Consider the following 114,659-nt stretch of genomic DNA (forward strand, 5'->3'; position numbering starts at 1 on the left):
CCGGCATCGGTGCCGAAGTAGCGGCCGAGCGAGGCATCCACCGTCGCCAGGTTGAGATTGCTCCAGCGGAAGGCTTCGGCCAGCGCGGGCAGGCGGCAATCCTCGCCCTTGCAGTCGCCCAGCCTGCCGAGCTGGCGCAGCTCGCGTTGGACTTCCGGCGCGATGACGGTGGCGATCTCGCCCATCGGCATGGGCGCGCCGTCGATCCACGGCATGCCGCTTTCGCCGGTACGGAAGAAGAACGTGCCAGGCCCCTGGCCAGCGAACGCGACGCGCGGCGAGACTTGGGTGGGCGTGACGCTGGCGTCGTACGTCTTGCCGCCGCGCTGGTACGTGACCCGCACGGGCGTCTCGGCCTGGAGGTCGGCGAGCAGCTTGCGCGCATGCGCCACGCGCGCATCGCCGGTACCGCCGTTGACCGTTTCGTCGCCCACGCGCAGGAGGCGGTCGCCTGCCTTCAGGCCGGCCTTGGCGGCGCCGCTGTCCGGCGTCACCCCGGTGATGCGCACGCCTGCCGCGTCGTCGCCCGACAGCAGGATGCCGAGGCGCGGGCGGCGGACGATGAGATGATCGATCTCGACGGGAGAACCCACGCGGCTGGCGTCCCTTGAGAGTTCGGCCACGCGCTTGGCGGCGCGCTGCAGGTCGGCGCGCGCGGCGTCGAGTTCCTTCTGCCTGGCGGCGTCGTCCTGCTGTGCGAAGCCCGGCAGGGGTGCGGCCAATGCGAAGGCGAGCAGTGTCGTGGAAAAGGACTTGAGCATCTTAAGTCTCCTCGGTGCGTGTGATTATCAATAGATGGCGGTGTCGGCGTCGTCGTCGTTCAGGGCGACCTGCCAGCGTTGGGTGGCTTCCACGCCCGTGAGCTGGCGCAGGGTGTCGACGCGCTGTTCCCACAGCGCGGTGCGAGTGGCGTCCGGCAGGGCAGGTTGCGAAAGCGCGAGATCGATATGGCTGACCTGGTCCTGCAGGTCGGCACTGACCGCGAGCGCAGCCACGCTGCCGGTGTTGCTGTCGGGCAGCTGCGCAAGCACGGCTTCGAGACGGGCGGACTCGGTGTAGAGCGCGTCCAGCCGCGCAGGCTCGACGGTCGCCGGAACAGGCGAGACGCGCGGAACGGAACGGCGCACCGGCGATGCAGTGGCGAGCGGCGGGGTGGCGGCGATATCCGTCTGAATGCCGATCGCGGGTTCGTTCCCGGAGGGAGCCGCCGGCGCATCCGGACGCGCGGATGACGTCGTGGCGATGGTCGGTGCACGTTGCAGCGGTGGCGTGGTGACCTCGGCGTTGCGCCATTGCATGAGCGGGATCACGGCGGCGAAGAAGGCGGTGGCGGCCAGCGCCAGGGCAGGGCGGCGCCAGCGCGTCCGGCGTGCGGGCGCCTGCATCGGCGGCAGCGATGCGGCAAGGCGTTGCCAGGCGCCCTCCGGCGGGGTTTCCAGCGGCAGGCCGCAGAAAGCGTCGCCCCAGTCGCGCGGCAGGGGTTCGCGGGCGCGGGAATCAGGCATGGACGGTGTCCTCGATGTTCAACAGTGCCCGCAGGCGACGCGTGCCGCGGGAGACCTGCGATTTGGAGAAGCTGGGCGTGCGCTGCATCAGCTCGGCGATCTCGTCGTGGGTGTAGCCCTCGGCGTGGTAAAGCCACAGCACGCTGCGCGTTGCCGCGGGTAGCGCTTCGAGCGCGCGTTGCAGCAGCGCTGCATCCGCCGCCGCCGCGGGCGGCAGACCCTGGTCCTGCGGCAGGTCGTCTTCCTCCACCGTGATTTCGGCGACCAGGCGCTTCTGCCGTCGCAGCCGCAGCAGTGCCTCGTTGACCGCGATCTGCCGCAGCCAGCCCCAGAAGGGGCAGTCGCCCCGGTAATCGGGCAGATGGTGGAAGAGCTTCAGCATGGTGTCCTGCAATACATCGCCCGCGGCCTCCCGGTCTCCGCAGATCCGCAGCGCCAGGGTGAAGACCGGGCGCTCGAAGCGCCGGTAGATCTGCTCGAACGCCTCCCGGCAGCCGGTACGCGCACGCGCGACCAGGCTGTCGGGGACATCGATGGCGAACTGCGATCGGCTCAAGCGGAGGGATTCCCGGGCTGTCGGACATAGGGATGCCGCAGCGGGCAATACCGTCGCAGGGTCGCCGAAGTTCCCGCGCACGGTGCCGGGACCGCCCAGGCCTATAATCTGACCATCGTCACAGGAAGGGGGTCAGCAATGGAGTTCGGTCTTTCCACACTGGTGGTTGCGGCGGTGGTGCTGTTCATCGTGGTCACCTTCTTCAAGGGTGTCCGCGTGGTGCCGCAGGGGTACGAGTTCACGGTGGAGCATTTCGGCAGGTACACCCACACGATGTCCCCCGGCCTGCACTTCCTGATCCCGTACATGCAGAGCATCGGCCGCAAGGTCAACATGATGGAGCAGGTGTTCGAAGTGCCTTCGCAGGACGTCATCACCAAGGACAACGCGGTGGTGAAGGTGGACGGCGTGGTCTTCTTCCAGGTGCTGGATGCGGCCAAGGCCGCGTATGAGGTGTCCAGCCTGGACCAGGCGATGATCGCGCTGGTGCAGACCAACATCCGTACCGTGATCGGCTCGATGGACCTGGACGAGTCGCTCAGCCAGCGCGAGACCATCAATGCCAAGCTGCTGGGCGTGGTGGACCATGCGACCAGTCCGTGGGGCGTGAAGGTCAACCGCATCGAGATCAAGGACATCCAGCCGCCGCGCGACCTGGTGGATGCGATGGCCCGGCAGATGAAGGCCGAGCGCGACAAGCGCGCTTCCATCCTCGAGGCCGAGGGCGCGCGGGCGTCGGAAATCCTGCGCGCGGAAGGCGAAAAGCAGGGCGCGATCCTGGAAGCCGAAGGCAAGCGCGAGGCCGCCTACCGCGAAGCCGAGGCGCGCGAGCGCCTGGCCGAGGCCGAGGCCAAGGCGACGGAGCTGGTGTCCAATGCCATCGCCCAGGGCGACGTGCAGGCGATCAACTACTTCATCGCGCAGAAGTACGTGGAGGCCTTTAAGGAACTGGCCATGGCGCCGAACCAGAAGTTCGTGCTGATGCCGATGGAGGCCAGCGGCGTGATCGGCTCCATCGCCGGCATCGCCGAACTGGCCAAGGAGGCGCTGAACAAGCAGCAGGTGGCGGCGCCATCGCGTCCGCCCCGCGTTCCGGGAGCCTGACATGAGCTTCAAGTTCGCGTTCTGGGCGATCGGAGCGCTGGTGCTGTTCGCCGCCGAGGCGATGGCGCCGGGCGCGTTCATGCTGTGGTTCGGCTTCGCCGCGGTGGCGATGGCGCTCGTGGTGCTGGTGGCGCCCGGGCTCGGCTGGCTGGCGCAGGCGGTGCTGTTCTCGGTGCTGGCGCTGATCTCGGTGGCGGTCTATCGCCGGTGGTTCCGCGGCAAGGGTCGGCAGAGCGACAAGCCGCTGTTGAACCGACGCGCGGAACAGCTGGTGGGCAGCGTCGCCGTGCTCGACCAGGCCATCGAAGGGGGGCGCGGCCGGGTGAAGATCGACGATGCGTTCTGGACGGTGGAAGGCCCGGACTTGCCGGTGGGCATGCGGGTCCGCGTGGTCGCCGTGAACGGCATGACATTGAAGGTGCAGGAGGCCTGAGGTGGGTTCGAGCACGCTGGCATGGTCGATGTCGGTGCTGGCGCCGCTGTCGGTGACGGCGGCCGACCTGGTCGGCCGTGTCATGCCACCGTATCCGGCCGGCCTGGACGAACTGGGCGGGAGCTGCGTCTCCGAGTCGGTCGAACCTGCCCGCGTCTGCGATTACTCGGTGGGCGTGCTGGCCTCGCCCGCTGCCGTGGATGGCGGCGAACCCTTCCCGCGTTTCGTGATTGCCGGCCAACTGGCCGGCCGCGACGGCGCCCGGGCGCAGTGGCGCATCACCGACGCGCTGCCCTATCCCACCGGTCGTCCCGGCTATTACCTGCAGTTCGGCACCTGCCGGGTGAACGGGCGCGACGATGCGCGGGTGGCGGCCATCGTGCGGCAGCACGACACGTCGACCGAATGGTTGAAGGACATCGCCTGGGCCGGACGCCTGCGCCTGCCCGATGCGCGCTTCGACGTGCTGGATGCGCGCACGGTCGACTGCATCAATGAGGCCTACTACGGTCTGTGATGGCGGCGCACCGCCCTGGTGCGTTCTGGGATAATGCGCTTCTTTGCCCGCCCCGGAAGCCGCCATGACCCAGAAGACCCTCCTCAACGACACCCATCGCGCGCTTGGCGCCAAGATGGTCGACTTCGGCGGCTGGGACATGCCGATCCACTACGGTTCGCAGATCGAAGAACACCACCAGGTGCGTCGCGATGCCGGCATGTTCGACGTCAGCCACATGACCGTGGTCGACCTGCGCGGGCCGCGCACCCGTGAGTTCCTGCGCCAGCTGGTGGCCAACTCGGTGGACAAGCTGCAGAAGCCGGGCAAGGCGCTGTACACGACCATGCTCAACGAGGAAGGCGGGGTGATCGACGACCTGATCATCTACTTCATGGACGACGCCTTCTTCCGCCTGGTCGTCAACGCCGCCACCCGTGAGAAGGACCTGGCGTGGATCGGTACCCGTGCAGCGGCGTTCGACGTGGAGGTCAGCGAGCGTCCCGACTTCGCCATGATTGCCGTGCAGGGTCCTGCCGCGCGCGAACGCGTGCACGGCCTGCTGCGCGAAGAGGACCGGGTGAAGGTCGGCAAGCTGACCCGCTTCTCCGCCGCCGATGCTTCCACTGCGGACGGCGTGCCGCTGTTCGTCGCCCGCACCGGCTACACCGGCGAGGATGGCTACGAGATCGTGTTGCCCGGAAGCGAGGCGGTCGCGTTCTGGAACGCCCTGCTCGCAGCGGGGGTGAAACCGGCCGGTCTGGGCGCACGCGACACGCTGCGCCTGGAGGCGGGGATGAACCTCTACGGACAGGACATGGACGAATCCGTCTCGCCCTACGAAGCGGCGCTGGCCTGGACGGTGGCGCTGGACGAAGGACGTCCCTTCATCGGCCGCGCGAAGCTGGAGGCGCAGAAAGCCGCCGGTGCGCCGCGGCAGATGATCGGCTTGGTGATGGACGAGAAGGGCGTGCTGCGCCATGGGCAGAAGGTGCTCACCGCGCATGGCGAGGGCGAGATCCTGTCGGGCACCTTCTCGCCGACGCTGGGCAAGGCCATCGCGTTCGCGCGGGTACCTGCGGGCGACATCGCGCTGGGTGCGGCCGGCGGCGTGCGTGTGGACATCCGGGGCAGGGAAGTGCCGGTGCGCGTGGTCAGGTTCCCGTTCGTGCGCGACGGCCAGGCCCAGCCCGGCGTGCTGGAATGAATCGCAGGCCGCCACCTACACGTGCGGCTTACTCCGCTAAACTATCGTCTCCATCCCGACCTACCGCACCGATCCGGAGTACCCCATGAGTGAGATTCCTGGCGATCTGAAGTTCCTCAAGTCCCACGAATGGGCCCGCCTGGAGAGCGACGGTCGCGTCACCGTCGGCATCTCCGACCATGCGCAGGGCCTGTTGGGCGACCTGGTCTACGTCGAACTGCCGAACGTCGGCGATCGCATCGAAGCCGGCAACGCCAGCGCGGTGGTCGAGTCGGTCAAGGCCGCCTCCGACGTGTACAGCCCGGTCACCGGCAAGGTCGTGGAAGTCAACGCGGCGCTGTCGGACAAGCCGGAGACCATCAACGAGGACGCCTACGGCGAAGGCTGGATCTTCGTGATCGAAGCCGAGGAGCCGGACCAGCTCAACGAACTACTGTCGCCCGACGACTACGCCGAGCTGATCGAAGACGAAGACCACTGAGGCAGCCCACCTGCTGTCCCCTGACGGGGAACCGGCGGCGAAGGAGCATGTCTCCCTCGTCGTCGGTTCCCCGCTTCGTTTCCGCCGTCGTGGGCGCCGGCGCCACGGTGGATCCGCGCGTGGCGCAGGAAGCATCCGGCGCGCATGCAACCCCGGGCCAGCGCGGACGACGGACGCATGCGACCGGCGGACGGCAAGGTGGAATCGCCGGTACGCGCGGACGGCGGACGTGCGATGTCGCCACCCATCCGCTGCCGCGCGATCGCACTTGAGCCGCGATGCGGAGGCGTCGAACGCGGCGACGCATCGGTCGCGGGAGGGAAAAAAGTTTGCGCAGTTCGGCGCATTCGGGCTTGTGCGACGCGAAATCGGATGCCCTTCCGGAAAAATTTTTTAGCTCGCGTTCAAGCCGCCGGGGCGGTCGTGGCCGAGGTCGCAAGGCGCTCGCGTCAACCTCGCAACATCATCGGCGCGCCTGACCCCGATGAAGAAAAAGCGCGTTTTCCCGATGTTTTTTTTCTTGCGTGCGTCGAAGCGCCGCAAACCTCGCCTGACAGGGAGCAGCAGTGCGGGTGCGCCAAGTGTTCGCCGTCGCGATCAGGTCCGGACGGGAGAACGAAAAAAGTTGCGCACAGGTGTTGACACCTTGAAAAACCGTGATTAGGTTTCGCCCCAAGCAGAGCATGCTGCGGAAGCGAGTGAGTCGAATCAACACGACAGCGCGAGAGACAACACAGTCCATCGTCACCCGGATCGGGGTGGACGCAGGCCTCGCTTCCCCCGCAGAAACGCAACGCCTCCATTCCATGACACCCGCGTCGCCTGGCGACGCGGGTGTTTTCTTATTTGTAGGGAGCCGGGTTTCGCACGCCTGGCCCCCTGGGGAATCCGCATCGCCGCGCGTGTCGCGGCAGCGGCTGCCGACGGGTCCGACTCCCGCGGCGTTTCTTGCAGCTGGGCCTGCCTTCGGGCAGATGTGCTGTAGCCAGACGTAAAACACCATAGTTCACTGACGAGGAGCCATCACATGGCAATGAAGAAAGCTGCGAAGAAGAAACCGGCCGCCAAGAAGGCCGCCAAGAAGGCCACCAAGAAGTCGGCTGCCAAGAAGACTGTGAAGAAGGCCGCCAAGAAGGTCGCCAAGAAGGTCGCCAAGGCCAAGAAGGCGGTGAAGAAGGTCGCCAAGAAGGCCGCCAAGAAGGTCGCCAAGAAGCCGGCGAAGAAGGCCGCCAAGAAGACCACCAAGAAGGCTGCCAAGAAGGTTGCCAAGAAGCCGGCGAAGAAGGTTGCCAAGAAGGCTGCCAAGAAGACCGCCAAGAAGGCTGCCAAGAAAGTAGCCAAGAAAGTAGCCAAGAAGCCGGCCAAGAAGGCCGCCAAGAAGGCTGCGAAGAAGCCCGCCAAGAAGGCTGCCAAGAAGTCCAAGAAGAAAGCGGCCCCGGTCGCGCTGCCGGCCACCCCGGCTCCGCTGATCTAAGCCAACCCCGATTAGCCGTAACACCATGGACTCTCTCCCTGTGCCCAGCGGGGGGAGAGTTTTTTTATGGGCGAGCGGCTAGGCTACCGCCCTGGATCCACGCGGGAGCATGGGCATGAAGTTGTTCAGATGGACGCTGGCGACGATCGTCGCGGTGGGGCTGGTCTTCGTTGCGGGTGGGTTGCTGCTGCCGTCCACGACGCACGTCGAGCGCAGCGTCGTGATCGAGCGCAGTCCGGAGCAGGTCTTCGCCACCCTGGATTCGTTCGAACGTTTCAACGCCTGGTCGCCATGGGCCGAGTACGACCCGCAGGCCAGGTACACCTTCGACGGCCCGGCGCAGGGCGTAGGCGCGCGCATGCGCTGGGTGGGGAACCGGGCCGTGGGTAGCGGCAGCCAGGAGATCATCGCCAGCGAACCGCACGGCAGGATCGTGGTGGCGCTGGATTTCGACGGAAGCCAGGCGCAGGCGACGTATCTGCTGGTGCCGGAAGCCGGCGGAACACGGGTGACCTGGGCATTCGACAGCGCGCATGGCCTGAATCCTTTCAGGCGCTGGCTCGGTCTGCTGTTCGACCGGATGATCGGTGCGGACTACGAGAAGGGGCTCGCCCGACTCAAGGCGCTGATGGAAGCGTCGGACGCATAGCCCGCCGGCGCGCGCTGCACGGTGACGCAGCGCGCACGTGCGCTCAGCGGGGCGACGCGGTGCTGCGTTGCGAGGAGGTGCCCGCGTCGCTGCGCTCCCGTGCCGGAGCGCCCTCGGGCGACTCGGCCAGCAGCAGGTCGTAGTCGGCGGGCGTCTCGACCCACGGCTCGCCCGGCAGGCCCATGGCCCGGTCGAGGATGGTGGGCAGCAGGCCCGAGGGCAGCGAGCTGTCGCTGTTCCAGACCATGGCCACGCCCAGGTCCTGTCCCGGCACCAGCGCCATCAGGCCGCGATAGCCCTGCACCGCACCGGCATGGAAGATCACCTGCTGACCGGCGTAGTCGAACACGCGCCAGCCCAGGGCATAACTCGCCGAGTGGATGCGCTCGCGACGCCAGCCACCGCGCATTTCGCCCGGTGTGGTCACCACCGGGGCATGCAGGGTGGCCAGCAGCGGCGCCGGCAGTACGTCGGGACGATGGCCCGTCTGCGCGATCAGCCACTGCGCCAGGTCGCTGGCGCTGGCGTTGACGCCGGCGGCGGGCGGCAGGCGGTAGTAGGTCGGCTTGGGGGTCAGCGATACCCAGCCGTTGCGGCTGCGCACGTGCGGCCGCGCCCAGCGCGTACTGCCCTGGATGCCGGACAGGCCCAGGCTGGCGTCGTTCATGCCCAGGGGCTTGAAGATGCGGCGATCCACCGCCTGGTCGTAGAACGTGCCGGACGCCGCGAACACGACGTCGCCGATCAGGCTGAAGGCCACGTTCTGGTAGGCATAGCACTCGCCGGGCGCGCACTTCAGCGGCGCGTAGGCGAGCTTGCGCGCGACATCGTAGTACTCGGCATTGGCCTCGATGTCGCGGTCGAAGGCATTGTGGGCCTGCAGGCCCACGCTGTGGCTCAGCACGTCCGCCACGGTGACGCGCGAGGTCGCGACGGGATCGCTCAGCTGGAAGCCGGGCACGTACTGGCTGACCTTGCTGTCCCAGCGCAGCGAGCCGTCCTGCACCATCAGGCCGGCCAGGGTGCTGGCGAAGGACTTGGACAGCGACGCCAGGCGGAACACGGTGTGCGCGTCGACCTGCTGCGGGTTGACCACATCGGTGACGCCATAACCGCGCGCGCTCAGCACGCGCCCGTTGTGGACGATGGCCATGGCCAGACCCGGCACGCGCTGGCCCACCGTCAGGTGCTCGGCCATCGTCTCGAAGGCGCGCACATCGAAGCCGGCAGCCAGCGGGCGGATGTCCTGGCCTGTCAGCGCGGACCGGTAGGGACGCGGCTGGGTGGGGGAGACATACGGTGCGGTGCTGGCGGTGGCCACGCCGGAAACCCCGGCATCGGATGCAGCGCCCGGCGATGTCCAGCGCAGCGGTGTCTGCGCCGTGGACGACAACGTCAGCGGAAGCATCATGCCGACCAGGGCGATCCGCAGGGAATGCGGCGACCGCCGGCTCTTCTTCGGTTTCATGGTGCGAGACGCCCTGCGAAAGCTGGTGCTGTCCGGGATCATAACGCCGCTGTTTTCCATTGCACAAACCGCGGGAAGTTCGATGGCCATGTCGTTCATCCTGCTGAAGATTGCAGATGTGCCGAGCGTCCCATTTCTCCGTGCGTTGTGCGCCGCCTGAATACGTGCGGGCGCTTGGCTGCATGCCGGACGCTTCGTGCGTAGACATGCAAATTCCGGGCCATCGGTGCGAACGCGCGCCACGCGTTCAGCTCTTCGCGGCGTCAAGAACGGCCGCGCGGGGCCGGAGTACGGCGGTCCCTGGCGGGTGCCGCGATCAGCCGGCGGTGGCCAGCGGAATCGCCTCAGGCGCGGGTCGCGCCGAGGGAAGGGGTGCGGCGGTCAGCACCGGCCGGTTGCGGATCAGGTCCGACGCCCGCTCCGCGATCATGATGGTCGGCGCATTGGTGTTCCCGCCGATCAGCGTGGGCATCACGGACGCATCGATCACGCGCAGGCCGTCCAGACCCCGGACGCGCAGCGCCGGATCCACCACGGCATCGTCATCGAACCCCATCCGGCAGCTGCCGACCGGGTGGTAGACGGTCTCGGCCTTGGCGCGGATGAAGGCGACCAGCTCCGCATCGGTCAGGTCGTCGCGGGGCGGATGGATGGGCGCGCCGCGGTAGGCGTCGAACGCGGGCTGGGCGAACAGTTCGCGCGCGAGCTTCGCGCACTCGACCATCATCTTCAGGTCGAAGCCGTCGGGGTCGCCGAGGTAGTTCGCCTCGATGCGCGCGTCCGCGCGCGGGTCCGCACTGGCCAGCAGGATGCGGCCGCGGCTGCGCGGGCGCAGGAAGCAGGCATGGGCCGTGTAGCCGTCGCCGGAAAGGCGATGGCGGCCGTGATCGTCCAGCATCGCGGGTACGAAATGCATCTGGATGTCCGGGCGGTCGTCCGGCGCCAGCGGCGAACGCACGAACGCGCCTGCCTCGGCGATGTTGCTGCTGCCCGGGCCGCGATGCCCGCGCAGGAAGTAGTCGAAGGCGGTCTTGAGCTCGCTGGTGCGGTCGTAGGTGACGCGCTGCGTACTGTGCTGCAGCGTGCAGATGTCCAGGTGGTCCTGCAGGTTCCTGCCCACCCCGGGCAGAACATGCCGGGGTGTGATGCCGTGCGATGCCAGATGTTCGGCGGGGCCGATGCCCGACAGCATCAGCAGCTGCGGCGAGTTGATCGCACCGCCGCTGAGCAGGACCTCGCCCTCGCAGCGCACGACGACCTCGTGGCCGCCACGAGCGTAGGCCACGCCGATCGCGCGGTTCTTTTCCAGCAGGATGCGCCGTACCAGTGCGCCGGTGACGATGTCCAGGTTCTGGCGATCGCGTGCCGGGTCCAGGTAAGCCACCGCGGAGGAACACCGGGCCCCCTCCTTCTGGGTGACCTGGTAGAGGCCGAAGCCTTCCTGGGTCCTGCCGTTGAAGTCGGGATTGCGGGCGTAGCCGGCCTGCACGCCGGCCTCGATGAAGGCGGCCGACAGTTCGTTGGTGTAGCGCAGGTCGGAGACGTGCAGCGGGCCGTCGGCGCCGTGGAGGGCGTCGGCGCCGCGGCTGTTCCGCTCCGAACGGCGGAAGTAGGGCAGCACGCTGTTCCAGTCCCAGCCCTCCGCGCCGGCATCGGCCCAGTCGTCGTAATCCTGCGGTACGCCGCGGATGTAGCACATCGCGTTGATCGAACTGGAGCCGCCGAGCACCTTGCCGCGCGGCCACCACAGGCGCCGGTTGTCCAGGTGCGGCTCGGGCGCGGTGTCGTAGTTCCAGTTCACGCCTTTCTGTCCGACCAGCTTGGCCAGGCCGGCCGGCATGTGGATGAAGGGGTGCCAGTCGCGCGGACCGGCTTCCAGCAGCAGCACGCGACAGGCCGGGTCTTCGCTCAGGCGGTGAGCGAGCACGCAGCCGGCCGAGCCGGCGCCCACGATGATGTAGTCGTACACATGCTGCCCGATTGCGAAGACGGACCGAACCTAGCGGGGGGGGATAGAGCAATTGCTCTGCCGGGATGCGCGGCTGCCGCACGCGTGATGGGGCCTTGATCCGGCGAGTCGATGCGTGGCGAAAAGGCTGGCGATGTTGCAGTGCATCGGATACCTTGCGCGCCACAGGCGGGCGGTGCCCGCGTCCCGATGATGCGATCGCAGGCCGCGCCCCATGGACCCGTCTCCCCCAGCGACCACCCGGTTCGGCCGATTCCGCGCGGCGCTGTCCGAGTCCCCGCCGCTGCTGTGGGCGTTCGTCTACTTCTTCTGCCTGCTGAGCGGCTATTACGTGCTGCGGCCGGTGCGCGAGGCGATGGCGGCGTCCAGCGATGTGCAGGCGGTCTTCCCGCCCGCCATGATCGAGTTCTTCGCCGTGCGCGGCCTGGCGCTGAAGGATTTCACCCTGCAGGTGCTGTTCACCTGCACCTTCATCATCATGCTGCTGTTGCAGCCGGCCTACGGCTGGCTGGTCAGCCGGTATCCGCGTCGCGTGTTCCTGCCGGCGGTCTACGGCTTCTTCATCGGCACGTTGCTGCTGTTCTACATGCTGTTCGACAGCGGGATGCCGGGACGCGGGATGGCCTTCTTCCTGTGGATCGCGGTGTTCAACCTGTTCGCGGTCGCGGTGTTCTGGAGCTTCATGGCGGATGTCTTCAGCAATGCCGAAGCGCGCAAGTTCTACGGCTACATCGGCGCGGCCGGCACGGTCGGCGCGATCCTCGGCCCCGTCCTCACCCGCACCTTCGTCGAGCGCATCGGCATCGCCAACCTGATGCTGGTGTCGGCCGGTTTCCTGATGGTGTGCGTGGTATGCCAGCTGCGCCTGCGCCTGTGGGCGGTGGCGCGCGAACAGGAACGCAGGGCCACCAGCGGTGAGACGCCGATGGGGGGCGAAGTGCTTGCCGGACTGAAGCTGATCGCCCGGGAGCCGCTGCTGCGCTGGCTGGCGTCGCTGGTGGTGATGGGCGTGGGCGTGGGCACGCTGCTGTACAACGAACAGGCCGCGATCGTGCGGAAGTTCTACACCGACCCGGCCGCCAGCACCGCCTACTACGCCGGCATCGACATGGCGGTGAACGCGCTGACCCTGTTCATCCAACTGCTGGTCACCCGCTGGTTGCTGCGCAGCTTCGGGGTCGGCCCCGCACTGCTCATCCCGGGCGGCGCGATCATCCTGGGCTACTCGCTGCTGGCCGCCTCGCCGCTGCCGATGATGGTGGCCATCGTGCAGGTGGTCACGCGGGCCAGCGAATTCTCGCTGACCAAGCCGGCACGCGAGACCATCTACACCCGCGTCGATCGCGAGTGGCGCTACAAGGCCGGCGCCGCGATCGACACGGTCATCTATCGCGGTGGCGACCTGAGCTTCGTGTGGTTGCACAAGTTCGTGTCCGCATTCGGCTCCAGCGCGGTGTTCGGCGTCGGCCTGCTGGCGGCCAGCGCCTTCACGTTCAGCGGATGGAAGCTGCTGCGCGAGGAAAGGAAACTTCCGTCCGAGCGCGACGCGGCCTCCGGGCAGCGTGGGTCGTCGAGGGCTGACGCGGCCGTGTGACGCCGTTATGCTGCGCACGGGCAAGGAGAGAAGCGGGAATGAGCGTGATCGCGGCGGTTCTGGTGGTGCTGGTGGCGGTGCTTCACGCCTGGTTCCTGGTCCTGGAAATGTTCTTGTGGACCCGGCCCGCCGGCCTGAAGACCTTCCGCAACACGCCGGAGAAGGCGGAGACCACCCGCGTGCTGGCCGCCAACCAGGGGCTGTACAACGGCTTCCTTGCCGCCGGCCTGCTGTGGGGGCTGGTGACCGCGCAGTGGAACGTGGTCGTGTTCTTCCTGCTGTGCGTGATCGTCGCCGCGCTTTACGGCGCGTGGAGTGTCAGTCGCCGGATCTTCTACGTGCAGGGCGTGCCGGCGATCGCGGCATTGGCGGCGATCTGGCTGCTTTGAGGAATGCCACTGCAGGAGCGACGTGAGTCGCGACCGCACGCTCCAGGGTGCCGGCGTTCTCGGTTGGCGCGAGAACGGATGCCATGCGGTCGCGACTCACGTCGCTCCTACAACGGCGACGCCGCGCGAGGCGGTTTCGGCGACACCCACATGCCGATCCGCGCACGGAACACCGCTTCTCCCTTCGGGTCGCGGACCACCACGTCCATCGGCAGGTCGTAGCCCTCGGCCGATTCGTGCGGTTCAAACGCCGGCGTGGCGACGGCGTGCAGGGTGCCCACGGCCTTCTTCAGATACTCGACGGTCATGCCCTTGGGGATCCAGCGCATCGAGCGCGGGATGCTGACGTCGGTGGTCAATCCGCCAACGAACTCGGCCAGGTTGCACAGCGCGATCGCATGCACGGTACCCAGGTGATTGGTGACCGAACGCCGGTGCCGGATGGTCGCTTCGCCGCGGCCGGGCTCCAGCCGCACCATGCGCGGGCCGATACTGCCGAAGTAGGGCGCCTTGAAGCAGATCAGGCGCGAGAACAGCCAATGTCCCAGGGGCTTGCGGCTCAGGCTGCGGTAGATCTTCAGGACGTCGGCGCTCATCGTGGGCTCCTGGTGCGACGACGGCGGGACATGCCCGCCGTCGTCGTGTCTTCCGGTAGTGGCGTCAGGCCGCTTCGCGCGGCTGGCGCTTGTGCTGCGGCAGGTCGTAGTAGCTGGCGGCGCGCAGCTCGTGCACGTCGAAGTCGTCCACGGTGATCGTGTCCAGCGTGATCGCACGCAGTTCTTCCAGCTGCTTGCGCTCTTCCACGGTGATCCAGCCCTCGCGCACGCCTTCGTCCAGCTGTGCGCTGTAATCCAGGGCTTCGATGTCCTTGGTCTTCAGCGCCTTCAGGAACTTGCGCTCCACCGGCTCGGCGGCCACGGCGGCGGCCAGGTAACTGTCGATGCGGCCGCCGGGGTTGTTCTCGCACGGGGTCAGGAACACGCCCTGGCCCAGGCGGTCGCGCGCCTCGTTCGGCGCCATCAGCAGCATGGCGACGCGATGACTCAGGCGGTCGCCCGGCGCCACGGCGCGGCGGCCGAACGGGAACACCACCGGCCACAGCAGCCAGCCCAGTGGCTTGATCGGGAAGTTGCGCAGCGCCTGCGACAGCGCCAGTTCGATCTCGTACGCGCTGTTGTGGAAGGCCCAGGCCAGCAGCGGCTTGTCGGCTTCCGGCGCGCCTTCGTCGTGGTGGCGCTTCAGCACCGCGCCCATCATGTACAGGTGGCTGAGCACGTCGCCGAGGCGGCCGGACAGCGATTCCTTGAACTTCAGCTTGCCGCCCAGCGCGCCCAGCGAGATGTCGGTCAGCAGCGCCAGGTTGGCCGCATAGCGGTCCAGCTTGCGGAAGAACTTCTTGGTGTAGGCATCGCCCGGCGCGGCGCCGATCTTCGAGCCGGTAATGCCGAACCAGAACGAGCGCACCGCGTTGGAGATGGCGCCGCCGATGTGCGGATACAGCACCGCATCCAGCTGCTGGATGCCCGCCTTGGTATCCGGATCCTGCGCCGCGCGCATTTCCTTGATGATGTAGGGATGGCACAGGATCGAGCCCTGGCCGAAGATCAGCAGGCTGCGCGTCATGATGTTGGCGCCTTCCACCGTGATGGCGATGGGCGAGGCCTGCCACGCGCGGCCGGCGAAGTTGCGCGGGCCCAGGATGATGCCCTTGCCGCCCACCACGTCCATCACGTCCTTGGCGATGTCGCGGGCCATGTTCGTGCAGTGGTACTTGGCGATGGCCGACGGCACCGACGGCACGTCGCCGCGGTCCACGGCAGCGGCGGTGGCCTGCGACAGCGCGCTGATGGCGTACGCCTTGCCGCCGATGCGGGCCAGCGCCTCCTCCACGCCCTCGAAGCGGCCGACCGACAGGCCGAACTGCTTGCGGATGCGCGCATAGCTGCCGGTGACGCGCGCGCCGAACTTGGCGCCGCCGCTGGCGGTGGACGGGAGGGTGATCGAGCGGCCCACGGCCAGGCACTCGTTGAGCATGTTCCAGCCCTTGCCGGCCATTTCCACGCCGCCGATCAGCTGGCTGAGCGGGATGAACACGTCACGGCCGTGGATGGGGCCGTTCTGGAACGGCGAGTTCAGCGGGAAGTGGCGACGGCCGACGTCGACACCGGGAGTGTCGCGCGGCAGCAGGGCCAGGGTGATGCCGATGTCGCGGGTGTCGCCGATCAGTCCGTCCGGGTCGTACATGCGGAAGGCCAGGCCGATGAGCGTGGCGACCGGCGCCAGGGTGATGTAGCGCTTGTCGAAGGTCAGGCGCAGGCCGAGCACGTTGGCGCCGTTCCACTCGCCCTTGCAGACGATGCCGTAATCGGGAATCGAGGTCGCGTCGGAGCCGGCGAACGGACCGGTCAGGCCGAAGCAGGGCACTTCCTGGCCGATCGCCAGGCGCGGCAGGTAGTAGTCCTTCTGCTCCTGCGTGCCGTAGTGGTTGAGCAGTTCACCCGGGCCCAGCGAGTTGGGCACGCCGACGGTGGAGCTGACCACGCTGCTGACCGAGGCGATCTTCTGGATCACCTTATGGTGCGCCAGCGCCGAGAAGCCCAGGCCGCCGTACTGCTTGGGGATGATCATGCCGAAGAACTTGTTCTTCTTGATGTAGTCCCACAGTTCCGGCGGCAGATCGGCGTGGACATGGGTGATTTCCCAGTCGTTGATCATCTTGCACAGCTCTTCCACCGGGCCGTCGAGGAAGGCCTGCTCTTCGGCGGTGAGTTGCGGCTTGGGATAGGCCAGGAGCTTGTTCCAGTCCGGGTCGCCGGTGAACAGGTCGCCCTCGAAGCCCACCGAGCCGGTTTCCAGCGCGATGCGCTCGGTCTGCGACAACGGCGGCAGCGCGCGGCGCAGGAAGCCCAGCGCGGGTGCGGTGATCAGCGGCTTGCGGATCGCCGGGATCAGCAGCGGTACCGCGATCGCCAGCACCACCAGCGCGGCCACCAGTGTGGCGGTGGGATTGGCGCCCAGCAGCCAGCAGGCCACCAGCAGGCTGGCGGTGATGGCGGCCCAGTAGGCCAGCCGGAGCCGATGGTAGGCGGCGAACGCACCCGCCAGCAGGAAGGCGAGGAAGGGGATGACGATGCTCATGGGGTTGCTCCGGACACGGATTCGGTTACATCGGATTCGGCGTTGCCCGACGCGGCCGGCAGGCCTGCCAGGTATTCCAGCACGGTGGCGGTAAACGCGTCGTTGTCGTCGCCGGCCACCATGTGGGTGGCCTGCGGCAGGTGCACGTGGCGCGCGTGCGGCACCAGCGTCTTGAACTCTTCGACGGTCCTTTCCGACACCAGGTCGCTGCGCCCGCCACTGATCAGCAGTACGGGACACTGCACGCGGCGGGCGGCGTCGGCGATGGCGTCCTGGTGCTGCGCGCTGTCGCGGGCCAGTTCGTCCACCAGGCGCGGATCCCAGTGCCAGCGCCAGCGGCCGTCGCCGCCTTCGCGCAGCAGCTCGCGCAGATCGTCGGCGGATTTGCGCGTGCGGCGCTGCGGCTGGTAGGCCGCGATGGCGTCGGCTGCATGCTCGAGCGAGTCGAAGCCGTCAGGGAACGCCGTCATGAACGCCAGGATGCGCTGCAGGCCGGCATGTTCCCAGCGCGGGGTGATGTCCACCAGCACCATGGCGCGGAACAGGCCCGGCCAGCGCGATTCGGCGATCAGGCCGAACAGTCCGCCCATCGAGGCGCCGACCAGCACCGGCGGTTCGGGCTGCTCGCCGGCCATCACGATCAGGTCATCGGCGAACTGGTCGCCGGTGTAGGGCAGCCCGGCGGCATTGCGGTCCGACTCGCCATGACCGCGCGCGTCGTAGGCCAGGCCGGCGTAGCCGTGCGCGGCCATCGCCACGCCGGTGCGGTTCCACGCGCCACGCGTCTGGCCGAAGCCGTGTGCGTACACCAGGGCAGGGTGCCCCTGCAGTGCGCGCGGCGAAGGAAAGCGGCGGATCGCCAGTGAGAAGCCCTCTTGCCCGACCGGCACGCGGTCCGTTCCGGCGGCGGAGCCGGACAGGGCGGAGAAGGCGAGGGAGGCAGGCTGCACCATACGGGCTAGTATGGGTTGTCGCATTTAGAGCAGTCAATCGGTTTGCGATACGTGTTTCCGATGCAACTGATTGATTTGTCTTTATTTTGTTGTGCGCCGCAACATACATACCGCTACACACCTCGCCGTATGGTTAAATGCGGACATGAGCACACCCAGCCCCGACAGCAGCCCGCCCGCTCCCACGCGCAACGCCCGCCTGAGCGCGGACGATTGGGCCCAGGCGGCCCTCGATCTCATCGCGGAGCAGGGTGTCTCGGCCGTGGCGGTGGAACCGCTCGCCCGCCGGCTGGGTGTCACAAAAGGCAGCTTCTACTGGCACTTCCCGTCGCGCGATGCCCTGCTGCAGGCGGCGCTGGAACGCTGGGAAGCCGTGGAACAGGAAAGCATCTTCGGCAGCCTGGAGCAGGTGGCGGACCCCCGCGAACGCCTGCGCGCGCTGTTCCAGCTGGTCGGCCATGAAGTGAAGCCGCACATCATCTACAGCGAGTTGCTGAAGGCGCTGGACCACCCCTCCGTGCAGCCGGTCATCGACCGCATCTCACAGCGCCGCCTGGAGTACCTGGTGGCGATGTTCCGCCAGGCCGGCCTGCAGCGCACCGACGCCACCCACCGTGCGCGCCTGACCTACGCCGCGTATGTCGGCTTCCTGCAGCTGTCGCTGCAGCTGCAGCAGCCGCGCATGACCTCGGAAGAATTCGAGACCTACCTCGAACACGTCATCTCGACGCTGATTCCGACCTGATGCGTCGTAGGGCGGGCCTTGGCCCGCCGCGCACCGCCTTGTGAATGACGGATCGCGTCACGCCCCGCGTCAGTGGCTTGGCTCGAGGTTCTCGATGGTCTGCATGTGCGAAGACAGCAGGCCTAGACCAGCATGTACTTCCAGATCGTCGAACTGCGTGGTCGACGTCACGCGTACGGTCGCGCGCATGCGCGGTTCGGTATCCAGGTAGCAATCCTTGCATCGCTGGATCGTCAGGATCTTCAGCGTGGATCCCGCTGGAAAGCGCGTCCTGGAGATCACCTCGGGGCCATCGAATCCCGGCGGCTGGACGATCGTGTAGATGCTGGGCGAAGGACCGTAGTTCCGGTCCATGCTTACCCGATACACCGTCATGTCCGATGTGGTGCGGTACTCGGTCCCGACATGCATCGAGTACTTCGGATCATTGCTGACGTCTTCGTAGCTGACCATGTAGCAGCCTGCCAACAAGCACGTTGCCAGTAAGGCAATGAATCGATTTCTCATTGATACCCTGTAGTCGTAGAGTTCGGGTCGGTGCGTCGCACCAGTGACGCACGTCATGTCGATGGCGGGCCAAGGCCCGCCCTAGGGTTGGGTGAGGTCGCCCGCTTCAGCTCCGACAAGCGCACCACCACATACGCCAGCAACGCCGCCGCGAAGAATGCCAGCAGCATCCAGGCGATGTCCTGCGGTGTTTCGATGATGGTGCGGTAGACCTCCAGCACCCAGCGCTCGGTGGTCGGCGCGATGATCCTTGCTTTGTCCTTGTCCATCCGCGCCCGCTGGAGCCATCCAGGACAATGGCGTCGAACGCGTCGCAATGCGCCCGTGTGGTGAACAACTGCAGCTCACGCCGGCCCCATCGCCCGCTGCCGCACGCCGCTCCGCCATTCCCGCTGCTCGCGGACATAGCCGCTGCGTTCCAGCCAACGGAAGATCGAGCGCACGGTGACGACGGGATAGTCGCCGGAGAGCCGGGTGGCGACCGAGTGGTCGGTGAAGTCGGTGTTCGCCGAGAACAACCCGCCCAGCACGCGCTTGGAGTAGGCGATGTGCACCGTGTCCGCCACGAAGCCATCGCCGCGGGCGAAGGCGTAGGCGCTGCGGCGATCGTAGATCCCGCGGTCGGCGAGCGCGGCGGCCATCACTTCCACGATCCAGGCGGTCGAGTTCTGGTAGTCCTCGCTGCCGGGCCGGGCGATCAGGTTGTAGCGCGGGTGGTGCAGGCTGTGGCGCGGCATCTGCTGCAAGCGCACCGCCAGCCGGTCGGCGACCTCGGGAGCGAACCACACGATGCGCAGGTCTTGGTTCACCAGGTCGTCGGCGAAGAAATTCACCAGCCCCTGCGCGTACAGGCCGGAGCGGTCGCTGCCGCATTCGTTGAGCAGGTGCACGACCGTCCAGCGTCCGTGCGCGTGGTCGCGCACCGCGAACCCGGCATGGCTGTAGACCAGGCCCTGCTTCGACAGGTCGGTCCCCACGCGCGCGATCAGGGCGACCGGTGCGTCCACCTCGTCCAACTGCTGCGCGGCCAGCAGCGCGGTACGCGCGGCCTCGGCCACCTTGTACGGGGGCATCTCCATCTGCTTGCAGGCATCGCCCGCGCGTGCCGTCCCCGGCAGCGCGAGGATGAAGATGAAGAACACCGCGAGTGCGCGCATCGCCCGCTCACCCGCCGTAGCGATGGCTGTGGATGTGCGGTCGGGCGGCATCGTTGGCGATGAAGCACAGCGCTTCACCGGCCGCACTGAGGATCCAGCCCGTCGCCACGGCGGCGACACTGATCGCCGTGCCCACCGCGATGCCGAGCCGCTTGATCGCTTCCGCGCTCAGATAGACCACGAACGAGGCCGCGCCCACCACACCCGCCGCCGCGACGGAGACCGTCACCGCCACGCTGCCGGCCACCACCGCCACACCGGTGACCACCGCCGAGGCGCCATGGCCCAGCGCATGGATCACCGCCACCGGCACTTCGATGGACGCCTCCAGGCTGGCCTGCGACATCCGGCTGGCGCCGTCGGACTGCGGCGCGGCCTGCGCGGGGAGGGCCACGCCGCCCGTGAGGACGGTGGCCAGGGCGAGGGTCAGCGAGCGGGCGATCAGGCGGGGCATGCGGGTTCCTCCAGGGTGTCGCAGCCTTGTCGCGGCACGCCGGGCGGTTCAACCGGCATCGACGAGGTAAGCTCCCGCGCAACACCCGGTATAGGAATGCGCTACCGATGGCCGTCTCGGTGGACCTGATCGATGCCCTGAAGCGCTGCCTGCGCGCGCAGGAACTGACCTATCGTGAACTCGCCGCCCGCATCCGCATGAGCGAGGCGGCGGTCAAGCGCATGTTCTCCCGGCGGGCGATGAGCCTGCAGCGGCTGGAGCAGATCTGCGAGGTACTGGATGTCGGCCTGGCCGAACTCAGCGCCGAGGCCTCGCGCGGGCGCAAGGCGATGGCGCAGCTGAGCGAGGCGCAGGAACAGGCGCTGGTGGACGACCCGCGGCTGCTGATGGCGCTGTTCCTCACGCTGAACCGCTGGCGCGAGGACGACGTGATGGGCCACTTCGGCTTCACGACGGCGCAGTGGACCGGGCTGCTGGTGAAGCTGGACCGGCTGGGCATCATCGAACTGATGCCGGGCAACCGCGGTCGCGCGCTGACCGCCCGCAACTTCCGCTGGCGCGCCGACGGGCCCATGGAGCGCTACTTCCGCCACACCCTGCTGACCGACTACTTCGCCGACCCCTTCGACGGCGAGCAGGACGCGCTGCTGCTGCTCAGCGGCAGCCTGAGCATCGACGGGGTGAAGCAGCTGCGCCAGCGGCTGGAGGAAGTGGCGCGCGAGTTCGACGCCCTGCTGGCCCGGGACGCCACCCTGCCGGCGGAAGATCGGGTGGGCGTCAGCCTGGTGCTGGCGCAGAAACCCTGGCTGCTGCAGCTGTTCAATCCCTACCGGCGCTCGCGCGAGGCGTAGGCGCCGTGGCGGAGATCGGGCTCGGAAGGTGATCGGACGGCCCTGTTTGCTCCATCGATCGCCCGGCGCGCCCCATCGATCGCCTTCCGAGCCCGATCGATGGGGCTCCCACAGTGATCGATGGGGCTCAAAGGGCTATCCATGGCTTTCGGCGCCCCATCGATGGCGCTTTTTGCTCCATCGACCGCCCGTCGCGCCGCATCGATCGCGCTCCGAGCCTGAGCGATCACCCTCAGAGCTCCATCTTTCGCGCCCGGAACCCCGTACATACCCCGGAAAGCCTTGTAGGGCGGTCGTTCTCTGGTCGCGCTGAGAAAGAAGCGTCCCTGCGCCAGCGTCAGTGATGACCGCCCATCGACGTTCTCCTCGTCTGAGGGACAAGACATTGGTATCATTTTGGTCTGACTTTTCGAGGGTGGCGCATGAACGCAGCGGTCGATGTTTTCAAACGCAACGAATTCCAGGGCAGTTCGCTGGACGCATTGAACGCCTGGGTTGCGGAAGTCGCCGCGCTCACCCAGCCGGACCACATCCACTGGTGCGACGGCAGCGACGCCGAGAACGCGCGGCTGACCCAGCAGATGCTGGCCGACGGCACCCTGCTGCCCCTGAACCCGGAAACCCACCCCCACAGTTGGCTGCACCGCTCCAGCCCCAGCGACGTGGCGCGGGTGGAGCACCTGACCTTCGTCTGCACGCCGCAGCAGGAAGACGCCGGCCCCAACAACCACTGGATGGCCCCGGCCGAGGCGCACGCGAAGATGGATGCGCTGTTCGCCGGCTGCATGCGCGGACGCACGCTGTACGTGATCCCGTACTGCATGGGGCCGATCGACTCGCCGCTCTCGCGCTGCGGCGTGGAGATCACCGATTCGCCGTACGTGGTGGCGAACATGCGCATCATGACCCGCATGGGCGCGGCCGCGCTGGCGCGCATCGAGCGGGAAGGGACCTTCGTGAAGGGCCTGCACTCCACCGGCGAGCTGGACCCGGACCGCCGCTTCATCATGCACTTCCCCGAGGAGCTGACCATCAAGAGCTTCGGCTCGGGTTACGGCGGCAATGCGCTGCTGGGCAAGAAGTGCCACGCCCTGCGCATCGCCTCGCACCAGGCGCGGCAGGAAGGCTGGCTGGCCGAACACATGCTGATCGTCGGCATCGAGAACCCGCAGGGCGAAACGCACTACATCGCCGCTGCGTTCCCGTCCGCCTGCGGCAAGACCAACCTGGCCATGCTGATCCCGCCGGAGGGCTATCGCCAGGCCGGCTGGAAGGTGTGGACGATCGGCGACGACATCTGCTGGATGCGTCCCGGCGCCGATGGGCGCCTGTATGCGATCAACCCGGAAGCCGGCTTCTTCGGCGTGGCGCCCGGCACCTCGGACAGCTCCAACCCGAATGCGCTGGCCACCATCAGCCACCACACCATCTTCACCAACGTCGCCGTCACCGACGACCAGGAGCCGTGGTGGGAAGGGCTGGACTCGCGCACGCCCGCGCTGGACTGGCAGGGCCGCAAGTACGACCCGGCCAATGGCCCGGCCGCACACCCGAACTCCCGCTTCACCGTCTCCGCGCGGCAGTGCCCCAGCTACTCGGCCAAGGCCGAGGATCCGCAGGGCGTGCCGATCAGCGCGATCGTTTTCGGCGGACGCCGCGCCTCGCTGGTGCCGCTGGTGTTCGAGGCACGCGACTGGACGCATGGCGTGCTGGTCGGCGCGGCGATGGGCTCGGAAACCACCGCGGCCGCGACCGGCGCGGTCGGCGTGATGCGCCGCGACCCGATGGCGATGAAGCCGTTCTGCGGCTACAACTTCGCCGACTACTTCGCCCACTGGCTGTCGTTCGGCCAGGCCGATGCGACGCTGCCGAAGACGGCGCTTCCCAAGATCTTCCACGTGAACTGGTTCCGCAAGGGTGGCGACGGCAAGTTCCTGTGGCCGGGCTTCGGCGAGAACCTGCGCGTGCTGGAGTGGATGATCCGGCGCGTCGAGGGCAAGGCGGATGCGGTGGAAACGCCCATCGGCCACCTGCCGCGCGCGGAGGACATCAACCTGGACGGCGTGGCGCTGAGCGACGAGGCCCATGAGCTGCTGTTCGGCTTCGATCGCGCCGGCTGGCAGGCCGAGTTCGCCAGCCTCGGCGAGTACCTGCAGGAATTCGGCGCCCGCACCCCGCAGGCGCTGAAGGACGAGCAGCAGCGTATCGCCGCCCGCCTGGCCGGCTGATTCCCCGCCTCGCGCATCGCTTCCTGCGCTGCCCCGCGTGCGTCCCGGACGCCGCGGGGCTTTTTTCGCGCGGCGTCGGGTGCGGGGTCTGGGATAATGCCGGTGTTCGTTCCCATCGAAGGCCGACATGACCCAGATCCTCCGCATCGCGATGGCGCAGTTCGACTTCCCGGTCGGCGCGGTGGCGCAGAACAGCGACAACATCCGCCGCATGATCGCCGAGGCGCGCGACGAGTACGGGGCCGACGTGGTGCTGTTCCCCGAACTGGCGGTCAGCGGCTATCCGCCGGAAGACCTGTTGCTGCGGCCGCGCTTCCTGGCCGACTGCGAGACCGCACTGTCGGAGATCGCGGCCACCACGCACGGCATCGTCGCCGTGGTGGGCTGGCCGCAGAGCGCGGGCAGCGTGGTCTACAACGCCGCCAGCGTGCTGCGTGACGGGGTAGTCGAGACCACCTACCGCAAGCGCGAGCTGCCCAACTACGCGGTATTCGACGAGCGCCGCTACTTCGACGTGGACCCGGACGGGGGCGCCTGCACGTTCGAGGTGAAGGGCGTGCCGCTGGGCCTGGTGATCTGCGAGGACCTGTGGTTCCCCGAGCCGCTGGCCGACACCGCCAGCGCGGGCGCCGTGATGACGCTGGTGCCCAACGCCTCGCCGTTCGACCGCGACAAGCACGCGCAGCGCGATGCGCTGATTGCCGAACGTACGCGCGAGACCGGCATGGCGCTGGCCTACCTCAACGTGGTGGGTGGTCAGGACGCGGTGGTGTTCGACGGCGCATCGGTGGTGGCGGACGGCGATGGCGTCGTGCACCCGGCGGCGGCGGCGTTCACCGACCAGTGGCTGGTGGTGGATTTCGACGCGGCTGCGCGGAAGTTCAGTCCCGTGGTGTGGATGGACGACGGCGACGAGAGCCGCGACGCGCTGGCCTGGCGCGCCATCGTGCGCGGCATCCGTGACTACTGCGGGAAGAACGGCTTCTCGAAGGTGTGGCTGGGCCTGTCCGGTGGTATCGATTCGGCGCTGGTGCTGGCGCTGGCGGTGGACGCGCTGGGCGCGGAGAACGTCACCGCGGTGCGGCTGCCGTCGCGCTATACCGCGGGGCTGTCCAACGACCTGGCCGCCGAGCAGTGCGCGGCACTGGGCGTGAAGCTGGAAGCCATCTCGATCGAGGCGCCGTTCAAGGGCTTCCTCGAGGCGCTCGGTCCGGTGTTCGGCGACACGCCCGCCGACACCACCGAGGAGAACCTGCAGTCGCGCAGCCGCGGCGTGATCCTGATGGCGCTGAGCAACAAGTTCGGCGGCCTGCTGCTGACCACCGGCAACAAGAGCGAGTACGCGGTCGGCTACGCCACCATCTATGGCGACATGTGCGGCGGCTACGCACCGATCAAGGATCTGTACAAGACGGAGGTGTTCGCGCTGGCGCGCTGGCGCAACACTGTGGGCGGCGCGCCGGTGATCCCGCCGGCCGTGATCGAGCGCCCGCCGTCGGCCGAACTGCGCGAGAACCAGAAGGACCAGGACTCGCTGCCGCCGTACGACGTGCTGGACGCCATCCTGTTCCGCTACGTGGACCTGGAGCAGTCGCGCGACGAGATCGTCGCCGCCGGCTTCGACGCCGCCACCGTGGACCGCATGCTGCGGCTGGTGCGCATCAACGAGTGGAAGCGCCACCAGGCCGCGCCCGGACCGAAGGTCTCGCGTCGCGCGTTCGGCCGCGAGCGCCGCTACCCGATCACCAACAAGTACGCGCTGTGAGCGCCGCCGCGCGGCGGAGACCGGAATGACAAGGAAGAAAAAGCGTTCGCCGCATCGCGACCGCCCTGCGGCGCCCACGCCGCGTCCGGCCACACCGCCTGACAAGGTGATGCTGGCCTTGGCGGTACTGGGCCTGCTGATCACCGGCTATCTGGCCTGGACGGCGGGGAGCGGGTCGCCCTCTGCGTTCTGCGGCGCCGATGGGGGGTGCGATGCGATCCAGCGCAGCGGCTGGTCCACGCTGCTGGGCCTGCCGATGGCATTGTGGGGCTTCGGCCTGTATGCGGTGGTCGCCTGGGTGTCGCTGTCGCGCAATGCGTCGCCGCTGCTGCGGTGGCAGCGGCAGTGGCGGCTGGTGCTGCTGGGGCTGGCGATCAGCGTGTACCTCACCGGAGTGGGGGCCGTGGTGCTCGACGCCTTCTGCATCGGCTGCCTGGCTTCGCTGGCGGTACTGGCGGCGATGTTCGGCTGGCTGCAGCTGCGCCGCCCCGTGTCCGCGCCCGGCCAGCCCTGGAAGCGCTGGTGGGCGGTGCAGGCGTTGCCGGTACTGCTTGTCGTGGCTGTCCTTCACGTGCATCAGAGCGGGCTGCTGCACCAGCGTCCGGAAAGCCGTCGTGCGGCGGCGCTGGCCCAGCACCTGTCCGATTACGGCGCCAAGTTCTATGGCGCCTCATGGTGCGTGGAATGCCGGCAGCAGAAGCGCCGCTTCGGCCATGCGGCGGACCGGCTGCCCTATGTGGAATGCTCGCCCGGCGGGCGCAACACGCCGATGACGTCGACATGCGCGGCGGCCGGCGTGACCGTGTTCCCCACCTGGGTGATCGACGGCATCCAGCACAACGGCGTGATCGAACCGCAGCAGCTGGCGGTACTGACGCGCTTCGACTGGGACAGGGCCGGCGCGGCCGAATGATCCCGCCCCAAACGAAGAAAGGGCCCTAAGGCCCTTTCTTCCGGACGATCGCGCTGCGCTCAGTCGTCGTTGCGGCGTTCGGCGGTGTTGATGGACTTCTCGCCGGCGAACGGGTTCAGGCGACGCACCATCCACGGATAGTCCGGCCACTTGCCGGCCAGCCAGGGGTGCTGCGGGTCGTTCAACTCCAGCACGCGCCGGGCATCCGCGGCCAGGGCCTCGTTGCCCAGGCGGGTGTAGGCCTCGGCCAGCACGGCGACGGCGTCGTTCTGGTGCGCGCTCTGCGGATAGGTTTCCAGCAGGTACTTGGCGCGGCTGGCGGCCGACACGTAGGCGTCGCGGCGCAGGTAGTAGATGGCGGTGTCCAGTTCGTGCAGGGCGAACTGGTTGCGCAGGGCCACCATGCGCTGGCGGGCATCGGCGGCGTAGCGGCTGTTGGGGTAGTTCTCGGCCACGCGGTTGAAGTCGTTGTAGCCCTGCATCGGCGTGGCCAGGTCGCGGCGGCTGGCGTCCAGGCGCCACACCTTCTGCAGGAACACCGTGTCGCGGTTGGAGTTGGCCAGCCCGCGCAGGTAGTACATGTACGGGATGTTGCGGTGCGTGGGGTAGGTGCGGATGAAGCGGTCGATGGTGGTCACCGCGTCGTCCAGCTTGCCGGCCTTGTACTCGGCGTAGGCCGTTTCCATCAGCGCCTGCTCGGTGTAGGGGCCGTAGGGATACTGGGCGATCAGGCGGCGGAAGCTGGTCAGGCCGCGGTCCCAGTTGTTGTTGGCCATGGCCTGGTGCGCTTCCTGGTACATCACCTCGACCGGCTGGTTCTCAGGTGCTTCCTTCTTCTTGAAGATCTTGCCGCAGCCGGTCCCGGCGAAGGCGATCGCCAGTGCCAGCAGGACCAGACGGGCGGACGCGGAGGGGCGGGTAAGGCGGGGAAGGGCACGCTGGGTCATGGGCTGGCGGCAGGCCGCGGCAGGGAAACAGGCTGTCGATGATAGCCTAGGCGCCGCCTTCGCCATGAACAATCGGCCAATACGGACCGGCGGCATGGCCTTCCTGGACGTTTTCCCGCATGACCGAACCCGATTCCCCCGATACGCCCCGCACGGCCATCGTGCCCGCCAGCGCCGCTGGCCGACGCTTCGACGCCGCGCTGGCCGAGCTGTTCCCCGAGTTCTCCCGCTCGCGCCTGACCGAGTGGATCAAGTCGGGCAACGCCCTGCTGGACGGGCAGGTGGTGCGCCCTCGCGACCCCGTGCGCGGCGGCGAGACCGCCAGCCTGGACGTGGTACTGGATACCCAGACCCACGCCGAGCCGGAAGACATCCCGCTGGACATCCTGTACGAGGACGAGCACGTCTTCGTGCTGGACAAGCCCGCGGGACTGGTGGTCCATCCCGGTGCCGGCAATCCCACCGGCACGCTGGTCAATGCGCTGCTGTTCCGCGACCCGTCGCTGTCGGCCTTGCCGCGCGCGGGCATCGTGCACCGGCTGGACAAGGACACCTCGGGCGTGATGGTGGTGGCACGCACGCTGCCGGCGCACACCTCGCTGGTGGCGCAGCTGGCCTCGCGCGACGTGCATCGCCAGTACCTGGCGATCGTGGTGGGCGCGATGGTCTCCGGCGGCACCGCCAATGCGCCGATCGACCGCCACCCGCGCGACCGGCTGAAGATGGCCGTGCGCGAGGATGGCCGCGACGCCGTCACCCACTACCGCCTGCGCGAGCGCTTCCGCGCGCATACCGCGCTGGAGTGCAGGCTGGAGACCGGACGCACGCACCAGATCCGCGTGCACATGGCGCACATCAAGTACCCGATCGTCGGCGATCCGCTGTACGGCGGCCCGCTGCGCCTGCCGAAGGGCGCCAGCGACGAACTGATCGCGGTGCTGCGCGGCTTCCGCCGTCAGGCGCTGCATGCCGAGACGCTGGAGTTCGCCCATCCGGTCAGCGGTGAACCGGTGCGCGTCACGGCGCCGGTGCCGGCCGACATGCTGGCGCTGCTGGCGGCCCTGCGCGCGGACACGCAGGCGCAGCGCAAGTGAATCGTGCGCCCGTCGTGCAGGCCGCCTGGCCCGCGCCGCGGGGCGTGCACGCGTTCACCACGTTGCGCCATGGCGCGGGCGTGTCGCAGGCGCCGTTCGACCACTTCAACCTGGGCAACAAGTACGCGGCCGACGGCGACGATCCGGCCACGGTGGCGCGCAACCGCGCGCAACTGGCCGAATTGGCCGGCCTGCCGTCGGCGCCGCACTGGCTGAAGCAGGTGCATGGCACGGATGTGTTGCGCGTGGACGTGCCTGCCGATCCCGCTGCACCGGAGCCCGTCGCCGATGCGCTGGTGACCTCGGAGCCCGGCGTGGTGCTCGCCATCCTGACGGCCGATTGCCTGCCTATGGTTTTCTCGGCGAAGGACGGCCGCGAGATCGCGGCCGCGCACGCCGGCTGGCCGGGGCTGTCGAAGGGCATGCTGGAGGCGACACTGGCGGCCATGCGCACACCGGCCGCGGACCTGGTCGCGTGGATCGGACCCGCGGCCGGGCCCCGGCGCTACGAAGTCGGCGAGAACGTCTTCGCCGCCTTCGTCTCGCACGATGCGGGCGCGGCTGCGGCGTTCGTGGCGACGCGTCCGGGCCATTGGCTGGCCGACCTGCCTGCGCTCGCGCGTCGCCGTCTCGTCGCGCGCGGCATGCGGGTGGAGGACATCCATGGCGGCGATCTCTGCACGATCAGCGAACCCGACCGTTTCTTCTCCCATCGCCGCGACGGCCGCAGCGGCCGCATCGCCACGCTGGCGTGGATGCAGCCGTAAGCCCGTTGTTCGCAGCATTGCTGGGGCCGGCGTTCGCCACGCTGCCGGAACCGGTGCGCGCGCTGCATGTCGCGCAGGGACTGAAGCGGTACGTCGGCAAGGTGCAGGTCGAACGCGGATCGGGCCTGCTGTCGCGACTGGTCGCCGCGGTCACGCACCTGCCACCCGCGGACGCAGGCCCACTGTGCGTCGAGATCGACGCATCGCCGGACCACGAACGCTGGATTCGCTACATCGGCGGCCGCGCCATGCCCTCGCGGTTGTGGCGCGAGGGCGACGTGCTGTGCGAGCGGCTGGGCGTGGCGAGGTTCGGTTTCCGGCTGGAGGTCGTGGACGAGGCGATAGTCTGGCGCGTCGTCCGGGTCGGCGTGTTCGGCGTGTCGCTACCGCCCCGCTGGTTCACCGGCGTCGGCGCGCGCGAGTCCGCGGACGGAGAGCGTTACGCGTTCGATGTGTGGGCCTCGTTGCCGCTCGTCGGACTGCTGGTGCACTACGCGGGCTGGCTGGATGTACGCAACGAGTGAATGGCTGTCCTTCTCCCCGCGTGCGGGGAGAAGGTGCCCGGAGGGCGGATGAGGGGCGCTTCTCGTTGTCGACACGGGGAGCGGGCGCCAGTGCATCGCGCGTTGCGCCTGTGCGGTGGCGCGATGGGTGGCAGGCTCCGTTCGCCCCTCACCCGCCGTTGGCACCCTCTCCCCGCACGCGGGGAGAGGGGATTCATCCCGTCCGCAAGTGCCGGTCATCGTCTTCGACGGCATCTGCGTGCTGTGCAACGGCTGGGTGCGTTTCCTGCTGAAGCACGACCGTGAGGGCCGCTACCGTTTCGCGGCGATGCAGACGGACGTGGGTCGCGCGTTGCTGGCGGGGCATGGACTGGATCCGGACGACCCTGCATCGTTCCTGCTGGTCGACGGCGAGCGCGCGTGGACCGACAGCGACGCCATCCAGCGCGTGCTGACCGGCCTGGGCGGAGCATGGCGCCTGGCGGGCGTGATCGCGTGGGTGCCGCGTTTCGTGCGCGATCCGGTGTACCGGTGGATCGCGCGCAATCGCTATCGCCTGTTCGGCACCACTGCGTGCCATGTGCCGACGGAGGAGGAGCGCGCGCGGTTCCTGTAGCGCGCGCCACGCGCACGACACCGTGCGTCCGCGATACCGGGGCCGTGCGCATGGCGCACGCTACACGATCGTCATCCCGGCCTGCGCCGGGATGACGTCTGTCCAACTCAGAACGTGTAGCGCACCCGCGTGTAGTAGTACGCACCGTTGCTGCCGATGGGCGACAGCACGTCGTAGGGCAGGTTGCCGAAGTAGGAGATGTCCGCGCTCGACAGGTCCGGGTACTCGTCGGTCAGGTTCAGGCCGCCGAGGGCGACGCTCCACTTCGGCGAGACGCGGTACTCGACTTCCGCATCCAGTTGCCACTCGGCGCCATAGGTCTGCTCCGGCTCGAAGCCGCCGCCGAAGTTGAACACACGCTTGGCGCTGCCGTGGCGGCTCACGCGGCCCAACAGCGACCACTGCGTGGTGTCCCAGGTGGCGGTGAAGGCGCCGCGCGTGCGCGGGGCGGCGTCGGTCAGCGTGTTGCTTTCCTCCACGCCGAACAGCACGTAGCCGGGATCGATGGCGAGCAGTTCGGCCGGCGTGGCGGCGATGTTCTTCAGCTCGGTCTTGGCGTAGCTGTAGGCGCCCGTCAGCAGCAGGTTGCCCTCACCCAGTACCTGTCGCCAGTTGGCGACCAGTTCGGCGCCCTGGGTGCGGGTGTCGGCGGCGTTGATGAAGAAGTTGGCGCTCTGCACGCCGGGCACGCCGAAGGTGTCCAGCACGAAGTCCGTCAGTGCGTCCCCGGTGATGCGCTCGGTGATCGCCACGCGGTCGTCGATGTCGATGCGGAACACGTCCAGCGACACGTCGAAGTGCTCGCCGATGCGGCTGGTCAAGCCGACACTGAGGTTCAGCGACTTCTCCGGGTCCAGGTCCTGCGCGCCGAGCGCCCGGGCGATGGGATTGTTGACCGACAGCAGGCGGCCCTGGGTGAGCTGGCCGGAGGCGTCGTAGCCGGTGGAGGTGGATTCGAAGCCGATCTGGCTCAGCGACGGGGCGCGGAAGTTGTTCGACACCGAGCCGCGCAGCGCGAACGCGGGCGCGAACTCGTAGCGCGCGGCGAGCTTGCCGGTCAGTTCGCCGCCGAAGTCGTCGTAGTGCTCGTAGCGCGCGGCGATGTCGGTGGTGAACTTCTCGCCCCACTGGCTGCTGAGGCTGGCGTAGACGCTGGACACGTCGCGGTCGAGGTCGGCGGTGTCCTGCGGCGTCAGTCCGCCCCCGGCCTGCGAGCCGGTCGGGCGGTCGGTATAGGGGCCGGCTGCGTACGAAGCCGGATCGCCGGCACCCGTTTCGAAAGTCTCGTGGCGGAACTCGACGCCGGTGGCGAAGGTGTGCGCGCCGAACACGCGGCTGATGTCCAGGTTCACCAGGGTCTGGCCGGATTCGTAATCGCCGGTCTTGAAGCGCGTCGGGCTGGTCGGGCCGAGCGAGGCGTTGAGCGAGTTGCGCAGGCGGTAGGTGAAGGCGTTGCGGCCGTGGTTGAGGCTGGCGTCGTAGTCCCAGTCGCCCCACTGTCCGCGCACACCGGCCACACCGGCCAGGTCCAGGTTGTCGCCTTCGGAGATCGGGCGGTAGCCGTTCGGGTAGACCTGCTTCCAGTTCGCCACGCCATCGGGGTAGCGGAAATAGTTGGCGCCTTCGGTATCGCTCTGGTGGTACGTGCCGAACGCATAGAACTCCGCCGATTCGCCCAGCGGCACGGCCGCGTTGAGCCACGCGTTGATGTCGCGCGAGCTGCCATCGCCCAGCACGTAGTTGCGCTGGCCTGCCAGCGCCAGGTTGTCGGGCGTCTGCTCCTCGAAGAACGGGATCTGGTCGAGGCCGGCGCGATTGGTGCCCTCGCGCTGCTTGTATTCCAAACCGACACGGAAGAAACCGCCATCACTGATACGGTCGCCGACCTGCGCGCTGAAGAAGCCGCTCTGGCCGTCGGTGACGGTCCGGTCGATCGGCTCCACCTTCGTGTGGTGCGCGCCGTAGCTGGCTTCGAAGGCCCCGCCTTCCGGCGCGTCGTTGAGGATCACGTTGATGACGCCGGCCACGGCATCGGAGCCGTACTGCGCGCCGGCACCGTCGCGCAGCACTTCGATGCGCTTGATCGCGCTGACCGGGATGGCATTGAAGTCCACCGGCGTATTGCCCTTGCCGATCTTGCTGTCGGTGTTGACCAGCGCGCTGGTATGGCGGCGCTTGCCATTGACCAGCACCAGCACCTGGTTGGGGCTCAGGCCGCGCAGCTGCGCGGCGCGGACATGGTCGGCGCCGCCGGAGTTGGACTGGCGCGGGAAGTTCAGCGAGGGCAGCAGCGCCTGCAGCGCGCTGCCGAGCTCGCCGTTGAGCACGCCGGCCTTGCGGATGTCCTCGGCGGTCAGCACGTCGATGGGCGAGGTGGATTCCAGCGCGGTGCGGTCGGTGGCGCGCGTGCCGGTGACGATCACCGCGTCCAGGTCGGTGGCGCCGGAAGGGGCGGTCTGGGCATGGGCGGGGAGGGCGAGCGCCAGCACGATGGCGGCGCCGAGTGGAGCAAGGGCGGGGTGGGACATGCGGGTCTCGTGGGGCGAGGGGAGGGGCGGAATAAAGTCTATCGCTATATTGCGATGAAGCGATATATTAGTCGCCACGGCGGGCCGTGTGTCATCTCCGCTGTCCATCACCTTATGCCGTCGCGTCATATGGCCGCCGCGGCGGCGTGCTCCATCCTGTCCTTCTTCCACGAGGTCTTCCCGATGTCCCATCGTGTTGTCTGGTTGCTGGTCCTTCTCGCGCTGGCCGGATGTGCGTCCACGCCGCCCGGCGCGCCGGCCCCTGCCACGACCGCCACGCTGGAAGGCGATACGCTGCGTCCGGCCAGCGCGAACGGCTGGGTGCGCAGCGAGCTGTACTTCGGCGTGGGGGAAGAGACGGGACCGGCCGACCGTCCCCAGGCCGAGCCGATCAGCGAGGCGACGTGGCGCGCCTTCCTGGACAAGGAAGTCACCGCGCGCTTCCCCGATGGCCTGACCGTGTTCGACGCCTACGGCCAGTGGCTGTTCCGCGGCGCGAAGGAACCCAACCGGCTGAAGACCAAGGTGCTGGTGGTCCTGCACGAGGACACGCCGCAGCGCCGGGCCGACATCGAGGCGATCCGCCTGGCGTGGAAGCAGGCCACCGGCCACCAGTCGGTGCTGTGGTCGCGGCATGCCGTGGACGTATCCTTCTGAAAGCAGGAGTGAGTGGGGAGGAGTGAGGAGTGAGCGGAAAGCCCGCGCGCACCTGGCTCTGCTTTTACTCACTTCTCACTCTTCTCCACTCACTCCTCCTCCAATGACTTCACAGACCCGCAGCGGCAAGTGGCTCGTCCCCGGCGACCTCAACGGTTTCTTCGGCCTGGTGGTGGACAACCTGTCCATCCTCGGTTTCATCGCCGCCGCGCTGATCGGCATCTTCCAGTTCCCCGCCGAGGTGGTGTTCACCCGCATGTTCCCGGGCACCGCGCTGGGCGTGCTGGTCGGCAACCTGATCTACACGTGGATGGCGCACCGGCTGGCGGCGAAGACCGGGCGCGACGACGTCACCGCGATGCCGCTGGGACTGGATGCGCCGACCAGCATCGGCATGGCGCTGCTGGTGCTGGGCCCGGCGTTCGTCGGCTTCAAGCAGGCGGGCCTGGACGAACAGGCCGCGGCCACTGCCACCTGGCAGCTGGGCATGGCCTCGCTGGTGGTGATGGGTGTGTTGAAGCTGGTGCTGTCGTTCTTCGGCGATGCGGTCACGCGGGCGGTGCCGCGTGCGGGCCTGCTGGGCTCCATCGGTGGCGCGGCGCTGACGCTGCTGGGCTTCCTGCCGCTGATCGAAACGCTGCGGCAGCCCATCGTCGGCTTCGTCACCTTCGGACTGCTGCTGTACGTGCTGGTGGCGAAGGGCAGGCTGCCGGTGAAGATTCCCGGCGTGCTGCTGGCCTTCATCGTCGGCACCGCGCTGTATTACGGGCTGGGCCTGGCCGGCCTGGGTGCGCCGGGTTTCAAAGTGCCCGAGGCGGTGCCGCTCGCGCTGACCCTGCCGCTGCCCACGCTGGGTTGGCTGGATGGCTTGGCCTACACCGTGCCGTACCTCCCGCTGCTGCTGCCGTTCGGACTGCTGATGGTCGTGGGCGGCATCAACGTCAGCGAGAGCGCGCGCGCCGCGGGCGACGACTACCGCACGCGCGACGTGCTGCTGGCCGAAGCGGTGTCCACGCTGGTCGCCGGTGTCTGTGGCGGCGTGGCGCAGACCACGCCGTACATCGGCCAGCCCGCGTACAAGCACATGGGCGCGCGCAAGGGCTATACGCTGCTGACGGGGATCTTCATCGGCCTCGGCGGCGTGCTCGGCTACGTGTCGGGCCTGGTGCAGTGGCTGCCGGTGGCGGTGCTGGCGCCGATCATCGTCTACGTGGGCCTGGACATCACCGTGCAGGCCTTCACCGAAACCCCGCGCAAGCACGCCATCGCGGTGGCGCTGGGCTTCCTGCCGTCGGTGGCCTACCTACTGACGATCAAGTTCGGCAACCCGGCGTGGATCGCGCCGGAACGCTTCGCCGCCCTGTACGAGGGCGTGGATGGGCATGGTCTGCCGGACCTCGCCACCATCGTCACCCTGGGTAACGGCTTCATCATCACCGCGATGATCTGGACCACCGCGCTGGTGGCGATGATCGACGGCCGCAACGGACGCGCGGTCGTCGCGCTGCTGGTGGGTGCGCTGCTGACGCTTTTCGGCATCATCCACTCGGTGGATCCGCGCGGCGGCATCTACCTGCCCTGGGACGTCGAAGGGCTGCGCGCGACCATCCTCTGGCAGTTCGCCGGGGCCTACGCCGCGCTGGCGGTGCTGCTGGGCGCATTGTCCCTGCAGAAGAAGGCGTAGGGCGGGCCCAGGCTCGCCGTTCCGGGTGTCGCGAAGACGATGGGCCAAGGCCCACCTACGGTGAACCCGGATCTCAGCAGGCCTTGAAACACCGCCGCTTAACCGCATCTGGGTAGCATCGGCCGGGTTCGCCGGCCCCTTCTACCTTTGAGGTTCTCCCGATGCGGATGGACAAACTGACCTCGCGTTTCCAGCAGGCGCTGGCCGACGCGCAGTCGCTGGCCGTGGGCCGCGACCACACCATGATCGAGCCGGTGCACGTGCTGACCGCACTGCTGGAGCAGCAGGGCGGCAGCACGCGCCCGCTGCTGGCGCAGGCCGGCGTCAACGTGCCCGTGTTGCGCGAGCGGCTGGGCGAGGCGCTCGACACGTTGCCGAAGGTGACCGGGCAGGCCGGCAACCTGTCCATCGGCAACGACCTGGCGCGCCTGCTCAATGTCACCGACAAGCTGGCACAGGACAGCGGCGATACCTACATCGCCAGCGAGTGGTTCCTGCTGGCCGCGCTGGACGACAGCGGGGCCGCCGGCCAGGAGCTGAAGGCCAGCGGCGCCGACAAGCAGAAGCTGCGTGCCGCCATCGACCGTCTGCGCGGGGGGGAGAAAGTGCAATCCGAGAACGCCGAGGACCAGCGCCAGGCGCTGGAGAAGTACACCATCGACCTGACCGCGCGCGCCGAGTCCGGCAAGCTGGACCCGGTGATCGGTCGCGACGAGGAAATCCGCCGCACCATCCAGGTCCTGCAGCGCCGCACCAAGAACAATCCGGTGCTGATCGGCGAGCCCGGCGTGGGCAAGACCGCCATCGTCGAGGGCCTGGCCCAGCGTATCGTCAACGGCGAGGTGCCCGAAGGCCTGCGCGGCAAGCGCGTGCTGTCGCTGGACATGGGCGCGCTGATCGCCGGTGCCAAGTTCCGCGGCGAATTCGAGGAGCGTCTGAAGGCCGTGCTGAACGACCTGGCCAAGAACGAAGGCCAGATCATCCTCTTCATCGACGAACTGCACACCATGGTCGGCGCCGGCAAGGCCGAAGGCTCGATGGACGCCGGCAACATGCTCAAGCCCGCGCTGGCGCGCGGCGAACTGCACTGCATCGGCGCCACCACGCTGGACGAATACCGCAAGTACGTGGAGAAGGACGCCGCGCTGGAGCGCCGCTTCCAGAAGGTGTTCGTGGGCGAACCCAGCGTCGAGGACACCATCGCCATCCTGCGCGGACTGAAGGAGAAGTACGCCGTGCACCACGGCGTGGAGATCACCGACCCCGCCATCGTCGCCGCCGCCACGCTGAGCCACCGCTACATCGCCGACCGCCAGCTGCCGGACAAGGCCATCGACCTGATGGACGAAGCCGCCAGCCGCATCCGCATGGAGATCGACTCCAAGCCGGAAGAGATGGACCGGATGGAGCGCCGGCTGATCCAGCTGAAGATCCAGCGCGAGGCGTTGAAGAAGGAAAAGGATGCGCAGTCGAAGCAGCGGCTGGCCGATCTGGAAACCGAGATCGAATCGCTGCAGCGCGAGTTCAACGATCTGGAAGAAATCTGGAAAGCCGAGAAGGCCACCCTGACCGGTGCGACCAGGATCAAGGAGCAGATCGAGCGCGTGAAACTGGAGCTGGAAGCCGCGCAGCGCAAGCAGGACTACGCGCGCATGAGCGAGCTGCAGTATGGCCAGCTGCCGGAACTGGAGAAGCAGCTGGCGGCGGCGCAGGAGGCCGAGCAGAAGGGCTTCCGCCTGCTGCAGGACAAGGTCACCGACGAGGAGATCGCCGAGGTCGTCAGCCGCTGGACCGGCATCCCGGTCAGCAAGATGCTGGAGGGCGAACGCGAGAAGCTGCTGCAGATGGAGCAGTCGCTGCGTGGCCGTGTGATCGGCCAGGAAGAGGCGATCAAGGTCGTGTCCGATGCGGTGCGCCGTTCGCGCGCCGGCTTGGCCGATCCCAACCGTCCCAGCGGCTCATTCCTGTTCCTGGGTCCCACCGGCGTGGGCAAGACCGAACTCTGCAAGGCGCTGGCGGAGTTCCTGTTCGACAGCAGCGACGCGATGGTCCGCATCGACATGAGCGAGTTCATGGAGAAGCACGCGGTCAGCCGCCTGATCGGCGCGCCTCCGGGCTATGTGGGCTACGAGGAAGGCGGCTACCTGACCGAGGCCGTGCGCCGTCGTCCGTACAGCGTGATCCTGCTGGACGAAGTGGAAAAGGCGCACCCGGACGTGTTCAACATCCTGCTGCAGGTGCTGGACGACGGTCGCCTGACCGACGGCCAGGGCCGCACGGTGGACTTCCGCAACACGGTGATCGTGATGACGTCCAACCTCGGCTCCAACCTTATCCAGGAGCTCTCGGGCGACACGCCCGAAAGCTACACGCAGATGAAGGCGGCAGTGATGGGCGTGGTGCAGGCGCACTTCCGGCCCGAGTTCATCAACCGGTTGGACGACATCGTGGTGTTCCACCCGCTGGACAAGGCGCAGATCCGCGAGATCGCCCGCATCCAGACGCGTTACCTGGCCAAGCGCCTGGCCGAACGCCAGATCGTGCTGGAGCTGGACGATTCGGCGCTGGCGCTGCTGGGCAACGTCGGTTTCGATCCAGTGTACGGCGCACGGCCGCTGAAGCGCGCGATCCAGGCGCAGCTGGAGAATCCGCTGGCGCAGAAGATCCTGGCGGGCGAGTTCGGCGCGGGCGATACCGTGCGCGTGCGTGCGGAGGGCGGGCAGCTGCATTTCGAACGGAGCGCGTCGACGTCGTGACTCCTGCCGCCGGGCCGCGCACGACCAAGGTGTAGAGGTCGGGCATCGGGTGCGGACCGCTCAGGCAGCCGCACCTCGAAACCGGTCGCGAGGGCCGACGCGCGCATGACCGACTCACATTAGCGTCGCGCTTATCGCATTGTCGTCGACGGCGGAGTAACGTCGGCTCCGGCGCGATGCGGATGGCGGGAGCTTGTCCGCAGTGGCGTCACCCCGGGGGGAGGAGACGCAACGATGGTTACGCGACGTCGCGCTTGGTGGGTGGACGCGTGTGTGGTCTCGTTTGCCTGCTGGTTGCTCCAGGGTGTCGGTGTCGAATACAGCGCGCGCTTCTTCCATCATGCGTATTTGAGCGGAGAAGCCTCGCTGGTGCATGCGCACGCGGGGTTGCTGCTGGGTGTCGCCTTGCTGGGAGGCGATCGTCGCGTGCTCGCCACGGCCTTCCTCACCAGCTTCCTGCATTGGTGGTGGCGCGCTCGCCTGGAGGCGCCCACCGAGTCTTATGCGGCCGGGTTCGCGGTCGCAATGGTGCTGCAGTGGCGCTGGACCGAATGGTGCGCCCACTGGGCGGGCGGACCCTTCCGGGGCGCCCACCGCCTGAAGGTGTCGGGGATCTTCCGCTACGCCGCGGTCGGCCTGTTCCTGTTTCCCACCGGTTGGACGCTGTTGTCGGCCCTGGTGGCCTGGACCCATGGCCAAGCGCCTGCTGCCGTCGCCAATACGGCGGTACAACTCTGGCTGGCCAAGCATGTGGGCGTGGGCGTCGTGACGCTACCGTTCCTGCTGCTGTGGACCGACGACCGCTTGCGGCGTGCCCTCCGAGGTCGTTGGGTGGCGGTGATGACCTGGCTTTGCCTGAGCGTGCTGGCGGCGCACATGCTGGAAGCGCGGCCGGCCCTGCGGTGGGTGGAGGTGGTTTACGACTATCGTGCGCTGGCGGGCGTGCTGCTGGGTATCGCGATGCTCCTGTGGCGCGTCGAGTACTCCATGCCCCTGCTGACGTTGACGCATCTGGTCCTGCTGCATGGCCTGACCGATCAGGCCGGGCAGGCCGCGTCTCCTCCGCAGGTCGTCGGCCTGCTGGCGCATCTGGTCGAATGCAATTTCATGGTGTTGATCCTCGCCGTACTGTTCCTGCTCAACCGCGAGCGCAAGCACCGGTACCACCATCTTCGTGCGATGTGCCGACACGATGCGAGCAGCGGCCTGGACAATGCCCACGCGCTGCGCGAGGCCTGGCGCACATCGTCCGAGAGGCCTGCCGTACTGGGCTTCCTGTTGCTGGACCAGGTCGAGCGCGTGCTGGGAGGCTATGGCTGGCGCGCGCAGTCGCAGCTGCTGCGGGAGATCGGCAGGGAAATGGTGCCGCTGGCGCGTCCGTACCACATGGGGGGAGGCAAGTTCGTGCTGCTCCCGCTCAGAGCCGAACAGGCCGGGGCCAGTGTCGGGAAGATGGAGGAGATCCTCAGGCGGCTGCAGGCGTTCGTGTTCCAGTGGCATGGCGCACAGCTGCGGGTAAGTCCGTACCTGGGCGTCGCACCCTGCGACCGGGCGGGCGTGGAGGCACTGGACGAATGCCTGGCCAATGCGTGCGACGCCGCCCTGCGTGCACGGGAAGTGGGCGAACACAATCCATTGCCCTGCGAACCCAGTCCGTCGGGCGGGCCTGATGCGCAGGAACGGCGACATCGGCTGGTCGCCGCTGCCGAGGCGCTGGCCTGCGTGCATGCCGGCAGGGTGGAGCTTTACGTGCAACCCATCGTCGCCCTGGCCGGCCAGCCTTCGGCGGGGTTCCAGGGCGAGGTCCTGTGCCGGCTGCGTACGGCGCAAGGCAGGCTGTTGTTCCCCAACGAGTTCATCGCCGACCTCGAGGCGGGCGGTCATGCGTCCGAGTTGGACATCGCGGTGATCGAGTGCCTGTTCCAGTGGCTGAGAACGCACCCACTCGCGATCCCGGGTGTCGCCAGGCTCGGCATCAACCTCAGCGGCAAGAGCGTGGCTTCGGCATCGTTCCGCGCACGTTTCGCCGAGCTGCTGAGGCAGTCGCCGCTGCCACACTCCGCACTGTGCTTCGAACTGACGGAAACAGCGGTGATCGCGAGCCAGGAGCCGGCGTTGCGCCTGTTCCACGATCTGCGCGCACGCGGCTGCTCGCTGTCCCTGGACGACTTCGGCAGCGGCATGCAGAACTTCGAGCGCCTCCGGCAGGTGCCGGTGGACAGCCTGAAGATCGACGGCCAGTTCGTGCGCAACATGCAGAGCCAGTCGCGCGATCTCGAGATCGTCCGTGCGGCGATCGCGGTGGCCGATGCCCATGGTCTGACCACGGTCGCCGAGTATGTCGAAAGCGCAAGCCTGGCCGAGCAGCTGCGTGGCATGGGTGTGAGGTGGGGACAGGGCTACCACTTCGGGCGTCCGGAGCCCATCGCTGCCCGGCTGCTGCCGGTGGCCGTGGCGCCCGCCGCTGTGGTGCAGTGACCGGCATCCAGCGCGATCCGACGCCGGGAGCGCTGTTGTGCGCCATGCGGTGTCCGCTACACTCGCCCGGCCGCGCAGAAACGTCGCGCCAGCGTTCTGGGGGACGGTCGGAATGACAAGCGTCGATCATGTCGAGCGCCTGAGGCGTGCCGGGTGGGTCACCAGGGCCGTGGCACTGGGCGGCCTATGCCTGCTGCTGCAGCAGGTTCCCGTGAGCTACCGCATCGATTTCCTCGGCCAGGTATCCGATGGTGCATCGATCATCCATCTGCACGCAGGCCTGTTGTTCGCGATTGCCCTGCTTGAGCGCGATCGCAGGGTGGTCGCGGGTTGCTTCCTGCTGACGTTCGCCGGCTGGACCGTACGCCAGTTGTACTTCAATGACTGGCGTCCGGGTGCCGGGCTGTTATGGGGCGGGGCCACGTACGCATTCGCGCTGGGCTGGAGTCTGGCATGCGCTCGCTGGATGGAGTGGCCGCGTCCGGACGGACAACGGGTGATGCGGAGGGACCTGGTCCGCTTCGCCGGCATCGGTCTGCTGCTGTATCCGCTCGTCCTGGCCCTGACGGGTTTCAGCATCGTCATGCTGTCCACACCCGACTCGGCGGTGGGCACGGTCTTCCAGATGTTCTTCGCCAAGCAACTTGGTGTGGCCGTGGTGACCCTGCCGGTGATGGTGGCGTGGCGCGAACGGGGCCATCCCGTGCCGCGGACGGCGTATGCGTCGCACTGGTTGTGGCTTGTCGTGCTGGCAGCCGGGTTGGCGGTCAGCGTGTGGGCAACCATGCTTGTCCGTAAGGTGTTCGGGGCCGGCGGGACAAACCCGCAGCTCGTATTGATGGATTACCGTTTCGCGCTGCTGTTGGTGCTGGGTTGGGCCATGCTGCGCCTGCCTTCCCACTGGGCGATGGCGGCTCTCTCCGCAACGCTGCTGACGCTGGTAGGCATGGTGGCCGGTACGGCCGAGTATGCGAACAGCCCGGTCGGCTTCTTCAATCTGCTGCACGTCACCCTCGAGCTCAACATCCTGCTGCTGGTGATGCTGTACCTGTGGCTGACGCATCGGGATCGCCAGGAACTGGCCGAGCGCCTGTCGGCCGAGACGCTGCGGGACCAGGTCACCGGCCTGCCCAATCTCAAGGCCCTGCGCGAGCGCGTCTCGCGCCCCCTGGCGCGTACCGAGCTGGGCTACCTGCTGCTCGACCAGACCGACACGCTGGTGGCCGGCTTCGGGCTGGATACCCAGGCACAGGCGATGGACGCCACTGCACGCCGTCTGCAGGATCTGGTGGAAACCTACTACGTGGGCACCGGGCAGTTCGCGTTGCTGCCCCAGCACGCGGGCGATCCGGACCTGTGGGAGCGCGTGGTCGCGCGGGTCGAGCACGCCGAGATCGATGTCGGCGGCCGGCCGATCCGCCTGCTGCCCTATCTGGGCGTCGCCGCATTCAACGGTTCGCATGCGCGGGTGGTGGACCGCGCGGTGGTGACGGCGTCGCACCTGGCCTTCGAGGCGCGCCACCACGGCGAGTTGCGACCGCGCTACCACGATGCGGCCCACAGCCATCTTCGCCAGACCCAGCACCGCCAGTTGCACGACGCGACCGAGGCGCTGGCCAGTCTTCGCAACGAGCGTGTCGTCCTGTATTTCCAGCCGATCCGCGAGCTTGAGGACGGGCGCGATGCCGATCCGCGTGCGCTCACCGGCGAAGTGCTGTGCCGGCTGCTGGACGAGCGGGGCGAGATCATGTCGCCGGCCGGGTTCATGGCGCCGCTGGAGGCCGCGGGCCGGGGCGCCGAACTGGACCTGGCCGTGATGCGCGCACTGTTCCGGCTGCTGCGCAAGTCGCCCGCCGCCCTGCCGCATTGCCGGGAGATCGCGATCAACCTGACCGGACAGAGCTTGGCCTCGATGAGCTTCCAGGTGGAACTGCGCACCCTGCTGGCGGGTTCGCCGTTGCCGATGAGCGCACTGTGCTTCGAGGTCACCGAGACCGCGGCCATCTCCAATACCGCCGCCGCCAGCCACCTGCTGACCGACCTGCGCGCGCTGGGATGCCGTATCGCCATCGACGATTTCGGCACGGGCATGCAGAGCTTCGCGCGGCTGCGAGAACTGCCGGTGGACGTGATAAAGATAGACGGTTCGTTCGTGCGCAACGTGGCCCAGCTGGGCAAGGACTATGCGGTGGTGCAGGCCTCCGTGGCGGTGGCGAAGGCATTCGGCGCGGCGACGGTCGCCGAGTTCGTCGAGGACGAGGACACCGAGTTCTGCCTGCGTCGCCTGGGTGTGCAGCGCGTGCAGGGCTATCTTTACGGCAAACCCAGACCCTTGGCCGAGGTGCTGTCCGACGCCGTGACGGAGGCCACGGCATCGGGCGGATGAGCCGCCGGCTCAGCCCGGGACGCGCTGGGGGCGGTAGGGCGGCGTGGACATCACCATTTCCGCCAGCGAGAACGCCAGTTCGCGCTCGGCCAGCACTGCGCCGTCGGCGCCGTGTTCCAGCAGGTGCTTCACTTCGCCTTCGCTGTGCGCGCGCGCCAGCAGCGTCAGCGCCGGATTGATCGCGCGCAGCTTGGCCAGCGCTTCGCCGGCTTCCAGCGGCTGCGGGATCGCCAGCACGGCGATCTTCGCGCGCTCGGGGTGCGCTTCGGCCAGCACGCGGTCGGCAGCGGCGCTGCCGCGGATCGCGGGGATGCCGGCATCGTGCGCGCGCGCCACGTGGTCGCCGTTGTCGTCGATGACGATCAGCGGCACGCCGCGGTCGCGCAGCACGCGCGCCAGTTCGCTGCCCACCCGTCCATAGCCGATGATGATGGCGTGGTCGGTGACGTCCAACGAGGGGCCGGGAGGTACTTCCGGCTCGGCCGGCACGGGCGCCAGGGCGTCCTGTTTCTTCTGCCAGCGGTCCAGCCAGGAGAACAGGAACGGGTTGGCGATGATCGACAGCAGCGAACCGGCCAGGATCAGGTCGCGGCCGTCCGGCGGCAGGATCTTCAGCGACACGCCCAGCGCGGCCAGGATGAAGGAGAACTCGCCGATCTGCGCCAGGCTGACCGAGATGGTCAGGGCGGTGCCGGCGGGATGCTTGAACGCGCGCACGATGAAGAACGCCGCCAGGGACTTGCCCACCACGATGATGCCGAACGTGGCCAGCACCTGCCACGGATGCGCGATCAGGATGGCCGGATTGAACAGCATGCCCACCGAGACGAAGAACAGCACCGCGAAGGCGTCGCGCAGCGGCAGGGAATCGTTGGCGGCCTTGTGGCTGAGTTCCGATTCGTTGAGCAGCATGCCGGCGAAGAACGCGCCCAGCGCGAAAGACACGCCGAACAGCGTGGCCGAGCCGAACGCCACGCCCAGCGCGATCGCCAGGACCGACAGGGTGAACAGCTCGCGCGAGCCGGTGGCGGCGATCTTCTCCAGGGTCCATGGGATGACCCGGCGGCCCACCAGCAGCATGAAGGCCACGAACGCTCCCAGTTTGACCAGCGTCCAGGCGATGGCCACGACGAAGCGGCCGAAGCTCGCCGGCTCGTCGCCCGATGCTTCGCCGAAGGTGTCGGCCAGCACCGGCAGCATCACCAGCGCCAGCACCATGGCGATGTCCTCCACGATCAGCCAGCCCACCGCGATGCGGCCGCGCCGGGTTTCCAACAGGCGCCGGTCCTCCATCGCACGCAGCAGCACCACGGTGCTGGCCACCGACAGCGCCAGGCCGAACACAAAGCCGTTGAGCGGCGTCCAGCCCATGCCCCAGGCCAGCGCCCAGCCCAGGCCGGTGGCGACCGCGATCTGCGCGATGGCGCCGGGGATCGCGATCGCCTTGACCTCGAGCAGGTCCTCCAGCGAGAAGTGCAGGCCCACGCCGAACATCAGCAGCATCACGCCCAGTTCCGACAGCTGGTTGGCCAGTTCCTGGTCGGCCACGAAGCCGGGCGTGAACGGGCCGACGAAGACGCCGGCGAGCAGGTAACCGACCAGCGGCGACAGGCGCAGCCTGTGCGCGAGCGCACCCAGCACGAAGGCCAGGGCCAGGCCTACCGCGATGATGTTGATCAGGTCGGTGTCATGGTGCATCGAACGGGGCGGTTCCTCGGCGTGATCGGTCGAGTGTCGCCGATGGGGCCTGCGTGCGGCAAACCGGCGGCCCACGCGTGCCGCCATTCAAGGGGCGCTAGAACGGGAACGCCCCGCACGGGGCGGGGCGTTCCGGTGAGCTCAGGCGCGGATGCGCGTTACCACGCGTAAGCGATGCGGCCGTACACGTAGGCGCCGTTGAAGCCGCCCGGCGACTGGCTGCTGTAGGGGAACTGGCCACTGTTCGAATTGGGGAAGAGGGTGCGGTCCGGATACTCGTCCAGCAGGTTGTCCGCGCCCAGGGTCAGCTTCCAGTTCTCACCGGGACGGTAGCTGGCCGACGCATCCAGGATCCATGTGGCGCCATAGGTCTGGTCGTTGGCCGGATTGCCGGTTTCGCTGACGCGCGTGGTGAATTCGCCATAGCGGGTGGCGCCGAAGGTGAAGTCCCAGCGTGCCAGATTCCATGCTGCCGTCAGCGTCGCCTTGTCGCGCGGATAGCCCTCTTCGATGCGACCCTGTTCGTCGCGGCCGATGCGCCACAGATTGGCGCCCAGGGCGGTCAGCTCCGATGGGTTCGGTGCGATGCGCTGGATGTCGGTCTTGTTGTAGTTGTAGCCCGCGGTGAGGCTCAGGCTGCTGTTGGCCAGCGGGATGGTGTACTGCGCGATCACGTCGACGCCGCGCGTACGGGTGTCGGCCGCATTGGTGAAATAGCGCGCGCTGGTGACGCCGTTGACGCCCAGGCTGGCCAGCAGCGCCTGTGCGGCGGCGTTGCTGCCGAGGATCAGGTTCGAGGAAAGGACGATGCGGTCGTCGACGTCGATCTGGTAAGCGTCGATGGTGACGTACAGGCGGTCCACCGGCTGCAGTACCAGGCCCAGACCGTACGACAGCGAGGTCTCGGCGGTCAGCGGGTCCGCGCCCAGTGCCTGGGCAACGGCGCTGGTGGCGGGGAAGGTGCCCGATTCGAAGAAGCGGTCCAGGCTCGCGTTGTACTGCGAGGTCACCACCTGGTAGTACTGCTGCGCCAATGCCGGCGCGCGGAAGCCGCTGGCCACGGTGGCGCGCAACGCCACAGCGTCGCTGAAGGCGTAGCGCGCCGATAGCTTGCCCGACACTTCGCTGCCGAAGTCCGAATAGTCCTCATAGCGGCCGGCGATGCCGGCGGAGAACTTCTCGGTCAGGTCGGCTTCCAGGCCCGCGTAAGCCGCGTAGCTGTCGCGGTCGGAATGCACCGCATTGGCGGGCGTGAAGCCGCCAAAGCCCTGCGCGCCGCCGCTGGTGTACGAATCCGGTGCGCCCGGCGACTGGTTCCACTTCTCGCGTCGGTACTCTGCACCGAAGGACAGGGTGGCGGGATAGGCCAGGCCGATCTCCAGCGGCTTGCTGATGTCGGCGTTGAGCACGTTCTGGGTGTACTCCAGCGCGCCGTCGTAGAAGCGGTGGGGACTGGATGTTCCCAGGCTGTAGTTGATGCTGTTCTGGGTGTAGAACTTGAGGTGGTTGTAGCCGTAGTTGTAGCTGACATCCCACTTCCAGCCGCTCTCGGTGTCGCCCTTGACGCCGGCCACCAGCGAGCGGTCCTGCGAGAGCTGGTTGATCTCGGGCACGTAGCCGTCCGGATAGACCTGGGCCAGCAGCGCGCCCTGGTTGCTGTGGTTGGGCGAGCGGTAGAACGCAAACGAGGTGATGTCGCGGTTGCTGGCGATCGCGGTGGCGTAGGCGCTCACGCTGTCGCTGAACGCGAAGCCGGCGTTGGCCGACACCGCGCCGGCGTCCACCTTGGGATCGCCATAGACATAGGCCACTTCGCCGATGTCGGGGTTGTTGCCGGTGTTCGGCGCGGTGCCTTGGTACGGACCGGCGCGGTTGGTTTCGTCCTGGGTCGTCAGCTGGCCGGCCACATGCACGAACCCGCGGCCTTCGCGGAACGACACGCCGGTATCGCCGGAGAGCTGGTACTGGCGTCCGTCGCCGGCCGAATACCCGCCCACGTCCGCCACCAGCGAGCCGCCCTTGCCGGCGCCCTTCAGCACCACGTTGACCACGCCGGCGATCGCGTCGGAGCCGTACTGCGCCGATGCGCCGTCGCGCAGCACCTCCACGCGTTCGATCGCCGACACCGGGATCGCGTTGAGGTCGACCGCCGACGAGCCGCGGCCGATCGTGCCATTGACGTTGACCAGGGCCGAGATGTGGCGGCGCTTGCCGTTGACCAGGATCAGCACCTGGTCGGGCGACAGGCCCCGCAGTTGCGCCGGGCGCACGCCGCTGGTGCCGTCGGTGACCGCCGGGCGCGGAAAGTTGAGCGAAGGCAGCGCACGTGCCAGCGCGGTCGCCAGTTCGGTGGTGCCGGTGGCCTGCAGGGCCTCGGGGGTGATGATGTCGATGGGCGACTGCGATTCGGCGACCGTACGGTCGCTGACGCGGGTGCCGGTGACGATCAGGGTGTCCAGCGTGCGGGCGTCGGAGGGAGCCGACTCCTGCGCGAAGGTGGCGGGGGCGACCAGGGCCAGGGCGATGGCGATGGTCAGGGGTGAGCGGGTGCGGATCATGGGGGGGCTCCGGAAAGACGGCGAAGTGCGACTTCAAGTGGATCAGGGCTTGCAAAGTTTCCTTTGAAACCATGGACTTAGGCGGTACACACTCTGGTTATCAGGCGGCTGATGGGCGTGTCAATGGTTTCTTAACAACGTCGAGTGGGAGTGCTATCGATAAACTACGCGGCCGCTTCTCCCAAATCCCCGTAGGTTGTTTCTTGATCGCCCTTCGTAATTTCGCGCTCCGCCGTGGTGAGCGCCTGCTGCTGTCCAACGTCGACCTCACCCTGCATGCGGGTTACCGCGTCGGCGTGGTGGGTCGCAATGGTGCGGGCAAGTCCAGCCTGTTCGCCGCCGTGCAGGGCGAACTGGAGGCCGACAAGGGCGACCTCGACCTGCCTGGCAAGGTACGCATCGCCAGCGTCGCGCAGGAAACCCCCTCGCTGCCGGACCCGGCCCTGTCGTTCGTGCTTGGTGGCGACACCGAAGTCGCCGCCGTGCTGCAGGCCGAAGCCGAGGCCACCGCGCGGGAAGACTGGGAGGCGGTCGCCAACGCGCACCAGAAGATGGCCGAACTCGGCGCCTACGATGCCGAGGCGCGCGCCGGCAAGCTGCTGCACGGCCTGGGCTTCCCGGCGGATACGCACCACCGACCGGTGGCGTCGTTCTCCGGCGGCTGGCGCGTACGCCTGAATCTGGCGCGTGCCCTGATGATGCCCAGCGACCTGCTGCTGCTGGACGAACCGACCAACCACCTGGACATGGACGCGGTGCTCTGGCTGGAGCAGTGGCTGCTGAAGTATCCCGGCACGCTGCTGCTGATCTCGCACGACCGCGAGTTCCTCGACAACGTCGCCACCCACACCCTGCACCTGCACGGCGGCGGCGCCAAGCTGTATACCGGCGGCTACACCGATTTTGAGCGCCAGCGCGCCGAGCAGCTGCGCCAGCAGCAGATCGCCCACGAGAAGGAGCAGGCCGAGCGCGCGCACCTGCAGAGCTTCATCGACCGCTTCAAGGCCAAGGCGTCCAAGGCGGCGCAGGCGCAGAGCCGCATGAAGCGCCTGGCCAAGCTGGCCGGCACCGAGGCGGTGCGCGCCGAGCGCGAATTCCGCATCGAGTTCGCCGAGCCGGCGAAGCTGCCGTTCTCGCTGATTCGCCTGAACCACGTCGAGGCCGGCTATGGGCCCGATGCGGTGATCCTGCACGATGTCGGCTTCGGCCTGGAGGCGGGCCAGCGCATCGGCCTGCTCGGCCCCAACGGCGCGGGCAAGACCACGCTGGTGAAGACGCTGGTGGGCGAATTGCCGCCGTTGGCTGGCGACCGCATGGCGCATCCGGATCTGAGGATCGGTTACTTCGCCCAGCACACGGTGGAGTCGCTGCACGAAGGCCAGTCGCCGATGGACCATTTCCGCGAGATCTCGCCGGACGGCAGCAATCAGTCCTTCCGCGATTTCCTCGGCAAGTGGAACTTCCCGGGCGACCGCGCGTTCGAGCCGGTGGACGGATTCTCCGGCGGCGAGCGCGCGCGCCTGGCGCTGGCCCTGATCGCGTGGCAGCAACCCAACGTGCTGCTGCTCGACGAACCCACCAACCACCTCGACCTGGAGATGCGCGAAGCGCTGGCCGAAGCGCTCAGCGACTTCGATGGCGCGATCGTCATGGTCTCGCACGACCGTCATCTGATCGGCCTGGTCTGCGATACGTTCTGGCGTGTCGCCGACGGCGTGGTCGAACCGTTCGCCGGCGATCTGGACGAATACGCGGCCTGGCTGCGCACGCGGGCGTCCGCCCAGGGCAGCAAGCCGCTGCGCAGCGAGCCGGCACCCGCGCCGAAGGCGACGCCCGCCCCGGCGCGCAAGGTCAATCCGGTCAAGCTGGCCGCCGCCGAAGCCAGGGTCGCCGAGCTGGAAGGCCAGCTGGCGGAGGTGGATGCGCGCCTGGCCGAACCGAAGACGTATGCCGACGCCGACCTCGCCGCGCGCCTGGGCCGCGAGCGGGAAGATCTGCAGCAACAGCTGGCCAAGGCCGAGGAAGCCTGGTCGGCGCTGTACGACGAGGCTTGATTCGTCCGCCGGCCGTCCCCACACAGCCTCCCGTTCCCGTTATTCCCGTTAGCCCTCCACGATCGACTGCCATGCCCATCTACGCCTTCGAATGCACCCAGTGCGGCCACCGCTTCGACCGTCTGCAGAAGCTGTCCGACCCCGATCCCGACACCTGCCCCTCCTGCGGGCAGTCGACGGTGAAGCGGCAGATCACGGCGCCGGCGTTCCGCCTGGCCGGCAGTGGCTGGTACGAGACCGATTTCAAGAAGGACGGCGACAAGAAGCGCAACCTGGCCGACGGAGGCGAGGGTGCGAAGCCTTCGGGCGACGCCAAGCCCGCCGAATCGGCACCGGCCAAGGCCGAAAGCACGCCGGCCAAGACGGAAGCCAAGCCGTCTTCGACGCCCTCGGCCTGAGGCCGGCGGTGTATGGTGCATCCCTTCCTCAAAGAAGGGATGCCATGAAGAGGGTCTTGCTCGCGTTTGCTGCGTTGTCCGTCGCAGGCTGCGCCACGTCGTCCATGGGGGCATCGTCAAAGGTGCCCGCCGACGCCTTCCTCTCTGCGCTGCAGGGGCATTGCGGCAAGGCCTACGCCGGCCGCATCACGGCCAACCAGCCCGCATCCGCCACGCCCGATCCGTTCGAGGGCAAGACGCTGGTCATGCACGTGCGGGGCTGCGACGACCCGACGCGCGAGATCCGCATTCCTTTCCATGTCGGCGACGACCGCTCGCGTACCTGGGTGCTGACCCGGACCGCCACGGGACTGCGCTTGAAGCACGATCACAGGCACCAGGACGGCCAGCCCGACGCGGTGACGATGTACGGCGGCGACACGGGGGATGCCGGAACCGCGCAGCGGCAGGCGTTTCCCGTGGATGCCGAATCGGTGGCGATGTTCAAGCGAGAAGGCCTGAACGCTTCGCTCAACAACACCTGGGCCATGGAACTGGTGCCCGCGAAGACCTTCGTCTACGAACTGAGCCGGCCGAGCGGCCGCTTGTTCCGGGTGGAATTCGACCTCACCACGCCTGTGGAACCGCCGCCGGCGCCGTGGGGCGCCGACGGTTGAGCAGATGAGAAGCGGTCAGCGCGGCCCGAAGCGGCCACGGCAGCCGCGGTCCACCCAGATCTGGTTGCCGGCGTAACCCCAGCTGTAGCCTTCGCGGCAGCTGGTGTTGGATATCTGTTGCAGCAGGATCGGCCGGCCCTGGCGCGGGTCGTAGGCGCAGGTCTTGCGGCGGTTGTCTTCGCTGCTGCAGGTGACGGAGTACTGGCTGGAGCCGCCACCGCCACCGGCGCGCGGACCGAACTCGGCACGGCAGCCGTTGCCGACATAGACCTGGCCCTGCTGCGATTGCCAGCTGCGGCCTTCGATGCAGGCGGCGTTGGACAACTGCCGGACCAGGCGTGAATGGCCGCTCCACGGCGTGCGGCAGGTGCGGCCGCGGCCATCATTGCTCTCGCAGCGGATCGTGCCCCCGACGGCCACGCCCGGCGCGAATTCGCCGCGACAGCCCTTCCATACGGTGATCAGGCCGTCCTGCGAGCTCCAGGTCGCACCCTCTTCGCAGCGGCTGTTGGAGATCTGTCGTACCAGCCGCGACTGGCCACGCCACGGCGGCGTGCAGCGCCGGGCGTCGCCGCTCTTGCTCTCGCACAGGATGGTCTGTCCATGGGTGGGCGGGTTAGGGTTCCAGCCGCCGCTGTTGCCGCCCAGCGATTGGGCGATGTCCTGCTTGATGCGGCTGAAGGTCCAGTTGGAGCGGTTGACCTGGTCCAGGTAGAACCGCAACTGGTCGTCCGGGATGCGGCGACCGCGGGACTGTTCGGAATACTCCAGGCTGATGACCCGGGTCTGGTCCTGCACCGACAGCGTGCGCAGGTTTTCCGGTGCATAGGCCTTGGGCGCGATCTGGGCGAAGGCGCTGCCGGCCGCCAAGGCCAGCAACAGTACGAAAACGGACTGCAACAACGGCTTCTTCATGGCGACACCCTCCTGGGAAGGTGCCAGCATACGCCCGGCCGGTTAAGGCTGTGCAGGGGCAGGCCCCGGGCCGGAGGGCAGGGGAGCGGGTAAACTAGCGGGCTTGACCGGCCTGTCACGCCGCGGGATGTCCCGGCCCCGGTCCGAACCCCAGTGGAGCCCCCATGCGTACCCATTTCTGCGGCCTCGTGAACGAGGCTTTGATCGGCCAGACCGTAACCCTGTGCGGCTGGACCGATGTCGCCCGCAATCTCGGCGGCGTGTGCTTCATCGACCTGCGCGACCACGAAGGCATCGTGCAGGTGACGGTGGATCCGTCCAATGCCGAGGTGTTCAAGGTCGCCGCCTCGCTGGGCTACGAGGACGTGCTGCAGGTCGAGGGCGTGGTGCGCGCGCGCGAGGCGGTCAACGCCAAGATCCGCACCGGCCAGGTCGAGGTGATCGCCACCCGCATTACCGTGCTCAACAAGGCCGAGCCGCTGCCGTTCCATCACCATGAGAACCCAGGCGAAGACATCCGCCTGAAATACCGCTACCTGGACCTGCGCAGCCCCGACATGCAGCGCAAGCAGCGTACCCGCATCCGCCTGGTGCAGGCGCTGCGCCGCTGGCTGGACGCGCGCGGCTTCCAGGACATCGAGACGCCCATCCTCACCAAGGCCACGCCCGAGGGCGCACGCGACTTCCTGGTGCCGGCGCGCATGCACCCGGGCGAGTTCTATGCGCTGCCGCAGTCGCCGCAGCTGTTCAAGCAGATCCTGATGGTCGCGGGGTTCGACCGCTATTACCAGATCGCGCGCTGCTTCCGCGATGAGGCGCTGCGTGCCGACCGCCAGCTGGAATTCACCCAGCTCGACATGGAATTCGCCTTCGTGCGCGAGCGCGACGTGCAGGACACCGTGGAAGGCATGATCCGCGACATCTTCGCCGAGGTGATGGACGTGCAGCTGGATGCGCCGTTCCCGCGCATGACCTGGGCCGAGGCCATGCGGCGCTACGGTTCGGACAAACCCGATCTGCGCATCGCGCTGGAGCTGGTGGACGTGGCCGATCTGGTGAAGTCCAGCGAGTTCGCCGTGTTCACCGCGGCCGCCAGCGACCCGGACGGGCGCGTCGCCGCGTTGCGCATCCCCGGCGGTGCGTCGCTGAGCCGCAAGCAGATCGACGAGTACGCCGCGCACGCCGCCAAGTACGGTGCGAAGGGCCTGGCCTACATCAAGATCGACGATGCCGGTGAGATTTCCTCGCCGATCCGGAAGTTCTTCGCCGAGGACGCCTTCGCCGCCCTGGTGAAGCACGTCGGCGCGGGCAACGGCGACATCGTGTTCTTCGGCGCGGGCGGCTACAACAAGGTCAGCGACTTCATGGGTGCGCTGCGCCTGAAGGCCGGCAAGGACTTCGGTCTGGTCCAGGACGGATGGAAGCCGCTGTGGGTCACCGACTTCCCGATGTTCGAGTGGGACGAGGACGCGCAGCGCTACGTCGCGCTCCACCACCCCTTCACCGCGCCCGCGGTCGACGACATTGCCGACCTGCGCGCCAATGCGAAGACCGCGGTGTCGCGCGGCTACGACATGGTGCTGAACGGCAACGAGATCGGCGGCGGATCGATCCGCATCCACCGGCCGGAGATGCAGAGTGCGGTGTTCGAGCTGCTCGGCATCGGTGCGGAAGAGGCCGAAGCCAAGTTCGGCTTCCTGCTGGATGCGCTGCGTTTCGGCGCGCCGCCGCATGGCGGCATCGCGTTCGGCATCGATCGCATCGCGGCGTTGATGGCAGGCACGGAGTCGATCCGCGACGTGATCCCGTTCCCGAAGACCACCACGGCGCAGTGCCTGATGACCGGCGCGCCGTCGCCGATCCCGGACGACCAGCTTGCTGAAGTCCATATCCAGGTTCGTCCGCGGACTTGACCGCTAAGCGGTCAAGCCCCCGTCATTTCGTCTGGGCGAAATGACGGGTCCCGCGCCGTTGCATGCCACAACCCCGCGGCTGACGCCGCGCCCCCTTGACTCAAGGGGGCTTAACATCAAGAGAGCCAAGATGACGGAAGTTGCTTTTTCGCTTGAGTGGGAACGCCTGGGCAATGAAGGGGCCGATGCGGGCCTGGTGACGGAACGCGCGCGCGTGTTCGGTGGCTGGCTGGTGCGCGTCGGCACGTCGCCGGCCGCGATGGCGGTGACCTTCGTGCCGGACGGCCAGGGTCGCTGGGACGGCGAGGACTTCGGCGAAGACGATTACGAAGAAGAAGACGAAGAAGAGTACGAAGAGGAAGAAGACGAAGACGCCGACGAGGAAGACGAGGCGGCCGAAGAGGAAGAGGACGAAGAGGACGCGTGAGCGTGCGTATCCGTCGCGCCACCGTCGATGACGCGGCCGTGCTGTCGGACCTGGCGTCGCGTACGTTCACCGAGACCTTCGGCCATCTGTATCCGGCCGAGGACCTGGCGGCGTTCCTCGCCGATGCCTACGAGGTGGGAAAGCAGAAGGTCATCCTGTCCCATCCGGACTATGCGGTGTGGCTGCTGGAGGACGACGGTGTGGCCGTGGGCCATGCGGCGGCCGGGCCGTGTGGGCTGCCGCATCCTGAAGTGAAGGCGGGCGATGGCGAGCTGAAGCGCTTGTACGTGCTGGCGTCGCACCAGAACGGTGGCTGGGGCGGGAAGCTGTTCGCCGAGGTGGAGCGGTGGTTGTTGAGGGACGGTCCGCGGACGCTGTGGATCGGGGTGTGGTCGGAGAATTTCGGTGCGCAGCGGTTCTATGCGCGGCAGGGGTTCGTGCGGGTGGGGGAGTACAAGTTTCCGGTGGGGAAGACCTTGGATGATGAGTTCATCCTGCGGCGGAATGCGTCTACAAGTGTTTGATGATCGAAGCGTTCCGCTGGCCCGCAGGGCCAGCGGGTAACTTTTCTTTGTTGGCGCAAAGAAAAGCCACCAAAAGAAAGCGCCTTCTCCGACGAAGCAATCCCATGAGGCGTTGCTATCGGGATTTTCCGACTCGCCCTCCTGGCGAGGCGGAAAACGGCGGACATCCTTGTCCGCCGCCCTCCGGGTCTGGTGGGTTCGCTGGCGTATCGGTGTGGCGAAAGATCAAAAGCAAACGGCCGCGTGTGCGGCCGTTGCTGTTTGCGGAGGCTTTCTTCCTTACTTCTGCAGGAAGTCGAGCAGGTCCTGGTTGACGCGGTCCTTGTGGGTGTCGGTCAGGCCATGGGGGGCGCCGGCGTAGACGATCAGCTTGGCGTTCTTGATCAGCGCGGCGGAGGCCTTGCCGGAGGCGTCGATGGGGACGATCTGGTCGTCGTCGCCGTGGATGACCAGGGTGGGGATGTCGAACTTCTTCAGGTCGGCGCGGAAATCGGTGGCCGAGAACGCGGCGATGGAGTCGTACGTGTTCTTGTGGCCGGCCTGCATGCCCTGCGCCCACCAGCTGTCGATCAGGCCCTGCGAGACCTTCGCGCCGGGGCGGTTGAAGCCGTAGAACGGGCCCGAGGCGATGTCCTTGTAGAGCTGCGCGCGGTTGTCCAGCGAACCTTTGCGGAGGCCGTCGAACACCTCGATCGGCAGGCCGCCCGGATTGTCGGCGGTCTTCAGCATCAGCGGCGGCACGGCGCTGATCAGCACGGCCTTCTTGACGCGGCGGGTGCCGTGGCGACCGATGTAGCGCGCCACTTCGCCGCCGCCGGTGGAGAAGCCCACCAGGGTCACGTCCTTCAGGTCCAGCGTGTTGATCACGGTGGCCAAGTCGTCGGCGTAGTGGTCCATGTCGTTGCCGTCCCATGGCTGGCTGGAACGGCCATGGCCGCGGCGGTCGTGGGCGACCACGCGGTAGCCCTTGGCGGCCAGGAAGATCATCTGCGATTCCCAGCTGTCCGAAGACAGCGGCCAGCCGTGGCTGAAGGCGACGACCGGACCGTTCTTCGGGCCCCAGTCCTTGTAGTACAGCTGCACGCCGTCGGCGGTGGTGATGTGGCTGGCGGTGCGCTCGACGGCGACCGGGGCGGGAACGCTGGCGGGGGCGGCCAGGCTGGCCTGGGTGCCGACGGCCAGGACGGTGGCGGCGATGGTGCGGGTGATGGCGTTCATGGCGAGGATTCCGGTGGTGGGTGGCAGGAGGAGGGGTCAGTCGGCGATCACCAGCGTCACGTCGATGTTGCCGCGCGTGGCGTTGGAGTACGGGCAGACGATGTGGGCGGCGTCGACCAGGGTCTGCAACTGCTCGCGGGCAACGCCGGGAGCGGCGATGGTCAGTTCGGCCTGGATGCCGAAGCCGGTGGGGATCTGGCCGATGCCGACCTTGCCGGTGACGGTGGTCGAGGCGGGCAGGGCGACCTTCTGCTTGCCGGCGACGAACTTCAGCGCGCCCAGGAAGCAGGCCGAATAGCCCGCGGCGAACAGCTGTTCCGGGTTGGTGCCGTCGCCGCCGGCGCCACCCAGCTCGCGCGGGGTGGTCAGCTTGACGTCGAGCACGCCGTCGGACGAGGTGGCCTGGCCTTCGCGGCCGCCCGAGGCGGTGGCGGTGGCGGTGTAGAGGATCTTTTCGATGGACATGGCGGTATTCCTTGGAGAGGGGGTGGTCCGGGGCGGGTGGCCGTCCGGTGAGGTGTACTTTGCGCGCCACGTCGGTACGAATGGTGATATAGAATCCTGAAAACTTGATCTGGAGTTCCGACATGGTCGATCGGCTGGCTGTCCTGCTGGACCGGTTCTCGGTGAGCGCACAGGTGTTCAATGCCGGTGCGCTGTGCGGCATCAACACGCTGGAGGCCGAAATGGGCCTGGGTCAGCTGCACCTGATCCGGCAGGGGCCGCTGGAGGTGGTCTATGGCGCGACCTCGCTGCACATCGACGAGCCCAGCCTGCTGCTTTTCCCGCGCGCGCTGACGCACCGCTTCATCAGCGACCCGGTGCGCGGTGCCGACATGACCTGCGCGACGTTGCGGTTCGAGGGTGGCGACCAGAATCCGATCTGTGCGGCGTTGCCCGACGCGGTCTGCCTGCCCCTGTCGGGCATCCATGGCGCCGGGGACGTGCTGGCGCTGCTTTTCGAGGAGGCCTTCACCCAGCGCTGCGGACGCACCGCGCTGGTGAACCGCCTGTTCGAGGTGGTGATGATCCAGGTGCTGCGCCAGCTGATGGAAACCGGCGAGGTGAAGGGCGGCATGCTGGCCGGGCTTTCCCATCCGCGCCTGCGCAATGCGATCGTCGCCATGCACGAGGCGCCGGCGAAGGACTGGACGCTGGAGGATCTGGCACGCGTGGCCGGCATGTCGCGCACGGTGTTCGCGTCGACCTTCCGCGAGTCGCTGGGCATCACGCCCGGCCAGTACCTGCAGGGCTGGCGCGTGGGGCTGGCGCAGCAGGCGCTGCGCCACGGCAGGCCGCTCAAGGTGGTCGCATCGGACGTCGGCTATGGCAGCGAGGCCGCGCTGTCACGCGCCTTCAAGGCGCACAGCGGGCTGTCGCCACGCGAATGGAAGCGCGCCCATGCGACGCACTGAACGGGCTGGCGGCCCGCGCAGGCTTCCACCACACTTCCAGCCATGACCGCACAGCCCTCCTCGACGCCACGCGTGCTGCTGGTCCATGGCATCTGGAATGCGAAATCCTGGCTCACACCGCTGGCGCGGCGGCTGCGGCACGAAGGCTTCGAAGTTGAAACCTTCGGCTATCCCAGCATCCTCGGGGGGCCGGAGCCCGCCATTGCCGCGTTGATCGCGCGTCTGCAGGGCGGGCCGCCCGTCCATCTGGTGGGGCACAGCCTGGGCGGACTGATCGGCCTCGAGGCGCTGCGCCGAGCGCCTGGCCTGCCGGTGCAGCGCATGGTCTGCCTGGGCTCGCCGCTGTGCGGCAGCGGTGCCGCGCGTGACCTGGGACGGCGGGCGTGGACCGCGCCCGTGCTGGGTCGCAGCGGCGGCCTGCTGCAGGCCGGCTGTCCTCCCTGGGAGGGCACGGTGCCGGTCGGGATGGTGGCGGGCAACGTGGCGCGGGGCATCGGCCGCCTGATCACCCGGTTCGGGGGCGAATCCGATGGCACGGTCGCGCTGGAAGAAACCCGTCTGCCGGGGCTGGCCGCGCACTGCGTGGTGCCGGCCAGCCACACCGGGCTGGTGTTCTCCGCCCATGCGGCGCGCCAGGCGGCGCATTTCCTGCGTGAGGGCTGCTTCGACAGCGAGCCGTGATGCGGGCGGGGGGCGCGTATAATCCGCGCCCTTGTCAGAGCACTCCGGAAGTCACCATGGGTAGAGGCCCGTCCATCGAAGCCCGCAAGAACGCCACCGACGCCAAGCGCGGCAAGATCTTCACCAAGATCATCCGCGAGATCGGCGTGGCGGCCCGTGCCGGCGGCGGCGATCCCGCCAACAACCCGCGGCTGCGGGTGGCGGTGGACAAGGGGCTGGCGGCGAACATGTCCAAGGACGTGATCGAGCGTGCTATCAAGAAGGCCACCGGCGAACTGGAAGGCGTGGTCTACGAGGAAGTGCGCTACGAGGGCTATGCGCCCGGCGGCGTGGCCGTGATCGTCGACTGCCTGACCGACAACCGCGTGCGCACCGTCGCCGACGTGCGCCATGCCTTCAGCAAGTGCGGCGGCAACATGGGCACCGAGGGCTCGGTGGCCTTCATGTTCAAGCGCCTGGGCGTGCTGAGCTATGCGCCGGGCGCCGATGAAGAAAAGATCACCGAAGCCGCCATCGAAGCCGGTGCCGACGACATCGTGGTGTACCCCGATGACGGCTCGATCGACGTGGTCACCGCGCCGGAGGCCTTCCAGGGCGTGAAGGACGCGATGGAAGCCGCCGGCCTGAAGCCGGATCACGCCGAGATCACCTTCCGTGCCGACAACGACATCAGCGTGCAGGGCGACACCGCGCTGCAGGTGAAGAAGCTGCTGGACATGCTGGAAGACCTGGACGATGTCCAGGACGTCTATTCCAACGCCGAGCTCGGCGCGGATGCGTATGCCTGACGGCCGGGCTTGGGGATTCGGGACTCGGGATTGGCAAGAACGCTCTCCCGGCCACCCGATACCCCGTCCTGCCTCCGCCGGCGTCGAATCCCGAATCCAGAATCCCCCATCCCGGCTCCAATGACCCGCATCCTCGGCATCGACCCCGGTTCCCAGCGCACCGGCATCGGCATCATCGATGTCGATGGCGCGGGCAGGGTGAGCCATGTCCACCACGCGCCGCTGGTGCTGCTGGGGGCGGAGGATTTCCCCCAGCGGTTGCGCGTGCTGCTGGACGGACTGACGGCCGTCATCGCCACCTGGCAGCCGGACGAGGTCGCCATCGAGAAGGTGTTCATGGCGCGCAATCCCGATTCGGCGCTCAAGCTGGGGCAGGCGCGCGGCGCCGCCATCAGCGCCGTGGTGCTGCGCGACCTGCCCGTGCACGAGTACGCGGCCAAGGAAGTGAAGCTGGCCGTCGTCGGGCGCGGCAGCGCCGAGAAGACCCAGATCCAGCACATGGTCGGCATCATGCTCAACCTGCACGGCAAGCTGCAGGCCGATGCCGCCGATGCGCTGGCCGTCGCCATCACCCACGCGCACGTACGCGCCACGGCCAAACGGCTGGGCGTGAGTTCGCAACTGGCCTGGAGCAGGAAATGATCGGACGTCTTCGCGGCATCCTGGCGTACAAGTCGCCCCCGTGGCTGGTGATCGACGTGGGTGGCGTTGGCTATGAACTGGAAGCGCCGATGAGCACGCACTACGACCTGCCCGACGTGGGCCGCGAAGTGCTGCTGTTCACCCACTATGCGCAGAAAGAGGACAGCGTGGCGCTGTACGGCTTCCTGCGCGAGGGCGAGCGCCGGCTGTTCCGCGACGTGCAGAAGGTCAGCGGCGTCGGCGCGAAGATCGCGCTGGCCGTGCTGTCCGGTGCCAGCGTGGACGAATTCGCGCGCATGGTGCAGGCGGGCGACATCGCCGCGCTGACGCGCATCCCCGGCATCGGCAAGAAGACCGCCGAACGCATGGTGGTGGAGCTGCGCGACCGCGCGGCCGACCTGATCGGCACCGGCGTGGGCGGCATCAGTGCCTTGCCGGCCGATCCGCAGTCCGAGGCGACCATCGCCCTGCAGCAGCTGGGCTACAAACCGGCCGAAGCCACCCGCATGGCGCGCGACGCCACTGCGCCAGGCGACGAGGCCGCGACGATCATCCGCAAGGCGCTGCAGTCGGCGCTGCGCTGACCGTCGCCTAGAGCACCCCTTCACTTCCACAGCGCTACCCTTCCGGCCGCCATGTCCACCCCCTCATCTCCCCACGACGCCGGGCAACACGGCCATTCGAAGGCCGGCATGGTCGCCCTGGTGGCGGGCGCCGTCGGCGTGGTGTTCGGCGACATCGGCACCAGCCCGCTGTACACCATCAAGGAAATGTTCCATCCGCACTTCGGCCTGACGCCGGATGCGGACACGGTCCGCGGGCTGCTGTCGCTGGGTTTCTGGTCGCTGCTGCTGGTGGTGACGTTGAAGTACGTCATCGTGATCATGCGCGCCGACAACGACGGCGAGGGCGGCATCATGGCGCTGACCGCGCTGGCGCAGCGCAGCCTGACCAAGGGTTCGCGCCTGAACTATACGGTCGGCATCCTCGGCATCTTCGGTGCGGCCCTGTTCTTCGGCGACGGCATGATCACGCCGCCCATCACCGTGCTGGGCGCGGTGGAGGGTCTGGAGGTGGTGTCGCCGGTCTTCACCCGATGGGTGGTGCCGATCAGCCTAGTGATCCTGACCGGCCTGTTCGCGTTCCAGCGCTTCGGCACCGCGAAGGTGGGCAAGGCGTTCGGCCCCGTGATGATCACCTGGTTCATCGTGCTGGCCGGCTTCGGCATCTACAACATCGCCCAGAACCCATCGGTGCTCGCGGCGCTGAATCCGTTCTGGGCCTGGCACTTCTTCGTCACCCACGACTGGCACGCGGTGCTGATCCTGGGTGCGGTGGTGCTGACCGTCACCGGCGGCGAGGCGCTGTACGCCGACATGGGGCACTTCGGCAAGAAACCCATCCGCTGGGGCTGGTTCGGTTTCGTGCTGCCGGCGCTGGTGCTGAACTACTACGGCCAGGGCGCCGTGCTGCTGCGCCATCCCGAGGCGGTGGCCAACCCGTTCTACATGTCCATCCCGGACTGGGCGCAGATCCCGATGCTGGTGCTGGCCACCACGGCGGCGGCGGTGGCCTCGCAGGCCGTCATCACCGGCGCGTTCTCGGTGACCCGCCAGGCCATCCAGCTGGGGTACCTGCCGCGCCTGCACATCAAGTACACCTCCAAGGACACGATCGGCCAGATCTACGTGCCGTCGGTCAACCTGATGCTGTACCTGGCGGTGGTGGTGCTGGTGCTGAGCTTCCAGAGCTCGGGCGCGCTGGCCACGGCCTACGGCCTATCGGTCACCGGTACCATGCTGATCGACACCCTGTTGCTGGCGATCGTCGCGTACACGCGCTGGCCCGATTCCCGCCGCTGGGTGCTGCCGTTGTGCGGCGTGTTCCTGGTGATCGACCTGGCCTTCCTGTTCGCCAACGGCGCGAAGCTGGTCACCGGCATCGGCGCGTGGGTGCCGCTGTTCATCGGCATCACCGCCTTCACCATGATGCGCACCTGGCGCCGCGGCCGCGAACTGCTGCATGGCGAGGTGCAGAAGGACGGCATCCGCCTGGATACCTTCCTGCCCGGCCTGATGCTGGCCCCGCCGGTGCGCGTGCCGGGTACCGCGATCTTCCTGACCGCCGACAAGGGCGTGGTGCCGCACGCGTTGCTGCACAACCTGAAGCACAACAAGGTGCTGCACGAACGCAACGTGTTCCTGACGGTGGAAACCCTGACGGTGCCGTACGCGCTGAAGAAGAAGCGGCTGAAGATCGAGCCCATCGGCGACGACTTCTATCGCGTGGTGATCAGCTACGGCTTCGCCGAGACGCCGGACGTGCCGCAGGCGCTGATGGGCTCCTGCGACCAGGGCGGCGTGTACTTCGATCCGATGGAGACCACCTACTTCGCCAGTCGCGAGACGGTGGTGGCCCGCCGGCAGGGCGGCATGCCGATCTGGCGCGACAAGCTGTTCGCGGCCATGCACCGCAACGCCGCGCCGGCGACGGGGTTCTTCCGCATTCCGGGCAACCGCCTGGTGGAACTGGGCGCGCAGGTCGAGATCTGACGGTGAATGGGCGACGGTTTCGTCCATAATCCCGTCATGACCGCCGACCGCCTCATCGATTCCTCCGCCACCCGCGAAGACGACGCCATCGAGGCCAGCATCCGGCCCAAGCGGCTGGACGAGTATCTGGGCCAGAAGCCGGTGCGCGAGCAGCTGGACATCTACATCCAGGCGGCGAAAGGGCGCGGCGAGGCGCTGGACCACGTGCTGATCTTCGGGCCGCCCGGCCTGGGCAAGACCACGCTGAGCCACGTGATCGCCAACGAGCTGGGCGTGAACCTGCGCGTCACCTCCGGCCCGGTGATCGAGAAGGCCGGCGACCTGGCCGCGCTGCTGACCAACCTGCAGCCGCACGACGTGCTGTTCGTCGACGAGATCCACCGTCTCTCGCCCGTGGTCGAGGAGGTGCTGTATCCGGCGATGGAAGACTTCCAGATCGACATCATGATCGGCGAGGGCCCCGCGGCCCGTTCGATCAAGCTGGACCTGCCGCCGTTCACGCTGATCGGCGCCACCACGCGCGCCGGCCTGCTGACTGCGCCGCTGCGCGACCGTTTCGGCATCGTGCAGCGGCTCGAATTCTATTCGCCCGAGGAACTCACCCGCATCGTGCAGCGTTCGGCGCGCATCCTGGGCATGGACTGCGTGCCGGAGGGCGCCGCCGAAGTCGCGCGTCGCGCACGCGGCACGCCGCGCATCGCCAACCGCCTGCTGCGGCGCGTGCGCGACTACGCGCAGGTCAAGGCCAACGGCCACATCGACGTGGACGTGGCGCGCGCCGCGATGCAGATGCTGAAAGTGGACCCGGAAGGTTTCGACGAACTGGACCGCCGCATGCTGCGCACCATCATCGACAGCTTCGACGGTGGACCGGTCGGTGTGGAATCGCTGGCCGCCGCGCTCAGCGAGGAGCGCGGCACGCTGGAGGACGTCATCGAGCCCTATCTGATCCAGCAGGGCTTCCTGATCCGCACCGCCCGCGGCCGCATGGCCACCCGCAAGGCCTACCTGCACCTGGGCCTGACGCCGAAGGGCAGGGTGCCGGACGCGAGCGACGCGCCAGGCGAACTCTTCTGAGCGCCACTGGTTTCAGGTTGGTATGCACCATGCCGTGCGGGAGCGCATGCTTTGACGACTGATTCGAAGACGATCGCCGTGGATGCGGCTCCGTTCATCTTTCCGACACGCGTCTATTGGGAAGATACCGACGCCGGTGGCGTGGTGTACCACGCGCAGTACGTCGCTTTCCTGGAGCGGACCCGCACCGAGTGGTTGCGGGCCCGCGGGTACGCCCAGGAGCAGCTGCGCCAGACCCACGACCTGGTGTTCGCCGTCCGCGCGATGCGCCTGGATTTCCTGCGCCCCGCCCGGCTGGACGATCTGCTGCAGGTCAGCGCGCGCATCCACCAGTGCAAGCGGGCCAGCGTAGTGTTCGCCCAGACGATCGAGCGCGGCGGTGAGGTGCTGCTCACCGCCGAGGTGAAGGTCGCGGCGCTCAGCGCGTCCGGGTTCAGACCCGTTGCGCTGCCCGAGACGTTGTACGAAGAGTTCCGCCGGCTCGAGACCCCGGGCCCGCCGCTTTAACCCGACACGCAAGACAACACGAGAATCGAGGAACGACGGATGATCGCAACGCTGCTGGCCTTCCAGGACACCGTGGTGGAGGCGCTGCCGCCGGAAACCGCCGCCGCCGCCGCCCAGGCCACGGCCGAAACCGTGCACAGCGGGATCAACTACATCGACCTGATGCTCAAGGCCAGCCTGCCGGTGAAGCTGATCGTGCTGTTGCTGCTGGCCGGCTCGCTGATCAGCTGGATCATCATTTTCCGCAAGGCGCGGGTGTTCAAGACCGCCAACCGCGACGCCGACGAGTTCGAGGGCCGGTTCTGGTCCGGCGCCGAACTGCACAAGCTCTACGCCGGCGCCGCCGACCGCAACCGCGTCGTCACCGGGCTCGAGGCGATCTTCGAAGCCGGCTTCCGCGAGTTCACCCGCCTGCGCGACAAGCGCGGCCTGGACGGACGCGCGCAGCTGGAAGGCGCCCAGCGCGCGATGCGCGTGACCTACACGCGCGAGGTCGACCAGCTGGAACGCAACCTGGAACTGCTGGCCAACATCGGCTCGACCGCGCCCTACGTGGGCCTGGTAGGCACCGTGTTCGGCATCATGGTCACCATGCACGACATGCTCAACAGCGGCGAGCAGGCGGGCATCGCCGCCGTCGCGCCGGGTATCTCGGAGGCGTTGTTCGCCACCGCGATCGGCCTGTTCGTCGCCATCCCGGCGGTGTGGGCCTACAACCGTTTCACCACCCGCGTGGAGCGTCTGTCGGTGCGCTACGAGAGCTTCGCCGAGGAGTTCAGCTCGATCCTGCAGCGCCAGAGCTCGGGCGAGTAAGCGGAGCGCCCCATGGCCGGAAGCATCTTCCATCGCAAGCGCCGCAAGCTGAAGTCCGAGATCAACGTCGTGCCGTACATCGACGTGATGCTGGTGCTGCTGATCATCTTCATGGTGACCGCGCCGCTGCTGACGCTCAGCGTGGACGTCAAGCTGCCGTCGTCGAGCGCGAAGGCGGTCGAGACCCGCAACGAGCCCATCATCGTCATCGCCTATCCGGACGGCCGCTTCGGCCTGAAGCTGCCGGAAGCCGAGCAGCCTGAAGTGCTGGACGCTGCTGGACTGGAGGCCAAGGTCGCCGCGATCCGGGGCGAGCAGGGCAACGAGCTGCGCATCATGGTGGCGGCCGAAGGTTCGGCGCCCTACCAGAAGGTGCTGGATGCGATGGACGTCCTCCGTCGCGCCAAGGTCAGCAATGTCAGCCTGATGACCAACGCGGGTGGCAATGCACGCTGAAGTCGCCCCGCGTCATCCGGCCCAACGCGACGAAGGGCTGGGCAGGGCGATCGCCTGGGCGGTCGGCCTGCACCTGCTGCTGGCCGTGCTGCTGATCGTGTCGCCGCTGCTGACCTGGGACCGCGATCGCCTCAATGCGGCCGGTGCGCCGACGATGGAGGCCACGCTGGACGCGTCTGCCGCCGACCAGCGCGCGGTCGAGCGCGCGCTGGACTTCACGCCTGCGCCGTTGCCCGAGCCCGTGGAGGAGCCGGCGCCGGAAGACACCGTGCCGCCGCCGCAGCCGATTCCCGAGCCGTCCCCGCAGGATGCGCCGGTCGAACGCCAGGCCGAGGCGCAGGAGCGCATTCCCGTTCCCGATACGACCGAACAGGACGAGGCGAGGCTTGATGCGATCTCGCAGGAAAAGGCCCGTCAGGAGCAGGAAGCCAAGCGTCGCCAGGAACAGATCGACCTGACCGAACGCAAACGGCAGGAGCAGGCCGAACAACAGCGCCGCCTGGCCGCGCAGCAGGAAGAAGACCGGCAGAAACGCATCGCCGCCGAGGCGCAGCAGAAGGCCGAAGCCGACAAGAAGCGGTTGGAGGAAATCCGCCGGCAGCGTGCCCAGGCCGCCCGCGAGGCCCAGCTGGCCGAGCAGAAGCTGCGCCAGCTGGCCGACGCGCGTGCGCGGCAGGCGGCTGCGTCGGCCAACCAGTCGCAGTACGGCCAGCCCGCAGCCCCGGCCGGCAATGGCGGTACCGACGCGGACCTGCGGGGTCGCTACGCGGCGGCCATCCAGGAGGCGGTGTTGAGGCAGTGGACCCGTCCCGAGTCGGTGCCGGTCGGCACCCGCTGTCGGGTGGTGATCACCCAGCTGCCGGGCGGCGAGGTGATGAGCGCCAAGGTCCAGCCCGGGTGCGCGATGGACGCAGCAGGCCAGGATTCGGTGGAGCGCGCGGTGCTGAAGGCCCAGCCGCTGCCGTACCGGGGCTACGAATCGGTGTTCGCGCGTACCCTGACGCTCAACTTCGAGGCCCGGGACCGCTGACTTCACGCGGCGTTTTCGCGATCCTCGTTCACAATTGTTAAAACGTTCACGCGGAGGCTGGTATCCCTGTGCCGCCCCGCCCAACCGCAGAGTTGCCGTGCCCATGATCAAACCGCTGCGCTGGTTCGCCCTCGTCCTCTTCACGCTCCTGCCCGCGCTGGCTTCCGCCCAGCAGCAGGGTCTGGAAATCGACATCATCGGCGGCAACGCCTCCGCCCTGCCCATCACCGTGGTGCCCATGCCCTACCAAGGCACCGCCGCTGCGCCGGCCACCGATGTGGCGGCGGTGGTGCGTGCCGACCTGGAGCGTTCCGGGGCGTTCCGGACCCTGCCGGTGGCCAGCATCACCGAGCGCCCGACGCGGGGCGGCGAGATCCAGTACCCCACCTGGCGCGCCCTGCGTCAGGACTACCTGGTGGTCGGTCGCGTGGCCGATGCCGGCGACGGCAGCTACCGGGTGGAGTACGAACTGTTCGACGTGGCCAAGCAGGAGCGCATGCTCGGCCTGGCGATGACCGCCCGCGCCAGCGCCATGCGCGACGTGGCCCACCAGATGGCCGATGCCATCTACGAAAAGATCCTGGGCGTGCGTGGCGCCTTCTGGACCCGTATCGCCTACGTGACCGCGGCCGGCACCGGCAAGGCCACGCGCTATGCGCTGATGGTGGCCGATTCGGACGGCTACAACCCGCAGACCGTGGTGCGCTCGGCCGAGCCGCTGCTGTCGCCGTCGTGGAGCCCGGACGGCCGCAGGCTGGCCTACGTCAGCTTCGAAAGCGGCAACTCGGCCATCTATATCCAGGACATCTCCACCGGCGCGCGCGAGAAGGTGGCCAGCTTCCGCGGCATCAACGGCGCGCCGTCGTTCTCGCCCGATGGCCGCCAGCTGGCGTTGACCCTGTCGCGCAGCGGGAATCCCGAGATCTACGTGATGGACCTGGGCAGCCGTTCGCTGCGCCAGCTGACCAACACCTCCGCCATCGACACCGAGCCGGTGTGGAGCGCGGACGGCGGCACCATCTACTTCACCTCCGACCGCGGCGGTCGCCCGCAGATCTACCGCGTTCCGGCGGCAGGCGGCAGCGCCAGCCGGGTGACGTTCGAGGGCACGTACAACGCCACCGCCACAGTGTCCTTCGATGGCAAGAAGATCGCCGTCGTGCAGGGCGCGGGCAACAACTACCGCATCGCCCTGATGGACAGCAGCCTGGGCAGCGCTCGCTGGTCGTCGCTGTCGCCGGGCTCGCTGGACGAATCCCCCAGCTTCGCCCCCAATGCCAGCATGGTGCTGTATGCCGCGCGTGAGGGCGGGCGGGGTGTGCTGTATGCCGTCTCGGCCGACGCGCGCGTACGCCAGCGTCTGGTCGTGGCCAATGCCGATGTGCGCGAGCCGGCGTGGTCGCCCTACCGGACCGCCCGTTAAGTTTATGTCTACAATGTAGTTTCGATCCCCCGTTCCCCATGACGCAAGGAATGACCATGAACAACACCACCCGTGTGCTGATGCTGTCCCTGATGTCCGTCGCCGTGCTGGCTGGCTGCAAGAAGGACGTCAAGCCGACGCCGCCCGCCGACACCACGACCACCGCGCCGACCACCCCGACCGCGCCCACCACCTCCGGTGTGTACGGCCCGAACGACCTGGATACCGACGCCTGCCTGCGCCAGCGCGTGGTGTACTTCGATCTGGACCAGGACGCCCTGAAGCCGGAGTTCCAGGCCATCATGGGCTGCCACGCCAAGTACCTGCGCGACCGTCCGTCCTCGCGCATCTCGCTGGAAGGCCACGCCGACGAGCGCGGCAGCCGCGAGTACAACCTGGGCCTGGGCGAGCGCCGCGGCAATGCCGTCAATTCGGCCCTGCAGGCTGCCGGCGGTTCGGCCAGCCAGCTGACCGTGGTCAGCTACGGCGAAGAGCGCCCGGTGTGCACCCAGTCCGACGAGTCCTGCTGGTCGCAGAACCGTCGCGTCGAGATCGTCTACACGGCGAAGTAAGCCGTCGTCGTCACGATGATCGCCAAGAAGTACATGCTGGTTCTCGCGGCGGCCCTGGTGGCCGCCGCTCCCGCCCATGCCCAGCGCGTGAGCCTGGCCGACCGCGTCGCGGCGCTGGAAGCCAAGGCCAACAACCCCCAGCAGAACCTGGACCTGCTCAACCGCGTCACCCAGCAGGAAACGGAACTGCGCGAGCTGCGGGCCCAGCTGGAACAGCTGCAGAACGAGAACGAACAGCTCAAGCAGCGCAACCGGGACCAGTACCTGGACCTGGACGGCCGTCTCAACCGCCTGGAAGGCGGCGCCGCGCCGGTCACTCCCGCGCCTGCCGCGGCGCCTCCGCTGAGCAGCACACCGACATCCGGGCCGGCCATTGCGCCGGCGCCTGCCGTTGCCCCTGCCACCACCGAACGCCCGCCCAGCGTGCATGGCGACCTGGGCGCGATGTCCGCGGCCGGCGACGAACGCACCGCGTACAACGTCGCGTTCGACAAGCTGAAGGCCGGCGATTACGCCGACGCCGCGCAGCTGTTCAGCAGTTTCCTGCAGCTGTATCCGTCGGGCGTCTACGCGCCCAACGCGCTGTACTGGCTGGGCGAGAGTTACTACGTCACCCAGAACTACGCGCTGGCGGCTGACCAGTTCCGCGCGCTGCTGGCCCAATATCCCACCCACGACAAGGCTGCCGGCGCCCTGCTGAAGCTGGGCTTGTGCGACTACGGGCTGGGCAAACTGCCCGAGGCCGAGCGCACGCTGGCCGAGGTCGTCGCGAAGTACCCCGGCACCGACGTGGCCCGCACGGCCGACGATCGCCTGCGCGCGATCCAGCTGGGTCGCCTGCGCTGAGCCGTTAGGGCAGGCCCGGGCGCTGCTGCGGGCTGCCGGACGGTCAGGGCGTATCATGCGCACCCCATGAACGACGCCGCCCGCCCCAGCGAGATCGTCCAGTCCCCGCTGGAACGCCTCAAGATCACCGAAATCTTCCTGTCCCTGCAGGGAGAGGCGAATGCCGTCGGCTGGCCCACCGTGTTCGTGCGCCTGACCGGCTGCCCCCTGCGCTGCCAGTACTGCGACACCGCCTACGCCTTCCACGGCGGGCAATGGCGGGAGATCGACGACATCGTGGCCGAAGTCGCGCGCCAGGGTGTGCGGCATGTCTGCGTGACCGGCGGCGAACCGCTGTCGCAGAAGCGCTGTCTTTCGCTGCTGCAGAAGCTGTGCGATGCGGGCTTCGACGTGTCGCTGGAAACCTCGGGCGCCATCGACATCGCCGGCGTGGATCCGCGCGTCTCGCGCGTGGTCGACCTGAAGACGCCAGGCTCGAAGGAGATGGCCCGCAACCGGCTGGAGAACATTCCGCTGCTCACCGCGCGCGACCAGGTGAAATTCGTCCTGTGCGGCCGCGGGGACTACGAATGGGCGCGCGAAATGGTGGCCGAGCACCGGCTGGCCGAGCGCTGCGACGTGCTGTTCTCGCCCAGCAAGAGCGAACTCGATCCCCGCGACCTGGCGGACTGGATCGTCGCCGACCGCCTGCCGGTCCGCTTCCAGATGCAGCTGCACAAGCTGCTGTGGAACGACGAGCCGGGGCGTTGAGGGCGGCGGGGATTGGGCGTTCGGGATTCGTGAAGCCGACAGCAGGCGCTTCCCACGAGCACCCACCGAGCGACCGGTCGCCACAACGTTCAAGCACATCCTATTCCGCCGTTGCCAATCCCGAATCCCCACTCCCGAATCCCGCACATGAAAAACGCCGTCGTCCTACTTTCCGGAGGCATGGACTCCGCCGTCGTCGTCGCCATCGCCCGCGCGCAGGGCTTCGCCGTGCATGCGCTCAGCGTGCGCTACGGCCAGCGGCACACCTCCGAACTCGACGCCGCCGCGCGCGTGGCCCAGTCCCTGGGCGCCGTGGCGCACAAGACCGTGCACGTGGACCTGCGCAGCATCGGCGGCTCGGCGCTGACCGACGACATCGATGTGCCCGAGGCCGGCGGCCCCGGTATCCCGGTGACCTACGTGCCCGCGCGCAACACCATCATGCTGTCCGTCGCGCTGGGCTGGGCCGAGGTGCTGGGCGCCAGCGACATCTTCTGCGGCGTCAACGCGGTGGACTACTCTGGCTATCCGGATTGCCGGCCGGAATTCATCGAGGCGTTCGAGAAGCTCGCCAACCTCGCCACCAAGGCGGGGGTGGAAGGGGCTGGCCTGCGCATCCACGCGCCGCTGCTGCGCCTGAGCAAGGCCGACATCGTGCGCGAGGGGATGCGCCTGGGCGTCGATTTCTCGCAGACGGTGTCCTGCTACCAGGCCGACGACCAGGGCCGCGCCTGCAGGCACTGCGATGCCTGCCGCCTGCGCGCCGCCGGCTTCGCCGACGCGGGCGTGCCGGACCCCACGCACTACGCGTGAACCGGGCGGACTTCGCCCCCTCGCGGACGATGCGCTAGAATGCGCATCCCGGTGCAAGGCCGGGATGCGTTCCCGGGCCGTTAGCTCAGTCGGTAGAGCAGAAGACTTTTAATCTTTTGGTCGAAGGTTCGAATCCTTCACGGCCCACCACGCACATCCCGCCGCCGCGCCATCACCGCGCCGCTTTCGCATCGGCGCACGCAAGGGGGGCGGCGTGACCACGGCAGCACGTGACTGGACGGCGCAGGCGATCCAGCGCATCGAAGCGGATTTCAACCGGTCCGCCGATACCCACCTCATCCCGCTGCCGATGCCCGGCTTTCCCGGCATCGACGTCTATCTGAAGGACGAGTCCAGCCATCCCACCGGCAGCCTGAAGCACAGGCTGGCGCGCTCGCTGTTCCTGTACGCGCTGTCGAACGGATGGCTGCGCGAGGGCGCGCCGGTGATCGAGGCGTCCAGCGGTTCCACCGCCGTGTCTGAAGCCTACTTCGCGCGCCTGCTCGGCCTGCCGTTCATCGCCGTCATGCCGTCCTCGACCTCGCCGGACAAGATCGCCGCGATCCAGTTCCAGGGTGGCCGCTGCCATCTGGTCGAGGATCCGGGCGCGATCAATGCCGTGTCGCGGCAGCTCGCCTGCGAGACGGGCGGCCATTTCCTGGACCAGTTCACCTACGCCGAACGCGCCACCGACTGGCGGGCGAACAACAACATCGCCGAATCCATCTTCAAGCAGATGGACGCCGAGCCGCACCCCATTCCAGATTGGATCGTGTGCAGCCCGGGCACCGGTGGCACCAGCGCCACCCTGGGGCGATATGTCCGCTATCGCCGCCATCCCACCCGTGTGCTGTGCGCGGATCCGGAGCATTCGGTCTTCTTCGACCAGTACCGGGGTGCCTGCACCGGCTGCGAGGATACGGCGCTGACCTGCGGACGCGGGTCAGGCATCGAGGGGATCGGGCGTCCGCATTGCGAACCCAGTTTCATCCCCGCCTGCATCGATGCGATGGTGAAAGTCCCGGATGCGCTGAGCCTGGCCGCCATGCGTCACGTCAGCACCGTGCTGGGACGGCGTGTCGGCGGCTCCACCGGTACCAACTTCGTCGGCGTGCTGGCCGCGGCCGAGCGCATGCGGGCCGCCGGCCGGTCCGGTTCCATCGTCAGCATCCTGTGCGACAGCGGTGAACGGTACGCGCACAGCTACTACAACCGGGACTGGTATCTGGAGCGCGGCATCCCCATCGTGGAAAGCGACGATGCCGTCGCGACCGCCGTCGCCGGACGCGGTCTGCCGCCGCTGGCGCAGGCCGACTGGCCCCTCTGAATTCCCTTCGCACCAGGTGTTCCCATGACCAACCCCCTGCTCGACTTCTCGGGCCTGCCGCGTTTCGACGAGATCCGTGCCGAGCACATCGCGCCCGCCATCGATCACCTGCTGGCCGAGGCGGAAGCGGCGGTCGCCGCCGCCGAAGCGGTTTCGCCGGTGACCTGGGACAGCTTCGTGGTGCCGCTGGACGACGCCACCGAACGCCTCGCCCGGGCCTGGAACCAGGTGACCCATCTGGAGGCCGTGGTGAACACGCCGGCCCTGCGCGGCGCCTACAACGCGCAGTTGCCGAAGGTGACGCGTTTCTGGAGCGCACTGGGACAGAACCTGGCGCTGTACCGCCAGTACCGCGCCCTGGCCGATGCGCCCGAAGCCGCGCATTACGACGACGCGCGACGCAAGGTGCTGGAGAACGCATTGCGCGACTTCCGCCTGGGCGGCGCGGAGCTGCCGGATGCGCAGAAGGCGCGCTTCGCCGAGGTGAAGGAGGAACTCGCCGCCCTGTCGGCGAAGTTCTCGCAGAACGTGCTGGACGCCACCGACGAATACGAATTCTGGATCAAGGACAAGCAGCACCTGGGTGGCTTGCCGGCCGACGTGGTAGCCGCCGCGCGTGCCGCCGCCAAGGCCGACGATGAGCCCGGCTGGAAGTTCACCCTGCAGATGCCGTGCTACCTGCCGGTGCAGGCCTACGCCGACGACCGCGCGCTGCGCGAGACGCTGTACCGGGCCAACGCGGTGCGCGCGTCGGAGCTGGGCGGCAACGAAGCGCTCGACAACTCCGCGCTGATCGACCGCATCCTGGCGCTGCGCATGGAGCTGGCCGGCATGCTCGGCTTCGACAGCTATGCAGCCTATTCGCTGGCCACCAAGATGGCCGACACACCGGACGAGGTGCTGCGCTTCCTGCGCGACCTGGCCGCGCGCGCGAAGCCGCATGCGCAGCGCGACCGCGCCGAGCTGGAAGCCTTCGCGCGCGAGCACCTGGGGCTGGACACCGTCGAAGCCTGGGACCTGGCCTACGCCAGCGAGAAGCTCAAGCAGGCGCGCTACAGCTTCTCGGCGCAGGAGGTGAAGCAGTACTTCACCGAGCCGGCGGTGCTGAAGGGCCTGTTCGGCGTGATCGGCGACCTGTACGGCCTGCGGGTGGAGCAGGATGCGGCGCCCACCTGGCATCCGGATGTGCGCTTTTACCGGCTGGTGGACGACCAGGGCACGCTGGTCGGCCAGTTCTACCTGGACCTGTACGCCCGCGAGGGCAAGCGGGGCGGCGCCTGGATGGACGACTGCCGCAACCGGCGCGACACCGCGCGGGGGACGCAGACGCCGATCGTGTACCTGGTGTGCAACTTCGGCAAAGGTGTGGACGGCAGGCCCGCGACCCTCAGCCACAACGATGTCACCACCCTGTTCCACGAGATGGGGCACGGCCTGCACCAGCTGCTGACGCAGGTCGGCGAGCTGGGCGTGGCCGGCATCAACGGGGTGGAATGGGATGCGGTGGAGCTGCCCAGCCAGTTCATGGAGAACTTCTGCTGGGAATGGGCGCGGGTGCAGGCGATGACGGCGCACGTCGATACCGGCGAACCGTTGCCGCGCGCGCTGTTCGACAGGATGGTCGCGGCGAAGAATTTCCAGAGTGGGATGGCGACGGTCCGTCAGCTCGAGTTCGGGCTGTTCGACATGCAGCTGCACAGCGGTTTCGATGCGGCCGACGACAGCGTGCTGGCGCTGCTGGACCGGGTGCGCGCCGAAGTGGCGGTGAACGTGCCGCCGGACTGGAACCGCTTCCCGCACCAGTTCAGCCACATCTTCGCCGGCGGTTACGGGGCGGGCTACTACAGCTACAAGTGGGCCGAGGTGCTCAGTGCGGACGCCTACGCGGCGTTCGAGGAAGCGCCGGGCGAGGTCGCGGCTACCGGGGCACGCTTCCGCCACGAAATCCTGGCGCGGGGAGGCAGCCGTCCCGCCGGTGAGAACTTCCGCGCCTTCCGTGGCCGCGCGCCGCGCATCGACGCCCTGCTGCGGCACTCCGGCATGGCGGGCTGAGGCAGGCGGTCCCGGGAGGACGCCGAGGCCCTCCCTGGCGGGGTTTGACCCTGACTGTAAACGTTTTCATAATGCCGTCTCCGTAACACCCGCGTTCCCGGGAGGATCGCCTACATGCCGCATCAGCGAAGGATCGAGCGCCTGATCGCCGCCATGACGCTGGAGGAAAAGATCGGTCAGCTCGGCGCCTTTGCCGATGCGCTGCGGCCGTTCGCCTTCGAGGTCAACCCGGAGACCTTCGCCCGCGATGCCGAGCAGGTGCGCGAGCAGATCCGCAGCGGCCGTGTCGGTGCGCTGTTCAACGGTGTGGGCGCGGCCGAGGGCCGCGAGGCGCAGCGCATCGCGGTGGAGGAGAGCCGCTTGGGCATCCCGCTGCTGCTGGGCGCCGACGTGATCCACGGCATGCGCACGGTGTTCCCGATCCCGCTGGGCGAAGCCGCCAGTTTCGAACCCGACCTGGCCGAGCGCACCGCGCGGGCCACCGCGAAGGAAGCGACCGCGGCCGGCATCCACTGGACGTTCGCGCCGATGGTCGATGTCGCGCGCGACCAGCGCTGGGGCCGCGTGGCCGAAACCTCCGGCGAGGACGTGTACCTGTCCTGCGAGTTCGCCGCCGCCCGCGTGCGCGGTTTTCAAGGCGGGGACCTGACCGCGCCCGATTCGCTGCTGACCACGCCCAAGCACTTCGCCGCCTATGGCGCGATTTCCGCCGGCCTGGACTACAACTTCGTGGACATGGCGCCGCAGACCCTGCGCGACGTGCACCTGCCGCCGTTCAAGGCCGCCCTGGATGCCGGCGCACTGACGCTGATGAGTTCGTTCAACGACATCAACGGCGTGCCCGCGTCCGCCAACCGCGAACTGCTGACCGCCATCCTGCGCGGCGAGTGGAAGTTCGAGGGCTTCGTCGTCTCCGACTACACGTCCGACCTGGAACTGGTCGCCCACGGCTATGCCGCCGATGAGGCCGATGCGGCGCAGAAGGCGCTGTCGGCCGGCCTGGACATGAGCCTGCAGAGCGGCGTGTACGCCAACCACGTGGCCGCGCTGGTGGAGCAGGGCAGGCTGTCGATGGTCGAGGTCGACGAGGCGGTGCGCCGCGTGCTGCACGTGAAGGCGGCGGCCGGCCTGTTCGACGATCCCTACCGCTGCCTGGACGCCGCGCGCGAGGCGGACCAGTCGCACATTCCTGCGCACGACGCGCTGGCGCGCGACTGCGCGCGCCGGTCCATCGTCCTGCTGAAGAACGACGGCGACGTGCTGCCGCTGATGAAGAGCGGCCAGCGTATTGCGCTGATCGGGCCGTTCGCGCAGGACACCGCCCATCTCGGTGGCTGCTGGAACATCTTCGGCGATGCCTCGCGCATGGTCGATCTGGAAACCGGTCTGCGCGCCGCGCTGGACGATCCGTCCGCGCTAGTCGTCGTGCCGGGCAGCGGCATCGAGGCCGCCGTCGAGGGTGGCATCGAGGCCGCGGTGGCGGCCGCACGCGCGGCCGATGTCGTGCTGCTGGCGCTGGGTGAACCGCACGACTTCTCCGGCGAAGCGCAGTCGCGAACGCAGATCGTGATCCCCGCGGCACAGCAGGCGTTGGCCGAGGCCGTCGCCGCGACCGGCACGCCCGTCGTGGTGGTGCTGCGCAACGGCCGTGCGCTGGCGCTGGAAGGCGCGGTGCGCGAGGCGCAGGCGCTGTTGGTGACGTGGTTCCTGGGCACGCAGACCGGGCCGGCGGTGGCCGATGTGGTGTTCGGCGACTACAACCCCTCGGCGCGGCTGCCGGTGAGCTTTCCGCAGGATGCCGGCCAGCAGCCGTACTTCTACAACCATCCCGCCACCGGCCGTCCCAATGTGCCGGGCACGCCGCGTTTCTTCCAGACGCGCTGGCGTGAGGTGCCGCATGCGGCGCTTTATCCGTTCGGCCATGGGCTTACGTACACGCGGTTCGAGTATGGCCTGCCGCAACTCAGCGACACCCGGCTGGGCTGGGACGACACCCTGACGGTCCGCACGCGCATCACCAACGTCGGCGCGCGCGACGGCGAGGACGTCGTGCAGCTGTACGTGCGCGACCGCATCGCCAGCCGGGTGCGGCCGGTGCGCGAGCTGAAGCGGTTCCGCAAGATCGCCCTGGCCGCCGGGCAGTCGCTGGATGTCGAATTCACCCTGACCCGCGCCGACCTCGCCTTCCACGGCGTGGACAACCGGTTGGCGGCAGAGCCCGGCCTGTTCGACCTGTGGATCGCGCCTTCGGCCACGACTGGCGAGGCGGTGCAGTTCGAGCTGCTCGCGCCCTGATCCGGCATGTCGCCGCTTGAGGATGCGGCCACGCCTGGCCGCGCGGGTGAGGACCGCCCCGGCGCGCGCGAACGCATCGCCACCCGTCTCGCCTTCTTCATCGCCGGCTTCGCGGTGTCGGCCTGGGCGCCGCTGATTCCGTTCGCCAAGCGCAGGCTGGCCCTCGACGATGCGCAACTCGGGCTGATGCTGCTCTGCCTGGGCATCGGTTCCGTCTTGATGATGCCGCTGGCCGGCGGGCTGGCCGCGCGGTTCGGCTGCCGGCGCACGATCCTCGCCGCGGGCACGGTGATCTGCCTGTGCCTGCCGGCGCTGATGCTGGCGCCCTCTATTCCGGTGCTGGCGGCGGCATTGGCCGTGTTCGGCGCCAGCTTGGGCGTGCTGGACGTGGTGATGAACCTGCAGGCGGTCATCGTCGAACGCGCCAGCGGACGCGCGATGATGTCCGGATTCCACGGCATGTACAGCGTCGGCGGCATCGCCGGCGCCGGCGGCGTGGCGGGTGCGCTGGCATTGGGTGCGTCGCCGCTGGTCGCGATCACCGGTACGGCCGTACTGGCGGCGCTGCTGCTCGCCGCGGCGCATGGCGGCCTGCTGGCGCAGGGCGGCGAGGGCGACCATCCGGCGTTTGCGCTGCCGCGCGGCCGCGTACTGCTGGTGGGCGCGGTGTGTTTTGCGATGTTCCTGTCCGAAGGCGCGGTGCTGGACTGGAGTGCGGTGTTCCTCAGCACCGTGCGTCATGCCGATCCCGCTACCGCGGGCTTCGGCTATGTCGCCTTCGCGGCGACGATGACGCTCGGGCGCCTGACCGGCGACCGCATCGTGCAGGCGCTTGGCGCATTCCGCGTGGTCGTCTGCGGTGCGCTGGTCGCTGCCGCAGGATTCGCCCTGGCCATTCTTTCCGCATCGCCGATGGCAGGACTGGCGGGCTTCGCCCTGGTCGGTGCGGGTGCCGCGAACGTAGTGCCGGTGATGTTCTCCGCGGCCGGACGGCAGCACGACATGCCCACGCACCTGGCGGTGGCCGCCGTCACCACGATGGGTTACGCGGGCGTGTTGCTGGGGCCTGCGGCGCTGGGTTTCGTCGCCAAGGCGACCTCGCTGCCGATGGCGTTCGGCCTGCTGGTCGCGTTGCTGCTGTGCGTGGCCGGCGCTGCGCGCCAGGCGACGCGCAGCTGACGGCGGATCAGGGGCGCGGCGCGGCCCGCATCATCGGTCCGGGGCCATGACCGGGGCCGTAGTAGTAGCCGGGCCCATCGGAACGACTGACATTGATGTCGAGATTGAACGTACGCGGCTTGCCTTCGTCGTTGTACGTGGTCTTGCACAGGTTGAGGTTGGCCGCGTTGTAGGTGCTGCGGCCGTATCCCTTGCTGTAGCCGATGCCGGTGGTGATGCTGCCGGTCACGCCATCGCCGTCGTCATCGCCGTACCAGGCGCAGGGATCGACCGGCGCCTCCTCGCGCTGGCCCTTCGACCTCGCGACCTGGCGATCGCCGTACCACGTGCCTGGCGCGTCGTTGGCGTACGCGCTGGCGTTGGGCAGGGCCAGATCCAGGGCCTCGGCGTTCGACTGGGCCCACGCGGGCGTCGCTGTCAGCAGGGCAAGCAGGGCGAGCGTCAACGTCTTCATGCGAGATTCCTGGAAGCGGCACACCGGGCGGGCACCTGCAGGGCACGCTAACAGTCGCGGATTGAATGCCGGCTGATGCGGACACCCGGGCGGCGGAACTCAGCCGACCGCACCCAGCGCTTCAAGCACGCGCTCGCCGTAGCGCGCCAGCTTCGCCCCGCCGATGCCGCCCACGCGTGCCAGGTCGTCCAGCGTGGCGGGCTGCTGTTCGGCGATAGTGCGCAGCGTGCTGTCGTGGAAGATGACGTAGGCCGGGACGTTCTGTTCGCGCGCCAGCTGCGCGCGCAGGTCGCGCAGGGCCTGGAAGCGGGGCAGGTCGGCGGCCTCCACGGCCACGCCGCTGCGGGGGCTGCGGTCGCGTTCGCGCCGCTCGCGCTGTTCCTTGCGCAGCTGCAGGCGGCGCTCGCCCCGCAGCACCGCGCGGCTGCCCTCGGTCAGGCGCAGGCTGCCGAACTCGGCCTCCACTTCCAGCAGTCCGCAGGCCACCAGCTGCCGGAACACGCTGCGCCAGGTGGTGGCGTCCAGGTCCTTGCCGATGCCGTAGGTGGTCAGGTGGTCGTGACCGCACTGGCGGATGCGCTCGCTCTCGCTGCCGCGCAATACGTCGATCACGTGGTTCACACCGAAGCGCTGGCCGCTGCGGTACACGCAGCTCAGGGCTTTCTGCGCGGCCTCGGTGGCGTCCCAGGTTTCGGCGGGGCTCATGCAGTTGTCGCAGTTGCCGCAGTCGTGCGGGTATACCTCGCCGAAACCGGCCAGCAGCACCTGCCGCCGGCACTGGGTGGATTCGCAGTACCCGAGCAATTGGTCCAGCTTCCGCCGCTCGAGCCGCTTGCGGTCCTCGCCGGCCTCGGACTGCTCGATCATCTGCTTCAGCAGCACCACATCGCCCAGCCCGTAGCACAGCCAGGCTTCGGCCGCCTCGCCGTCGCGGCCGGCACGGCCGGTTTCCTGGTAGTAGCCTTCCATCGACTTGGGCAGGTCCACGTGCGCCACGAAGCGCACGTCGGGCTTGTCGATGCCCATGCCGAACGCAATCGTCGCCACCATGACGATGCCGTCCTCACGCAGGAAACGCCGCTGGTGGTGGGCGCGCACCTCGGCATCCAGGCCGGCGTGGTAGGGCAGGGCATTGAAGCCCTGCTCGGCCAGGTAATCGGCGAACTGCTCCACCCGCTTGCGCGACAGGCAGTAGACGATGCCGGCCTCGCCCTTGTGCTTGCGCAGCATGTCGCGCAGCTGGTGGCGGGCGTTGTCCTTCTGCACCACCGTGTAGCGGATGTTGGGGCGGTCGAACGAGCTGACGAACTTCTGCGCCTCCACGAGGTTCAGTCGCTCGGCGATCTCGCGCTGGGTGGGCGGGTCGGCGGTGGCGGTCAGCGCGATGCGCGGCACGTCGGGCCAGCGCTCGTGCAGCAGGGCCAGTTCCAGGTACTCGCGGCGGAAGTCGTGGCCCCAGGCCGAGACGCAGTGCGCCTCGTCGATGGCGAACAGGGCGATCCGGCTGCGGTCCAGCAGCGACAGGAAGCGCCCCGTCAGCAGCCGCTCCGGCGCGACGTACAGCAGGTCCAGATCGCCCCGCAGGAGGGCCTGCTCCACCTGGGCGGCTTCGTCGGCGGCCAGGGAGGAATTCAGGAAAGCGGCGCGCACACCCAGCTGGCGCAGGGCGTCCACCTGGTCCTGCATCAAGGCGATCAACGGCGAAACGACGATGCCGGTGCCCTCGCGCAGCAGCGCGGGCACCTGGTAGCACAGCGACTTGCCGGCGCCGGTGGGCATCAGCACGAGCGCATCGTGGCCGGCGGCGAGGTGTTCGACGATGGCCTGCTGGTGGCCGCGGAAGGCGCTGTAACCGAAGACGCGCTGCAGTGTTTCGAGGGCGGGGGACGACATGGGGACAGGATAACGCGATGACGGGTGTTGGCCTGGTCGGCGGGCACAGCGGACTATCGGAAAACCCTTTGACTGGGGGTAGGAGTTCATCCTGGCGCGAGCGGCGGGTGGAAGCCCCTCTCCTGCGGCGACCGAAGGAAGTCCCTGTGGGAGAGAGGGGTTGGGGTGAGGGGCAACGAAGACACTGTCCTACCAGGACTGGGTTTGGCACCGCATCCGCGATGGCAGTGGTTTCATGGCCTTGCGGGATGGACTTTTTTTATTGGATGTATGGCGCCGCTCGCCGCGGCGGCCTTCTTTCTTTGCTTGTGCAAAGAAAGAAGCAAAGAAACACACCCCAGGCGGCACGCCCTGCGCTTCGCTCCGGGTCCGCGGGCGGGCCGGGAATTTTCGTATGGCACATCCCTGTGCCATACGAAAACGCCGTCATCCATGACGGCGCCCTTCGGGTTTTACCCGGCCCACTCGCCGTGCCTCATGGGGACCCCGAAGATCCAGGGCAACGGCGTGCACGCCGGATCTGTCCGTGCGGGCTTTTGGGGCCCCTTAGGTCCGGCAATCCCGGCGGGTAAAACCCGCAGGGCGGCGCACAGGGATGTGCGCCGTTTTCGGCCGGGGCAGGAGGCTCCGTCCGAAAATTCCCGCCGGGACTGCGCACCCGCCGCTTAGCGGCGGGCGGACCGCCGGGGTGTGTTTCTTTTGCTTACTTTTCTTTGCACAAGCAAAGAAAAGTAAGGCCCCCGCGGCCAGCGGCGCCATGCGTCCAAGAAGAAGATCCGTCCCGCAAGGCCATCAAAAGCAAAAGCCATCGCGGATGCGGTAGCGACCATGGAGAACAAAGACAAGGACTCCGTTGGCCCTCACCCCAACCCCTCTCTCCCACAGGGACTTCCTTCGGTCGCCACAGGGAGAGGGGCTTCAAAGGGCCCGACAGCAAAACGCCCGGACCAGCCGGGCGTCTCGCGCTTCACTTACTCAGGCGTTGCGCTTACTGCAGCAGCGACCGCAGCATCCACGCGTACTTCTCATGGGTCTGCAGGCGCTGGGTCAGCAGGTCTTCGGTCGGCGCATCGTCGGCGTCGTCGGCGATGTCCAGCACCTTGCGCGCGGTGCGGCAGACCGCCTCGTTGCCCACCACCAGCTGGCGGACCATTTCGCGCCAGTCGGCGCTGTCGGTCAGGCCCGGCTCTTCCTGGATCGAGGTCAAGCCGACAAACTCGCGGTACGACCCCGGCGCGTTGAACCCCAGCGCGCGGATGCGCTCGGCGATCTCGTCCAGCGCGGTCCACTGCTCGGTGTACTGCGTCTCGAACATCGTATGCAGCGAATTGAACATCGCGCCGGTGATGTTCCAGTGGAAGTTGTGGGTCTTCAGGTACAGCGTGTAGCTGTCGGCCAGGAACCGCGACAGGCCGTCGGCGATCTTCTTGCGCTCGCCGCTGCTGATCCCGATATCGATGTTCGGTGCCGATGGGGCCGAGGCGAGGGGGGCGCCGGCGGGCGCGGCCTTGGTCTTGGCGGGCTTGGTCTTCGGCTTGGCCATGTGGATTCTCCTGAGGGTGGGTTGAGGCGGCACAATAGGCACACTAGAACATGTGGCGTGAGAGAAAAGTTTCAACCGCTTGCTGAAGAATGAACATCCCCCGTGACCCTGCCCCCGCCCATCCCGACCGCGCCGCCCTCGAACAGGGCCGGCGCGCGCTCGACCGCGCGCTGAGCCGCGACCGCGGCCGCCTGCACGGGCTGTGGTCGCGCTGGCAGGGCAAGCCGACCGATGCCGGCGCGCGGCAGGCCTTCGAGCAGACATTGAACGCGTCGATCGCCACCCGCGAGCGCCGTCTGTCCACAGTGCCGGCGGTGACGCTGGATGCATCCCTGCCGATCGCGCGCGAGGGCGATCGCATCATCGAGCTGATCCGCAATCACCAGGTGGTGGTGATTGCCGGCGAAACCGGATCGGGCAAGACCACCCAGCTGCCCAAGCTGTGCCTGGCCGCCGGGCGTGGCGTGGCCGGCATGATCGGCTGCACCCAGCCGCGGCGCATCGCCGCCCGCGCGGTGGCGCGACGCGTGGCCGAGGAACTGAACACCGAGCTGGGCCGTGGCGTGGGCTTCCAGGTGCGCTTCAACGACCAGGTGGGCGAGGACACCCACGTCAAGTTCATGACCGACGGCATCCTGCTGGCGGAAATCGCCAGCGACCGCTGGCTGTCGGCCTACGACACGATCATCGTCGACGAAGCGCACGAGCGCAGCCTCAACATCGACTTCCTGCTGGGCTACCTGAAACAGCTGCTGCGCAAGCGCCGCGACCTGAAGGTCATCGTCACCTCGGCTACCATCGATACCGAACGCTTCGCGAGGCATTTCGACGACGCGCCGGTGATCAGCGTGGAAGGCCGCACCTATCCGGTCGAGGTGCGCTACCGCGCGCTGGAAGGCGAGGGCGAACAGGAAGGCGAACGCACCGTCAACGAGGCCATCGTCGGCGCCGTCGACGAGATCACCCGGCTGGACGCACGCGGCGATGTGCTGGTCTTCCTGCCCGGCGAGCGCGAGATCCGCGACGCGCACCAGGCGCTGGAGCGCCGCAAGTACCGCAATACCGAGGTGCTGCCGCTGTACGCGCGCCTGTCCAACCAGGACCAGGACCGCGTGTTCAACCCGGGGCCTAGCCGGCGCATCGTGCTGGCCACCAACGTGGCCGAGACCTCGCTGACCGTGCCGCGCATCCGCTACGTGGTCGATCCGGGCTTCGCCCGCGTCAAGCGCTACAGCCCGCGCAACAAGCTCGACCGCCTGCATATCGAGCCCATCTCGCAGGCCAGCGCCAACCAGCGCAAGGGCCGCTGCGGGCGCGTGGCCGAGGGCATCTGCTACCGCCTGTACGGCGAAGCCGATTTCCAGGCGCGCCCGGAGTTCACCGATCCGGAGATCCGCCGCTCCAGCCTGGCCGGGGTGATCCTGCGCATGCTGCAGCTGGGCCTGGGCCGGATCGAGGACTTTCCGTTCCTGGAGGCGCCCGACGAGCGCGCCATCGCCGATGGCTGGCAGCAGCTGGCCGAGCTGGGCGCGATCGACGGCGAGCGCCGCCTGACCGCGATCGGCAGGCAGATGGCACGGTTGCCGGTGGACGTGAAACTGGCCCGCATGCTGGTGGCCGCGCAGGCCGCCGGCTGCCTGCGGCCGATGCTGGTGATCGCGTCGTTCCTGGGTATCCAGGATCCGCGCGAGCGACCGGCCGACGCGCGCGGCGCCGCCGACACCGCGCACGCGCAGTTCGCCGATGGCCGCTCCGAGTTCGTCGGCGTGCTGCGCCTGTGGGATGCCTATCGGCAGGCCCATGAGGACCTGACCCAGTCGAAGTTGCGCGACTGGTGCGGCCGCCATTTCCTGGGCTTCCTGCGCATGCGGGAATGGCGCGAGCTGCATCGCCAGCTGCGCCTGCTGTGCGAGGAGCTGGGCTGGAAGGAAGAAGATGCCGACGCCGCGATGGCGCCGCTGTTGGACGGCAGCCGTGCGCCGCCGGTCGCGCGCGATGATGCCGCGGCCGTGAAGGCCACCCGCGGGCAGTTGCATCGTGCCGCCAGGTTGGCGCGCGAAGGGAAGACCGAAGCCGCGCCGGTAGCGGTGCGCGCGCAGCAGGACCAGGCACCCGCCGGGGGTGGTTTCAGCGAGCGCGTGCGCGCCAGCGCCTACCAGACCCTGCACCGCGCACTGATCGCCGGCCTCCCGACGCAGATCGGTCATCGCACCGAGAAGGGCGATTTCCAGGCGCCGCGGCAACGCCGTTTCTTGCCGTTCCCCGGCTCACCGCTGTCCAAGCGGCCGCCGCCGTGGCTGCTGGCGGCCAACCTGCTGGATACCCAGAAGGTGTGGGGCATGACCCTGGCGGCGATCGAACCGGACTGGGTGATCGCCGAGCTGCCGCACCTGTTGCTGCGCAGGCACTTCGACCCGCACTGGTCGCGCGCGCAGGGCCAGGTGCTGGCCTCCGAGCAGATCAGCCTGTTCGGGCTGGTGCTGGCGCCGAAAAAGCCGGTCCACTACGGCCGCATCGCGCCGGGCGAGGCGCACGACCTCTTCGTCCGGCAGGGCCTGGTCACCGGCGAAATCAACACACGCGCCGGATTCGTGGCCGACAACCTGAGAACGCTCGCTCAGGCGCGCGAGGAAGAGGCGAAGCTGCGTCGGGCCGGCCTGGTCGCCGATGAGGACTGGCAGGCGCGCTGGTATCTGGACCGCGTACCGTCCGACCTCCATTCCGCGGCGGGTCTGGACGCGTGGTGGAAAACGCTGCCTGCAGACAAGCGTCGCGCGCTGCACTGGTCGCTGACCGACCTGCTGCCCGGCGAAGGCAGCGAAGAAGACCGCTACCCGAAATACTTCCCGCTCGGCGACGCGCGGCTGCCGCTGCACTACCGGTTCGAGCCAGGCGCGGCCGATGACGGCGTCACGCTGGAGGTGCCGCTGCACCTGCTCAATGCGCTCGATCCGGCGCGCTTGTCGTGGCTGGCGCCGGGATTCGTCGCCGACAAGGCCTCGGCCCTGATCCGCAGCCTGCCCAAGGCGATGCGGCGCAACTACGTCCCCGCGCCCGACTTCGCGCGTGCGTTCTTCGAGGCGTTCCCGAAGCCGACGGCCGACGATATCCGCGGCGAACTGGCGCGCTTTCTTTCGAAGGCGACCGGGGTGCCGGTGACCGCGCTGGACTTCGAAGAAGCGGCGCTGGAGCCACACCTGCGCATGAATCTGCGCCTGCGCGAAGATCCTCGCGGCGGTGGCGAGGGCCGTGTGCTGGCCGAGTCGCGCGACCTGGACGCATTGCGTGCGCGCTTCGGCGCGAAGGCCGGCCAGGCCTTCGCCGCACGCGCCGGCCGCGCGATGGCGGCCAGCGGGTTGCGCGACTTTCCGCAGCAGGCCATCCCGCACGAAGTCCCGGGCGAAGCCGGCGTGCCGGCCTATCCGGCCCTGCGCGACGAGGGCGATACGGTGGCTTTGCAGGTGTTCGCCGACCGTGCCGAGGCCGAGGCGGCCCACCCGCGCGGCGTGCGTCGCCTGTTGGAGATCGCCCTGGCCGACAAGGTGAAACAGGCCCGCAAGCAGCTGCCGGTCTCGCCCAAGACCGGCCTGCTATATGCGGCCATCGAATCGCAGGAGCGCCTGCGCGGCGACATCGTGGATGCGGCGATGAATGCGGTGCTGGCGGACGGGTTGGAGGCGATCCGCGACCGCGCCGCGTTCGAGCGACGGCGCGACGAGGCAGGCAAACGGCTGTTCGGCGAAGCGATGGAAAGATTGAAGCTGGCCGAAGCCATCCTGTCCGCCGTCGCCGACCTCAAGCCGCAGCTGGAAGCGCCGCTGATGGGCTGGGCACGCGGCAACCTCGACGACCTGCGCGCGCAACTTGCAGCGCTGGTGCATCCGGGCTTCCTGCGCGAAACCCCGGCGGATGCGCTGGCGCAGCTGCCGCGCTACGTGAAGGCGATGCGCCTGCGCGCCGAGCGCGCGGTGCGCCACCCCGCCCGCGACCAGGCCCGCATGCTGGAGATCAAGCCCTTCGCCGATGCGCTGGCGCAAGCGGTGGAGGACGGCGTGGCCGGATCGGCGGACTGGCAGGCCCTGCGCTGGGACCTGGAGGAACTGCGCGTGTCGATGTTCGCCCAGGAGCTGGGCGCGCGTGCGGGCGTGTCGCCGAAGAAGCTCGCGCAGCGCCTGCAGGCGCTGCGCGGCTGAGCGGGCGTCACTTGATGCGTCGCACCTTGGCCGGTGTGTTGTAGCCGTCGATGCGGAAGAACCAGTTGTTGAACAGGCCGGGCTTGATGGTCACGGCGGGATTGGTCTTGCGCACGCCGCTCAGGCTGGCCGCTTCGATCTGCTCCCATACCTGCCCGTTGGCCAGCGTATAGCGGTTGCCTTTCGCGAATCCCCTGAACTCGCCGGCCAGCGTGCTCTTGATGGGTTCGTCCGAGCCGAAATCGAAGAAGCCGCGGTTCTCCTGCTCGACCTGCTTGCGCGTATCGGCCTGGGCCTGGGCGACCGCGGTCTGCGTCTCCTGGCGGACCTGTTCCACTGCGCGCGCGGTCTCGGCGCCGACCTTGCGGGTCAGCCATGCGCTGAGCGCCGACAGTTCGGCATCGGACAGCTTGTCCAGGCCGGCGGCCTTGAATTCCTCCGCCGTCATCGAGGCGCGCAGGTCGGCGAACCGCGCATCGTTCGATGCGTCCTGGGCGAATGCGGCCAACGGAGCGGTCAGCAACACGAGGGATAGAAACAAGCGGCTCATCTTCATGGTTGTTCCTGCGGTCGACTGGCCGGTAGTGTAGTCATTCCGGCGGCGCTTGGCCGCGGTCCCTTCCTGCCATGGTCCCCCCCGTTCACGACATCGCCACGCTGCTGCAACGGCCTGCGCTGCAAGCGCTGCCGGCGCCGCTGCGGCATGCGCTCGCCGAAGCGGCCGCGCAGGACGGCGCCGATGCCGGCATGCCTGATCCGGTGGGCGTGGCCGCAGACACGCTGGATACGCTGGCGGCCCTGTCCGCCGATGGCGACGTGATGCTGGCCGCGCTGCTGTACGCGGTGCCGGCCCTGCAGTCCGCGGTGCGGAGCGGCACCGGCATGTCCGCCGCGCTGGCGGATCTGCGCGAAGGCCAGGCCGCCGCGGCCCAGGTGTGGGCCCTGCACGCCGAGCAGGAGCGCAGCGTCAATACCGAAGGCCTGCGCCGGTTGCTGCTGGCGATCGTGCGCGACCTGCGGGTGGTGACGATTCTGCTGGCCCGCCAGTTGGCCCGCATGCGTGCGGCCGGCGCGTTGCCCGAGCCCGAGCGCCAGGCGCTGGCGCGGCTCACCCGCGACATCCATGCGCCGCTGGCGAACCGGCTGGGCATCTGGCAGCTCAAGTGGGAGTTGGAGGACCTGGCATTCCGGTACCTGCAGCCTCAGGTCTACAAGCAGATCGCCACCCAGCTGGACGAGAAGCGCACCGGGCGCGAGCGCTACATCGCCGCGGTGATCGCCAGCCTGCAGAAGGCCCTGGCCGAACACGGCATCCGCGCCGAGATCAGCGGCCGGCCGAAGCACATCTACAGCATCTGGCGGAAGATGCAGCGCAAGCAGGTCGGTTTCGACGAACTCTACGACCTGCGCGCAGTGCGCATCGCGGTGGACGACGTGGCGGCGTGCTATGCGGCGCTGGGCGTGGTGCATGCGCTGTGGGTGCCCATTCCCAGCGAGTTCGACGACTACATCGCCCGGCCCAAGGCCAACGACTACCGCTCGCTGCACACGGCCGTAGTCGGTCCCGAGGGACGGACGCTGGAAGTGCAGATCCGTACGCACGAGATGCATGCGCAGGCCGAACTGGGCGTGGCCGCGCACTGGAAGTACAAGGAAGGCAAGGGCGGCGGCGATGCGTTCGACCGCAAGATCGCTTGGATGCGCCGCCTGCTTGAGGGCAGCGGCGAGGCGACGGGCGAGGGCACCCTGGCCGGCGAACTGGATGCCGAGCTGGTGGAGGACCGCGTCTACGCGCTGACGCCGAAGGGCGAAGTGGTGGACCTGCCGCGCGGCGGCACGGTGCTCGATTTCGCCTACCACGTGCACACCATGGTCGGGCACCGGACGCGCGGGGCGAAGGTCAATGGGCGCATCGTGCCGCTCAACCACGTGTTGCGCAGCGGCGATCGCGTCGAGATCCTGACCTCGAAGGAACCCGAGCCGCGCCGCGACTGGCTGCTGCCGGCCAACGGCTTCCTCGCCAGCGGGCGCTCCCGCGACAAGGTGCGGGCGTGGTTCCACAAGCTGGACCGCACGCGCAACCTGCAGGCTGGGCGCGAACTGCTGGAGAAGGAGCTCAAGCGGCTGGGCCTGCACCAGGCCGATCTGGCCGGCGTGGCGAAGAAATTCCACGCCGACAGCATCGACGATCTCTACATCCAGGTGGCGCTGGGCGATGTGGGGCCGCACCAGGTCGGACGCGCACTGCATGAAGAGCAGCGGGCAGCGGCCGAACCTGACGCCGCTGCGCTGCCTGTGCGGCGTCCGCCACGCAGGGTCGCGGCACCCGGCAAGTCGAAGTTCACCGTGCAGGGCGTGGGCAACCTGCTGGTGCAGCTGGCGCGCTGTTGCCAGCCGGTACCCGGTGAACCGATCGCCGGGTATCTGACGCGCGTGCGCGGCGTCACCGTGCACCGCGCGGATTGCGCCTCGTTCGCGCGGCTCGCCGCCGCCAGCCCGCAGCGCGTGCTGCCGGTGGAGTGGGGTCAGGCCGGCGGCGGCTACGAGGTCGACGTGCAGGTCACGGCGCTCGACCGCAAATGGCTGCTGAAGGACATCACCACGCTGATCGCCCAGGAAGAAGCCAACGTGCTGGACATCAACAGCCAGGGCAACCGTGCCAGCGGACGCGTACACCTGCGCCTGCGCCTGAAGGTGGCCGACTTCGGCCAGCTTTCGACCCTGCTGGGCAAGCTGGACGCGCTGCCGGGCGTGGAAGACGCGCGACGTTCAGGCTGAGCCGTTATCCTGCGGGCGTGACCCGCGAAGACCGCCCCGACACCGGCCGCGATCGCCGCATCGAACCGCGCATCGACCGGACGCGCATCGTCGCGGCCCCGCGCGCACGGCGTGATCATCCTGTCCCCGCCTGGCGCGACCGGCGGTATTGGCGATGGGCCCTGCTGGTCGTTCTGCTGCTGGTCGTGCTGCTGGTCGTGTTCCGCCGTCCGCTGGCGGACGTGCTGTGGCCCGAGACGCGGGTGCAGGCACTGCTCGACCAGGCGGCCCGCGCGCTGGCCGACGGGCGTCTCGATGCCGCCGACGGCAGTGGCGCGCGCCAACTCTACGAAGCGGCGCAGGCGCTGGATACCGACCGCAGCGAAGCGGCCATGGGACTGCGTCGGGTAGGCCAGGAAGCGATGCGACAGGCGGGCGCCGCGCTCGCGCAAAGCCGGTTCGCCGAAGCGCGCGAACGGCTTGCGCTGGCGCGCGAACTGCAGGTGCCGCAGGCTCAGGCCGACGCGCTGGCCGCACGCCTGCGCGCGCGCGAAGCCGAGCATGCCGGGCTGGACAACGTGATGCAGGCGGCGGCGCGTGCGCACGAGGCGGGACGCCTGGTCGGCGGTCCGGACGCCGCGCTGCCGTTGTACCAGCGCGTGTTGGCGTTGCAGCCCACCCGGCTGGAAGCACTGGAGGGGCGCGAGGATGCGCTGTCGGACCTGCTGCAGGAGGCGGGCCGGCATCTGCAGCGCAACGAACTGGGGCCGGCCGCATCGCTGATCGGCCAGGCGCGGGCCTTCGATCCCGGGCACGTCGACCTGCCGCAGGCCCAGGCCGCGCTCGCCACCGCGCCGGAGGCGCGTCGCCGGACGGCTGCACGCGATCTCGCGCGTGGCCGTCTGGTGGCGGCGCAGGCGGCATACGACGACGTGCTGGCAGCCGCGCCCGACGACGCGGGCGCGCGCCAGGGACTGGAGCAGGTGGGCGTGGCCCATGCGGTGCGTGCCGAGCGGCACGCGGCGGACTTCCGCTTCGACCAGGCGCGGCAGGCACTGGCACGGGCGCGCACGCTCGCTCCGCAGTCTGCGCGCGTCGTCCAGGCGGAACAGGTCGTCGCCCGCGCGGAACAGGCGCGTGGGCGCCCGGGTACGGGCATGCCGGCACGCGAACGCGCGCAGCGTGTGCAGACCCTGCTCGCGGCCGTGGCCGACGCCGAAGCCAAGGGTCACTGGCTGACGCCACCCGGCGAGAGCGCGTACGACAACCTGCGCGCCGCCCAGGCGCTGGCACCGGATGCCCTCGCCGTGCGCCAGGCCGCCGCACGCCTGTTGCCTGCCGTGCGCAACTGCTATGAAGACGAACTGCGCGCCAACCGCATCCGCCGCGCACAGGCCTGCCTGCAGGCCTGGCAGACGCTGCAGCCGCGCGAGGCGGGCCTTGCCGATGCGCGCCGACGGTTGGCGGAGAAGTGGATCGCGGTCGGCAGCGAGCGCCTGGGCGCGGGCGATGTGGCGTTTGCGGCGCAGGCGCTGGAGGAAGCGCGCCGTCTCGATGCTGCCGTGCCCGGTATGGACGACTTCCAGGCGCGCGTACGGCTCGCGCAGGCACCGCAGACGCGCTAGAAGAAAATCCGCCGGACCGCGTTGCGCGCGGCATCCAGCGAGAAGTGTTTGCGGATGTTCTCGCGACCGTTCGTGGACAGGCGGTGCCAGAGCGACGCGTCGCCGTACAGGCGCACAACCGCATCGGCGAAGGCGTCGGCACCTTCCGCGACGAGCACATCGTGGCCATCCACCAGGTGCATGCCTTCCACTGCGCACGGCGTCGCCACCACGGGCTGCCCATGCGCCATGCTCAGGTTCACCTTGCCTTTGACGCCGGCGCCGAAGCGCAGCGGCGCGATGGCCACACGCACGCCGTCCATGTAAGGCGCGAGGTCCGGCACGTGTCCGTGTACCGTGATGCCGGGAATCTCCTGCAGCGCACGGACTTCGGTGGGAGGCTCGGCGCCGATGCAGTGGAGGCGCACGTCGGGCAGCCGCGCATGGATGCGGGGAAAGATCTCGCGGCCGAACCACAGCATTGCATCGGCATTCGGCGGATGGCGGAAGCCGCCCACGAAGACCAGGTCCCTGCGTTGCGCGAAAGGTGCTCCGCTTCCGGCGAGTTCGTGCAGGTTTGACAGTACCTCCACGCGGGCGGACGCCGGCAGCAGTGCGGCCAGCATGTCGCGTTCGACGGGGCTGACGACCAGCGTCGCGTCCGCTTGGCGCATCAGCGCCAGTTCGCGATCGCGTGTCTTCCCCGCGCTGCGGCGGAGTGCGTCGTCGCCGGCGATGTCCGCGCCGCGTTTCTCGCGGAGGAAATGCAGGTCGACCGTGTCGAATACGATGCGGGCCTGCGGCGCGAACCGGCGTACGAGCGGAAGAAGCTCGGCGGCGACGTAGTGGCGCGACAGCAGCACCACGTCGAAACGGTGCCCGTGCGCGCGCATCCACGAGGCGACGCTGGCGGCGAACGGAGCGTGCCAGCTCTCCACCCCGAGTTGCCGGAGAGCCGCTGTGTCCTCCCCCGCGGCGCGCAGGTCCGCCGGGAGGAACACCACATGCGCGCCTTCGCCGACCAGCAGGCGCATGAGGTTGACCATGCGCAACGACGCCGAATCATGCCGGGGGCGCGGCGTCTCGGCATCGACCACCAGAACCTGCCGTCGGCCGCGCGCAAGCGTCGAGGGGGAGGGTAGCGTGCCGGCTGCCGGCCGCCCGACGAGTGCCTCGGCCCACTTGCGTGCGAACAGGCCGCGGTTGCGGATCTGGTAGGCCTTGATTCCGCTGCCGGTGTCCGTGCCGGCCGTGATGCCTTCCAGGTGCACTACGCGCGCGGCCGGCTGGTAGAGCACCCGAAGGCCCCGCGCACGGACGGCGAAGGCGAGATCGGTGTCTTCGTAGTACGCGGGCGCGTAGCGTACGTCGAAACCGCCGATATCCCGGAAGAGCCCGGTCGGCACCATGATCGCGGCACCGGAGCAATAGTCCGCATCGCGCACGCTGGTGTAGCGCGGATCCTCGGGCGATTCGAAGCGCCCGTAGTTCCAGGCCGACCCGTCGTCGAAGACCACGCCGCCGGCTTCCTGCAGGCGGCCGTCCGGGTAGACCAGCTGGGCGCCCACCAGACCCGCATCTGACCATATGCCGAATGTGTGCAGCAGCGCGTCGAGCCAGCCCGGCTGCGGGAACGTGTCGTTGTTGAGGAAGACCAGGTACTCGCCGCGCGCCAGCGCGGCACCGTCGTTGCATGCGGCAATGAAACCCCCGTTGCCGGCGCGCACGTGGTAACGCAGTCCCGCGATCGACGTCATCCAGTCGTGCGTCTGGTCGCTGGATCCGTCGTCGACGACGATGATCTCGCAGGCGACCGACGGCGGATGCTCGGCCAGCGCGCGCAGGCAGCCGAGGGTGTGCGATGCCTGGTTGTAGACGGGAACGATGATGCTGACGCGGGGGGCGTCGCTGGCGGGCACAACGAATGGAGCGAAGGGCGCCTCGGCCGGCCGGTACAGGGACGCGGGCGGCAACCTGGGATGCCGCGCGAACTGCCGGCGCACCCGCGCCCAGGTCGCCGCCAGGCCTCGCGTGCGCACACTGGCCAAGCCTCGACGAATCAAGCCGCGCGCGCGTTCCAGCATGAAGCGCACGTCGGCCCACGTCATCGACATTCCGTTGCAACTCCAGCTGAGCGAAGGGGGAGCGGGCCGGGCGCACCCTCGGCGGCTGCGCTAGACTCGCCCGAATTCCCATTGTCGCATCCCCTGTGGCCCGCAACGACTACGACGACGAAGCGCTGGACGAAGACGACATCGACGACGGTGACGAGGGCCGACCGGTCTGGCGGCAGCGCCTGTTCGGCTGGGGACTGGTGGCCGTGGGCCTGGGCCTGGGGTTCCTGATCCCCTACACGCTGTACCTGAACCATCAGGTCACGGAGCGTTTCGGCGAACTGCGCTGGCAGATCCCCACCCGCGTGTACGCGCGCCCGCTGCAGCTGGCGCCCGGGCTGGCCATGGATGCGCAGACGCTGAAGACCGAACTCGATGCCGCCTCCTACCGCGACGACGGTGCCGGCCAGAGTCCGGGCACGTATGCGCGCGAAGGCGGCCGCTTCACCATCTCCAGCCGCGGCTACATCGACGTGGACGGCCGCGTGGCGCAGCGCCGCATCCAGGTGACCCTGTCCGGCGGGCGCGTGGCGAGCGTCCGGGATGTCGCCCGCAAGCAGTCGTTGAAGGCCGCGCGGCTGGACCCGGCGCGCATCGCCACGCTGTACGGGCAGAAGCAGGAAGAACGCCGCCTGGTGCGCCTGGAGGAAGTGCCCGAGTTGCTGGTCACCGGCCTGCAGGCGGTGGAGGACCGCGACTTCAAGGACCACCACGGCGTGGACCTCTCCGGCATGGTGCGCGCGGCATGGCTGCTGGTGAAATCCGGCGGCGACACCCGCCAGGGCGCCAGCACGCTGACCCAGCAGCTGGCCCGCAGCGGTCTGCTCGGCATCGGCAAGGAGCAGACGCCGACCCGCAAGTTCAACGAGATCCTGTTCGCGTTGATCCTGGAGGCGCGCTACGACAAGCGCACCATCCTGGAGGCCTACTTCAACCAGGTCTACCTGGGCCAGCGCGGCAGCCAGGCCATCCATGGCGTGGCGGCGGGCTCGGAATTCTGGTTCGGCCGCGACCTCGACAGCCTGACCACCGAGCAGGTCGCCCTGCTGATCGGCATGGTCAAGGGGCCGTCGTACTACGACCCGCGCCGCAACCCGGAACGGGCGAAAGAGCGTCGCGACTACGCCCTGCTCAAGCTGCACGAGACCGGCCTGATCGACGACGCAGAATACAAGCGCGCGCTGGCGGCCCCGCTGGGCGTGACGAAGACGCCGGGCATGGCCGCGGCGAACCGCTTCCCGGCCTACGTGGATCTGGTGCGCCGCCAGCTGGCGCGGGACTACCCCGAGAGCGCGCTGCAGGGCGCCGGGCTGACGGTCCTGACCGGCATGTCGCCCTCGGCGCAGGCGTATGCCGAAGCGTCGGTCACGCGCACCATCAAGGCGCTGGAGAACAAGCGCCGGCCGCCGTTGCAGGCCGGCATGGTGGTGACCGACGTGCACGACGGTGACGTACTGGCCGTGGTCGGCAGCCGCAACGTGTCGGAGGTGGGCTTCAACCGCGCGGTGGAAGCGCAGCGGCCGGTCGGCTCGCTGCTCAAGCCGTTCGTCTACCTGCTGGCGCTGGCGCAGCCCGACCAGTACTCGCTGGCGTCGTGGGTCGACGATTCGCCGGTGACCGTGCAGCTGGGCAAGAACAAGCGCTGGACGCCGGCCAATGCCGACCGGCGCAGCCACGGCACCGTGCGCCTGGTCGATGCGCTGGCCCGCTCGTACAACCAGGCCACGGTGCGCGTGGGCATGCAGGTCGAACCGGACCGTCTGGCGCAGCTGATCCGCGTGCTGGCCGGCATCCAGGCCGAACCCAACCCGGCGCTGATCCTGGGTGCGACCGACCAGAGCCCGTACGCGATGGCGCAGCTGTACCAGTTCCTCGCCTCCGGTGGCGAGATCCAGCCGCTGCATGCCGTGCGCGGCGTACTCGACCCCGATGGCAGGCTGCTCAAGCGCTACGACAAGACGCCGGCACCGGCGCAGGAGGGCGATTCGATCGCCGCCAACCTGATCACGGTCGCCCTGCAGCAGGTGGTGTCCAGCGGCACCGGCCGCCAGCTGATCGGCGACGGACTGGGACGCCTGCAGTCGGCCGGCAAGACCGGCACCAGCAACGACGGGCGCGACAGCTGGTACGCGGGCTATACCGGCGACCATCTGGCCGTGGTCTGGATGGGCAACGACCAGAACGAGCAGACCGGACTCTACGGCGGTACCGGCGCCATGCGCGTCTGGTCGGGGCTGTTCGCGCGCCTGCCCAGTGCGCCGTTGAAAGTGTCCGGCAAGGGCCTGGACTGGCAGTGGGTAGTGGGTTCCAACAGCACCGATGCCGGCTGTCCCGGTGCGCGTCAGTTGCCCTTCGTCTCCGGCCACGCCCCGGCCTACGCTGCCTGCGTGGTCGAGCAGCCACTGATCGAGGGCGAGGAAGCCGACAGCGGTGGCGGCTGGCGCAGCTGGTTCGGCCTGGACCGCAAGGAAGAGCCGGCACCGCCCCCTGAAGAGACTCCCCCGCCCTCCCGGTGATCATGAAGTTCCCCTTTCCCCTGTTCCTGCTGGCATTGGCTGGATGCGCGTCCTCGCCGATGCCGGAAGCGCCCGCCCCGCAGGACCCCATGACCCCCGCCCAGCGTGTGGCGGCCATCCATGACGCCGCCGGCGACGACGACCGCGAACTGGCCGTGCAACCGCTGCGCGACCCGCAGGTGGAGGACCTGCGCGAGCGAGCGCAGCAGGCGCGCGTCGCAGGCGATGCCGCGGCCGCCGGGGACGCGCTGAACCAGGCGCTGCTGCTGGTGCCCGAGGATCCCGCCGTGCTGCAGGAGCGTGCCGAAGTGGCCATCCTGCAGGGCGACTACGCACGCGCGGATACGCTGGCCCAGCGTGCGTTCCAGCTGGGCTCGCAGGTGGGCCCGCTGTGCAGGATGCACTGGGAGACCGTGCGTCAGGTGCGCCAGCACGTGCTCGCCGTGCAGGCGCCGCTGCCCGCGCGCCACACGCCGGAGGACGCCGCCCAGCACGCCGCACGCGCGGCCACGATGCAGGCCGCCATCACTGACGCGGAAAGCCGCCGCGACGCGTGCACCGTGCCGGTCATCGAGCGCATGTGAACCGCATGCCGCCCGCAGGGCGACGCGGTACCCTTGTCGTTGCACGCCGCCTTACGTTTCCCCGATGTCCCAGCTAGCCCAGGCCAGCCGCGATGCCCTCAGCGAGGGCGGTGCGCTGGCGGAACGACTCGACGCTTTCGCGCCCCGCGACGCCCAGCAGCGCCTGACGGCGGCGATCGCCGATGCGTTCGACGCGCGCGAGGTGCTGCTGGCCGAGGCCGGCACCGGCACCGGCAAGACGTTCGCCTACCTCGTGCCGGCGCTGCTGTCGGGCCTGAAGACCATCATCTCCACCGGCACGCGCGCGCTGCAGGACCAGCTGTACCACCGCGACCTGCCGCGCGTGCGCGACGCGCTGGGCGTGGCCGGGTTGAAATCCGCGCTGCTGAAGGGGCGCAGCAACTACCTGTGCCGCTACCGCGTGAACCAGGCCAAGGGCGATCCGCAGGCCCTGCGCACCACCTTCACCAGCCGCGAGCAGGTGGACCAGTTCCAGCGGATCGTCGCATGGGGCGGTCGCACCCAGTTCGGCGACATGGCCGAACTGGCATCGCTGCCGGACGATTCGCCGCTGCTGCCGCTGGTCACGTCCACCATCGACAACTGCCTGGGCAGCGAATGCCCGTTCTGGGACGACTGCTTCGTGGTGCAGGCGCGCCAGCGCGCGCAGGCGGCCGACATCGTGGTGGTGAACCATCATCTGCTGCTGGCCGACCTGGCGCTGAAGCAGGAGGGCTTCGGCGAGATCCTGCCGGGCGCGCAGGCCTTCGTGATCGATGAGGCCCACCAGTTGCCCGAACTGGCGGCGAACTTCTTCGGCGAAGGCTTCGGCATGCGGCCGCTGCAGGAACTGGCGCGCGACTGCCTGGCCGAGTGCAAGGACGTCGCCGGCGCGCTGTCGGCGCTGCAGCCGCCGGTGCGCGCGCTGGAGCAGGCGCTGCGCGAGGCCCGCGCGGCGATGGAAGGCCTGCCCGCACGGGGCACCCGCGAACGCCTGCTGGCCCGCCCGGAGGTGGCGGCTGGGTTCGACGCCCTCGATCAGGCGCTGGCCGAGCTCTCCGCCGCGCTGGCGCCGCTGGCGCAGGCGTCACTGGGCCTGGAAGCCTGCGCTGCGCGCGCCACCGAGTTCGCCAAGCGACTGGCGCGCTGGCATGCCTCGTCGTCCGGTGCGGGCGCCTTCGACGATGACGAGGCACCGCAAACCGACGTCGGCGACGTGCTCTGGTACGAACTCACGCCGCGCGCGTTCCGTTGCCAGCGCACGCCATTGGACGTGTCCGGTCCACTGCGCCAGCACCGCGAGCAGTCGCGTGCGGCGTGGGTTTTCACGTCGGCCACGCTCGCCGTCGGCGGCCGCTTCGACCACTTCGCCACCCGCCTGGGCCTGGACGACCCACCGACGCTGCTCCAGCCCAGTCCCTTCGACTGGCCGCATCAGGCGTTGTGCTACCTGCCTGCCGGCCTGCCGGACCCCAACGCGCCCAGCTTCGGCCAGGCGCTGATCGCGACCGTGCGCCCGGTGCTGGAGGCGTCGCAGGGCAGGGCGTTCCTGCTGTTCGCTTCGCATCGTGCGCTGCGCGAGGCCGCCGAGGCGCTGCGCGGCGGGCCCTGGCCGCTGTTCGTCCAGGGTGAGGCGCCGCGCGGCACCCTGCTGCAGCGATTCCGCGAATCGGGCAACGGCGTGTTGCTGGGCGCGGCGAGTTTCCGCGAGGGCGTGGACGTGGTCGGCGATGCGCTGAGCGTGGTGGTGGTGGACAAGCTGCCCTTCGCCGCGCCGGACGATCCGGTGTTCGAGGCGCGCCTGGAGGCGGTGCGTCGCGCCGGCGGAAATCCGTTCCGCGACGAACAGCTGCCGCAGGCGGTGATCGCGCTGAAGCAGGCGGTGGGCCGGCTGATCCGCAGCGAGACCGACCGCGGCGTGCTGGTGCTGTGCGATCCGCGCCTGACCGGCAAGCCCTATGGGCGCATCTTCCTGGATTCGCTGCCGCCGTTCGCGCGTACGCGGCGCGTACAGGACGTGCAGGGATTCTTCGGAGCCGCGATCAGCGACGACCAGGCCGTCGCGCCACGGCCAACCGGCGACGACTGGTTCGCCGACGCACGCTTCTGACACGCACGGGTATCCTTGACCGATGACTGCCTGCCGACCCGCATGAAGCTGCTCGCCTTCGAAACCGCCACCGAAGCCTGCTCCGTTGCCGTCTACGTCGATGGCGAGGTGCGGGAGCGCTTCGAGATCGCGCCGCGCCGCCATGCCGAGCTGGCGTTGCCGTGGGCCGGGCAGCTGCTGGCCGAGGCCGGCATCGCCCGTTCCCAGCTCGACGCGGTGGCGCTCAGCCGCGGTCCGGGCGCCTTCACCGGGGTCCGCCTGGCCATCGCGCTGGCGCAGGGCATCGCCCTGGCGCTGGACCGGCCGCTGTTGCCGGTATCGACGCTGGCGGTGCTGGCCGCGCAGGTGCCGCCGCCGGCTGCGCTGGCCGGCGAGGGCGGCTGCGATATCGGCGCGCCCCACGCCATCCTTGCCGCGATCGATGCGCGGATGGGCGAGATCTATACCGGCACGTTCGTGCGCCAGGGCGACGGCCTGCAGGCCACGACCGACGAAAGCGTCGTCGCGCCGGCCGACTATCGGCTGCCCGGCGATGCCAGCGGCTGGATCGGCATGGGCACGGGATTCGCTGCGGTCGAGGGGGCGTTGGCGACCGCGCTGCACGCGCGCTTCGCCCGCATCGACCCGCAGGCGCTGCCGCACGCCGCCGATCTGGCGCGACTGGCGGTGGAGGCCTGGCAGCGTGGCGAGGCCATCGCGCCCGAGCGCGTGGAGCCGGCCTACCTGCGCAACAACGTCGCCCTGACCCTGGAAGAACAGAAGGCCCTGCGCGCCTCGCGCTGAATCGGTCCTCTACTCGTCGCGCACTTCGCCACCCGCCAGGAAGCGCCAGGTGCGGGTGACGTGCAGGATGTCCACGTTCTCGGCGGTCTCGGGCAGGGGCGGGAACGGCGAGGCCAACTGCACGATGCGCAGTGCGGTGGAATCCAGCAGCGGGATGCCGCTGGACTGGATGATGCGGGTCTGCTCGACGCTGCCGTCGCGACGCACCGCCACGCTGATCACCAGCGTGCCGGCTAGGCGCTTACGGCGCGCCTCGTCGGGATAGTTGAGATTGCCGACGCGCTCGGCGCGGTCGACCCACGCCCGCAGGTAGTTGGCGTAGACGTATTCCTTGGTGCTGGCCGAGACGAACTTGCGCTTCGGACGCTTGGCGTACAGCTCCGAACGCAGGTGGTATTCGGCGGCCAGTCGCGCCATCTCCGCATCGCGCTGCACCTTCTGCTCGCCCTGCGGCAGCTCGGGCTGATCCGGTTGCGGACGGGCCTCTGCCACCGGAGCGCGCGTATCGCTCTCGCGTGTGGTGACCACCCGGCTTTCCGGCGGCGGCGCCGGGGTCGTCGTCTGCGCGCGCAGGGGTTGCGGGGCCAATCCCGTATCGGGCTGGGGAATCCAGCCGGCCTGGCTGTCGCGCGGACGCTTGGCCTGGTCGCTTTCACCGCCGCCTTCCTGGTTGGCGGCGGCCAGGAAGTCGGCTTCCTTCGGCGTCAGCGGCGTACTGGTCTGGCTGAGGATCACGTCCAGCGTGGGCATCACCGGCGCGGCGTCGTCCAGGGCGAAGCCCACGCCCAGCACCAGCAGGCCGTGCACGATCAGCGACAACGCCAGGGTGGCGCCCAGGCGTTCGTTCGCACCGATCTTCGGTGGGGTGACGGGGACCGCCGACATCTCAGGCGAGCTTCTTCTCGATCGCGTCGAACAGCAGGGCGGCGATGTTCAGCCCGAACTGCGCATCGAGTTCGCGCACGCAGGTGGGGCTGGTGACGTTGACCTCGGTCAGGTAGTCGCCGATCACATCCAGGCCGACGAACAGCATGCCGCGCCGCTTCATTTCCGGGCCCACCTGGGTGGCGATCCAGCGGTCGCGCTCGCTCAGCGGCCGGCCTTCGCCGCGGCCACCGGCGGCCAGGTTGCCGCGGAACTCGTCGCCCTGCGGGATCCGCGCCAGCGCGTAGTCCACCGGTTCGCCGTCCACCAGCAGCACCCGCTTGTCGCCGTCCTTGATGCCGGGAATGAACCGCTGGGCCAAGGTCAGGCGGCCGCCGCCGACCAGGGTTTCCAGGATGACGTTGGTATTGGGGTCGCCGGCCTTCACCCGGAAGATCGAGCGCCCGCCCATGCCATCCAGCGGCTTCAGCACCGCCTCGCCGTGCTCGGCGACGAAGGCCTTCAGCGCGGCGGGATCGCGACTGACCAGGGTCGGCGGGCAGCACTGCGGGAACAGCAGCGCCGCCAGCTTCTCGTTGTAGTCGCGCAGGCCCTGCGGGTCGTTGACGATCAGCGCGCCGGCCTGCTGGGCGATGCCCAGCACATGGGTGTCGTACAGGTACTGATCGTCGACCGGCGGGTCCTTGCGCATCAGCACCACCTGGCCGGGGCCGAAGGTAAGCGTGCGCGTGTCCCCGAGGGTGAACCAGCCTGCCTTGTCGTCCTTCACGGTCAGCGCCGCCACCTGGGCCTGGGGCACGCCGTCGCGCAGCGACAGCCGCCCGGGGATCACGTACTGCAGGCGATGGCCGCGCCGCTGCGCTTCCAGCAGCATGGCGAACGTGGTGTCCTTGACGATCTTGATGGACCCGATGGGGTCCATGACGACGACGACATCCAATGGCATGGGGGCGGTTCTGCGGGAGACGGCGCGATGGTATCAGGGCGTGCCGTCCGCCCGGGTCGGCGCGCATGGAACACCCCGTTCGCGATGTCGCCGCAAACTGAGACGCAGTTCGCACCACGCCGTTCAGCGGCCCCGTCCGCCCGGGTGCGGCTTGACAGTGCGCGGCGGGATAGGGGATATAAGCAGCAACGCAGCGGGGCCGGTTCGTCTATGAAGCCACGCGCGCACGGGGAAATCAGGTAATGACGCAGAACGAAGGCCAGGCCGGTGGATTCCACGGCCTACGGGTCATGGTGATCGATGACTCGAAAACCATCCGCCGCACCGCGGAGACCCTGCTCAAGCGGGAGGGTTGCGAAGTGGTGACCGCGACGGACGGGTTCGAGGCCCTGGCCAAGATCGCGGACCAGCAGCCGCAGATCATCTTCGTGGACATCATGATGCCGCGCCTGGATGGCTACCAGACCTGTGCGCTGATCAAGAACAACCAGGTGTTCAAGTCCACGCCGGTCATCATGCTGTCGTCCAAGGACAGCCTGTTCGACAAGGCGCGTGGGCGCATCGTCGGCTCGGAGCAGTACCTGACCAAGCCGTTCACGCGCGAGGAACTCCTCGACGCCATCCGCGCCCACGTCAGCACCTGAGGGGCTGGCGGCATGGCGACCATTCGCACTGAGTGCACAGGGGGCGGGCCATGATCCGCACACCGTTCGATACGCTGGCCGAATACGAGCGCCGGAGCCTGGCGCATGCCGTCGCCCAGCCCGCCCGCGAGATCGCGCAGGACCAGTACCGCGGCGTGGGTTACCGCGTGGGCAAGCGCCGGCTGATCTCCAACTTCGGGGAAGTGGTGGAAATCGTGCCGATGCCGCCGGTCACGCCGGTGCCCGGCGCGCAGCCGTGGCTGCTGGGGATCGGCAACCTGCGCGGCAACCTGTTCCCGGTAGTGGACCTGAAGCAGTTCCTCGAGGGCGAGCGCACCGTGCTGCACGAGGGCCAGCGCGTGCTGGTCATGCGCCAGGCCGGCGGCGATGTGGCCCTGACCATCGACGAACTGTACGGCCAGCGCAGCTTCCACGAATCGCAGCAGGTCGAGCCGGGCGATCTGGCGGACGGCCGCTACGGGCATTTCATCGATCGCGCTTTCGCCAGCGACGATCAGCGGTGGGGGGTGTTCGCGCTGGGCCTGTTGGCGCGCACGCCGGAATTCCGCCAGACCGCGCTCTGAGCGCGAACGACAAGCACTATCCAGGGGTTGAACGATGAGCACTGCGACGGATTCTCCTAGCGCCAGCAAGATCGGCAGTTTCGGCAACAGCTTCTGGCTGGCGCTGCTGGCGATCTCGGTGATCGTCTTCGGTGCCAATACCGGTGTGTCCACTTACAACGGCAGTCGCCTGTCCGGCGCCAGTACCGGCGCATCGGACATGCGCGTGCTGTCGCAGCAGCTGGCCAACCAGGGCCGCGAGGCCGTGGCCGGCAACGCCGAGGCGTTCAAGGCGTTCAAGGAAACCAAGCAATCGGTCGAATCCACCGTCTCCGACCTTCAAGCGCGCTATGGAACCGATGGCACCATCTCCGGTCCGCTGGCCAAGCTGAGCGCCACCTGGGCGCCGCTGGGCAAGAGCGCCGACCAGATCGTCGCCTCCGAGGCCGCGGTGCTGGCACTGGCGGGCAACGCCGACCGCTTCGCCACCCAGGTGCCCAACCTGCAGGCGCAGCTCAACGAAGTGGTGCGTGCCATGTCGGCCGGCGGCGCGCCGTCCTCGCAGATCTACAGCGCGCTGCAGCAGGTCGTGCTGGCCGGCACGATGGCCCGCCGGGTGACGGAAATCCGCGCCGGTGGCGCCGGCGCCGCCACCGCCGGCGACGCGCTGGGTCGCGATGCGGTGCTGTTCGGCCAGGTGCTGGACGGCCTGCGCGACGGCAACCCCGACCTGGGCATCGCGGCGGTCCGCAACGGTGCGGCGCTCGCGGCGCTGCAGAACTCGCAGACCCTGTGGACGGCGATGAAGAAGGACCTGGACGCGATCCTGGCCAGCTCGCGCAACCTGTTCGCCGCGCAGTCCGCCGCCGCCGCGCTGACCAACGGCTCCGGCCAGATGTTGCAGGACAGCACCAACCTGTTCCAGGCGTTCTCGGCGTTCGGTTCGGTCCGCGACACGCGTTTCTTCCCGAACTTCTGGCTTGGCATCGCGTCGGGCATCGCGGCGCTGGTCTCCATCATCGGCCTGCTGTACTCGTTGTACCGTACCCGCCAGCGCGAGCAGGAAGTGCGCTACCAGACCCAGGTGGAATACAACAGCCGCAACCAGCAGGCGATCATGCGGCTGCTGGACGAAATCAGCTCGCTGGGTGAAGGCGACCTGACGGTGAAGGCGTCGGTGACCGAGGACATGACCGGCGCCATCGCGGACGCCATCAACTACGCCGTGGACGAACTGCGCAACCTGGTGACGACGATCAACGACACCTCGGTGCAGGTGGCCGCGTCGACCCAGGAAACGCAGGCCACCGCGCTGCAGCTGGCCGAGGCCGCCGGCCATCAGGCCGACCAGATCACCACCGCCTCCGACCGCATCAGCGAGATCGCCACCAGCATCGACCAGGTGTCGAAGAACTCCACCGAATCCGCCGAAGTGGCGCAGCGCTCGGTGCAGATTGCCACCGAGGGCGCGGGCGTGGTGCGCGAGACCATCCGCGGCATGGACCAGATCCGCGACCAGATCCAGGAGACCTCCAAGCGCATCAAGCGCCTGGGCGAGTCCTCGCAGGAAATCGGTTCGGTGGTGGAACTGATCAACGACATTTCCGAGCAGACCAACATCCTGGCGCTCAACGCGGCCGTGCAGGCGGCCTCGGCCGGCGAAGCGGGCCGCGGTTTCGCGGTCGTGGCCGACGAAGTGCAGCGCCTCGCCGAGCGCACGTCGCTGGCGACCCGCCGCATCGAATCGCTGGTGCAGACCATCCAGGCCGACACCAACGAAGCCGTCAGCTCGATGGAGCAGACCACCGCCGAAGTGGTGTCCGGCGCCCGCCTGGCCGAGGACGCGGGTACCGCGCTGGGCGAGATCGAACGCGTGTCGAACGATCTCAACAACCTCATCAAGAACATCTCCTCCGCCGCGCAGCAGCAGTCCACCGCGGCGTTGGACATCACTCAGACCATGGGCGTGATCCGGCAGATCACCTCGCAGACCTCGCTGGGCGCGGGCCAGACCGCCGAATCGATCGGCCACCTGGCGCAGCTGGCGTCGGACCTGCGCCGTTCGGTCGCCGACTTCAAGCTGCCGGGCTGAGGACGGGACGTACCGCATGAATTTCCTACGCCATCCCGCCCGCCAGCAGCGCGAGGCTGACGGTTCCGCCGTCGCCGCGGGAGCCCGCCGATGAGTGCGCTGCGCGAAGCCATGAGCCACGCCGTGCTCGGCTGGGTGAAGCCCGAGCTGGACGAGACCCTGCGCCTGGTGCGGCAGGAGATCGAGGCCTTCGTCGAGACGCCCGCGGATACCAGCCGCATGCGTTTTTGCGCCGGTTACCTGCACCAGGTGCAGGGCACGCTGCGCATGGTGGAGCTGTATGCCCCGGCGATGGTGGCCGAGGAGCTGGAGCTGCTGGCCAAGGCGTTGCAGGAAGGCGCCGCGGGGGATCGCGACGAGGCCTGCGCCACGCTGATGCGCGGCGCGGTGCTGCTGCCGGATTACCTGGAACGCCTGCAGGAAGGCCATCGCGACATCCCCATCGTGCTGCTGCCGCTGCTCAACGAGATCCGCGCCGCGCGCGGCGCGTCCGGGCTCAACGAAAGCATGCTGTTCCCGCCGGGCATGGGGGAGGTCGCCGCGCCCAGCGAGGCCGAGATCGACCACGCGCGCAGCAGCCTGAGCGGGCGCAACCGCGAGCTGCTCGACACGGTCGGCAATGCGGTGAAGGAAGAACTGCTGCGGGTGAAGGATGCGCTGGACCTGCACCTGCGCACCGGCAGCGACGCCCACGACCTCGAGCCGCAGGTCGCCGAGCTGGGCAACGTGGCCGACACGCTGGGCATGATGGGCTTGGGCGTGGCGCGCGACGTGGTGATGCAGCAGCGCGACACGCTGCGCGACGTCGTCGCCGGCAGCCGGCCGGCGGACGAAGGCACGCTGCTCGATGTGGCCGGCGCGCTGCTGTACGTGGACGCGTCGCTGGACGACCAGGTCGCCCGGCTGGGCAGCGCCGGCGATGCCGCGCCCGACCCGAGCACCGCCGAATCCCAGCGCACCGTCGAGGTGCTGGCGCAGGAAGCGATCATCAATTTCGCCGGCGCGCGCGAGCGCTTCGTGGCGTTCATCGAGACCAACTGGGACCACGGCGAACTGGCCGAGGTGCCGCGCCTGCTGGACGAAGTGGCCGGCGCGCTGCGCATGCTCGAACTGGGCCAGGCGGGCGACTACGTGACCGGCGTGCGCCGCTATGTCGGCAGCGAGCTGATCGGCAAGAAGCGCGTGCCCGGCGGACAGCAGCTGGACACGCTGGCCGACGCGATGGCCAGCCTGGAGTACTACCTGGAAGCGCTGCGCGAGCGGCGTCCCAATCGCGAGGACATCCTCGAGATCACCCGCGGCAGCCTGGAGGCGCTGCGCTACTGGCCGCTGCCGCCCGAGGCGCCGGCCGAACAAGAGGCGGCTGTCATCACCGCACCGGCGGTGGCCGCGACCGAACCCCCTGCGGCACCCGCGATCGAGGCACCGACCGCGCAGCCCGCAGAGGACACCGCGCCCGCACCGTCCTTCGGCGCGCTGAGCCTGGAGCCGCTCGATACGGCGCCCGTGCTGGGCGACGCGAATCCCTTCGATCCGGTCGGTTTCGAAGAGGCCGCTGCGGACGTCGAAGCCACGACGTTCGTGGTCGAGCTCGAAGAACAGGCGGCTGCGTCGGCGCCGGACGACGCGCCGGTCGAACCCGAGGCGCCTGCGGCGCAGGAAGAGGCCGCTGCGTTCGCCCCGTCCACACCGGTCGAGGCGGAAGAAGACGCGCTGCCGGATCTGCGCCACGAGATCGCGGCCGCGGCCGCCGCGTTGCCGGCGGCGACCGTGGTGGGCGGCTTCGATGGCGACGCCACCGACATCGACGACGAGATCCGCGAGGTCTTCCTGGAGGAGTTCGACGAGGAGATCGTCAACCTCCGCCAGCTGCTGCCGGTATGGCGCAGCAATCCCGAAGATCTGGAGCGGCTGCGGCCGATCCGTCGCGTGTTCCACACGCTGAAGGGCAGCGGGCGCCTGGTCGGCGCCAAGACGCTCGGCGAGTTCAGCTGGAAGGTGGAGAACATGCTCAACCGCGTGCTGGACCGCACGCGCGAGCCCAGCCACGCCGTCGAAGCGCTGCTGGAACAGGCCTGCGATGCGCTCCCGCAGCTCAACGCCGCACTGCGCGGCCAGGGCAGCGTGACCGCCGACCTGGCCGGCCTGCAGGACGTGGCCGATCGTCTTGCCGCCGGCGAAGACGCCTACTACAGCGCTGAAGCCCCGGTGCTGGCCGAGGATGAGGAGTTCGTCGAGCCCGCCTACGTCGCTCCGGTCGCAGAGGACGTGCCGGCCGTGTTCGAGCCGGAAACCGAAGGTACGCCGGCGTCGGTGGACGCGGTACTGCGCGAGATCCTGGAAACCGAAGTCGACAACCACCTGGACACCGTCGACACATGGCTGCAGAAGGCGCAGGTGGAGGCCACGCCGGTCAGCGAAGAGCTGCTGCGCGCCTTCCACACGATGAACGGCGCCCTGGCCATGGCCGACGTGCCCGAGATCACCCACGTCACCGCGCCGGCGGAACAGTACGTCAAGCGCCTGCTGGCCGCCGGCGAGACGCCCACGCCGGAAGGCGTGGCCGCGTTGGCCGACACCGCGCAGGCGATCCGCCGCAGCGTGGCGGCCCTGCAGGCGCCGTCGCCGCGGATTCCCGTATTCGCCGCGCTGTCCGCACAACTGGTGGCGCTGGGCGACAGCCTGCCCGACCTGCGCGCAGGCGCGCAGATCGTCGATGACGCCCGCCAGGGCACCTACGTGGGCCAGACGCCCATCGCCGCGCCGGTCGGGCCGTCCGACGTGGAGCTGCTGGCGATGGACCTGTCGGCTTACCTCGATACCGAGGCGGCCGAGGTGGCGGGTGGATTCGCCATCGCCGATACCGTCGATGGCGAAGGCGCCGCAGGACTCCCGACGGACACGGGCGCCGCGCTTCCGGCCGAAGCTGAGGAGGCCGTGTCGCGGGAGGACATCCCCGCCGACCTGCCCCAGGTCCCGGCACCCACCGACCAGAGCGTCACTTTCTACGACATCGACTACCGCATCCTGCCGCGCACGCAGGTGCCTGACGCCGAGGCGGCGGTGCCATCGAGCGAAGAGGCACGGCAGGACGAAGTGCCACCCACGGTCGACGACATTGCCGTCGACGGGGCCGATGCCGGGCCGCATGACGTGGAAGAGACCGTTTCGACTGACGCGCCCGCCCTGCAGGCGGCGGATGAAGCAGAGCGCGCGTCGGACCAGACCGCCGTCGTGGACGACGAAGCCCTGGTGGTCGATGGCGATATGCCCGCCTTCCTGAGCGAGACGGATGCCGCACCGGCGACCGGGACGGACGGGGGCGAGCAGGCGGCCGATGATGCCACGGCGCATGACGAGACTGGTGCCGTCGTGTCCGAGGAGCAGATCGAAGCCGGTGCGGCCGAGCCCGCCCCGGAGCCGGAGATCGCCGAGGCCGTCGACACGATCGAGGCCATCGAAGAAACCTCCGTCGAGGACGATGCCGTGGAAGCCATCGACACGCCTTCGTCGACGGTGGAGGACGTGGCCGATGCGGATGCCGATGTCGACGCATCGCCGACCGTCGACAGCCTCGCGGCGGAAGATGCTTCGCCGGAACCGGTCGAGGTCGACGAGATCGTCGAGGCCGTGGAAGTCGTCGAAGTGGTGGACGCATCCGAAGCGGAAGCTCCCGCATCGCAGGACGTCGAACCCGTTGCCTCCGTCGAAGCCGAGGAGTCTGCCGTGACCAGTGCGCCCGCCGACATGCCGGAGCCGGAGGAGGCCCTCGACCTGACCGGGCTGGACCTGGACCTGGTCGAGATCTTCATCGAGGAAGGCAACGATCTGCTCGACCACTCCGACGACCTGCTGGCCAAGCTGCGCGAGACGCCGGAAGACCGCGCGCTGGTGATCAGCCTGCAGCGCGACCTGCACACCCTGAAGGGCGGTGCGCGCATGGCCGGCATCCACGCCGTCGGCGATCTGGGTCATGCGATCGAGTCGATGCTGGAATCGATCGCAGGCCAGCGCACGGAGCTGGACCGCCGGGCGATCCAGCTGCTCGAGCGCGGCTTCGACACCCTGCATGCGCAGCTGGCGCGCGTCACCGCGCGTCGCGCCGTGACCATCCCGGACGGCATGATCGCCGAGTTCAATGCGCGTGCGCGCGGCATCGAACTGCCCGCCGCGCCGGAAGTCGCCGCGGCGGCTCCCGTGTCGATCGAGCTGGCGCCGTTGTCGGCCCCGATCGAGACCGACCTGGCCGCGCCCGTGGAGGAGGAGTTCTTCCCGATGGGCCAGCAGGAGCAGGTGCGCGTGCGCGCCGACCTGCTGGACCGGCTGGTGAACCACGCCGGCGAGGTCGCCATCTACCGTGCGCGCCTGGAACAGCAGATGGGTGCGTTCCGCGGTGCGATGGCCGAACTGGACCGCACCAACATCCGCCTGCACGACCAGCTGCGCCGCCTGGACCTGGAAACGGAAGCGCAGATCGTGGCGCGTTACCAGCGCGAGCACGACAAGCAGGACCCGACGTTCGATCCGCTGGAACTGGACCGCTTCTCCACGCTGCAGCAGCTCAGTCGCGCGCTGGCCGAATCGGCCGCCGACATCAGCGGCCTGCAGGGCGTGCTGGACGATCTGTCGCGCCAGTACGACAGCCTGCTGCAGCAGCAGTCGCGCGTCAGCTCGGAACTGCAGGACGGCCTGATGCGCGCGCGCATGGTGCCGTTCGAAGGCATCGTGCCGCGCCTGCGCCGCGTGCTGCGCCAGGCGGCCAGCGACACGCAGAAGCAGGTGAACCTGCAGCTGTCCGGTACCCACGGCGAAATGGACCGCAACGTGCTGGAGCGCATGACCGCGCCGCTGGAGCACCTGCTGCGCAATTCGGTCGCGCATGGCCTGGAATCGCCGGAGGCGCGCCGCAAGGCGGGCAAGCCGGAGGAGGGCACCGTGCAGGTCGCGCTGCGCCGCGAAGGGTCGGAAATGGTGCTGGTCGTCTCCGACGACGGTGCCGGCCTGGACCGCGAGGCGATCCGCCGTCGCGCCGAGCAGCGCGGGCTGATCCAGCCCGGCGCCACGCTGGCCGACGCCGATCTGGACCGCCTCATCCTGGAGTCCGGCTTCAGCACCTACGACCAGGTCAGCCAGCTGGCCGGCCGTGGCGTGGGCATGGACGTGGTGTACAACGAAGTGCGCCAGCTGGGCGGCTCGCTGGACATCAGCTCCACGCCGGGCCAGGGCGCCACCTTCACCCTGCGCCTGCCGCAGACGCTGGCGGTCACCCAGGCGGTGTTCGTGCAGATCGGCGAAACCCAGTTCGCCGTGCCGGTGGCGGCGGTCAGCGGCATCGGCCGCATCAGCCACGCGCGTTTCAATGCGGGTACCGGCGCCTATCACTACGGTGGCGAGGACTATCCGCTGTACAACCTCGGCCATCTGGTGGGTCACGGCCCGGCCAAGGCCGAGGGCCAGGCCCAGGTGCCGCTGCTGCTGGTGCGCGCCGGCGACCTGCGTGCGGCCGTCGCCGTGGACCAGGTGCTGGGCAACCGCGAGATCGTGGTCAAGCCGGTCGGCCCGCAGATCGCCTCCATCCCGGGCATCTACGGTGCCACCATCACCGGCGATGGCAGCGTGGTGGTGATCCTGGACGCCGCACCGCTGGTGCGCCGCCACCTGGCGCAGCCGGCACAGCCGGCCCAGCCCACGGCGGCCGTCGAGCAGCGCCGCGTGCCGCTGGTGATGGTGGTGGACGACTCGCTGACCATGCGCAAGGTGACCAGCCGCGTGCTGGAACGCCACAACTTCGAGGTCTCGGCCGCGCGCGACGGCGTGGAAGCGCTGGAAAAGCTGGAGGAGCGCGTGCCCGACCTGATGCTGCTGGACATCGAGATGCCGCGCATGGACGGTTACGAGCTGGCCACCACCATGAAGGCCGATCCGCGCTTCAAGGACGTGCCCATCGTGATGATCACCTCGCGTACCGGCGACAAGCACCGCCAGCGCGCCTTCGACATCGGCGTGCAGCGTTACCTGGGCAAGCCGTACCAGGAGCTGGACCTGATGCGCAACGTGTACGACCTGCTGGGAATCGCCCGTGTCCGTGAGTGAAGCCAAACGCGTCGCCCTGCTGGCGCGCCCGGGCGAGGCGCGCGAGCGCCTGCGCGTGGCGCTGCATGAAGCGGGCGCCGACATCGTGCTGGAAGACGACCCCAATACGCTTGACGCGGATGCCCTGGGCGGCAGCGCGCCCCAGGTGGTGCTGGTGGCGCTGGAGCCGGCCATCGAGGACAGCCTGGAACGCTTCGATAGCGTGCTGCACGATCCTGCCGTCGCGGTCATCTTCGACGAAGCCGATCTGGCCGCGCGTCGACAGGGCTGGGATGCGCAGCGATGGGCGCGCCACCTGGCCGCCAAGCTGCACGGCCACCGCGATGTCCTGCCTCCCGGTCGCGAAGAGGACGTGGTCCTGCAGCTGGAACCCGGCCTGCCGGTGACGCCCGCGCAGCTGCACGAAGGCGACGGCATCGCTCGGCATCTGGAGGAGGCGGCCGACCGGGCGCTGGACCTGCCGAGCGACGATTTCGCCTATACCGGTGGCCTGCAGGCGCGCCCGTCCGGCGATCAGGTCGTGGATGCCGATGACTGGCTGCGCACCGCCGGCCTGGAAACGGCCCAGGCATCGTCTCCGGCCGTGCCTCCGCCGCTGCCCGAGGTGCCGTCGGTCCCGCCGCCGGTACCGACGCCTAAGTTCGACCTGTCCAGTCTGGAACTGGAACCGCTGGATGCCGGCAGTACGTCGGCGGCCGCCCGCGTGCAGGGCGCCGTGCTGGTCTTCGCCGGCATCGGCGGCCCCGATGCGGTACGCAAGCTGCTCGCTGAGCTGCCGGAGGGATTCCCCAAGCCGCTGCTGGTGCACCTGCGCCTGGATGGTGGCCGCTACGACAACCTGGTCCGGCAGATGGAGCGCGTGGCGCACATGCCGGTGGTGCTGGCCGAGGCCGGTACGCCTGCCGAAGCGGGGCATATCTATGTGTTGCCCGGCGACGTCGTGCCGTTTGTGGATGCCGGCCAGGTGGCGTTCCGCCCGGGCGCGGTGATCCACACCATGATCCCGCAGTTGCCGCCCGCCGACAGTGCGGTACTGCTGCTCAGCGGCAGCGACAGCGCGCTGGTCGATCCGGCCGCGACGCTGGGCACGCAGGGCGCGCTGGTGCTCGGCCAGTCGCAGGAAGGCTGCTACGACCCGGCCGCGCCGCGCGCGCTGGCCGCCCGTGGTGCCGACCTGGGCACCCCCGTGCAGCTGGCGCAACGCCTGACCGACCGCTGGTTCTGAGGAACATACGATGGCCCATTCCAACGACGAGATCCGCGGCGTCCTGATCCAGGCGGGCGAGCATCGCCTGCTGCTGCCCAACGCCACCGTCGCCGAGGTGCTGACCCGTGCGCCGGTCGAGCCGATCGCCGACATGCCCGATTGGCTGCCGGGCCGGATCGACTGGCACGGCTGGCCCGTGCCGCTGGTGGCGTTCGGCCGCCTGAGCGGCAATGCGAACGAGCCGGTCGCGCTGAACAGCAAGATCGTGGTGCTCAAGGCGTTGAGCGGCGACAAGGAGCGCCCGTATTTCGCGCTGCTCACGCCCTCGTTCCCGCGCCTGGTGTCGGTGCCGCGCGATGGCCTGCTGGCCGACGCGACCGAGGAAGAGCTCCCGGTCGGCGTGAAGGTCCGCGTGCTGCTTGGCGACGAAGCCGCCGTGCTGCCGGACCTGGAAGTCGTCGAAACGATGATCGGCGAAGCGCTGGCCAACGCGGCCTGACGCAGTCTGCGTAGGGCGGGCTTCAGCCCGCCATCGCGGATCCTCTAGGTGAAGCGGCTTTCCACGATATGTGCTGGCGGGCCTGGGCCCGCCCTACAGGTCGCCGAATCTCGACTGCAGCGTGGCGATGGCGGCCAGACCGGCGGTTTCCGTGCGCAGGATGCGCGGGCCAAGCCTCAGCCCGGTGAATCCGGCCGCCGACAGGGTGTCGCGATCGCGCGGCGACCAGCCCCCTTCCGGGCCGATCGCGACCACCACCGCGCCCGTCGTGACCTGCACGGTCGCCAGTGACAAGTCGCCGGTGGGGTCGAGCGTAAGGCGCAGCGGATCGCTGGTGATGCCGCGCGCGGCGTCGTTGAGCGCGGTCGGTGCCGACAACCCTGGCAACCGTGCACGGCCGCTCTGTTCGCAGGCCGAAGCGATGACGCTGCGCCAATGCGCCATGCGTTTCTCGGTGCGCTCGGCGTCCAGCTTCACTTCGGTGCGCTCGGCCATGACAGGGACGACCGCAGCGACCCCCAGTTCGGTCGCCTTCTGCAGGATCAGGTCCATCTTCTCGCCACGCGCGATGCCCTGCAGCAGGGTGACGTGCAGCGGCGATTCGTTTTCGACCGCGCGCGACGCCAGCAGTTCGACCACCACCTCGCGCTTGCCGATGGACGCGATGCGGCCGTCATGATCCTGGCCATCGCCGTTGAACAACACGCAGGCGTCGCCCTCGCGCAGCCGCAGCACGCGGGCCAGGTGGTTGGCCACGAGTTCGGGCAGGACGACGCGTGCGCCCGCCTGCAGCGGCAGCGCCACGTAACAGCGGGTCAGGCGCATGCGGTGGCGTCCTCGATGGCATGGCGGGTGACATCGGCGAGCAGCTGCAGCTGCTCCTCATCCACGCAATACGGCGGCATCCAGTACAGCACGTCGCCCAAGGGGCGCAGCACCACGCCCCGTGCCAGCGCGGCGCGGTAGGCCTTCAGGCCCACGCGTGCGGCGGCGGGGAAGGGCGTGGCCTTGTCGCCGTCCCGGGTCAGTTCGAATGCCAGCACCATGCCGGCCTGGCGCACGTCGGCGACATGGCGGTGCGCCGCCAGCGGTTCGGCCAGCGTGGCCATCGCACGCGCGGTCGTGCGGTTGCGCGCCAGGATGTCGTCGTCGCGGAAGACGGCCAGCGACGCCAGTGCGGCGGCGCAGGCCAGTGGATTGCCGGTGTAGCTGTGCGAATGCAGGAAGGCGCGTTCGCGCGAATCGTCCAGGAAGCCGTCGTAGATCGCCTGCGTGGCCAGCACCGCCGCCAACGGCATGAAACCACCGGTCAGGCCTTTCGACAGACACAGCAGGTCGGGCATCACGCCGCTCTGCTCGCTGGCGAACAGCGTGCCGGTACGGCCGAAACCCACCGCGATCTCGTCGGCGATCAGGAACGCGCCACTGGTGTCGCAGAGCTCGCGCACGCGGGTCAGGTAGTCCGGATGATGCATGCGCATGCCACCGGCGCACTGCACGCGCGGCTCGACGATCACCGCGCAGACCTCGCCGGCGTGACGGTCGAGCAATGCGGCCAGCGCATCGGCGGCGCGCGCGGCGCATTCGGCCGGGGATTCGCCCGGCTGCGCCAGGTAGGCATCGGGCGAAGGCGCGAACAGCGCTTCGGCCAGCAGCGGCGCATACACACGCCGGTACAGGGGGATGTCGCCCACCGCGAGCGCCCCGAGCGTTTCGCCGTGGTAGCCGTTCTCCAGCGCGATGAACTTCGTGCGCCGGGTGTCGCCACGGTTGTGGAACCAGTGGAAGGCCATCTTCAGCGCCACTTCCACACCGGCCGAGCCGTTGTCGGCGTAGAACACCTTGGACAGCGGCGCGCGACCGGGCTGCCGCGGCGCGACCGCCAGCAGGCGCTCGGCCAGTTCGACCGCGGGCGCGTGCGTGAAGCCGGCCAGCATCACCTGTTCCAACGCGCCGGCCTGCGCGGCGATGGCGGCGCCGATGCGCGGTTCGGCATGGCCGAACAGGTTGGTCCACCAGCTGCTGACCGCGTCCAGGTAGCGCTTGCCGTCATGGCCGATCAGCCAGGCGCCTTCGCCGCGTGCGATCGGCACCAGCGGCAAGGTGTGCGGATGCTCACGCATCTGGGTGCAGGGATGCCACAGCACCGACAGGTCGCGGTCACGCCAGTCGTCCGCCTCTGCTAGCATTCCCGCTTGATGATCCTGTTGTCGCATCCCCACATGATATCGGGCTCCGCCCCCTGCCGTCGTCGTGCCTCGCGCGCCGGGCGTGGATGCCGCGCCGCCCGATGAGCCGCCTGCCGATCATCCATGGCATCACCCAGCGCACCGACGGGCCGGACCGGCATGTCGAAGAGCTGGACCTGGAATTCAGCAACGGTGAGCGCCGCCGCTACCACCGGTTGCGCTCGCAGGGCCATGGCGCGGTGGTCGTGGTGCCGATGCAGGACGAGGACACGGTGCTGCTGGTGCGCGAGTACGCCGCCGGCATGCACCGCTACGAACTGGGCCTGGTGAAGGGCCGCATCGATGCGGGCGAGACGCCGGAGCAGGCGGCCGACCGCGAACTGAAGGAAGAAGCCGGCTTCGGCGCGCGCCGCATCGACGTGCTGCGTGCCCTGACCCTGGCGCCCACCTACATGAGCCACCAGTCCTGGCTGGTGGTGGCAAGAGACCTGTACCCCGAGCGCCTGCCGGGGGACGAACCCGAGGAGTTGGAAGTAGTGCCCTGGAAGTTGCAAGACCTCGACCGGCTGATGCTGCGCGAGGATTTTTCGGAAGGCCGTTCGCTGGCGGCGCTGTTCATCGCCCGCGAATGGTTGAAAGAGCGGACATGAGCCGCATGACCACCGACCTGCACGAAGCTGTCATCGTCATCGCCCGCGAAGCGGGCCAGGCCATCATGGCCGTGTACGAAGGCACCTTCGACGTACAGCAGAAGACCGACGACAGCCCGCTGACTGCCGCCGACATGGCCGCCCACCAAGTGATCACCGACGGCCTGCGCCGGCTCACGCCGCAATGGCCGGTGCTGTCGGAAGAAGCCGCCGATATTCCCTGGTCCGAACGCAGCCAATGGCCGACTTACTGGCTGGTGGATCCGCTGGACGGCACCCGCGAGTTCATCAAGCGCAATGGCGAGTTCACCGTCAACATCGCGCTGATCGAGCAGAACGAACCCATCTTCGGCGTGGTACACGCGCCGGTGACCGGCGAGACCTGGCACGCCCGCCAGGGCCGCAATGCCTACCGCCGCGTGGGCCAGGTGGATACGCAGATCCGCACGCGCTCGCCCGCGACCGGTGCGCTGAAGGTCGCCGCCAGCCGTTCGCATCGCGATGCGCGCACCCAGGCCTTCCTGGATGCGATGGGCGGCATCGAGGAGATGTCGCTGGGATCGTCGCTGAAGTTCTGCCGCATCGCCGAGGGCGCGCTGGACGTCTACCCGCGTTTCGGCCCGACCAGCGAATGGGATACCGCCGCAGCGCAGTGCGTACTGGAAGCGGCGGGCGGCGCACTGCTGGCGCCGGATGGCCGCGCGTTCCGCTACAACCGCCGCGAGACGCTGCTCAACGGCGACTTCGTCGCGCTGGGCGACATGACGCTGCCGTGGCGGACGTGGCTGGCGCAGGCGCTGGGGGATGAACATGGACATGCCCGCATCGCCTGACGGCGGTGTCGCGCGCCTGCTGGCCATCATGGCCCGCCTGCGCGATCCCGACGGGGGCTGTCCGTGGGATCTGGAGCAGGATTTCTCGACCATCGCGCCCTACACGGTCGAGGAGGCGTACGAAGTCGCCGACGCGATCGACCGCGGCGACCTGCCCGCGCTGAAGGACGAACTGGGCGACCTGCTGCTGCAGGTCGTCTTTCATGCGCAGATGGCGCAGGAGCAGGGCGCCTTCGCGTTCGGCGATGTGGTCGATGCCATCTGCGACAAGATGGTGCGCCGGCATCCGCACGTGTTCGGTGATGCCTCCTTCGCCGATGCCGAAGCGCAGACCGTCAACTGGGAGGCGATCAAGGCCGCCGAGCGCAAGGCTGCCGGCGAGGAGGACACCTCGGCGCTGGCCGGCGTCTCCCGGGGGCTGCCCGAATGGCAGCGCGCAGTGAAGCTGCAGTCGCGCGCGGCACGCGTGGGTTTCGACTGGCCGGGCACCGCGCCGGTGATCAACAAGCTGCACGAGGAGATCGACGAAGTCCGCGTCGAACTCGCCGCGGCGCCGTCGCCCGAGCGCGACGCGCGGCTGGAGGACGAGATCGGCGACCTCCTCTTCGTGGCCGCCAACCTTGCGCGCCATGCGAAGGTGGACGTGGGCGGCGCGCTGCGCCGGGCCAACCTGAAGTTCGAGCGCCGCTTCCGCGCGATGGAGGCGCTGGCTGCCGCCGAAGGCACCACGATGGCGGCGCTGTCGCTGGAGCAGCAGGAAGCGCTGTGGGCGAGGGTGAAGCGAGAGGAGCGCGGCGGGGCGTAAGGACGCTGCCTCAACCCCGCGCCGGATCGTCATTCCCGCGACGGCGGGAACCCGTCGCACTTCCGCGCATCGCTTGTGGCCCGCCCGCGATGCCGTCATGGCCGATGGGCTGGCGGCGGGCCGGGGCCCGCCCTACGCTGTCCGCATGAAGACCCTGTTGCTGTTCCTGGTCACCGCACTGGCCGAGATCGTCGGCTGCTATCTGCCCTACCTGTGGTTGCGCAAGGGCGGCAGCGCCTGGCTGCTGGTGCCGGCCGCGGCCAGCCTGGCGCTGTTCGCCTGGCTGCTGACGCTGCACCCCACGGCTTCGGGTCGGGTCTATGCGGCCTATGGGGGTGTCTACATCACCATGGCGATCTTCTGGCTGTGGGCCGTGGACGCAGTGAAACCCACGCGCTGGGACCTGCTGGGCGCCGGCTTGTGCCTGGCCGGCATGGCGGTGATCATGTTCTCGCCACGCGCCGCCTGACCCTGTGGGAGGGGACATGAGCCGCTTCGCCAGCTTCCGCGATTTCTATCCGTTCTATCTGGCCGAGCACAGCAACCGCACCTCGCGAAGGCTGCATTTCATCGGCAGCTGCGGCGTGCTGGCGTTGCTCGTGCTGGCCCTCGTCGAACGCAATGCCTGGTGGCTGCTCGCCGCGCTGTTCTGCGGCTATGGCTTCGCGTGG

The 114,659-nt window shown here is 68.8% G+C and carries 95 protein-coding genes, 1 tRNA gene and 3 pseudogenes (2 of these 99 only partly in view); 71 read left to right on the forward strand and 28 right to left on the reverse strand.

What is annotated here, in order from left to right:
* The 3 genes in view from IAE60_RS07400 to IAE60_RS07410 are tightly spaced (at most 27 nt apart) and all read right to left on the reverse strand, a layout consistent with a single transcriptional unit that may run on beyond the window.
* A protein-coding gene (locus tag IAE60_RS07400; protein ID WP_187574390.1) for a PDZ domain-containing protein crosses the window boundary here: on the reverse strand, positions 1-761 show its 5' portion. The gene continues 424 nt to the left of window position 1, outside the view; the window shows 761 of its 1,185 coding nt (coding positions 1-761); it begins with the start codon at positions 759-761; its stop codon lies off the left edge, out of view.
* A gap of 27 nt (positions 762-788) precedes the next feature.
* A complete protein-coding gene (locus IAE60_RS07405; protein WP_187574391.1) occupies positions 789-1,505 on the reverse strand; it encodes a hypothetical protein in 717 nt (238 codons plus the stop codon).
* Positions 1,498-2,061, reverse strand: a complete 564-nt coding sequence (locus IAE60_RS07410) for an RNA polymerase sigma factor (protein WP_187574392.1) — start codon at positions 2,059-2,061, stop codon at positions 1,498-1,500. The genes IAE60_RS07405 and IAE60_RS07410 overlap by 8 nt, the downstream gene beginning before the upstream one ends.
* Positions 2,062-2,199: 138 nt before the next feature.
* Here IAE60_RS07410 and IAE60_RS07415 point away from each other — a divergent pair, with 138 nt between their 5' ends.
* The 7 genes from IAE60_RS07415 (at position 2,200) to IAE60_RS07445 (ending at position 7,905) form a co-directional block, all read left to right on the forward strand.
* Complete coding sequence (locus IAE60_RS07415) at positions 2,200-3,165, forward strand: SPFH domain-containing protein (protein WP_185895270.1); 966 nt, start codon at positions 2,200-2,202, stop codon at positions 3,163-3,165.
* 1 nt (position 3,166) lies between these two features.
* Positions 3,167-3,598 (forward strand): NfeD family protein, encoded by a 432-nt coding sequence (locus IAE60_RS07420; RefSeq protein ID WP_185895271.1) that lies wholly within the window; start codon positions 3,167-3,169, stop codon positions 3,596-3,598.
* A 1-nt stretch (position 3,599) separates the two neighbouring features.
* Positions 3,600-4,115 (forward strand): hypothetical protein, encoded by a 516-nt coding sequence (locus IAE60_RS07425; protein WP_187574393.1) that lies wholly within the window; start codon positions 3,600-3,602, stop codon positions 4,113-4,115.
* A 64-nt stretch (positions 4,116-4,179) separates the two neighbouring features.
* Positions 4,180-5,301, forward strand: coding sequence for a glycine cleavage system aminomethyltransferase GcvT (gcvT, locus tag IAE60_RS07430; protein WP_187574394.1), 1,122 nt, complete (start codon positions 4,180-4,182; stop codon positions 5,299-5,301).
* Between the two features lie 85 nt (positions 5,302-5,386).
* Positions 5,387-5,782, forward strand: coding sequence for a glycine cleavage system protein GcvH (gene gcvH / locus IAE60_RS07435; RefSeq protein WP_162108977.1), 396 nt, complete (start codon positions 5,387-5,389; stop codon positions 5,780-5,782).
* A gap of 1,027 nt (positions 5,783-6,809) precedes the next feature.
* Complete coding sequence (locus IAE60_RS07440; protein WP_187574395.1) at positions 6,810-7,256, forward strand: hypothetical protein; 447 nt, start codon at positions 6,810-6,812, stop codon at positions 7,254-7,256.
* A 115-nt stretch (positions 7,257-7,371) separates the two neighbouring features.
* Positions 7,372-7,905 (forward strand): SRPBCC family protein, encoded by a 534-nt coding sequence (locus tag IAE60_RS07445; RefSeq protein ID WP_187574396.1) that lies wholly within the window; start codon positions 7,372-7,374, stop codon positions 7,903-7,905.
* A 43-nt stretch (positions 7,906-7,948) separates the two neighbouring features.
* Here IAE60_RS07445 and IAE60_RS07450 read toward each other — a convergent pair whose 3' ends face one another.
* The gene (locus tag IAE60_RS07450) at positions 7,949-9,373 is read right to left on the reverse strand and encodes a serine hydrolase domain-containing protein (protein WP_244966678.1); all 1,425 of its coding nucleotides are present in this window, start codon (positions 9,371-9,373) and stop codon (positions 7,949-7,951) included.
* Between IAE60_RS07450 and IAE60_RS18765 the strand changes: the two genes are divergently transcribed.
* A complete protein-coding gene (locus tag IAE60_RS18765) occupies positions 9,288-9,533 on the forward strand; it encodes a hypothetical protein (protein WP_244966746.1) in 246 nt (81 codons plus the stop codon). The two genes, IAE60_RS07450 and IAE60_RS18765, sit on opposite strands and share 86 nt — an antisense overlap.
* A 156-nt stretch (positions 9,534-9,689) precedes the next feature.
* Here the strand turns inward: IAE60_RS18765 and IAE60_RS07455 are convergent, their stop codons facing one another.
* The gene (locus tag IAE60_RS07455; RefSeq protein WP_187574398.1) at positions 9,690-11,342 is read right to left on the reverse strand and encodes a GMC family oxidoreductase; all 1,653 of its coding nucleotides are present in this window, start codon (positions 11,340-11,342) and stop codon (positions 9,690-9,692) included.
* A 214-nt stretch (positions 11,343-11,556) separates the two neighbouring features.
* On the opposite strand from IAE60_RS07455, the gene IAE60_RS07460 reads away from it, so the two are divergent.
* Both IAE60_RS07460 and IAE60_RS07465 read left to right on the forward strand, forming a co-directional pair.
* Entirely contained in the window at positions 11,557-12,936 is a 1,380-nt protein-coding gene (locus IAE60_RS07460) for an NTP/NDP exchange transporter (RefSeq protein ID WP_187574399.1), read from the forward strand.
* Between the two features lie 38 nt (positions 12,937-12,974).
* A complete protein-coding gene (locus IAE60_RS07465) occupies positions 12,975-13,325 on the forward strand; it encodes a DUF1304 domain-containing protein (RefSeq protein ID WP_187574400.1) in 351 nt (116 codons plus the stop codon).
* 107 nt (positions 13,326-13,432) lie between these two features.
* Here the strand turns inward: IAE60_RS07465 and IAE60_RS07470 are convergent, their stop codons facing one another.
* From IAE60_RS07470 to IAE60_RS07480, 3 genes are all read right to left on the reverse strand, one after another.
* Positions 13,433-13,921: a hotdog fold domain-containing protein gene (locus IAE60_RS07470; RefSeq protein WP_187574401.1), complete on the reverse strand. Its 489-nt coding sequence runs from the start codon at positions 13,919-13,921 to the stop codon at positions 13,433-13,435.
* Positions 13,922-13,985: 64 nt separating this feature from the next.
* A complete protein-coding gene (locus IAE60_RS07475) occupies positions 13,986-16,463 on the reverse strand; it encodes an acyl-CoA dehydrogenase (protein WP_187574402.1) in 2,478 nt (825 codons plus the stop codon).
* The gene (locus IAE60_RS07480; RefSeq protein WP_187574403.1) at positions 16,460-17,416 is read right to left on the reverse strand and encodes an alpha/beta fold hydrolase; all 957 of its coding nucleotides are present in this window, start codon (positions 17,414-17,416) and stop codon (positions 16,460-16,462) included. The genes IAE60_RS07475 and IAE60_RS07480 overlap by 4 nt, the downstream gene beginning before the upstream one ends.
* Before the next feature lie 145 nt (positions 17,417-17,561).
* Here IAE60_RS07480 and IAE60_RS07485 point away from each other — a divergent pair, with 145 nt between their 5' ends.
* A complete protein-coding gene (locus IAE60_RS07485) occupies positions 17,562-18,161 on the forward strand; it encodes a TetR/AcrR family transcriptional regulator (protein WP_162108967.1) in 600 nt (199 codons plus the stop codon).
* Between the two features lie 69 nt (positions 18,162-18,230).
* On the opposite strand, the gene IAE60_RS07490 is transcribed toward IAE60_RS07485, so the two are convergent.
* The 4 genes from IAE60_RS07490 to IAE60_RS07505 all read right to left on the reverse strand — a co-directional run bounded on the left by IAE60_RS07490 (position 18,231) and on the right by IAE60_RS07505 (position 20,279).
* Positions 18,231-18,614, reverse strand: a complete 384-nt coding sequence (locus IAE60_RS07490; RefSeq protein ID WP_187574404.1) for a hypothetical protein — start codon at positions 18,612-18,614, stop codon at positions 18,231-18,233.
* Between the two features lie 107 nt (positions 18,615-18,721).
* Positions 18,722-18,937: a hypothetical protein gene (locus tag IAE60_RS07495; RefSeq protein ID WP_187574405.1), complete on the reverse strand. Its 216-nt coding sequence runs from the start codon at positions 18,935-18,937 to the stop codon at positions 18,722-18,724.
* A gap of 75 nt (positions 18,938-19,012) precedes the next feature.
* Positions 19,013-19,825 (reverse strand): DUF2145 domain-containing protein, encoded by an 813-nt coding sequence (locus IAE60_RS07500; protein ID WP_187574406.1) that lies wholly within the window; start codon positions 19,823-19,825, stop codon positions 19,013-19,015.
* Between the two features lie 7 nt (positions 19,826-19,832).
* Complete coding sequence (locus IAE60_RS07505; RefSeq protein ID WP_187574407.1) at positions 19,833-20,279, reverse strand: hypothetical protein; 447 nt, start codon at positions 20,277-20,279, stop codon at positions 19,833-19,835.
* A 107-nt stretch (positions 20,280-20,386) separates the two neighbouring features.
* On the opposite strand from IAE60_RS07505, the gene IAE60_RS07510 reads away from it, so the two are divergent.
* From IAE60_RS07510 to IAE60_RS07525, 4 genes are all read left to right on the forward strand, one after another.
* Positions 20,387-21,130 (forward strand): helix-turn-helix domain-containing protein, encoded by a 744-nt coding sequence (locus IAE60_RS07510; RefSeq protein WP_162108963.1) that lies wholly within the window; start codon positions 20,387-20,389, stop codon positions 21,128-21,130.
* 422 nt (positions 21,131-21,552) lie between these two features.
* On the forward strand, positions 21,553-23,358 hold the full coding sequence (locus IAE60_RS07515) for a phosphoenolpyruvate carboxykinase (GTP) (RefSeq protein WP_187574408.1): 1,806 nt from the start codon (positions 21,553-21,555) through the stop codon (positions 23,356-23,358).
* A 127-nt stretch (positions 23,359-23,485) separates the two neighbouring features.
* The gene (locus IAE60_RS07520; RefSeq protein WP_187574409.1) at positions 23,486-25,123 is read left to right on the forward strand and encodes an NAD+ synthase; all 1,638 of its coding nucleotides are present in this window, start codon (positions 23,486-23,488) and stop codon (positions 25,121-25,123) included.
* A gap of 25 nt (positions 25,124-25,148) precedes the next feature.
* On the forward strand, positions 25,149-26,036 hold the full coding sequence (locus tag IAE60_RS07525; RefSeq protein WP_222937218.1) for a vitamin K epoxide reductase family protein: 888 nt from the start codon (positions 25,149-25,151) through the stop codon (positions 26,034-26,036).
* A gap of 59 nt (positions 26,037-26,095) precedes the next feature.
* On the opposite strand, the gene IAE60_RS07530 is transcribed toward IAE60_RS07525, so the two are convergent.
* Positions 26,096-26,983 (reverse strand): outer membrane protein assembly factor BamD, encoded by an 888-nt coding sequence (locus IAE60_RS07530; protein ID WP_187574410.1) that lies wholly within the window; start codon positions 26,981-26,983, stop codon positions 26,096-26,098.
* A 119-nt stretch (positions 26,984-27,102) separates the two neighbouring features.
* Between IAE60_RS07530 and rluD the strand changes: the two genes are divergently transcribed.
* The 4 genes from rluD (at position 27,103) to IAE60_RS07550 (ending at position 29,963) form a co-directional block, all read left to right on the forward strand.
* Entirely contained in the window at positions 27,103-28,077 is a 975-nt protein-coding gene (rluD, locus tag IAE60_RS07535; RefSeq protein ID WP_187574411.1) for a 23S rRNA pseudouridine(1911/1915/1917) synthase RluD, read from the forward strand.
* A complete protein-coding gene (gene pgeF, locus IAE60_RS07540) occupies positions 28,074-28,844 on the forward strand; it encodes a peptidoglycan editing factor PgeF (RefSeq protein WP_187574412.1) in 771 nt (256 codons plus the stop codon). Before rluD ends, pgeF begins: the two co-directional genes overlap by 4 nt.
* Complete coding sequence (locus IAE60_RS07545; protein ID WP_187574413.1) at positions 28,829-29,368, forward strand: DUF4166 domain-containing protein; 540 nt, start codon at positions 28,829-28,831, stop codon at positions 29,366-29,368. Before pgeF ends, IAE60_RS07545 begins: the two co-directional genes overlap by 16 nt.
* A gap of 208 nt (positions 29,369-29,576) precedes the next feature.
* Positions 29,577-29,963: a thiol-disulfide oxidoreductase DCC family protein gene (locus IAE60_RS07550; protein WP_187574414.1), complete on the forward strand. Its 387-nt coding sequence runs from the start codon at positions 29,577-29,579 to the stop codon at positions 29,961-29,963.
* 107 nt (positions 29,964-30,070) lie between these two features.
* On the opposite strand, the gene IAE60_RS07555 is transcribed toward IAE60_RS07550, so the two are convergent.
* The gene (locus tag IAE60_RS07555; protein WP_187574415.1) at positions 30,071-32,491 is read right to left on the reverse strand and encodes a TonB-dependent receptor plug domain-containing protein; all 2,421 of its coding nucleotides are present in this window, start codon (positions 32,489-32,491) and stop codon (positions 30,071-30,073) included.
* 183 nt (positions 32,492-32,674) lie between these two features.
* Here IAE60_RS07555 and IAE60_RS07560 point away from each other — a divergent pair, with 183 nt between their 5' ends.
* The 5 genes from IAE60_RS07560 to IAE60_RS07580 all read left to right on the forward strand — a co-directional run bounded on the left by IAE60_RS07560 (position 32,675) and on the right by IAE60_RS07580 (position 42,452).
* Positions 32,675-33,148, forward strand: coding sequence for a DUF3574 domain-containing protein (locus tag IAE60_RS07560; RefSeq protein ID WP_187574697.1), 474 nt, complete (start codon positions 32,675-32,677; stop codon positions 33,146-33,148).
* A 103-nt stretch (positions 33,149-33,251) separates the two neighbouring features.
* Positions 33,252-34,832 (forward strand): hypothetical protein, encoded by a 1,581-nt coding sequence (locus tag IAE60_RS07565; protein WP_187574416.1) that lies wholly within the window; start codon positions 33,252-33,254, stop codon positions 34,830-34,832.
* Positions 34,833-34,993: 161 nt separating this feature from the next.
* The gene (gene clpB / locus IAE60_RS07570) at positions 34,994-37,588 is read left to right on the forward strand and encodes an ATP-dependent chaperone ClpB (RefSeq protein WP_187574417.1); all 2,595 of its coding nucleotides are present in this window, start codon (positions 34,994-34,996) and stop codon (positions 37,586-37,588) included.
* Between the two features lie 234 nt (positions 37,589-37,822).
* Positions 37,823-40,066: an EAL domain-containing protein gene (locus tag IAE60_RS07575; RefSeq protein ID WP_187574418.1), complete on the forward strand. Its 2,244-nt coding sequence runs from the start codon at positions 37,823-37,825 to the stop codon at positions 40,064-40,066.
* Between the two features lie 112 nt (positions 40,067-40,178).
* Positions 40,179-42,452: an EAL domain-containing protein gene (locus IAE60_RS07580; protein WP_187574419.1), complete on the forward strand. Its 2,274-nt coding sequence runs from the start codon at positions 40,179-40,181 to the stop codon at positions 42,450-42,452.
* A 9-nt stretch (positions 42,453-42,461) separates the two neighbouring features.
* Here the strand turns inward: IAE60_RS07580 and ybaL are convergent, their stop codons facing one another.
* Positions 42,462-44,150, reverse strand: coding sequence for a YbaL family putative K(+) efflux transporter (gene ybaL / locus IAE60_RS07585; protein ID WP_187574420.1), 1,689 nt, complete (start codon positions 44,148-44,150; stop codon positions 42,462-42,464).
* A gap of 158 nt (positions 44,151-44,308) precedes the next feature.
* Entirely contained in the window at positions 44,309-46,708 is a 2,400-nt protein-coding gene (locus IAE60_RS07590) for a TonB-dependent receptor plug domain-containing protein (RefSeq protein ID WP_187574421.1), read from the reverse strand.
* Between the two features lie 203 nt (positions 46,709-46,911).
* On the opposite strand from IAE60_RS07590, the pseudogene IAE60_RS07595 reads away from it, so the two are divergent.
* From IAE60_RS07595 to IAE60_RS07605, 4 genes and pseudogenes are all read left to right on the forward strand, one after another.
* Positions 46,912-48,597 (forward strand): annotated as a pseudogene (locus tag IAE60_RS07595) (ABC-F family ATP-binding cassette domain-containing protein); the annotation flags it as partial.
* A gap of 27 nt (positions 48,598-48,624) precedes the next feature.
* Complete coding sequence (locus IAE60_RS19020; RefSeq protein ID WP_425504467.1) at positions 48,625-48,762, forward strand: hypothetical protein; 138 nt, start codon at positions 48,625-48,627, stop codon at positions 48,760-48,762.
* Between the two features lie 71 nt (positions 48,763-48,833).
* Entirely contained in the window at positions 48,834-49,160 is a 327-nt protein-coding gene (locus IAE60_RS07600; protein WP_187574423.1) for an FmdB family zinc ribbon protein, read from the forward strand.
* A 44-nt stretch (positions 49,161-49,204) separates the two neighbouring features.
* Positions 49,205-49,816: a hypothetical protein gene (locus IAE60_RS07605; RefSeq protein WP_187574424.1), complete on the forward strand. Its 612-nt coding sequence runs from the start codon at positions 49,205-49,207 to the stop codon at positions 49,814-49,816.
* A gap of 15 nt (positions 49,817-49,831) precedes the next feature.
* Here IAE60_RS07605 and IAE60_RS07610 read toward each other — a convergent pair whose 3' ends face one another.
* Entirely contained in the window at positions 49,832-50,731 is a 900-nt protein-coding gene (locus tag IAE60_RS07610) for a DUF3011 domain-containing protein (RefSeq protein WP_187574425.1), read from the reverse strand.
* Positions 50,732-50,895: 164 nt separating this feature from the next.
* Here IAE60_RS07610 and aspS point away from each other — a divergent pair, with 164 nt between their 5' ends.
* The 3 genes from aspS (at position 50,896) to IAE60_RS07625 (ending at position 53,595) form a co-directional block, all read left to right on the forward strand.
* Positions 50,896-52,644: an aspartate--tRNA ligase gene (gene aspS / locus IAE60_RS07615; protein ID WP_187574426.1), complete on the forward strand. Its 1,749-nt coding sequence runs from the start codon at positions 50,896-50,898 to the stop codon at positions 52,642-52,644.
* A 130-nt stretch (positions 52,645-52,774) separates the two neighbouring features.
* Positions 52,775-53,071: a DNA primase gene (locus tag IAE60_RS07620; protein ID WP_187574427.1), complete on the forward strand. Its 297-nt coding sequence runs from the start codon at positions 52,775-52,777 to the stop codon at positions 53,069-53,071.
* On the forward strand, positions 53,068-53,595 hold the full coding sequence (locus tag IAE60_RS07625; protein ID WP_185895307.1) for a GNAT family N-acetyltransferase: 528 nt from the start codon (positions 53,068-53,070) through the stop codon (positions 53,593-53,595). Before IAE60_RS07620 ends, IAE60_RS07625 begins: the two co-directional genes overlap by 4 nt.
* 279 nt (positions 53,596-53,874) lie before the next feature.
* Here the strand turns inward: IAE60_RS07625 and IAE60_RS07630 are convergent, their stop codons facing one another.
* Positions 53,875-54,813: an alpha/beta fold hydrolase gene (locus tag IAE60_RS07630; protein WP_187574428.1), complete on the reverse strand. Its 939-nt coding sequence runs from the start codon at positions 54,811-54,813 to the stop codon at positions 53,875-53,877.
* A 36-nt stretch (positions 54,814-54,849) separates the two neighbouring features.
* On the reverse strand, positions 54,850-55,278 hold the full coding sequence (locus IAE60_RS07635; protein WP_185895309.1) for an organic hydroperoxide resistance protein: 429 nt from the start codon (positions 55,276-55,278) through the stop codon (positions 54,850-54,852).
* 122 nt (positions 55,279-55,400) lie between these two features.
* Here IAE60_RS07635 and IAE60_RS07640 point away from each other — a divergent pair, with 122 nt between their 5' ends.
* The 21 genes from IAE60_RS07640 (at position 55,401) to IAE60_RS07740 (ending at position 76,031) form a co-directional block, all read left to right on the forward strand.
* Positions 55,401-56,228, forward strand: coding sequence for an AraC family transcriptional regulator (locus IAE60_RS07640; RefSeq protein ID WP_187574429.1), 828 nt, complete (start codon positions 55,401-55,403; stop codon positions 56,226-56,228).
* A 42-nt stretch (positions 56,229-56,270) separates the two neighbouring features.
* Positions 56,271-56,909, forward strand: a complete 639-nt coding sequence (locus IAE60_RS07645; RefSeq protein WP_187574430.1) for an esterase/lipase family protein — start codon at positions 56,271-56,273, stop codon at positions 56,907-56,909.
* 56 nt (positions 56,910-56,965) lie between these two features.
* Complete coding sequence (locus IAE60_RS07650) at positions 56,966-57,697, forward strand: YebC/PmpR family DNA-binding transcriptional regulator (RefSeq protein ID WP_187574431.1); 732 nt, start codon at positions 56,966-56,968, stop codon at positions 57,695-57,697.
* A 120-nt stretch (positions 57,698-57,817) separates the two neighbouring features.
* Positions 57,818-58,339 (forward strand): crossover junction endodeoxyribonuclease RuvC, encoded by a 522-nt coding sequence (ruvC, locus tag IAE60_RS07655; protein WP_162110845.1) that lies wholly within the window; start codon positions 57,818-57,820, stop codon positions 58,337-58,339.
* A complete protein-coding gene (gene ruvA / locus IAE60_RS07660; protein WP_162110844.1) occupies positions 58,336-58,923 on the forward strand; it encodes a Holliday junction branch migration protein RuvA in 588 nt (195 codons plus the stop codon). The genes ruvC and ruvA overlap by 4 nt, the downstream gene beginning before the upstream one ends.
* Positions 58,924-58,974: 51 nt before the next feature.
* Positions 58,975-60,891 (forward strand): potassium transporter Kup, encoded by a 1,917-nt coding sequence (locus IAE60_RS07665; protein WP_187574432.1) that lies wholly within the window; start codon positions 58,975-58,977, stop codon positions 60,889-60,891.
* Positions 60,892-60,927: 36 nt separating this feature from the next.
* Positions 60,928-61,968 carry a Holliday junction branch migration DNA helicase RuvB gene (ruvB, locus tag IAE60_RS07670; protein WP_187574433.1) on the forward strand — a complete coding sequence of 347 codons (1,041 nt, stop codon included), beginning with the start codon at positions 60,928-60,930 and terminating at the stop codon, positions 61,966-61,968.
* Positions 61,969-62,019: 51 nt separating this feature from the next.
* Positions 62,020-62,475: a tol-pal system-associated acyl-CoA thioesterase gene (ybgC, locus tag IAE60_RS07675; protein WP_162110841.1), complete on the forward strand. Its 456-nt coding sequence runs from the start codon at positions 62,020-62,022 to the stop codon at positions 62,473-62,475.
* Positions 62,476-62,514: 39 nt separating this feature from the next.
* Positions 62,515-63,288 carry a protein TolQ gene (tolQ, locus tag IAE60_RS07680; protein WP_093487632.1) on the forward strand — a complete coding sequence of 258 codons (774 nt, stop codon included), beginning with the start codon at positions 62,515-62,517 and terminating at the stop codon, positions 63,286-63,288.
* A 12-nt stretch (positions 63,289-63,300) separates the two neighbouring features.
* Positions 63,301-63,744, forward strand: a complete 444-nt coding sequence (locus IAE60_RS07685) for an ExbD/TolR family protein (protein WP_187574434.1) — start codon at positions 63,301-63,303, stop codon at positions 63,742-63,744.
* Positions 63,734-64,774 carry a cell envelope integrity protein TolA gene (tolA, locus tag IAE60_RS07690; RefSeq protein WP_187574435.1) on the forward strand — a complete coding sequence of 347 codons (1,041 nt, stop codon included), beginning with the start codon at positions 63,734-63,736 and terminating at the stop codon, positions 64,772-64,774. Before IAE60_RS07685 ends, tolA begins: the two co-directional genes overlap by 11 nt.
* 103 nt (positions 64,775-64,877) lie before the next feature.
* Entirely contained in the window at positions 64,878-66,197 is a 1,320-nt protein-coding gene (gene tolB / locus IAE60_RS07695) for a Tol-Pal system beta propeller repeat protein TolB (RefSeq protein ID WP_185895317.1), read from the forward strand.
* Positions 66,198-66,253: 56 nt separating this feature from the next.
* Positions 66,254-66,769, forward strand: coding sequence for a peptidoglycan-associated lipoprotein Pal (gene pal / locus IAE60_RS07700; protein ID WP_185895318.1), 516 nt, complete (start codon positions 66,254-66,256; stop codon positions 66,767-66,769).
* A 15-nt stretch (positions 66,770-66,784) separates the two neighbouring features.
* The gene (gene ybgF / locus IAE60_RS07705) at positions 66,785-67,615 is read left to right on the forward strand and encodes a tol-pal system protein YbgF (RefSeq protein ID WP_187574436.1); all 831 of its coding nucleotides are present in this window, start codon (positions 66,785-66,787) and stop codon (positions 67,613-67,615) included.
* 66 nt (positions 67,616-67,681) lie between these two features.
* The gene (gene queE, locus IAE60_RS07710) at positions 67,682-68,365 is read left to right on the forward strand and encodes a 7-carboxy-7-deazaguanine synthase QueE (RefSeq protein WP_185895320.1); all 684 of its coding nucleotides are present in this window, start codon (positions 67,682-67,684) and stop codon (positions 68,363-68,365) included.
* Positions 68,366-68,512: 147 nt separating this feature from the next.
* A complete protein-coding gene (gene queC / locus IAE60_RS07715; protein ID WP_162110835.1) occupies positions 68,513-69,178 on the forward strand; it encodes a 7-cyano-7-deazaguanine synthase QueC in 666 nt (221 codons plus the stop codon).
* Positions 69,179-69,252: 74 nt separating this feature from the next.
* Positions 69,253-69,328 (forward strand) — tRNA-Lys (locus IAE60_RS07720).
* 64 nt (positions 69,329-69,392) lie between these two features.
* Positions 69,393-70,505 (forward strand): PLP-dependent cysteine synthase family protein, encoded by a 1,113-nt coding sequence (locus IAE60_RS07725; protein WP_244966679.1) that lies wholly within the window; start codon positions 69,393-69,395, stop codon positions 70,503-70,505.
* Between the two features lie 24 nt (positions 70,506-70,529).
* Entirely contained in the window at positions 70,530-72,557 is a 2,028-nt protein-coding gene (locus IAE60_RS07730; RefSeq protein WP_187574437.1) for a M3 family metallopeptidase, read from the forward strand.
* 114 nt (positions 72,558-72,671) lie between these two features.
* A complete protein-coding gene (locus tag IAE60_RS07735; RefSeq protein ID WP_187574438.1) occupies positions 72,672-74,852 on the forward strand; it encodes a glycoside hydrolase family 3 N-terminal domain-containing protein in 2,181 nt (726 codons plus the stop codon).
* A 6-nt stretch (positions 74,853-74,858) separates the two neighbouring features.
* A complete protein-coding gene (locus IAE60_RS07740; RefSeq protein WP_187574439.1) occupies positions 74,859-76,031 on the forward strand; it encodes an MFS transporter in 1,173 nt (390 codons plus the stop codon).
* Positions 76,032-76,038: 7 nt separating this feature from the next.
* Here the strand turns inward: IAE60_RS07740 and IAE60_RS07745 are convergent, their stop codons facing one another.
* The 3 genes from IAE60_RS07745 to IAE60_RS07755 all read right to left on the reverse strand — a co-directional run bounded on the left by IAE60_RS07745 (position 76,039) and on the right by IAE60_RS07755 (position 79,921).
* Positions 76,039-76,485 carry a hypothetical protein gene (locus tag IAE60_RS07745; protein WP_187574440.1) on the reverse strand — a complete coding sequence of 149 codons (447 nt, stop codon included), beginning with the start codon at positions 76,483-76,485 and terminating at the stop codon, positions 76,039-76,041.
* 99 nt (positions 76,486-76,584) lie between these two features.
* Complete coding sequence (gene recQ / locus IAE60_RS07750) at positions 76,585-78,378, reverse strand: DNA helicase RecQ (RefSeq protein WP_185895326.1); 1,794 nt, start codon at positions 78,376-78,378, stop codon at positions 76,585-76,587.
* Between the two features lie 988 nt (positions 78,379-79,366).
* Positions 79,367-79,921 (reverse strand): Dps family protein, encoded by a 555-nt coding sequence (locus IAE60_RS07755; RefSeq protein WP_187574441.1) that lies wholly within the window; start codon positions 79,919-79,921, stop codon positions 79,367-79,369.
* A gap of 89 nt (positions 79,922-80,010) precedes the next feature.
* Between IAE60_RS07755 and hrpA the strand changes: the two genes are divergently transcribed.
* On the forward strand, positions 80,011-84,114 hold the full coding sequence (gene hrpA / locus IAE60_RS07760) for an ATP-dependent RNA helicase HrpA (RefSeq protein WP_187574442.1): 4,104 nt from the start codon (positions 80,011-80,013) through the stop codon (positions 84,112-84,114).
* A gap of 7 nt (positions 84,115-84,121) precedes the next feature.
* Here hrpA and IAE60_RS07765 read toward each other — a convergent pair whose 3' ends face one another.
* Positions 84,122-84,670, reverse strand: a complete 549-nt coding sequence (locus tag IAE60_RS07765) for a hypothetical protein (protein ID WP_185895328.1) — start codon at positions 84,668-84,670, stop codon at positions 84,122-84,124.
* A 71-nt stretch (positions 84,671-84,741) separates the two neighbouring features.
* On the opposite strand from IAE60_RS07765, the gene IAE60_RS07770 reads away from it, so the two are divergent.
* Together IAE60_RS07770 and IAE60_RS07775 are read left to right on the forward strand one after the other, a co-directional pair.
* The gene (locus IAE60_RS07770) at positions 84,742-86,892 is read left to right on the forward strand and encodes a RelA/SpoT family protein (protein ID WP_187574443.1); all 2,151 of its coding nucleotides are present in this window, start codon (positions 84,742-84,744) and stop codon (positions 86,890-86,892) included.
* Positions 86,893-87,053: 161 nt separating this feature from the next.
* Complete coding sequence (locus tag IAE60_RS07775; protein WP_187574699.1) at positions 87,054-88,496, forward strand: ATP-binding protein; 1,443 nt, start codon at positions 87,054-87,056, stop codon at positions 88,494-88,496.
* Here IAE60_RS07775 and IAE60_RS07780 read toward each other — a convergent pair.
* Positions 88,493-90,589 carry a glycosyltransferase gene (locus tag IAE60_RS07780; protein ID WP_187574444.1) on the reverse strand — a complete coding sequence of 699 codons (2,097 nt, stop codon included), beginning with the start codon at positions 90,587-90,589 and terminating at the stop codon, positions 88,493-88,495. The genes IAE60_RS07775 and IAE60_RS07780 overlap by 4 nt on opposite strands.
* Positions 90,590-90,714: 125 nt before the next feature.
* On the opposite strand from IAE60_RS07780, the gene mrcB reads away from it, so the two are divergent.
* From mrcB to tsaB, 4 genes are all read left to right on the forward strand, one after another.
* Complete coding sequence (gene mrcB, locus IAE60_RS07785; RefSeq protein ID WP_374502621.1) at positions 90,715-93,105, forward strand: penicillin-binding protein 1B; 2,391 nt, start codon at positions 90,715-90,717, stop codon at positions 93,103-93,105.
* A 2-nt stretch (positions 93,106-93,107) separates the two neighbouring features.
* Positions 93,108-93,689 (forward strand): hypothetical protein, encoded by a 582-nt coding sequence (locus tag IAE60_RS07790; RefSeq protein WP_187574446.1) that lies wholly within the window; start codon positions 93,108-93,110, stop codon positions 93,687-93,689.
* A 64-nt stretch (positions 93,690-93,753) separates the two neighbouring features.
* The gene (yoaA, locus tag IAE60_RS07795; protein ID WP_187574447.1) at positions 93,754-95,799 is read left to right on the forward strand and encodes a DNA repair helicase YoaA; all 2,046 of its coding nucleotides are present in this window, start codon (positions 93,754-93,756) and stop codon (positions 95,797-95,799) included.
* A gap of 42 nt (positions 95,800-95,841) precedes the next feature.
* Entirely contained in the window at positions 95,842-96,582 is a 741-nt protein-coding gene (gene tsaB / locus IAE60_RS07800; protein ID WP_187574448.1) for a tRNA (adenosine(37)-N6)-threonylcarbamoyltransferase complex dimerization subunit type 1 TsaB, read from the forward strand.
* A gap of 9 nt (positions 96,583-96,591) precedes the next feature.
* Here tsaB and IAE60_RS07805 read toward each other — a convergent pair whose 3' ends face one another.
* Together IAE60_RS07805 and gshB are read right to left on the reverse strand one after the other, a co-directional pair.
* Positions 96,592-97,467 (reverse strand): energy transducer TonB, encoded by an 876-nt coding sequence (locus IAE60_RS07805; protein WP_187574449.1) that lies wholly within the window; start codon positions 97,465-97,467, stop codon positions 96,592-96,594.
* A 1-nt stretch (position 97,468) separates the two neighbouring features.
* The gene (gene gshB / locus IAE60_RS07810) at positions 97,469-98,413 is read right to left on the reverse strand and encodes a glutathione synthase (protein WP_187574450.1); all 945 of its coding nucleotides are present in this window, start codon (positions 98,411-98,413) and stop codon (positions 97,469-97,471) included.
* 242 nt (positions 98,414-98,655) lie between these two features.
* On the opposite strand from gshB, the gene pilG reads away from it, so the two are divergent.
* From pilG to IAE60_RS07840, 7 genes and pseudogenes are all read left to right on the forward strand, one after another.
* Entirely contained in the window at positions 98,656-99,057 is a 402-nt protein-coding gene (pilG, locus tag IAE60_RS07815) for a twitching motility response regulator PilG (RefSeq protein ID WP_162110591.1), read from the forward strand.
* Positions 99,058-99,110: 53 nt separating this feature from the next.
* On the forward strand, positions 99,111-99,641 hold the full coding sequence (locus IAE60_RS07820; protein ID WP_162110615.1) for a chemotaxis protein CheW: 531 nt from the start codon (positions 99,111-99,113) through the stop codon (positions 99,639-99,641).
* 34 nt (positions 99,642-99,675) lie between these two features.
* Complete coding sequence (locus tag IAE60_RS07825; RefSeq protein WP_185895338.1) at positions 99,676-101,712, forward strand: methyl-accepting chemotaxis protein; 2,037 nt, start codon at positions 99,676-99,678, stop codon at positions 101,710-101,712.
* A 90-nt stretch (positions 101,713-101,802) separates the two neighbouring features.
* Positions 101,803-104,382 (forward strand): annotated as a pseudogene (locus IAE60_RS19025) (Hpt domain-containing protein); the annotation flags it as partial.
* 654 nt (positions 104,383-105,036) lie between these two features.
* Positions 105,037-107,805, forward strand: a pseudogene (locus tag IAE60_RS19030) (response regulator); the annotation flags it as partial.
* Positions 107,798-109,030, forward strand: a complete 1,233-nt coding sequence (locus tag IAE60_RS07835; protein WP_187574452.1) for a chemotaxis protein CheB — start codon at positions 107,798-107,800, stop codon at positions 109,028-109,030. The pseudogene IAE60_RS19030 and the gene IAE60_RS07835, both read left to right, overlap by 8 nt.
* A gap of 10 nt (positions 109,031-109,040) precedes the next feature.
* Positions 109,041-109,511 (forward strand): chemotaxis protein CheW, encoded by a 471-nt coding sequence (locus tag IAE60_RS07840; protein ID WP_187574453.1) that lies wholly within the window; start codon positions 109,041-109,043, stop codon positions 109,509-109,511.
* Between the two features lie 93 nt (positions 109,512-109,604).
* Here the strand turns inward: IAE60_RS07840 and IAE60_RS07845 are convergent, their stop codons facing one another.
* Positions 109,605-110,336 carry a 16S rRNA (uracil(1498)-N(3))-methyltransferase gene (locus IAE60_RS07845; protein WP_187574454.1) on the reverse strand — a complete coding sequence of 244 codons (732 nt, stop codon included), beginning with the start codon at positions 110,334-110,336 and terminating at the stop codon, positions 109,605-109,607.
* Entirely contained in the window at positions 110,327-111,700 is a 1,374-nt protein-coding gene (gene bioA / locus IAE60_RS07850; RefSeq protein ID WP_484573269.1) for an adenosylmethionine--8-amino-7-oxononanoate transaminase, read from the reverse strand. Before bioA ends, IAE60_RS07845 begins: the two co-directional genes overlap by 10 nt.
* Positions 111,701-111,801: 101 nt before the next feature.
* Between bioA and nudE the strand changes: the two genes are divergently transcribed.
* From nudE to IAE60_RS07875, 5 genes are all read left to right on the forward strand, one after another.
* Positions 111,802-112,350, forward strand: coding sequence for an ADP compounds hydrolase NudE (gene nudE, locus IAE60_RS07855; RefSeq protein ID WP_185895344.1), 549 nt, complete (start codon positions 111,802-111,804; stop codon positions 112,348-112,350).
* A complete protein-coding gene (cysQ, locus tag IAE60_RS07860; RefSeq protein WP_185895345.1) occupies positions 112,347-113,183 on the forward strand; it encodes a 3'(2'),5'-bisphosphate nucleotidase CysQ in 837 nt (278 codons plus the stop codon). The genes nudE and cysQ overlap by 4 nt, the downstream gene beginning before the upstream one ends.
* A complete protein-coding gene (gene mazG / locus IAE60_RS07865) occupies positions 113,167-113,988 on the forward strand; it encodes a nucleoside triphosphate pyrophosphohydrolase (protein WP_187574456.1) in 822 nt (273 codons plus the stop codon). The genes cysQ and mazG overlap by 17 nt, the downstream gene beginning before the upstream one ends.
* 145 nt (positions 113,989-114,133) lie before the next feature.
* The gene (locus IAE60_RS07870) at positions 114,134-114,457 is read left to right on the forward strand and encodes a YnfA family protein (RefSeq protein ID WP_162110600.1); all 324 of its coding nucleotides are present in this window, start codon (positions 114,134-114,136) and stop codon (positions 114,455-114,457) included.
* A 16-nt stretch (positions 114,458-114,473) separates the two neighbouring features.
* Positions 114,474-114,659: the 5' portion of an Mpo1-like protein gene (locus IAE60_RS07875; protein WP_187574457.1), read on the forward strand. The gene runs 117 nt beyond the window's last position; 186 of the gene's 303 nt are visible here — the first part of the coding sequence; the start codon lies at positions 114,474-114,476; its stop codon lies beyond the right edge, outside the window.

Source organism: Pseudoxanthomonas mexicana, from assembly GCF_014397415.1.
GTDB classification, from domain to species: Bacteria; Pseudomonadota; Gammaproteobacteria; order Xanthomonadales; family Xanthomonadaceae; genus Pseudoxanthomonas_A; species Pseudoxanthomonas_A mexicana.

Excerpts from the sequence above, each read along its gene's own strand:
- IAE60_RS07685 (WP_187574434.1), top strand. The coding sequence starts at position 63,301 with ATGGCCGGAAGCATCTTCCATCGCAAGCGCCGCAAGCTGAAGTCCGAG.
- ybgF (WP_187574436.1), top strand. The coding sequence starts at position 66,785 with ATGATCGCCAAGAAGTACATGCTGGTTCTCGCGGCGGCCCTGGTGGCC.
- IAE60_RS07515 (WP_187574408.1), top strand. The coding sequence starts at position 21,553 with ATGAACGCAGCGGTCGATGTTTTCAAACGCAACGAATTCCAGGGCAGT.
- IAE60_RS07530 (WP_187574410.1), bottom strand. The coding sequence starts at position 26,983 with ATGACCCAGCGTGCCCTTCCCCGCCTTACCCGCCCCTCCGCGTCCGCC.
- nudE (WP_185895344.1), top strand. The coding sequence starts at position 111,802 with ATGAGCCGCCTGCCGATCATCCATGGCATCACCCAGCGCACCGACGGG.
- IAE60_RS07805 (WP_187574449.1), bottom strand. The coding sequence starts at position 97,467 with ATGTCGGCGGTCCCCGTCACCCCACCGAAGATCGGTGCGAACGAACGC.
- IAE60_RS07590 (WP_187574421.1), bottom strand. The coding sequence starts at position 46,708 with ATGATCCGCACCCGCTCACCCCTGACCATCGCCATCGCCCTGGCCCTG.
- ruvB (WP_187574433.1), top strand. The coding sequence starts at position 60,928 with ATGACCGCCGACCGCCTCATCGATTCCTCCGCCACCCGCGAAGACGAC.
- IAE60_RS07640 (WP_187574429.1), top strand. The coding sequence starts at position 55,401 with ATGGTCGATCGGCTGGCTGTCCTGCTGGACCGGTTCTCGGTGAGCGCA.
- IAE60_RS07465 (WP_187574400.1), top strand. The coding sequence starts at position 12,975 with ATGAGCGTGATCGCGGCGGTTCTGGTGGTGCTGGTGGCGGTGCTTCAC.
- IAE60_RS07630 (WP_187574428.1), bottom strand. The coding sequence starts at position 54,813 with ATGAACGCCATCACCCGCACCATCGCCGCCACCGTCCTGGCCGTCGGC.
- IAE60_RS07500 (WP_187574406.1), bottom strand. The coding sequence starts at position 19,825 with ATGCGCGCACTCGCGGTGTTCTTCATCTTCATCCTCGCGCTGCCGGGG.
- IAE60_RS07780 (WP_187574444.1), bottom strand. The coding sequence starts at position 90,589 with ATGTCGATGACGTGGGCCGACGTGCGCTTCATGCTGGAACGCGCGCGC.
- IAE60_RS07555 (WP_187574415.1), bottom strand. The coding sequence starts at position 32,491 with ATGTCCCACCCCGCCCTTGCTCCACTCGGCGCCGCCATCGTGCTGGCG.
- IAE60_RS07790 (WP_187574446.1), top strand. The coding sequence starts at position 93,108 with ATGAAGTTCCCCTTTCCCCTGTTCCTGCTGGCATTGGCTGGATGCGCG.
- IAE60_RS07620 (WP_187574427.1), top strand. The coding sequence starts at position 52,775 with ATGACGGAAGTTGCTTTTTCGCTTGAGTGGGAACGCCTGGGCAATGAA.
- IAE60_RS07745 (WP_187574440.1), bottom strand. The coding sequence starts at position 76,485 with ATGAAGACGTTGACGCTCGCCCTGCTTGCCCTGCTGACAGCGACGCCC.
- bioA (WP_484573269.1), bottom strand. The coding sequence starts at position 111,700 with ATGCTAGCAGAGGCGGACGACTGGCGTGACCGCGACCTGTCGGTGCTG.
- IAE60_RS07650 (WP_187574431.1), top strand. The coding sequence starts at position 56,966 with ATGGGTAGAGGCCCGTCCATCGAAGCCCGCAAGAACGCCACCGACGCC.
- IAE60_RS07420 (WP_185895271.1), top strand. The coding sequence starts at position 3,167 with ATGAGCTTCAAGTTCGCGTTCTGGGCGATCGGAGCGCTGGTGCTGTTC.
- pal (WP_185895318.1), top strand. The coding sequence starts at position 66,254 with ATGAACAACACCACCCGTGTGCTGATGCTGTCCCTGATGTCCGTCGCC.
- yoaA (WP_187574447.1), top strand. The coding sequence starts at position 93,754 with ATGTCCCAGCTAGCCCAGGCCAGCCGCGATGCCCTCAGCGAGGGCGGT.
- IAE60_RS07840 (WP_187574453.1), top strand. The coding sequence starts at position 109,041 with ATGGCCCATTCCAACGACGAGATCCGCGGCGTCCTGATCCAGGCGGGC.
- IAE60_RS07525 (WP_222937218.1), top strand. The coding sequence starts at position 25,149 with ATGACAAGGAAGAAAAAGCGTTCGCCGCATCGCGACCGCCCTGCGGCG.
- IAE60_RS07440 (WP_187574395.1), top strand. The coding sequence starts at position 6,810 with ATGGCAATGAAGAAAGCTGCGAAGAAGAAACCGGCCGCCAAGAAGGCC.
- tolB (WP_185895317.1), top strand. The coding sequence starts at position 64,878 with ATGATCAAACCGCTGCGCTGGTTCGCCCTCGTCCTCTTCACGCTCCTG.
- IAE60_RS07510 (WP_162108963.1), top strand. The coding sequence starts at position 20,387 with ATGGCCGTCTCGGTGGACCTGATCGATGCCCTGAAGCGCTGCCTGCGC.
- IAE60_RS07600 (WP_187574423.1), top strand. The coding sequence starts at position 48,834 with ATGCCCATCTACGCCTTCGAATGCACCCAGTGCGGCCACCGCTTCGAC.
- ybaL (WP_187574420.1), bottom strand. The coding sequence starts at position 44,150 with ATGCACCATGACACCGACCTGATCAACATCATCGCGGTAGGCCTGGCC.
- gcvH (WP_162108977.1), top strand. The coding sequence starts at position 5,387 with ATGAGTGAGATTCCTGGCGATCTGAAGTTCCTCAAGTCCCACGAATGG.
- IAE60_RS07470 (WP_187574401.1), bottom strand. The coding sequence starts at position 13,921 with ATGAGCGCCGACGTCCTGAAGATCTACCGCAGCCTGAGCCGCAAGCCC.
- IAE60_RS07825 (WP_185895338.1), top strand. The coding sequence starts at position 99,676 with ATGAGCACTGCGACGGATTCTCCTAGCGCCAGCAAGATCGGCAGTTTC.
- IAE60_RS07845 (WP_187574454.1), bottom strand. The coding sequence starts at position 110,336 with ATGCGCCTGACCCGCTGTTACGTGGCGCTGCCGCTGCAGGCGGGCGCA.
- IAE60_RS07645 (WP_187574430.1), top strand. The coding sequence starts at position 56,271 with ATGACCGCACAGCCCTCCTCGACGCCACGCGTGCTGCTGGTCCATGGC.
- ruvA (WP_162110844.1), top strand. The coding sequence starts at position 58,336 with ATGATCGGACGTCTTCGCGGCATCCTGGCGTACAAGTCGCCCCCGTGG.
- IAE60_RS07520 (WP_187574409.1), top strand. The coding sequence starts at position 23,486 with ATGACCCAGATCCTCCGCATCGCGATGGCGCAGTTCGACTTCCCGGTC.
- IAE60_RS07475 (WP_187574402.1), bottom strand. The coding sequence starts at position 16,463 with ATGAGCATCGTCATCCCCTTCCTCGCCTTCCTGCTGGCGGGTGCGTTC.
- IAE60_RS07560 (WP_187574697.1), top strand. The coding sequence starts at position 32,675 with ATGTCCCATCGTGTTGTCTGGTTGCTGGTCCTTCTCGCGCTGGCCGGA.
- IAE60_RS07505 (WP_187574407.1), bottom strand. The coding sequence starts at position 20,279 with ATGCCCCGCCTGATCGCCCGCTCGCTGACCCTCGCCCTGGCCACCGTC.
- IAE60_RS07445 (WP_187574396.1), top strand. The coding sequence starts at position 7,372 with ATGAAGTTGTTCAGATGGACGCTGGCGACGATCGTCGCGGTGGGGCTG.
- IAE60_RS07480 (WP_187574403.1), bottom strand. The coding sequence starts at position 17,416 with ATGGTGCAGCCTGCCTCCCTCGCCTTCTCCGCCCTGTCCGGCTCCGCC.
- IAE60_RS07740 (WP_187574439.1), top strand. The coding sequence starts at position 74,859 with ATGTCGCCGCTTGAGGATGCGGCCACGCCTGGCCGCGCGGGTGAGGAC.
- IAE60_RS07490 (WP_187574404.1), bottom strand. The coding sequence starts at position 18,614 with ATGGTCAGCTACGAAGACGTCAGCAATGATCCGAAGTACTCGATGCAT.
- IAE60_RS07415 (WP_185895270.1), top strand. The coding sequence starts at position 2,200 with ATGGAGTTCGGTCTTTCCACACTGGTGGTTGCGGCGGTGGTGCTGTTC.
- gcvT (WP_187574394.1), top strand. The coding sequence starts at position 4,180 with ATGACCCAGAAGACCCTCCTCAACGACACCCATCGCGCGCTTGGCGCC.
- IAE60_RS07765 (WP_185895328.1), bottom strand. The coding sequence starts at position 84,670 with ATGAAGATGAGCCGCTTGTTTCTATCCCTCGTGTTGCTGACCGCTCCG.
- hrpA (WP_187574442.1), top strand. The coding sequence starts at position 80,011 with ATGAACATCCCCCGTGACCCTGCCCCCGCCCATCCCGACCGCGCCGCC.
- IAE60_RS07755 (WP_187574441.1), bottom strand. The coding sequence starts at position 79,921 with ATGGCCAAGCCGAAGACCAAGCCCGCCAAGACCAAGGCCGCGCCCGCC.
- IAE60_RS07730 (WP_187574437.1), top strand. The coding sequence starts at position 70,530 with ATGACCAACCCCCTGCTCGACTTCTCGGGCCTGCCGCGTTTCGACGAG.
- cysQ (WP_185895345.1), top strand. The coding sequence starts at position 112,347 with ATGAGCCGCATGACCACCGACCTGCACGAAGCTGTCATCGTCATCGCC.
- IAE60_RS07770 (WP_187574443.1), top strand. The coding sequence starts at position 84,742 with ATGGTCCCCCCCGTTCACGACATCGCCACGCTGCTGCAACGGCCTGCG.
- IAE60_RS07405 (WP_187574391.1), bottom strand. The coding sequence starts at position 1,505 with ATGCCTGATTCCCGCGCCCGCGAACCCCTGCCGCGCGACTGGGGCGAC.
- IAE60_RS07565 (WP_187574416.1), top strand. The coding sequence starts at position 33,252 with ATGACTTCACAGACCCGCAGCGGCAAGTGGCTCGTCCCCGGCGACCTC.
- IAE60_RS07665 (WP_187574432.1), top strand. The coding sequence starts at position 58,975 with ATGTCCACCCCCTCATCTCCCCACGACGCCGGGCAACACGGCCATTCG.
- tolA (WP_187574435.1), top strand. The coding sequence starts at position 63,734 with ATGCACGCTGAAGTCGCCCCGCGTCATCCGGCCCAACGCGACGAAGGG.
- IAE60_RS07580 (WP_187574419.1), top strand. The coding sequence starts at position 40,179 with ATGACAAGCGTCGATCATGTCGAGCGCCTGAGGCGTGCCGGGTGGGTC.
- IAE60_RS07870 (WP_162110600.1), top strand. The coding sequence starts at position 114,134 with ATGAAGACCCTGTTGCTGTTCCTGGTCACCGCACTGGCCGAGATCGTC.
- recQ (WP_185895326.1), bottom strand. The coding sequence starts at position 78,378 with ATGTCGTCCCCCGCCCTCGAAACACTGCAGCGCGTCTTCGGTTACAGC.
- IAE60_RS07610 (WP_187574425.1), bottom strand. The coding sequence starts at position 50,731 with ATGAAGAAGCCGTTGTTGCAGTCCGTTTTCGTACTGTTGCTGGCCTTG.
- aspS (WP_187574426.1), top strand. The coding sequence starts at position 50,896 with ATGCGTACCCATTTCTGCGGCCTCGTGAACGAGGCTTTGATCGGCCAG.
- clpB (WP_187574417.1), top strand. The coding sequence starts at position 34,994 with ATGCGGATGGACAAACTGACCTCGCGTTTCCAGCAGGCGCTGGCCGAC.
- IAE60_RS07575 (WP_187574418.1), top strand. The coding sequence starts at position 37,823 with ATGGTTACGCGACGTCGCGCTTGGTGGGTGGACGCGTGTGTGGTCTCG.
- IAE60_RS07635 (WP_185895309.1), bottom strand. The coding sequence starts at position 55,278 with ATGTCCATCGAAAAGATCCTCTACACCGCCACCGCCACCGCCTCGGGC.
- IAE60_RS07495 (WP_187574405.1), bottom strand. The coding sequence starts at position 18,937 with ATGGACAAGGACAAAGCAAGGATCATCGCGCCGACCACCGAGCGCTGG.
- pilG (WP_162110591.1), top strand. The coding sequence starts at position 98,656 with ATGACGCAGAACGAAGGCCAGGCCGGTGGATTCCACGGCCTACGGGTC.
- gshB (WP_187574450.1), bottom strand. The coding sequence starts at position 98,413 with ATGCCATTGGATGTCGTCGTCGTCATGGACCCCATCGGGTCCATCAAG.
- IAE60_RS07735 (WP_187574438.1), top strand. The coding sequence starts at position 72,672 with ATGCCGCATCAGCGAAGGATCGAGCGCCTGATCGCCGCCATGACGCTG.
- rluD (WP_187574411.1), top strand. The coding sequence starts at position 27,103 with ATGACCGAACCCGATTCCCCCGATACGCCCCGCACGGCCATCGTGCCC.
- tolQ (WP_093487632.1), top strand. The coding sequence starts at position 62,515 with ATGATCGCAACGCTGCTGGCCTTCCAGGACACCGTGGTGGAGGCGCTG.
- IAE60_RS07460 (WP_187574399.1), top strand. The coding sequence starts at position 11,557 with ATGGACCCGTCTCCCCCAGCGACCACCCGGTTCGGCCGATTCCGCGCG.
- queC (WP_162110835.1), top strand. The coding sequence starts at position 68,513 with ATGAAAAACGCCGTCGTCCTACTTTCCGGAGGCATGGACTCCGCCGTC.
- IAE60_RS07450 (WP_244966678.1), bottom strand. The coding sequence starts at position 9,373 with ATGAAACCGAAGAAGAGCCGGCGGTCGCCGCATTCCCTGCGGATCGCC.
- ruvC (WP_162110845.1), top strand. The coding sequence starts at position 57,818 with ATGACCCGCATCCTCGGCATCGACCCCGGTTCCCAGCGCACCGGCATC.
- queE (WP_185895320.1), top strand. The coding sequence starts at position 67,682 with ATGAACGACGCCGCCCGCCCCAGCGAGATCGTCCAGTCCCCGCTGGAA.
- IAE60_RS07605 (WP_187574424.1), top strand. The coding sequence starts at position 49,205 with ATGAAGAGGGTCTTGCTCGCGTTTGCTGCGTTGTCCGTCGCAGGCTGC.
- tsaB (WP_187574448.1), top strand. The coding sequence starts at position 95,842 with ATGAAGCTGCTCGCCTTCGAAACCGCCACCGAAGCCTGCTCCGTTGCC.
- IAE60_RS07485 (WP_162108967.1), top strand. The coding sequence starts at position 17,562 with ATGAGCACACCCAGCCCCGACAGCAGCCCGCCCGCTCCCACGCGCAAC.
- mazG (WP_187574456.1), top strand. The coding sequence starts at position 113,167 with ATGCCCGCATCGCCTGACGGCGGTGTCGCGCGCCTGCTGGCCATCATG.